This is a genomic window from Paenibacillus sp. sg306046 (genome assembly GCF_059821225.1).
This window is the reverse complement of record NZ_JCAMRT010000012.1, coordinates 1-114,905: the sequence shown is the minus strand read 5'-3', so window position 1 is coordinate 114,905 and position 114,905 is coordinate 1. Positions and strand designations below refer to the sequence as shown.

Annotated in this window: 105 protein-coding genes, 6 pseudogenes and 1 riboswitch (1 of these 112 running past the window's edge); of the genes and pseudogenes, 35 read left to right on the top strand and 76 right to left on the bottom strand. The window is 57.0% G+C overall.

Translation table 11 applies throughout. From position 1 onward, the window contains the following. The 8 genes from AC6ROY_RS14195 to AC6ROY_RS14160 all read right to left on the bottom strand — a co-directional run. Positions 1-364 carry the 5' end (the start) of a metal ABC transporter permease gene (locus tag AC6ROY_RS14195; protein WP_500101194.1) on the bottom strand. The gene continues 521 nt to the left of window position 1, outside the view, so 364 of the gene's 885 nt are visible here — the first part of the coding sequence; its start codon is at positions 362-364; the stop codon falls past the left edge of the window. Further along, entirely contained in the window at positions 361-1,326 is a 966-nt protein-coding gene (locus AC6ROY_RS14190; RefSeq protein WP_500101193.1) for a metal ABC transporter permease, read from the bottom strand. The genes AC6ROY_RS14195 and AC6ROY_RS14190 overlap by 4 nt, the downstream gene beginning before the upstream one ends. Before the next feature lie 5 nt (positions 1,327-1,331). Further along, positions 1,332-2,099 carry a metal ABC transporter ATP-binding protein gene (locus AC6ROY_RS14185; protein ID WP_500101192.1) on the bottom strand — a complete coding sequence of 256 codons (768 nt, stop codon included), beginning with the start codon at positions 2,097-2,099 and terminating at the stop codon, positions 1,332-1,334. Between the two features lie 25 nt (positions 2,100-2,124). Then, the gene (locus AC6ROY_RS14180; RefSeq protein ID WP_500101191.1) at positions 2,125-3,102 is read right to left on the bottom strand and encodes a metal ABC transporter solute-binding protein, Zn/Mn family; all 978 of its coding nucleotides are present in this window, start codon (positions 3,100-3,102) and stop codon (positions 2,125-2,127) included. A 320-nt stretch (positions 3,103-3,422) separates the two neighbouring features. Next, the gene (locus tag AC6ROY_RS14175; protein WP_500101190.1) at positions 3,423-5,516 is read right to left on the bottom strand and encodes a peptidoglycan D,D-transpeptidase FtsI family protein; all 2,094 of its coding nucleotides are present in this window, start codon (positions 5,514-5,516) and stop codon (positions 3,423-3,425) included. Between the two features lie 52 nt (positions 5,517-5,568). Next, complete coding sequence (locus AC6ROY_RS14170; protein ID WP_500101189.1) at positions 5,569-6,276, bottom strand: HAD-IA family hydrolase; 708 nt, start codon at positions 6,274-6,276, stop codon at positions 5,569-5,571. Positions 6,277-6,416: 140 nt separating this feature from the next. Continuing rightward, entirely contained in the window at positions 6,417-7,613 is a 1,197-nt protein-coding gene (locus AC6ROY_RS14165; RefSeq protein WP_500101188.1) for a transglutaminase domain-containing protein, read from the bottom strand. A gap of 56 nt (positions 7,614-7,669) precedes the next feature. Continuing rightward, positions 7,670-8,113 carry a hypothetical protein gene (locus tag AC6ROY_RS14160; protein ID WP_500101187.1) on the bottom strand — a complete coding sequence of 148 codons (444 nt, stop codon included), beginning with the start codon at positions 8,111-8,113 and terminating at the stop codon, positions 7,670-7,672. Positions 8,114-8,381: 268 nt separating this feature from the next. Here AC6ROY_RS14160 and AC6ROY_RS14155 point away from each other — a divergent pair, with 268 nt between their 5' ends. From AC6ROY_RS14155 to AC6ROY_RS14145, 3 genes are all read left to right on the top strand, one after another. Further along, a complete protein-coding gene (locus AC6ROY_RS14155; RefSeq protein WP_500101186.1) occupies positions 8,382-9,557 on the top strand; it encodes an MFS transporter in 1,176 nt (391 codons plus the stop codon). 433 nt (positions 9,558-9,990) lie between these two features. Beyond that, complete coding sequence (locus tag AC6ROY_RS14150) at positions 9,991-11,580, top strand: S-layer homology domain-containing protein (RefSeq protein WP_500101185.1); 1,590 nt, start codon at positions 9,991-9,993, stop codon at positions 11,578-11,580. A gap of 238 nt (positions 11,581-11,818) precedes the next feature. Then, entirely contained in the window at positions 11,819-12,169 is a 351-nt protein-coding gene (locus AC6ROY_RS14145) for a ribonuclease M5 (RefSeq protein ID WP_500101183.1), read from the top strand. 57 nt (positions 12,170-12,226) lie between these two features. On the opposite strand, the gene AC6ROY_RS14140 is transcribed toward AC6ROY_RS14145, so the two are convergent. The 9 genes from AC6ROY_RS14140 to AC6ROY_RS14100 form a co-directional block, all read right to left on the bottom strand. Then, on the bottom strand, positions 12,227-13,150 hold the full coding sequence (locus tag AC6ROY_RS14140; protein WP_500101181.1) for an AEC family transporter: 924 nt from the start codon (positions 13,148-13,150) through the stop codon (positions 12,227-12,229). Positions 13,151-13,207: 57 nt separating this feature from the next. Then, the gene (locus tag AC6ROY_RS14135; RefSeq protein WP_500101180.1) at positions 13,208-13,822 is read right to left on the bottom strand and encodes an SCO family protein; all 615 of its coding nucleotides are present in this window, start codon (positions 13,820-13,822) and stop codon (positions 13,208-13,210) included. A gap of 112 nt (positions 13,823-13,934) precedes the next feature. Then, positions 13,935-14,864: a heme o synthase gene (gene cyoE, locus AC6ROY_RS14130; RefSeq protein ID WP_500101179.1), complete on the bottom strand. Its 930-nt coding sequence runs from the start codon at positions 14,862-14,864 to the stop codon at positions 13,935-13,937. 328 nt (positions 14,865-15,192) lie between these two features. Beyond that, entirely contained in the window at positions 15,193-16,212 is a 1,020-nt protein-coding gene (locus AC6ROY_RS14125; RefSeq protein ID WP_500101178.1) for an urease accessory protein UreD, read from the bottom strand. After that, the gene (gene ureG / locus AC6ROY_RS14120; protein WP_500101177.1) at positions 16,187-16,858 is read right to left on the bottom strand and encodes an urease accessory protein UreG; all 672 of its coding nucleotides are present in this window, start codon (positions 16,856-16,858) and stop codon (positions 16,187-16,189) included. The genes AC6ROY_RS14125 and ureG overlap by 26 nt, the downstream gene beginning before the upstream one ends. A 37-nt stretch (positions 16,859-16,895) precedes the next feature. Next, the gene (locus tag AC6ROY_RS14115; protein WP_500101176.1) at positions 16,896-17,597 is read right to left on the bottom strand and encodes an urease accessory protein UreF; all 702 of its coding nucleotides are present in this window, start codon (positions 17,595-17,597) and stop codon (positions 16,896-16,898) included. 201 nt (positions 17,598-17,798) lie between these two features. Continuing rightward, a complete protein-coding gene (ureC, locus tag AC6ROY_RS14110) occupies positions 17,799-19,538 on the bottom strand; it encodes an urease subunit alpha (RefSeq protein WP_500101174.1) in 1,740 nt (579 codons plus the stop codon). Then, the gene (locus AC6ROY_RS14105) at positions 19,539-19,904 is read right to left on the bottom strand and encodes an urease subunit beta (protein ID WP_500101173.1); all 366 of its coding nucleotides are present in this window, start codon (positions 19,902-19,904) and stop codon (positions 19,539-19,541) included. 92 nt (positions 19,905-19,996) lie between these two features. Beyond that, positions 19,997-20,302, bottom strand: coding sequence for an urease subunit gamma (locus AC6ROY_RS14100; protein ID WP_500101172.1), 306 nt, complete (start codon positions 20,300-20,302; stop codon positions 19,997-19,999). 306 nt (positions 20,303-20,608) lie between these two features. Between AC6ROY_RS14100 and urtA the strand changes: the two genes are divergently transcribed. From urtA to gerQ, 7 genes are all read left to right on the top strand, one after another. Next, entirely contained in the window at positions 20,609-21,874 is a 1,266-nt protein-coding gene (gene urtA / locus AC6ROY_RS14095; RefSeq protein ID WP_500101171.1) for an urea ABC transporter substrate-binding protein, read from the top strand. A 109-nt stretch (positions 21,875-21,983) separates the two neighbouring features. After that, on the top strand, positions 21,984-22,889 hold the full coding sequence (gene urtB, locus AC6ROY_RS14090; RefSeq protein WP_500101170.1) for an urea ABC transporter permease subunit UrtB: 906 nt from the start codon (positions 21,984-21,986) through the stop codon (positions 22,887-22,889). A 30-nt stretch (positions 22,890-22,919) separates the two neighbouring features. After that, entirely contained in the window at positions 22,920-24,080 is a 1,161-nt protein-coding gene (gene urtC / locus AC6ROY_RS14085) for an urea ABC transporter permease subunit UrtC (RefSeq protein WP_500101168.1), read from the top strand. 42 nt (positions 24,081-24,122) lie between these two features. Then, positions 24,123-24,914, top strand: a complete 792-nt coding sequence (urtD, locus tag AC6ROY_RS14080; RefSeq protein ID WP_500101166.1) for an urea ABC transporter ATP-binding protein UrtD — start codon at positions 24,123-24,125, stop codon at positions 24,912-24,914. Then, complete coding sequence (gene urtE / locus AC6ROY_RS14075; protein WP_500101164.1) at positions 24,904-25,626, top strand: urea ABC transporter ATP-binding subunit UrtE; 723 nt, start codon at positions 24,904-24,906, stop codon at positions 25,624-25,626. Before urtD ends, urtE begins: the two co-directional genes overlap by 11 nt. Positions 25,627-25,749: 123 nt before the next feature. Continuing rightward, entirely contained in the window at positions 25,750-26,583 is an 834-nt protein-coding gene (locus tag AC6ROY_RS14070; RefSeq protein ID WP_500101163.1) for an aldo/keto reductase, read from the top strand. Positions 26,584-26,967: 384 nt separating this feature from the next. Continuing rightward, entirely contained in the window at positions 26,968-27,465 is a 498-nt protein-coding gene (gene gerQ, locus AC6ROY_RS14065; RefSeq protein ID WP_500101162.1) for a spore coat protein GerQ, read from the top strand. 165 nt (positions 27,466-27,630) lie between these two features. Here the strand turns inward: gerQ and AC6ROY_RS14060 are convergent, their stop codons facing one another. Further along, positions 27,631-27,951, bottom strand: coding sequence for a hypothetical protein (locus AC6ROY_RS14060; RefSeq protein ID WP_500101161.1), 321 nt, complete (start codon positions 27,949-27,951; stop codon positions 27,631-27,633). 126 nt (positions 27,952-28,077) lie between these two features. Here AC6ROY_RS14060 and AC6ROY_RS14055 point away from each other — a divergent pair, with 126 nt between their 5' ends. Next, on the top strand, positions 28,078-29,061 hold the full coding sequence (locus tag AC6ROY_RS14055) for a metal-dependent hydrolase (protein ID WP_500101160.1): 984 nt from the start codon (positions 28,078-28,080) through the stop codon (positions 29,059-29,061). A 192-nt stretch (positions 29,062-29,253) separates the two neighbouring features. On the opposite strand, the gene AC6ROY_RS14050 is transcribed toward AC6ROY_RS14055, so the two are convergent. Then, positions 29,254-29,481 carry an alpha/beta-type small acid-soluble spore protein gene (locus AC6ROY_RS14050; RefSeq protein ID WP_500101159.1) on the bottom strand — a complete coding sequence of 76 codons (228 nt, stop codon included), beginning with the start codon at positions 29,479-29,481 and terminating at the stop codon, positions 29,254-29,256. A 152-nt stretch (positions 29,482-29,633) separates the two neighbouring features. Between AC6ROY_RS14050 and AC6ROY_RS14045 the strand changes: the two genes are divergently transcribed. After that, entirely contained in the window at positions 29,634-29,834 is a 201-nt protein-coding gene (locus AC6ROY_RS14045) for a DUF5325 family protein (protein WP_500101158.1), read from the top strand. A gap of 124 nt (positions 29,835-29,958) precedes the next feature. On the opposite strand, the gene AC6ROY_RS14040 is transcribed toward AC6ROY_RS14045, so the two are convergent. Then, positions 29,959-30,612: a TetR/AcrR family transcriptional regulator gene (locus tag AC6ROY_RS14040; protein ID WP_500101157.1), complete on the bottom strand. Its 654-nt coding sequence runs from the start codon at positions 30,610-30,612 to the stop codon at positions 29,959-29,961. A gap of 237 nt (positions 30,613-30,849) precedes the next feature. Here AC6ROY_RS14040 and AC6ROY_RS14035 point away from each other — a divergent pair, with 237 nt between their 5' ends. Then, positions 30,850-31,635, top strand: coding sequence for an SDR family NAD(P)-dependent oxidoreductase (locus tag AC6ROY_RS14035; RefSeq protein ID WP_500101155.1), 786 nt, complete (start codon positions 30,850-30,852; stop codon positions 31,633-31,635). 113 nt (positions 31,636-31,748) lie between these two features. Here AC6ROY_RS14035 and trpS read toward each other — a convergent pair whose 3' ends face one another. After that, positions 31,749-32,738, bottom strand: coding sequence for a tryptophan--tRNA ligase (gene trpS, locus AC6ROY_RS14030; RefSeq protein WP_500101154.1), 990 nt, complete (start codon positions 32,736-32,738; stop codon positions 31,749-31,751). A 556-nt stretch (positions 32,739-33,294) separates the two neighbouring features. Between trpS and AC6ROY_RS14025 the strand changes: the two genes are divergently transcribed. After that, positions 33,295-34,440, top strand: a complete 1,146-nt coding sequence (locus AC6ROY_RS14025) for a permease (RefSeq protein WP_500101153.1) — start codon at positions 33,295-33,297, stop codon at positions 34,438-34,440. 11 nt (positions 34,441-34,451) lie between these two features. Then, positions 34,452-35,420, top strand: coding sequence for a TIGR03943 family putative permease subunit (locus AC6ROY_RS14020; RefSeq protein ID WP_500101152.1), 969 nt, complete (start codon positions 34,452-34,454; stop codon positions 35,418-35,420). A gap of 125 nt (positions 35,421-35,545) precedes the next feature. On the opposite strand, the gene AC6ROY_RS14015 is transcribed toward AC6ROY_RS14020, so the two are convergent. Then, on the bottom strand, positions 35,546-36,040 hold the full coding sequence (locus AC6ROY_RS14015) for a hypothetical protein (RefSeq protein ID WP_500101151.1): 495 nt from the start codon (positions 36,038-36,040) through the stop codon (positions 35,546-35,548). Between the two features lie 105 nt (positions 36,041-36,145). Between AC6ROY_RS14015 and AC6ROY_RS14010 the strand changes: the two genes are divergently transcribed. After that, positions 36,146-36,373, top strand: coding sequence for an alpha/beta-type small acid-soluble spore protein (locus AC6ROY_RS14010; protein ID WP_072334850.1), 228 nt, complete (start codon positions 36,146-36,148; stop codon positions 36,371-36,373). 304 nt (positions 36,374-36,677) lie between these two features. Here the strand turns inward: AC6ROY_RS14010 and AC6ROY_RS14005 are convergent, their stop codons facing one another. The 3 genes from AC6ROY_RS14005 to AC6ROY_RS13995 all read right to left on the bottom strand — a co-directional run bounded on the left by AC6ROY_RS14005 (position 36,678) and on the right by AC6ROY_RS13995 (position 40,481). Continuing rightward, complete coding sequence (locus AC6ROY_RS14005) at positions 36,678-39,065, bottom strand: heavy metal translocating P-type ATPase (RefSeq protein WP_500101150.1); 2,388 nt, start codon at positions 39,063-39,065, stop codon at positions 36,678-36,680. Between the two features lie 260 nt (positions 39,066-39,325). Next, positions 39,326-39,889, bottom strand: a complete 564-nt coding sequence (locus AC6ROY_RS14000; RefSeq protein WP_500101148.1) for a hypothetical protein — start codon at positions 39,887-39,889, stop codon at positions 39,326-39,328. A gap of 208 nt (positions 39,890-40,097) precedes the next feature. Beyond that, a complete protein-coding gene (locus tag AC6ROY_RS13995) occupies positions 40,098-40,481 on the bottom strand; it encodes an O-methyltransferase (RefSeq protein WP_500101147.1) in 384 nt (127 codons plus the stop codon). A gap of 243 nt (positions 40,482-40,724) precedes the next feature. On the opposite strand from AC6ROY_RS13995, the gene AC6ROY_RS13990 reads away from it, so the two are divergent. Next, positions 40,725-41,984, top strand: a complete 1,260-nt coding sequence (locus AC6ROY_RS13990; protein ID WP_500101146.1) for a methyl-accepting chemotaxis protein — start codon at positions 40,725-40,727, stop codon at positions 41,982-41,984. A gap of 161 nt (positions 41,985-42,145) precedes the next feature. Here AC6ROY_RS13990 and AC6ROY_RS13985 read toward each other — a convergent pair whose 3' ends face one another. Continuing rightward, entirely contained in the window at positions 42,146-43,933 is a 1,788-nt protein-coding gene (locus AC6ROY_RS13985) for a M3 family oligoendopeptidase (protein WP_500101144.1), read from the bottom strand. A 171-nt stretch (positions 43,934-44,104) separates the two neighbouring features. On the opposite strand from AC6ROY_RS13985, the pseudogene AC6ROY_RS13980 reads away from it, so the two are divergent. Together AC6ROY_RS13980 and AC6ROY_RS13975 are read left to right on the top strand one after the other, a co-directional pair. Further along, positions 44,105-44,254, top strand: a pseudogene (locus AC6ROY_RS13980) (YycC family protein); the annotation flags it as partial. A gap of 125 nt (positions 44,255-44,379) precedes the next feature. Further along, positions 44,380-44,622, top strand: coding sequence for a hypothetical protein (locus AC6ROY_RS13975; RefSeq protein WP_500101143.1), 243 nt, complete (start codon positions 44,380-44,382; stop codon positions 44,620-44,622). Positions 44,623-44,767: 145 nt separating this feature from the next. On the opposite strand, the gene AC6ROY_RS13970 is transcribed toward AC6ROY_RS13975, so the two are convergent. After that, a complete protein-coding gene (locus AC6ROY_RS13970; protein ID WP_500101142.1) occupies positions 44,768-45,466 on the bottom strand; it encodes a DUF2225 domain-containing protein in 699 nt (232 codons plus the stop codon). A gap of 92 nt (positions 45,467-45,558) precedes the next feature. Continuing rightward, positions 45,559-45,948 (bottom strand): globin domain-containing protein, encoded by a 390-nt coding sequence (locus AC6ROY_RS13965; RefSeq protein WP_500101141.1) that lies wholly within the window; start codon positions 45,946-45,948, stop codon positions 45,559-45,561. Between the two features lie 456 nt (positions 45,949-46,404). Here AC6ROY_RS13965 and spoVV point away from each other — a divergent pair, with 456 nt between their 5' ends. From spoVV to AC6ROY_RS13950, 3 genes are all read left to right on the top strand, one after another. Beyond that, entirely contained in the window at positions 46,405-47,631 is a 1,227-nt protein-coding gene (gene spoVV, locus AC6ROY_RS13960) for a dipicolinic acid transporter SpoVV (protein WP_500101255.1), read from the top strand. Between the two features lie 51 nt (positions 47,632-47,682). Then, positions 47,683-50,271 (top strand): alpha-glucan family phosphorylase, encoded by a 2,589-nt coding sequence (gene glgP, locus AC6ROY_RS13955; RefSeq protein ID WP_500101139.1) that lies wholly within the window; start codon positions 47,683-47,685, stop codon positions 50,269-50,271. Positions 50,272-50,524: 253 nt separating this feature from the next. Next, the gene (locus tag AC6ROY_RS13950; RefSeq protein ID WP_500101138.1) at positions 50,525-51,337 is read left to right on the top strand and encodes an NAD kinase; all 813 of its coding nucleotides are present in this window, start codon (positions 50,525-50,527) and stop codon (positions 51,335-51,337) included. Between the two features lie 96 nt (positions 51,338-51,433). On the opposite strand, the gene AC6ROY_RS13945 is transcribed toward AC6ROY_RS13950, so the two are convergent. Both AC6ROY_RS13945 and lipA read right to left on the bottom strand, forming a co-directional pair. Next, positions 51,434-52,330: a YutD family protein gene (locus AC6ROY_RS13945; RefSeq protein ID WP_500101136.1), complete on the bottom strand. Its 897-nt coding sequence runs from the start codon at positions 52,328-52,330 to the stop codon at positions 51,434-51,436. Between the two features lie 18 nt (positions 52,331-52,348). Beyond that, the gene (gene lipA / locus AC6ROY_RS13940; RefSeq protein WP_500101134.1) at positions 52,349-53,224 is read right to left on the bottom strand and encodes a lipoyl synthase; all 876 of its coding nucleotides are present in this window, start codon (positions 53,222-53,224) and stop codon (positions 52,349-52,351) included. Positions 53,225-53,392: 168 nt separating this feature from the next. Between lipA and larB the strand changes: the two genes are divergently transcribed. From larB to AC6ROY_RS13925, 3 genes are read left to right on the top strand one after another with little or no spacing between them, the layout of a single operon-like run. Beyond that, positions 53,393-54,286 carry a nickel pincer cofactor biosynthesis protein LarB gene (gene larB / locus AC6ROY_RS13935; protein ID WP_500101132.1) on the top strand — a complete coding sequence of 298 codons (894 nt, stop codon included), beginning with the start codon at positions 53,393-53,395 and terminating at the stop codon, positions 54,284-54,286. Beyond that, entirely contained in the window at positions 54,283-55,485 is a 1,203-nt protein-coding gene (gene larC / locus AC6ROY_RS13930; protein WP_500101131.1) for a nickel pincer cofactor biosynthesis protein LarC, read from the top strand. Before larB ends, larC begins: the two co-directional genes overlap by 4 nt. Positions 55,486-55,527: 42 nt before the next feature. Beyond that, positions 55,528-55,998 (top strand): nucleoside deaminase, encoded by a 471-nt coding sequence (locus AC6ROY_RS13925; protein ID WP_500101130.1) that lies wholly within the window; start codon positions 55,528-55,530, stop codon positions 55,996-55,998. A gap of 347 nt (positions 55,999-56,345) precedes the next feature. On the opposite strand, the gene larC2 is transcribed toward AC6ROY_RS13925, so the two are convergent. The 3 genes from larC2 to AC6ROY_RS13910 form a co-directional block, all read right to left on the bottom strand. After that, positions 56,346-56,822, bottom strand: coding sequence for a nickel pincer cofactor biosynthesis protein LarC2 (larC2, locus tag AC6ROY_RS13920; RefSeq protein ID WP_500101129.1), 477 nt, complete (start codon positions 56,820-56,822; stop codon positions 56,346-56,348). Positions 56,823-56,933: 111 nt separating this feature from the next. Continuing rightward, entirely contained in the window at positions 56,934-57,410 is a 477-nt protein-coding gene (locus AC6ROY_RS13915; protein ID WP_500101254.1) for an RNA-guided endonuclease TnpB family protein, read from the bottom strand. Further along, positions 57,302-57,703, bottom strand: coding sequence for a helix-turn-helix domain-containing protein (locus AC6ROY_RS13910; RefSeq protein WP_500101128.1), 402 nt, complete (start codon positions 57,701-57,703; stop codon positions 57,302-57,304). Before AC6ROY_RS13910 ends, AC6ROY_RS13915 begins: the two co-directional genes overlap by 109 nt. A 398-nt stretch (positions 57,704-58,101) precedes the next feature. Here AC6ROY_RS13910 and AC6ROY_RS13905 point away from each other — a divergent pair, with 398 nt between their 5' ends. Next, positions 58,102-59,091 (top strand): M23 family metallopeptidase, encoded by a 990-nt coding sequence (locus AC6ROY_RS13905; protein ID WP_500101253.1) that lies wholly within the window; start codon positions 58,102-58,104, stop codon positions 59,089-59,091. A gap of 21 nt (positions 59,092-59,112) precedes the next feature. Here the strand turns inward: AC6ROY_RS13905 and AC6ROY_RS13900 are convergent, their stop codons facing one another. The 28 genes and pseudogenes from AC6ROY_RS13900 to AC6ROY_RS13765 all read right to left on the bottom strand — a co-directional run bounded on the left by AC6ROY_RS13900 (position 59,113) and on the right by AC6ROY_RS13765 (position 91,700). Then, positions 59,113-60,588: a phytoene desaturase family protein gene (locus tag AC6ROY_RS13900; protein WP_500101126.1), complete on the bottom strand. Its 1,476-nt coding sequence runs from the start codon at positions 60,586-60,588 to the stop codon at positions 59,113-59,115. Next, entirely contained in the window at positions 60,585-61,928 is a 1,344-nt protein-coding gene (locus AC6ROY_RS13895; RefSeq protein WP_500101125.1) for a glycosyltransferase family 2 protein, read from the bottom strand. The genes AC6ROY_RS13900 and AC6ROY_RS13895 overlap by 4 nt, the downstream gene beginning before the upstream one ends. Continuing rightward, entirely contained in the window at positions 61,904-62,659 is a 756-nt protein-coding gene (locus AC6ROY_RS13890; protein WP_500101124.1) for a lysophospholipid acyltransferase family protein, read from the bottom strand. Before AC6ROY_RS13890 ends, AC6ROY_RS13895 begins: the two co-directional genes overlap by 25 nt. Beyond that, positions 62,628-63,347: a carotenoid biosynthesis protein gene (locus AC6ROY_RS13885; protein ID WP_500101123.1), complete on the bottom strand. Its 720-nt coding sequence runs from the start codon at positions 63,345-63,347 to the stop codon at positions 62,628-62,630. The genes AC6ROY_RS13890 and AC6ROY_RS13885 overlap by 32 nt, the downstream gene beginning before the upstream one ends. Beyond that, a complete protein-coding gene (locus AC6ROY_RS13880; RefSeq protein ID WP_500101121.1) occupies positions 63,347-64,222 on the bottom strand; it encodes a phytoene/squalene synthase family protein in 876 nt (291 codons plus the stop codon). The genes AC6ROY_RS13885 and AC6ROY_RS13880 overlap by 1 nt, the downstream gene beginning before the upstream one ends. Before the next feature lie 8 nt (positions 64,223-64,230). Beyond that, positions 64,231-65,673 carry a phytoene desaturase family protein gene (locus AC6ROY_RS13875; protein ID WP_500101120.1) on the bottom strand — a complete coding sequence of 481 codons (1,443 nt, stop codon included), beginning with the start codon at positions 65,671-65,673 and terminating at the stop codon, positions 64,231-64,233. Next, positions 65,664-67,214, bottom strand: a complete 1,551-nt coding sequence (locus tag AC6ROY_RS13870; protein WP_500101119.1) for a phytoene desaturase family protein — start codon at positions 67,212-67,214, stop codon at positions 65,664-65,666. Before AC6ROY_RS13870 ends, AC6ROY_RS13875 begins: the two co-directional genes overlap by 10 nt. A gap of 215 nt (positions 67,215-67,429) precedes the next feature. Then, positions 67,430-67,789 (bottom strand): ArsR/SmtB family transcription factor, encoded by a 360-nt coding sequence (locus tag AC6ROY_RS13865; RefSeq protein WP_500101118.1) that lies wholly within the window; start codon positions 67,787-67,789, stop codon positions 67,430-67,432. A gap of 55 nt (positions 67,790-67,844) precedes the next feature. Beyond that, positions 67,845-69,104, bottom strand: coding sequence for a DUF445 domain-containing protein (locus tag AC6ROY_RS13860; protein WP_500101116.1), 1,260 nt, complete (start codon positions 69,102-69,104; stop codon positions 67,845-67,847). A 421-nt stretch (positions 69,105-69,525) separates the two neighbouring features. Further along, positions 69,526-70,326, bottom strand: a complete 801-nt coding sequence (locus AC6ROY_RS13855; RefSeq protein ID WP_500101115.1) for an alpha/beta hydrolase — start codon at positions 70,324-70,326, stop codon at positions 69,526-69,528. A 272-nt stretch (positions 70,327-70,598) separates the two neighbouring features. Further along, on the bottom strand, positions 70,599-72,338 hold the full coding sequence (locus AC6ROY_RS13850; protein ID WP_500101114.1) for a hypothetical protein: 1,740 nt from the start codon (positions 72,336-72,338) through the stop codon (positions 70,599-70,601). An 18-nt stretch (positions 72,339-72,356) separates the two neighbouring features. Beyond that, a complete protein-coding gene (locus AC6ROY_RS13845) occupies positions 72,357-73,652 on the bottom strand; it encodes an efflux RND transporter periplasmic adaptor subunit (protein ID WP_500101113.1) in 1,296 nt (431 codons plus the stop codon). A 56-nt stretch (positions 73,653-73,708) separates the two neighbouring features. Next, positions 73,709-76,822: an efflux RND transporter permease subunit gene (locus AC6ROY_RS13840; RefSeq protein ID WP_500101112.1), complete on the bottom strand. Its 3,114-nt coding sequence runs from the start codon at positions 76,820-76,822 to the stop codon at positions 73,709-73,711. 334 nt (positions 76,823-77,156) lie between these two features. After that, positions 77,157-78,533, bottom strand: a complete 1,377-nt coding sequence (locus tag AC6ROY_RS13835; RefSeq protein WP_500101111.1) for a HAMP domain-containing sensor histidine kinase — start codon at positions 78,531-78,533, stop codon at positions 77,157-77,159. Next, positions 78,530-79,207, bottom strand: coding sequence for a response regulator transcription factor (locus AC6ROY_RS13830; protein WP_500101110.1), 678 nt, complete (start codon positions 79,205-79,207; stop codon positions 78,530-78,532). Before AC6ROY_RS13830 ends, AC6ROY_RS13835 begins: the two co-directional genes overlap by 4 nt. A gap of 174 nt (positions 79,208-79,381) precedes the next feature. Beyond that, entirely contained in the window at positions 79,382-79,921 is a 540-nt protein-coding gene (locus tag AC6ROY_RS13825) for a chromate transporter (protein WP_500101109.1), read from the bottom strand. A gap of 16 nt (positions 79,922-79,937) precedes the next feature. Then, positions 79,938-80,579 (bottom strand): chromate transporter, encoded by a 642-nt coding sequence (locus tag AC6ROY_RS13820; protein WP_500101108.1) that lies wholly within the window; start codon positions 80,577-80,579, stop codon positions 79,938-79,940. A gap of 336 nt (positions 80,580-80,915) precedes the next feature. Continuing rightward, on the bottom strand, positions 80,916-82,091 hold the full coding sequence (locus AC6ROY_RS13815) for an MFS transporter (protein WP_500101107.1): 1,176 nt from the start codon (positions 82,089-82,091) through the stop codon (positions 80,916-80,918). Positions 82,092-82,216: 125 nt separating this feature from the next. Beyond that, positions 82,217-82,726, bottom strand: coding sequence for a signal peptidase II (gene lspA / locus AC6ROY_RS13810; RefSeq protein ID WP_500101106.1), 510 nt, complete (start codon positions 82,724-82,726; stop codon positions 82,217-82,219). Positions 82,727-83,025: 299 nt separating this feature from the next. Continuing rightward, entirely contained in the window at positions 83,026-83,958 is a 933-nt protein-coding gene (locus AC6ROY_RS13805; protein WP_500101105.1) for a manganese-dependent inorganic pyrophosphatase, read from the bottom strand. A 162-nt stretch (positions 83,959-84,120) separates the two neighbouring features. Then, a pseudogene (locus tag AC6ROY_RS13800) lies at positions 84,121-85,071 on the bottom strand (RNA-guided endonuclease InsQ/TnpB family protein). Continuing rightward, positions 85,068-85,169 (bottom strand): annotated as a pseudogene (locus tag AC6ROY_RS13795) (IS607 family transposase); the annotation flags it as partial. The pseudogenes AC6ROY_RS13795 and AC6ROY_RS13800, both read right to left, overlap by 4 nt. Before the next feature lie 177 nt (positions 85,170-85,346). Beyond that, positions 85,347-86,261, bottom strand: coding sequence for a glycoside hydrolase family 43 protein (locus tag AC6ROY_RS13790; RefSeq protein WP_500101252.1), 915 nt, complete (start codon positions 86,259-86,261; stop codon positions 85,347-85,349). A gap of 199 nt (positions 86,262-86,460) precedes the next feature. Continuing rightward, positions 86,461-87,072, bottom strand: a complete 612-nt coding sequence (locus AC6ROY_RS13785) for an ABC transporter ATP-binding protein (protein ID WP_500101104.1) — start codon at positions 87,070-87,072, stop codon at positions 86,461-86,463. Continuing rightward, on the bottom strand, positions 87,062-87,985 hold the full coding sequence (locus AC6ROY_RS13780; RefSeq protein ID WP_500101103.1) for an ABC transporter ATP-binding protein: 924 nt from the start codon (positions 87,983-87,985) through the stop codon (positions 87,062-87,064). Before AC6ROY_RS13780 ends, AC6ROY_RS13785 begins: the two co-directional genes overlap by 11 nt. 147 nt (positions 87,986-88,132) lie before the next feature. After that, on the bottom strand, positions 88,133-89,041 hold the full coding sequence (locus tag AC6ROY_RS13775) for an ABC transporter permease (RefSeq protein WP_500101102.1): 909 nt from the start codon (positions 89,039-89,041) through the stop codon (positions 88,133-88,135). Continuing rightward, positions 89,038-90,096, bottom strand: coding sequence for an ABC transporter permease (locus AC6ROY_RS13770; RefSeq protein ID WP_500101101.1), 1,059 nt, complete (start codon positions 90,094-90,096; stop codon positions 89,038-89,040). Before AC6ROY_RS13770 ends, AC6ROY_RS13775 begins: the two co-directional genes overlap by 4 nt. Next, the gene (locus AC6ROY_RS13765) at positions 90,078-91,700 is read right to left on the bottom strand and encodes an ABC transporter substrate-binding protein (protein ID WP_500101099.1); all 1,623 of its coding nucleotides are present in this window, start codon (positions 91,698-91,700) and stop codon (positions 90,078-90,080) included. Before AC6ROY_RS13765 ends, AC6ROY_RS13770 begins: the two co-directional genes overlap by 19 nt. Positions 91,701-91,799: 99 nt before the next feature. Further along, positions 91,800-91,991: riboswitch (cobalamin riboswitch) on the top strand. Positions 91,992-92,214: 223 nt separating this feature from the next. On the opposite strand from AC6ROY_RS13765, the gene AC6ROY_RS13760 reads away from it, so the two are divergent. The 4 genes and pseudogenes from AC6ROY_RS13760 to AC6ROY_RS13745 all read left to right on the top strand — a co-directional run bounded on the left by AC6ROY_RS13760 (position 92,215) and on the right by AC6ROY_RS13745 (position 94,956). Further along, entirely contained in the window at positions 92,215-92,982 is a 768-nt protein-coding gene (locus AC6ROY_RS13760) for an energy-coupling factor ABC transporter permease (RefSeq protein WP_500101098.1), read from the top strand. Next, positions 92,979-93,257 (top strand): annotated as a pseudogene (locus AC6ROY_RS13755) (energy-coupling factor ABC transporter substrate-binding protein); the annotation flags it as partial. The gene AC6ROY_RS13760 and the pseudogene AC6ROY_RS13755, both read left to right, overlap by 4 nt. 77 nt (positions 93,258-93,334) lie before the next feature. Further along, a complete protein-coding gene (gene cbiQ, locus AC6ROY_RS13750; protein ID WP_500101097.1) occupies positions 93,335-94,093 on the top strand; it encodes a cobalt ECF transporter T component CbiQ in 759 nt (252 codons plus the stop codon). Positions 94,094-94,095: 2 nt separating this feature from the next. Continuing rightward, positions 94,096-94,956, top strand: a complete 861-nt coding sequence (locus AC6ROY_RS13745) for an energy-coupling factor ABC transporter ATP-binding protein (protein ID WP_500101096.1) — start codon at positions 94,096-94,098, stop codon at positions 94,954-94,956. 7 nt (positions 94,957-94,963) lie between these two features. On the opposite strand, the pseudogene AC6ROY_RS13740 reads toward AC6ROY_RS13745, so the two are convergent. The 4 genes and pseudogenes from AC6ROY_RS13740 to AC6ROY_RS13725 form a co-directional block, all read right to left on the bottom strand. After that, positions 94,964-95,077: pseudogene (locus AC6ROY_RS13740) on the bottom strand (transposase); the annotation flags it as partial. A 278-nt stretch (positions 95,078-95,355) separates the two neighbouring features. Then, a complete protein-coding gene (locus AC6ROY_RS13735) occupies positions 95,356-96,765 on the bottom strand; it encodes an MDR family MFS transporter (protein WP_500101094.1) in 1,410 nt (469 codons plus the stop codon). A gap of 95 nt (positions 96,766-96,860) precedes the next feature. Continuing rightward, a complete protein-coding gene (locus AC6ROY_RS13730; RefSeq protein WP_500101251.1) occupies positions 96,861-99,353 on the bottom strand; it encodes an ATP-dependent helicase in 2,493 nt (830 codons plus the stop codon). A 289-nt stretch (positions 99,354-99,642) separates the two neighbouring features. After that, positions 99,643-99,888: an ATP-binding protein gene (locus AC6ROY_RS13725; protein WP_500101250.1), complete on the bottom strand. Its 246-nt coding sequence runs from the start codon at positions 99,886-99,888 to the stop codon at positions 99,643-99,645. 54 nt (positions 99,889-99,942) lie between these two features. On the opposite strand from AC6ROY_RS13725, the pseudogene AC6ROY_RS13720 reads away from it, so the two are divergent. Beyond that, a pseudogene (locus AC6ROY_RS13720) lies at positions 99,943-100,182 on the top strand (winged helix-turn-helix domain-containing protein); the annotation flags it as partial. 54 nt (positions 100,183-100,236) lie between these two features. Here the strand turns inward: AC6ROY_RS13720 and AC6ROY_RS13715 are convergent. Further along, positions 100,237-101,007 carry a polysaccharide deacetylase family protein gene (locus tag AC6ROY_RS13715; protein ID WP_500101092.1) on the bottom strand — a complete coding sequence of 257 codons (771 nt, stop codon included), beginning with the start codon at positions 101,005-101,007 and terminating at the stop codon, positions 100,237-100,239. A gap of 142 nt (positions 101,008-101,149) precedes the next feature. Here AC6ROY_RS13715 and AC6ROY_RS13710 point away from each other — a divergent pair, with 142 nt between their 5' ends. Beyond that, complete coding sequence (locus AC6ROY_RS13710) at positions 101,150-102,367, top strand: hypothetical protein (protein ID WP_500101091.1); 1,218 nt, start codon at positions 101,150-101,152, stop codon at positions 102,365-102,367. Between the two features lie 101 nt (positions 102,368-102,468). Here the strand turns inward: AC6ROY_RS13710 and AC6ROY_RS13705 are convergent, their stop codons facing one another. Beyond that, on the bottom strand, positions 102,469-102,723 hold the full coding sequence (locus AC6ROY_RS13705) for a hypothetical protein (protein ID WP_500101090.1): 255 nt from the start codon (positions 102,721-102,723) through the stop codon (positions 102,469-102,471). A gap of 210 nt (positions 102,724-102,933) precedes the next feature. On the opposite strand from AC6ROY_RS13705, the gene AC6ROY_RS13700 reads away from it, so the two are divergent. Together AC6ROY_RS13700 and AC6ROY_RS13695 are read left to right on the top strand one after the other, a co-directional pair. Further along, positions 102,934-103,404: an Lrp/AsnC family transcriptional regulator gene (locus tag AC6ROY_RS13700; protein ID WP_500101089.1), complete on the top strand. Its 471-nt coding sequence runs from the start codon at positions 102,934-102,936 to the stop codon at positions 103,402-103,404. A gap of 255 nt (positions 103,405-103,659) precedes the next feature. Continuing rightward, positions 103,660-104,520: a VOC family protein gene (locus AC6ROY_RS13695; protein WP_500101088.1), complete on the top strand. Its 861-nt coding sequence runs from the start codon at positions 103,660-103,662 to the stop codon at positions 104,518-104,520. 302 nt (positions 104,521-104,822) lie between these two features. Here AC6ROY_RS13695 and glpK read toward each other — a convergent pair whose 3' ends face one another. The 4 genes from glpK to AC6ROY_RS13675 are packed head-to-tail and all read right to left on the bottom strand — an operon-like array spanning position 104,823 to position 109,614. Then, on the bottom strand, positions 104,823-106,331 hold the full coding sequence (gene glpK / locus AC6ROY_RS13690) for a glycerol kinase GlpK (RefSeq protein WP_500101086.1): 1,509 nt from the start codon (positions 106,329-106,331) through the stop codon (positions 104,823-104,825). Between the two features lie 11 nt (positions 106,332-106,342). Next, on the bottom strand, positions 106,343-107,281 hold the full coding sequence (locus tag AC6ROY_RS13685) for a transketolase family protein (protein ID WP_500101085.1): 939 nt from the start codon (positions 107,279-107,281) through the stop codon (positions 106,343-106,345). Between the two features lie 3 nt (positions 107,282-107,284). Then, positions 107,285-108,133, bottom strand: a complete 849-nt coding sequence (locus tag AC6ROY_RS13680; protein WP_500101084.1) for a transketolase — start codon at positions 108,131-108,133, stop codon at positions 107,285-107,287. 50 nt (positions 108,134-108,183) lie between these two features. Next, complete coding sequence (locus tag AC6ROY_RS13675) at positions 108,184-109,614, bottom strand: L-fucose/L-arabinose isomerase family protein (RefSeq protein WP_500101083.1); 1,431 nt, start codon at positions 109,612-109,614, stop codon at positions 108,184-108,186. Positions 109,615-109,891: 277 nt separating this feature from the next. Here AC6ROY_RS13675 and AC6ROY_RS13670 point away from each other — a divergent pair, with 277 nt between their 5' ends. Beyond that, positions 109,892-110,929 carry a LacI family DNA-binding transcriptional regulator gene (locus AC6ROY_RS13670; protein ID WP_500101082.1) on the top strand — a complete coding sequence of 346 codons (1,038 nt, stop codon included), beginning with the start codon at positions 109,892-109,894 and terminating at the stop codon, positions 110,927-110,929. Between the two features lie 259 nt (positions 110,930-111,188). On the opposite strand, the gene AC6ROY_RS13665 is transcribed toward AC6ROY_RS13670, so the two are convergent. From AC6ROY_RS13665 to AC6ROY_RS13645, 5 genes are all read right to left on the bottom strand, one after another. Beyond that, on the bottom strand, positions 111,189-111,818 hold the full coding sequence (locus AC6ROY_RS13665; protein ID WP_500101081.1) for a flavin reductase family protein: 630 nt from the start codon (positions 111,816-111,818) through the stop codon (positions 111,189-111,191). Then, positions 111,815-112,420 (bottom strand): alpha/beta hydrolase, encoded by a 606-nt coding sequence (locus AC6ROY_RS13660; protein ID WP_500101249.1) that lies wholly within the window; start codon positions 112,418-112,420, stop codon positions 111,815-111,817. The genes AC6ROY_RS13665 and AC6ROY_RS13660 overlap by 4 nt, the downstream gene beginning before the upstream one ends. A gap of 20 nt (positions 112,421-112,440) precedes the next feature. Next, complete coding sequence (locus tag AC6ROY_RS13655) at positions 112,441-113,391, bottom strand: ring-cleaving dioxygenase (RefSeq protein ID WP_500101080.1); 951 nt, start codon at positions 113,389-113,391, stop codon at positions 112,441-112,443. Between the two features lie 77 nt (positions 113,392-113,468). Next, on the bottom strand, positions 113,469-113,867 hold the full coding sequence (locus tag AC6ROY_RS13650) for a DoxX family protein (RefSeq protein WP_500101079.1): 399 nt from the start codon (positions 113,865-113,867) through the stop codon (positions 113,469-113,471). Between the two features lie 203 nt (positions 113,868-114,070). After that, positions 114,071-114,520: a MarR family winged helix-turn-helix transcriptional regulator gene (locus AC6ROY_RS13645; protein WP_500101078.1), complete on the bottom strand. Its 450-nt coding sequence runs from the start codon at positions 114,518-114,520 to the stop codon at positions 114,071-114,073. Positions 114,521-114,905 lie beyond the last annotated feature (385 nt).

The window sequence follows — 114,905 nt, the reverse complement described above, 5'->3', positions numbered from 1 at the left end:
TTTCGCCGTACAACACGCAATCAAGATCAAGATCGACCTGCCGGGTGTACAGGCTGACCAGGACGACGCCCACTGCAAACAAGGCGGTGAATACGACGCCGATCGAAGCATCCGACTGCACGCCGCTCTGGTTGAACCATTGAATGAGAAAAACGGTAATGAGTCCAACGACCGACGCTCCGAGCATCATAAATAACGAATCGCGCGAACCGCTGAGCAGGAAGGCGATGACGATGCCAGGCAGCACGGAATGGCTGATCGCATCGCCGATCATCGCCATTTTACGAAGCACGAGAAAACAGCCGAGCAGCGCGCAGGAGCAGGCTACGAGCGATGCGGTTAATATAATCCAGAAATCATTCATAGCCGCCCCTCCTCTCTGGCTCCTTGCGCCGAATGAACGGCTACGCGCTCCTGGGACAGCTTCAGCTCATCCAGCACCGTCCGTCTGACGGCCAGCCGTTCGAGCAGCCTGGCCGCCAGTCCGCGGCGCGGCGCAAACAGCACGGACAGTACAAACAGCGCAGTTGCGGCCAATACGCTTAACGGCCCGGTCGGCAAATTGCTGCCCATCCCGCTGATCAATGTGCCGACGAAGCCGCTGATCGCCCCGAACACCCCGGACAGCACCACCATCACCCCGAGCTTCTCCGTCCAGTACCGGGCGGAAACGGCCGGTGTAATAAGCAGCGCGGACATCAGCACAACCCCGACCGCTTGAATCCCGACAACAACGGCGACAACGATCAGAAACATCATAAATTGATCAAGCGCAGCCACCGGCAGCCCGATTCCTTTGGCAAAGCCGGGATCAAAGCTGAGCAGCTTGAATTCCTTGAACAGCAGCGCGCAGATAGCCACCAGCACCAGCGCGACAACCGCCATCGTCACGACATCCGTCAGCACCATCGAGGCCGCTTGACCAAACAAAAACTTGTCAAGCCCGCTCTGGTTGCCACTGCCTCCATGTTGAATTTTCGTCAGCAGCACGATGCCGACACCGAAAAATACCGACAGCACAATCCCAAGCGCTGAATCCTGCTTGATACGTGAGTTCCGGGTGACGTACCCGATGCCGAAGGTCGCAATCAGACCAGCCGCCGCCGCCCCGATCAGGAAGAAAAAAATCGACTTGGAGCCGGTCAGCATAAAGGCAATACATACGCCGGGCAGCGCGGCATGCGCCAGCGCATCGCCCATCAGGCTTTGCTTGCGCAAATAGGCGAAGCTGCCGAGCACTCCGCTGCTCAGACCAAGCAGCATACTGCCGAGCAAAATCCATTGGGCGTTCGGATCACCCAGCAATCGAACCAAATAGTCCAGCATCCCGCTCACCTCGAACTGACGATCACGGCGTCATCATCCTGCTGCAGCAAGGTGAGCCGTCCGCCATAGGTTTGTTGCAAATGCTCCCGGGTAAACCACTCCGCCGTAGGTCCGATCCCCATCAGTTCCACATTAAGCAGCATCACCCAGTCAAAGTATTCCTTCACCGTCGCCAGATCGTGGTGAACGACCAGCACGGTCTTGCCTTGCTTCTTCAGCTCATTCAGCAACGTAATAATCGCCTTCTCCGTCGCCGCATCGACGCCGACAAACGGCTCATCCATAAAGTACAGCCGCGCATCCTGCGCCAGCGCGCGCGCCAGAAAAATACGCTGCTGCTGTCCGCCCGACAGCTGGCTGATCTGCCGTCCGGCGAAGTCGGCCATGCCGACCTTCTCCAGACAATCGAGCGCATATTCCCGCTCCCGCGCGCCAGGCCGCTTGAACCAGCCGAGATGGCCGTAGCGTCCCATCATCACGACATCCAGCGCGCTCGTCGGGAAATCCCAATCGACCGATTCGCGCTGCGGCACGTACCCGATCAGCTTGCGCTGCTCCTGATACGGACGCCCGAAAATGTGAACCTGCCCGGTCACCTTGGGGATGAGTCCCAGCGTGGCCTTGATCAGCGTTGATTTACCCGCTCCGTTAGGGCCGATAATCCCGATCAGCTTGCCGTCCGGAATCGTCAGCGAAATATCGCGCAGCACCGGCTTTTTCTGATAGGCAACCGTCAATCCTTCTATACGTAGAGGCGCATGTTGTTTTGCCATCGTGCTTACACCTTGCTTTCCGAATTTATTTAAGTGCCTTGACAATCGTATCTACATTGTGTCGGACCATCCCGATATACGTGCCCTCCGGCGTGCCTGCCTCGCCCATCGCATCGGAAAACAGCTCACCGCCGATTTTCACCTCATGCCCTTGCTTGGCCGCCCCCTGAATGACCGCTTCAATCGACTTCTTCGGCACGCTCGACTCCACGAAGACAGCCTTGATCCGGTTCGTCACCAGATAGTCGCGCAGTGTGCTTACGTCCTTCGAACCGTATTCCGACGCCGTGCTGATGCCTTGCAGCCCCATCACCTTAATGCCATAGGCTTTTCCAAAGTAACCGAAGGCGTCATGCGCCGTCACGAGCACCCGCTGACCTTCCGGAATCGAAGCGATCTGGTTCGCGGCGTATTGGTCCAGCTCCTTCAGCTTGGCAATGTAGGCTTCCGCCTGCTGCTTGTAATCGGCGGCGTGAGCAGCGTCATGCTTCACCAGCTCGGCCAGCACCGTTTCAGTTGCGGTCGTCCACAGCTTGACGTCAAACCAGACGTGCGGATCATGAGTGCCTGAACCGTCATCGACGATCAGCAGCTTCGACTCCGGAATGTCGCGGGTGACGGCAACGGTCGGCTTTTCCTTGCCGATGTTCTCGAAAATTTCCGTCATCTTCCCCTCAAGATGCAAGCCGCCGTAGAAGATCAGCTCGGCGCTCTCCAGCTTGCGGACATCGCCCTGCGACGCTTTGTACAGATGCGGGTCAACGCCCGGCTTCATCAGCGCCGTTACCTGCACATGCTGGCCGCCGACCTGCTCCACGATGTCCGCGATCATCCCGATCGTCGTGGTGATCTTGATCTTGCCGTCTCCGCCCGCGCCAGCCGGCTTCGCTCCGCTGCCGCAGGCAGCCAGCCCGACCGCCAGCGCCAGTACAAACAAAGTCATGACGAAGCGCCTCATCGGAGCCGACAGCTTCCTCCTGCTCTTGCTACTTGCCATTAACATGAAATCCCTCTCCTCTTCTCCCTCAAATCATATGTGCTGGTGATGTATATGGTGCCTAAAAGTTGTCTTAGACCTCATTTGTTGGCCTGAACAACATTTCTTTCCCTAGTGACTATAAGTTTATTATAGACAATAAAGTTTCCTTTGTGCAACATTTATTTTATGCATGACCAAAAAGCGCCTGCAAGCGGATCACTGGATCCGTCACAGACGCTTCTGGTCCAACCTGCCGACATTCCAGCATTTCGACATCTAAAAAGGTAACCGCTCATTTTCGTGCGCACAGACACTCCTGGGCACGTGAGCGCCTCAAGCTGACGTTACGGATTCGCACCGACGGCTGCGCCCGCAGCCTGACCGGCCGCCGCATCCGTCGGCTTCTTCGGCACACCGTCCAGCCCGTAATAGAAATCGTAGGCGTCAAAAATTTTGCGCGCAATCGGCGCGGCGCCGTAAGAGCCATAGCCGCCCTCCGGCACAACAACAGCAACCGCCAGCTTCGGCTTGTCGATTGGGGCAAACGCGATAAATACCGCGTTGTCGATCTCCTTATTGCCCGCGACCCGCTGGGTCGAAGTGCCTGTTTTGCGGGCAACCGGATATTTGAAATCGTCGAAGCCGCTGACTTTTACATCCGCCATGCCCTTGAACACCGCATCCCAGTATTCCTTCGGAAACTCCGTCTTATCCAGCACAACCTTCTGATCGAAGGACTGAATCGGATCTCCGTTATACGACTGGATTTTATCCACAAGCAGCGGCTTCAGCCGCTCGCCTCGCGTTGCCAGCGTCGTCACGTATTGGGCAAGCTGCATCGTCGTATACTTTTCGTTTTGCCCCCAGGAAGCAAACACCATCCGCTGCTGGTGGGACTCCTTCGTATTGGTCAAATATTCGCTGATGCCCGGCGATTCATTGCGCAGACCGGTTTCCGTCAGAATGCCCATGCCGAATTTGGCCATATAGGAATCCCAAATCTCAACGGCCTTCTCTCCCTTGAGCCGGTGCAGCTCATAGCCGATCTTGGCCGACATGAACGTATTGGACGAATACTGAATCGCCTTGGTTGCGTTAATCGGTCCCCATGCCCGGCCGTCGGAATTGGACACCTTGGCGCTGTTGTCCTTGCCGTAGTAAAAAATCCCGCTGTCGTTGTAGGTTGTATTCAAGCCAAACAACCCTTCCTTCAGCCCGATCAGCACGGACAGCGGCTTGATGACGGAACCGACATAAACGATGGATGTCGGATGCTTGTTGCGTTCCTCCGCCGTCGGATAATCCGGGTAAGCAGTCGTGATCGTGCCGTTATTGATAAACGGCTGAATTTGCAAATATTGCGCGTTTGTTTTTATGCCGCCCGCCCATACCTTCGGGTCGTAGTCCGGCATGCTCGCCATTGCGACGACCTTGCCTGTCTCTACCTCCATCGCAACCGCATAACCGGCTACCGCATTCCGGCCACGGCCGATATACGGGTCGTTGCGTACAGCGGGGCTTTTCAAATAAGCCAGATGATCCATAATCGCCTTCTCGGTGATGCTCTGGATATCTTTATTGATCGTCAGGTACAGGTTATTGCCCTTCGTCGGCGGCGTAACCTCCGCTTGCCCGATAATTTTATTAAGCGCGTTAACCGGATAGGTCTTGGTGCCGTTTGTGCCCCGCAGCTCCTTCTGATACATGAACTCGATGCCGTCATATCCGACGTATTCGGTATCCATGTAGCCCTCGGTCGTCGTTTTGTCCTGATAAAAGGACAGCCCGTTTTTCGGCTCTCGCGCTTGCGAATATGGCCGCATGTAGCCGACTAGCTGGACGGCCACCGGCTTCACCGGATCATACGTCCGGATGCTTTCCTCCGTAATCTCGATCCATTTCAGCTCGTCGCGATGCTCCAAAATAAAGGCCATTTCGTTGTTGGACAGATCGGTTTTGATCCGCCGCGGCACGGAATTGTAGCTCGGCCGCTTCTCCGTATCGGCTCCGTTCAGATCATAGCCTACGTCCATCTCTTTGATAATTTCGTCGGCCGTCAGCGGAGCCTCGCCTTCCCGCTGGTTATCCGCGAAAATACCCGCCAGCCGATGGGCCAGCGCGATGACCTCCTCCTTCGGCTGCTGCTGCTCGATGCGGAAGTACAACGACTGCACCGGCACCGTATAAGCGAGCGGAGCGCTTTGCCGGTCGAAAATATTGCCGCGGATCGGCGGAATCGGCGTAGCCGCGTTATTGATTCTCTGCTTCTCTGCCAGCAGCTCCTTCCCCTTGACGAATTGAAGGTTGGCCAACTGGACGATCAGCACCGAAAACAGGAAAAACGTAATAAAGAAAAAAATATTAATCCGGAAGGTGAACGTACGCCGCTTGCCCGCCTCCTGCTTGGAGTGGTCTTCCATGTTGATCGACTTCTTCATTGCCGCGCCATTGTCTCCTTTCAAGTCAGCTCAGGGCGGCTGTCCTTCTCCGCTAGAGCAGCTCTCTGAGCGAATGAATGCCGGCGCCGTCGTGGTAGTCATACCGTTTGATTTTGATTGCGTCAATTCCGGCCTGGGCAGGCGCCCAAATATCATTGCGGTCATGGTCGCCGATGTACAGCACTTCGTCGGCCTGCAGCCCGCTCAGCTCCAGCGCCAGCCGGAAAATGGCCGGGTCCGGCTTCTCCAGCCCGACCTCGGTCGAAACGAGCACGTGCTCGAAAAAGTGCAAAATGCCCTTCTGCTCCAAAATGGACTTCAGCGTCGGCGCAAAATTCGAAATGACGCCCAGACGGTAGCCGCGCCGCTGCAGCTCGGCAAGTGTTTCCTTGACATCCTCGAACAAGGAATAGTTGGCCGGCGCCGTGAACAGGTCGTACAGCTCATGGCAGCAGGCATGAATCTGCTCCTCGGTCCAATTTTCACTCTCCACGCCAAGCTTCCGCAAAATATAATGATAGACCTCTATCCAGAACGTCCGGTCGGACTCTGGCGAGCAGGCCGTAAATTCGCCAAGCTGCTTCCCGTAATACAACAGACGAAATGCCTCGGTAAAAAGTTCACCGACCTGTTCTTCCCCGCGGTGAAGCGATCTCGCCGCCAAATGCTGCTGCATTATAACACGGGCAGCCGGAATCGTCAGCAGCGTATCGCCAACATCGAAATAAATCGCTTTATATGCAGACAGAGCTTTATTCATCGTAAAATTCCTGCCTTTCCACACCGCCCAGCCGCCATCAGGCGCCTGAACGCGTGCTTCTCTGTTTCTCTCCAGTGTACCATAAATCCGCGAACCAGGAAAAAGCCGACATCCGTCAAACGGATCATCGGCGGTCAAGCTCAAGCATCCTTGATATGTGTCTCATGAAAGCCGGGCGGGTTAAACCAGTTGCCTCCGCTGGCCACCCACGTTGAATCCAGCGGCACCCAGATCGACTTGTCGGCCAAGTACACCTCATTCCACGCATGCGGGCCATAGCTGCCCTTGCCGTCATAGCCCAGTCCGGTCACCACCTTGACATTAAGGCCGACCGCGCGGGCCATCACCGCATACAGCCGGGAGAAGTCGATGCAGACGCCCTGCTTGGTGGAAAAGGTATGCTCCGGCGTCTGTTCCTTCCAGATTCGTTTCGTCTCATACTGCTCGACCTTGTCCCAATCATACTGAATACGGGTGCCGACCCAGCGGTAAAGCAGCCGCGCCTTCTCCTCATCCGTCTTTGCCTTGGCCGTGACCTGTTCGGCGGCCCGGGCGATGTCGGGGGGAATTTTGGCGTCCAGCACCTCGTACTTGCGCTGCAGGATGTTGCTGAACTCCTGCTCGACGGCCCGCGTGAACACCGGCAGCTGGCTTTCCAGAAAGCCGCCGGTTACCGGCTGGATCACGCCTTGCGCCCCTGTCCGGTACAACGAGGAAGCCTGAATATAACTCGAAGCGGTCGTCTGCGGAAACAAGGTGGTGAACATAAACAGCAGCGCGATCATGACAAGCCCGCGCCCCAGTCCTGTAACGCCGCCGATCAGCCCGCCCAGCAGGCTGCTGAAAATCGTCGGAGACCTCCGGCCGCCCGCGCCAGCCGCCGCTCCGACCGAGCCCGGTGTTCCGGCGGCAGCCTCCGACCAGCGTCCGAGCCACCGGTCCACAACCGGGTCCAGCAGGCGATAGACGAGCTGCTTGATCACTCCGTAGCCAAGCACAAACAGCACGCTGTAGCGCAGCAGCGAGAAGTCGCGCACTGCCGTCACTCCCGTGTAATAAAACTGCTCCCACGTTCCGAGATCCTCCGATGGAATCCGGAAATCCAGCCCGATCAGCCAAGCCTGCACCCGCGGCGACAGCCAATCCGACAGCTGCCAGGCCAGCAGCAGACTCACGAGGGTAACCGCACCTTCCGTCGCCATAGCGGCCAGATGCTTCGCCGAGGACGATGCCCCGCGCCGCAGCCCTTGTAGGACGGACAAGACAAATGCTCCTGCAATGACAATCGTAACGACATTCCAAGCTCCTGCCTGATTCCAGATGCTTTCCACGCTCATGCGCACTCCCCCTTTGCCCACTGCCGGCAGCCGTCCTGGTCCGTTGACGCCGCCGGCTATTGAATACGTGCGTTTTGCTTGGCCTGCTCGACCAGCGCTTTGATCACATCATCCATATTGACCGTAAAGCTGCTGTTCATAAACGTCACCTTCACCTGGCTGTCTCCCGGCTTGCCGTCAAGGCGCACGCTTTTGGTCATCACGGTAAACGAACCATCGTCGTTTTGCTTGTAGGTCGCTTCCTTGACCTCGTCGCCGAGCGCCTTCACGACCTGGGCCTTCACTTCCGCGGCAGCCTGCGAGCCTACGGCAGACCCGAGCTCCAGCAGCTGGTCCTTGTAGCTCGCCCCGTAGTAATACAAGCCGGCCAGCACCGCAAGGATCAGCAGCCATTTCACAACCGTCTTGACCAGCTTGACCACGATAAACAAAACAATCAGCGCCCCCGCGATCACGTACCAGCGGTCCTGTATAAAATCCATTAAAAAATCCACGTCCATCCTCCTTAACAGCACTTGGCTCCGGCGTCAGCCGCCGCCTCGTTCATCATACAACACGCAGCGGAGTTGTTCATCTATTTTTTGTCCCGCCCGGCGCAGCTGTATGGTTGTACGTCCGAACCGCGACCGGGTTGCGTCTGCGGAAGCCGCACATGCCGATTTACCGCACCGTGCAGCAAGTTGGTACTAACTTGGACAGCTCGCACGTAACGTATAAGGAACGACTGTGCGGACAACCGCCCGCATAACGACAAACGGGGTGATTGAGATGAAAACGGCTGTCTGGCTGTATTTGTTTATGTTTGTAGCGATCTTCGATCTGCATGCGCAATATCCGATCCTGACGCCGTTCGCCGTCTCGCTGGGCGCGGCTCCCTCCTTTATCGGCCTCATTCTCGGGGTATATTCGATTACCCATCTGCCGGGTAATCTGATTGCCGGTTACGGAGTGGACCGATATGGCAGCAAACAGTTTATCGTCTTCAGCCTGATCGTAGCGGGGGCGCTGCTGCTGCTGCAATCCCGCGTCACCGATCCGTGGCAGCTGCTGTTTATCCGTTCGCTCAGCGGATTCGTGCTGGCCTTTCTTTCGCCTGCATGCTTGTCGATGCTCGCCAAAATCGCCCGGGACCGCGTGCAGCAGGGCAAGCTGATGTCCGGCAACGGCATGGTGCACACGCTGGCATCGGTGCTCAGCCCGGCGGCAGGCGCCTACCTGGTCGCCAAGCTCGGGTTTGCCCAATCCTTTATTTACCTCGGCTTTGGCCTGATCGTTACCGGCTTGCTCGCCTGGGCGTTCGTGAAGGAGCGCCGCCTCCAGACGGAGCCGTCTCAGGCGCACGACCAGCCTGCGGTCGGGCGAACCGTCCCGCTGACGGAGCCGGACAGTGCCGATGACGAAGCCGGCGGTTCGATTCCCTGGCTGTTTTTCGCTGTGCCGCTGGCCTTATCCTGCTCCCAGGGGATTTTGTTTTTTGAGCTGCCTCTGCTGAAGGAAACGCACAGCTCGATTATGACGTCCGGCATCTTTTTCTCGCTGGTCAGCCTTGGCTCGCTGGTTACACTGAGCATGCTGTTCCTGAACCGGCTGTCGCCTACATGGCGGGTCATGCTGGGCAGTCTGGCGCTCGCGCTGATTTTTTTCGGGCTGTCCGTAAGCTGGGCGCTGCCGATGTACGCCACCCTGTTTATGATCGGCATGACCAAAGGTGTGATTTTCCCGGCCATTGCCTCCTATCTCGCGGTCAATACCCGCTCCAACCGGTATGGGCGCACCTTCTCGATCTTGTCGATCGCGTATTCGATCGGCGCCTTCATCGGACCGATCGTCGCCGGACATGTGCGGGATCAAATGTCGCCTTACTTCATCGCCTTCCTGTTTCTGATGACGGCGCTTGCCCTGCTGCCGTTCCGTTCCGTCCTGACTCCGGCGCGTACCGCCTGAGCCAGCGACAACTGGCAGAGCGTGTCGTAAATTCACTTGTTTGAAACCTAGCCTTAGATAGGTCATTATACATGTCAGACCCCTGCATCCGAACTTTTGAAACGATCGACTAGTCGTCCGGTCACAGCAGCCACCCGATACGGGTGGCTGTTTGCGTTCGACACGTCACGGCTTGCCGGACAGGAGTCTCAATTTCATGGGACTATCGATTAAATCGGACGATTTGGGGCAACCCTCGGCGCGCGCCTCTCGTTTAGGGAGACAAGTCGCCATGTTTCGGCATGGATACGGCTGGGTAATTTGACAACAGACTGCCGCTCGTCCGGCAGCCTGATCGTGAGTCAGGGAGGAGGTGAAGGCGCGACCTGCTGAGGCGGCTTGCCGATCAGGCAGCAAGCAAGTATTGCATATGTAGATAAGGAGTGAACCGCAGATGAAGTTTTCTGTGCTGCACAAGACGGCGCAAACAACCGTAATCATGATGATGCTGTCGATCCTCATGCCGGTTCTGGCCTTGGCTGCAAACGGCTTTACTCAAGTAACCTTCAAGAACGGCACGGTTACCGGCAGTGTGTATTCGGATGTGTACCAGGAAGGCGTAACGCCTTCGGTCTATGCCTATGATGCGAACGGCAACAAGGTTGGCGTGACGGCCGCCACGTACAGCGTCTACGCAGACGGCGTGTATAAGTACGATTTCACCGTTACCGGACTGGGCGTCTATGATAAGCTCCGTCTGCACGGCCCGTTCGGCTCCGGCTTCAATGTCAATGATGCCGTCTATCAGACCGTCTATCAAACCGTTGATCCGAGTCCGCCAAGCAGCGGCGGTGGCGGCGGATGGAGCGGCGGCGGCTCCTCCAGCGGGCTGGAAACGATTACCGTCAGCACGGGCGGCACCGTTAGCGCCTCCCAGCTCGACAGCTCCTTCGACCAGTATGACACCGTCATCCTGAAGCTCAGCGGCGATGATGTCACGCTAGAAGCAAAGGGACTGAAGGATCACCTGTCCAGCAGCAGCAAGGTGCTGAAAGTGACCAATGACAACGGAAACTATGTGCTGCCGTTGAATGTGCTGCGGCTGAGCGAGCTGGCCTCCAAGCTTTCGACAACGGTCGAAGAGTTGAAGCTGAAGATCGCCATTGCCGCTGCCGACGAAGCAACAGCCAGCGAGGTCAGCGCAGCGGCCCAGTCGCTCGGCGGCTCGCTGCTGGCCCAGCCTGTCGATTTCTCCGTAATCGGCCTTGGCAAGGACAATGCAGCTGCCACGCATGACTTCGGCGGCCATTATGTGAGCCGTATGCTTCCGCTGGCGGAGGAAGCGCAAAGCTTCAGCTCCAGCGGCGTGCTGTATGACCCGGCAACGAAAAAGCTGAGCTTTGTGCCGACGCTGTTCTCCGGCAAGGAGGCGGTATTGAAGCGCAACGGCAACAGCTGGTACGCCGTCGTAACGATGGACAAGTCATTTGCCGACATCAGCGGCCACTGGGCGCAGCCGAACATCGAGCTGCTGGCAAACAAGCTGGTCATTGACGGCGTGACCGACACGACCTTCCAGCCGGAACGCAGCATTACCCGCGCCGAATTCGCCGCGCTGGTCGTTCGCGCGCTCGGGCTGACGCCAGCGGGCAGCGGCTCGTTCAGCGATGTGGCTGCAGGCGAATGGTACGCCGGCGTCGTTGGCGCCGCTGCAGCAGCGAAGCTGATTGAAGGTTACGAGGACGGCACGTTCCGTCCGAACGCGACGATCAATCGCGAGGAGCTGGCGGCTATGGTCGTCCGCGCGCTCGACTACGCCAAAGCGAAGCCAGCCGTTGACGCCAGCCGTCAGTTGGAGCTGCTGTCGAAGTTCAAGGATTCCAGCGCGATCGGCTGGGCGCAGCAGGAGCTGGCGATTGCCATCGAAGCCGGCATTGTCGACGGCATAACCGATGACACGCTCGGCGCACGTCACGATGCGACCCGCGCACAGTCGGCCACGATGTTGAAGCGGCTGCTGCAAAGAGCCAACTTCATCAATTAACCGACATCTAACCGACATCAGGAGCCAGCATCTGCAAGTACTGCCGGTTAAGCTGCGGTGAAACAGCGGCATCCCGCTCTTCAATTTTTGAAGGGCGGGATATTTGCGTTCATTTGCCGCAAGGACGACCGACAATTTCCTGGGAAATCAAGGCCGGAACGATTGGTTTAGACAGCAAAAGGGGTTATACTACAGCTACAGACAGGCAAAAATCGGTTATGTGCGAGGTGAAGCAGCAATGGGGATTGCCATCATTGTCGAAGGAAAAAATGATAAAAGCCGGCTAAAGCGGCTGCTGACAGATGACGTACTGCTTGTATGCACGTACGGGTCGCTAAACACCGACCGGCTGGAAGCGTTGAAAAAAGCGGTCGGGGACCGGGACATTTACCTGTTCACCGACAATGACGCCTCCGGCAAAAAAATACGCGGCATTTTGCGCGACAGCTTTCCGGATGCGGAGCAAATTTATACGCGGCGCGGCTACGCGGGTGTCGAAGGCACCCCCGACGAATATTTGCTGCAGCAATTGGAGAAGGCCGGGCTGGAGAACTATGTCGTCTATCCTCCTGCACTCCCGACCCTTTAAGAGGTTGTTCAAAAGTCACCTATTCATCACGAAGCAAGCCAAGAAGCGTTCTCGCTTCTATGGAATAAACTGAATTAAATAAATGACAAGCGTCACCGTGAAAATGCTGAAAATGGTGGATGAAAATACGACCTGCGACGAAAACTCCGGTTCATTGTCGTATTCCACCGCCAGCAGCACGCTGCTGAGCGATGTCGGTACCGCACACGACAGCACAAGCGCCTGCGCCATAATGCCGTCAATGCCCAGCAGCAGCACAACGGCGAACCCGATCGCCGGGCCGACGCACAGCCGCAGCACATTCGACAGCAGAACATCGGAAAACATCAGCCGCCACTTCATGCTGCCGAGCTGGACGCCAAGCGTCAGCAGTGCGGTTGCAATAAACGCGTTGGAGATGTAGTTGATCGGCGTATAAATCGGCCCTGGAATCGGCACCTCCAGCCCGCGCATCAAAAAGGCAATCGGAATGACATAAATGACCGGCATCGAAAAAATCGTGCGCAGCGTCTTCCGCAGCTCGCCCTTCGACGCATTCACCGAGTAAATGCCATACGTATTCGGCAGCAAGCTTTGCATCATCATAATGATGATCTGAATCGACATGGTGAAAGCGTCCCCGACAAATACAAGCTGATTCAGTGGAATCGCATAATTGGCGCTGTTGTAGAACAACACGCTGTTGCGCACAGCCGGCACCATGCCGCCTTTATATCCCCGCACCCGGATCACAATCTCCATCAGTACATACATGGCGCCGAAGAAAATGACGAAAAAAAGCAGCGTCTGCCCCATTACCGACAAAGATAACGTGGACTCGTACAGCATTTTAAATACAACGGCCGGTGAAAACAAATAAAAATTGAGCTTCGACAGAGTGCGGATATCCAGCTTAAACGCCCGGTATAAAACGACGCCCAGCGCGATCATCACGGTTAGCGGGATTACGTTGTTCAGCAAAATATGCGAAAACACGCTCATGACGGGTTAAGCCTCCGTCTTCTACACACGGCGCCCAAAGGTTCGCCGATTTGTTAGTTATTTTTCCTTGCTGACCTTGATGACATCTGCGGCAACCTTTTCGACATCCAGGTTTTCGTCATGCGCGCTGTAGTACGTACGCAGATTGCCCTTGCCGTCTACGAGAAGGAACAGGTTGCTATGCGTCCACGAGTCATTTTTGACATCCTTTTCGACAAGCACCCCGAACTCGCGAGCCAGGTCAACCGTCGCCTGTTCCTCGCCGCGCAAGAAATACCAGCCTTTGTAATCCGGGTTATACCGGCTTGAAAATTCCTTCAAACGCTCGGTCGTATCCTTGGTCGGATCAAAGGAAATGGACATCAGCACGGCGTCTTTGCCAAACGCGCCTTTTTTGATCAGCTCATTCTGAATTTTCGACAGCGTGAAGGTCGAAGGCGGACAAACGTCCGGGCACGTGGAGAAGAAGAAATACACAAGCTTCGCCTTGCCCGCCGTATCGGCCAGCGATACTTCCTTGCCGTCCACATTTTGCAGCTTGAAATCCGGCGCTTTCTTCAATACGCCAATCTTTTCCCCCTGGGTCTGTCCTTGCCACAGCATGAAGCCAAACACGCCGATTAACCCGACAAGCAGTCCCATAACGACAAACTTAAACGCTCGATTTGGCACGTCGATTTCCTCCCCTGTTTCTATCCAAAAATAAATCCCGGGGCGCCGGAGCGCACCGCGGGATTATCCTTGTCGCCTTGCTTTAAACGGCGGCTGCCTGAGCTTCGACCTGCTACGTCGTGCTGATCATCATAATGATGAACAGCAGCATCAGGTAATTCACCGAAATCATAAACATACGCTTTGCCCATTTCACCTCGTCCTCGGCCTTGAAGCCCTTGAGGCTGACGAACGCCCAGTACAGTCCCATGATGATGGCTGCGAAGAAGTAAAGCTCGCCTACATAATCATAAATGTACAGCAGCAGCGAGATTGGCACGAGCAATACAATGTAGCGGATCATCGCCATCTTCGTTACATAAGTGCCGCGCACAACCGGCAGCAGCGGGAAGCCCGCAGCCCGGTATTCCTCCATCCGGCGAATGCCCAGCGCCCAGAAGTGAGGCGGCTGCCACAGGAACAGAATCAGGAACAACACAACAGCCCCCATGTCGAACTGCTGTGTGACCGCGCAGTAGCCGATTACCGGAGGAGTCGCGCCGGAAAAGCTGCCGACGAAGGTGCTCCATACCGAGGTACGCTTGAACCAGGCGGTATAAATCCAGACATAAGCAAACAGACCGATCAGACCAAGCAACGTAGCGAGCGGACTTTGCACCAGAAACCACAGCACAGCAAGTCCTGCGACGCCCAAAGCGATCCCGTACCCAAGCACCGTCTGAGGCGAAATAATGCCGGTGACCAGCGCCCGCTTCAGCGTCCGCTCCATCTTGGCGTCCATTTCGCGGTCCAAGTAATTATTCAACACCGTACCCGAAGCCATCACGAGTGCAGTACCCAATAATGTAAAAATAAGCGTCAGCCAGTTGATGTTCCATCCGGATGCCACCCAGAAGCCCCCCAGAGCTGTCAGGGAGTTCGAAAAAATAAGGCCCGGCTTCGTTAACTGGATGAAGTCCTTAACACTTGCCGTCGAGCTTACCGTTGTTTCCGCCGCAGCGGCCGTCTCGGCGTGCAGCTCCAGGCTAGCCTGTTCCTTCAACTCAAGAACCTCCTTGTGTGAAAATCATCCGGCTCCAATCGAGCTTATTGTGATGTTCTTCACTTGCATTTTATGCTTCTTTATCATAACAACCCTTAGGTCGTTTGACAACAAACGAACGGCATCGTTCAAAATATTGTCGAAACCCCCGGACCTTCCTGGGCGGAAGAGCCGGGGGTTGAATAGGGCGGGAAAAATGAGCGGGAAAGGAACACAGCAGCAGAGCAAATCAAGCAGATGCCGCGAGGCGGTTCAATCGAGGCGACCGGCATGCAAGCCGTTTGCCTTGCCCCGCCCGGACAGCGGCCGGAAAGCGCGCGGCCGAGGGTTACTTGGGCGGCTGCCATCGGGGCAAGCCGAACAGCCGCTCGCGGATGAAGCCCCATGCCAGCTGCAGCAGGCGCTGGAGGTCAAGCAGCCCGCGGCCGAGCGCACATAACGCCAGGCCGTGGCGCGCGGTCAAGCTGACGCCGAAGGAGCACTCGCCGCGCGCGGCAAACGTCAGCTGCAGCTCCTCGCGCAGCGCTTCGACCGCCGCCGCATTCACCTGTTCGGCAAACAGCAGCAGCGTGCCGCTGTGGGTAAAGCCGCCCCAGCGGCCAAGCAGCTGCGGAGCCCCCTGCTGCGGCTCCAGCCGCTGCCTGGACGCATAGATCAGCTCGCCGTCTTCATAGACGGACAGCTTGCTCCGGTACGTCCGGAACTGAAACAGCTCGCCCCGGTGCGTGCGCCCCGGACAAACAAGGTCGGCGCATACGAAGGCCGCGCCCCGTTCCAGACGCACCTCGGTCTCGCTGAGCAGTCCGGCATCGCGGTACAGCATCAGCGGCTCCGGCATATATTCGACATAAGCGCCAGCCGCGAGCGTAAATAACTGGCGCTGCCGGCTTACAGCAGGATCCGCTCCTCCATTCGGCGGCTGGCTGGCCGGCGGCGAATGAACCTTTGTATACGCTTGGTTCGTTACGTACACACAGGCGCCCGGACCGAAGCGCCAGTCCAGCTCGTACCGGTCGCCCGCCATCATGCCGGGGGACGCATCCATCACATACACGCCCAGCTGATCGTGCGGGAAGCGGAACGTTTTGGCGATTTTTAACGGATACGTATGATAATGGCCCAGTAGCCGCGTCAGCCCGCCGACAACGCAGAAGGCTGCGTTAACCGTCCCGACAGTACCCGCCGAGCTGCTTGCGCTCCCTGCGTTCGCCACTCCGACTGATGCGTCGTTTCCCGCTACACCGACCGCTCCGTCGTTTCCCGCTGCTCCAACTGCGCCGCCGCTCTCCGTTGCACCGACTGTTTCCCGAGCACTGGCCGCGTCAGCCACGGCCGTATTCGCGCTCAATCCATTCCACGAGCGGGGCCACGCCTTCTCCGCTGAACAGGTTAGAGAAAATAAACGGCTTGTCGCCGCGCATCCGAATCGTATCCTCCTCCATCACCTGCAGCGAAGCGCCGACGTAAGGAGCGAGGTCAATTTTATTAATGACCAGCATATCCGACCGCCTGATGCCGGGACCGCCCTTGCGGGGAATTTTCTCCCCCTGCGCTACGTCAATAATATAGATGAAGCGATCCACCAGCTCGGGGCTGAACGCCGCCGCCAGATTATCGCCGCCGCTTTCAATAAAAATAAAATCCAGCTGCTCAAATCGCTGCTCCAGCTCCTCAATCGCTTCAAAATTCATGGAAGCATCCTCGCGAATTGCGGTATGCGGACAGCCGCCGGTTTCGACCCCGATAATACGCTCGGCAGGCAGCGCCTCGGAATGGGTCAAAATGGCCGCATCCTCCTTCGTATAAATATCATTCGTAATAACCGCGATGCTATAAGCCGGATGAAGCAACCGGGCCAGCCGCTCGACCAGCGCTGTTTTGCCGGAGCCTACCGGCCCCCCGATCCCGAACCGCATCGGGCGCTGCAGCTTTTCCTTGACCGGCGTTGCCGGCGTTTCCCACTGATGATGGTGATGCGCGCTTCCTTGGCACATATCCATAACCTCCTTCAAGGTAAACAGCCTTTATCCTTCAGGACATAAACAAACGCGAATACAACGTTTCATGACCCATCATAGCGAGGTCGGCCTGGGGCGTACCTGACGCCCCATCCTCCAGCGGATCAAGCGCCGCGGCTTGCGCCCATGCCTCCCGGATATCCGGAAGCAGCGCCGCGATGAGCCGCTGGCCTTCGGTTTGACCGAGCGACATCAGCCGCAGCCCGCTGTTGACGCCCGTTAGCACGCACTGGTACAAGTAGCCCTCGGCGGCCGCAGTCATAGGAACGCCCAGCTGCCAGGCGACCCAGCCGTGCAGCAGCGGGTGCGTCCCGATGCAGCGTCGCTCCCGCATCGCGCTCGACAGCGGCTCCCAGTCGAGCTGCGGATAAATCGAGCAGGCCAGCTTGTGCAGCCTGCGCCCCATTTTGGCCGCGCCCTCCCGCGCCTCGGACGCTGTCCGCTGCACATGCTGCAGCCGGTCGACCTGCCACAGCAGTTCCCATTCGCCGACCGGCGCATACAGGTACACCGCTTTGACGGCAAGCGCATCCAGCGTCGACCAGTTGAAGCGCAGCATCGTCTGCAAATAAGCTTGAAGCTGCGCCGACGTTTCGAGCTGTCCGCTCTGGACCAGCGTCTCCAGCCCGAAGGAATGGGAAAAGCCGCCGATCGGCAGCGCCGAATCAAGAAACTGCGTATAAGCAAGCCAGGCCTGGTGAAATTCGGAGCTCAACCGTCCATTCCTCCTCTTGGGCGTGTCTTAAAACTCGCTCAAGGGCATCTTTCACCGCCTTTTCGCCCCCTGCTGCGTTACTTTTCCTTGATTTACCCCCGGTAAGCCTGCGAAAAAGCGCCTTGCATGGAACGAAAATTCAGCAACATCTGCTCCCTGCGGAGTTTTAAGACACACCCTACCCGCAGCAGCCGACAGCCTCTAGAACAAAAAATACCGCTGGGCCATCGGCAGCTCCCGGGCCGGCTCGCACGCAGCCGCTACTCCGTCTACCTTTACCTCATACGTATCGGGGTTCACTTCAATCCGCGGCATTTCGGCGTTATGAACCATGTCCTTCTTGGTCACGCCCCGGCAATTGCGCACCGATTCCACCCGCTTGCGCAGCCCAAGCTTCCGATGCACGCCCGCCTCATACGCGCTTTGCGACAAAAAGGTGATGCAATGCCGCAGCGCGAGGCCATAGGCCCCAAACATCGGCCGTCCCATCATCGGCTGCGGGGTGGGAATCGAAGCATTCGGATCGCCCATCTGTGCGAAGGCGATGATCCCTCCCTTGAGCACCATGTCTGGCTTGACGCCAAAAAAGGCCGGGGTCCAGACGACGAGATCGGCCAGCTTGCCCGTTTCAACCGAGCCGACGAGATGGCTGATACCGTGAGTAATCGCAGGATTAATCGTATATTTGGCAATATAACGTTTGATGCGGTAGTTATCGTCGCCAGGCTCCACCCCCGGCTGATGAGCAGCTTCCTGCGGCGCTGCGAGCCGCCCGCGCTGCTTTTTCATTTTATCCGCCGTCTGCCAGGTGCGAAGGATGACCTCGCCGACGCGGCCCATCGCCTGCGAATCCGAGCTGATCATGCTGAACACCCCCAGATCGTGCAGCACATCCTCAGCGGCGATCGTTTCGGGACGAATACGCGAATCGGCGAAGGCTACATCCTCCGGAATGCGGCTGTCCAGATGATGACATACCATCAGCATGTCAAGATGCTCCTCCACCGTGTTCACGGTATAGGGCCTGGTCGGGTTCGTCGAGGAAGGCAGCACATTCAGCTCCGCCGCGATGCGGATAATATCCGGGGCATGTCCCCCTCCGGCTCCTTCCGTATGATACGTATGGATCGTCCGCCCGCCGATCGCACGGATCGTATCCTCGACAAAGCCCGTTTCATTTAACGTATCCGTATGAATCGCCACCTGAATGTCCAACTGATCGGCGACCGTGAGGCAGGTGTCGATAGCAGCCGGCGTCGTGCCCCAATCCTCATGCAGCTTGAGCCCGATCGCACCGGCTTCGACCTGCTCGATCAGCGGCTCGGGAAAGGACGCATTCCCCTTGCCGGTAAAGCCAAGATTCATCGGAAACGCCTCAGCCGCCTCCAGCATCCGGTGAATATGCCAGGCGCCAGGCGTGCAGGTCGTGGCATTGGTCCCGGCCGCCGGGCCCGTTCCTCCGCCGATCATCGTTGTCACGCCGGAAGCAAGCGCCGTTTCAATTTGCTGCGGACATATATAATGAATATGCGTGTCGATGCCGCCCGCCGTCACTAGCTTGCCTTCCCCGGCGATCACCTCCGTCGAAGCCCCGACGATCATTCCCGGCGTCACGCCATCCATAATATCCGGATTCCCCGCCTTACCGATGCCGCTGATCATTCCGTCCCGAATACCGATATCCGCCTTGTAAATACCGGTCGCGTCGATGACGACAGCGTTCGTAATGACGGTATCCAGTACGCCCTGATCCCGCGTATGCCGGGACGATTGGCCCATGCCGTCGCGGATCGTTTTCCCGCCGCCGAACTTGCATTCGTCTCCATAGCTCGTGTAATCCCGTTCAATCTCGGCCCACAGCCCGGTATCGGCGAGCCGAACCGCATCCCCGGTCGTCGGGCCAAACATCAACGCATAAGAGCTTCGGTCGATCTCGGCCATCTAGCCGCCCTCCTCCCACGCCGTCAGCCGGTCGCGCACCGGCTCAGGCAGCGTTCCGCTTATCGCCTCGCCGCCGCTCAGCCCGTTTAACCCGTAGGCCAGCCGGTCGCCGCCCAGCTCGACCAGCCTGACTTCCTTCTCCTCGCCCGGCTCGAAACGGACAGCCGTCCCCGCCGGAATATCAAGCCGCATGCCGTAAGCCTCAGCCCGCTCGAAGCGAAGCGCACGATTCACCTCGAAAAAATGCACATGCGAGCCAACCTGAATCGGACGGTCTCCGATATTCACAATCAGGAGCAGCCGTGTCGCCCTTCCGGCATTGAGCCGGATTTGCCCTGCCCGGATGCGGTATTCGCCTGGTATCATCCCAGCATTCCTCCTGCCCGTAACGACTCAAAAACGCGTGAGTACACCGCTTGCCCACATGCTCAGCGCCAGAACCTTGGCCGATTGCCGCTTCAATAGCGGATCGGCTGATGTACCGTGACCAGCTTCGTGCCATCCGGAAACGTGGCCTCAACCTGTACCTCATGAATCAGCTCGGCCACGCCGTCCATCACCTGCTCCATTTTCAGGACAGCCGCTCCGGCTTCCATCAGCTCCGCTACCGTTTGTCCATCCCGCGCGCCCTCCATAAGCTCAGACGTAATGAGCGCCACGCACTCCGGATAGTTCAGCTTCACCCCACGCTGTAGCCTGCGGCGCGCCAGATCGGCGGCGACGGTAATCAGCAGCTTTTCCTTCTCCCTTTCCGTCAAATACACGTTCATCACCTCCGGTAAAACCGAATGATAGCGTTCAGTTACGTTCATCATATTCGGATTTTACGCGTTTGTAAACTAAAATATGTCATATTTAATGACATTAATATTCCCTTCAACATCCTTAAAACCCTGTATTTTACTTAATACAGCTTGTATTTAGCAACATTCATGTAATATATGCGTTATATAAATGAGAAAATTGGTCAATATAGCCCATTTTAAGTTAGATATATTGACATTAATTAGGGATCACGCCTATGATAAACCATGCAAGCCATCCGATTGAACCGAAAAGGGAGTGGTCACATGGCAAACCTCCGGTATTATCGCCCCAAAGCAATGACAGCTTTACTGACGCTTGCCGTCGCCTTAACGGGTTGCGCCACCGCACCCGCCGTTTCCGACCCGGCTCCAGGCAACGCTCCCCAGACAGAGACCGGGGCAGCCGCAGCCGACACGATCCCCGTAGGAGTGCTCCATTCCCTCACCGGCACCATGTCGATCAGCGAGGTTTCCGTGAAGGATGCCACCCTGATGGCCATTGAGGAAATCAACCAGGCAGGCGGCGTACTCGGCAAGCAGCTCAAGCCGATCATCGAAGACGGCGCTTCGGACTGGCCGACCTTCGCGGAGAAGACGAAAAAGCTGCTGCAGAAAGATAAGGCGGCCGTCATCTTCGGCGGCTGGACATCCGCCAGCCGCAAAGCGGTGCTGCCTGTCGTCGAGCAAAACAAAGGCTTGTTTTTTTATCCCGTCCAATACGAAGGACTTGAGGCTTCCCCCAACATTTTCTACACCGGCGCCACCACGAATCAGCAAATCGTCCCTGCCGTCTCCTGGCTGCTGCAAAACAAAGGCAAAACCTTTTTTCTCCTCGGCTCCGACTACGTATTCCCACGCACAGCCAACAAAATTATCAAGGAGCAGCTGAAGGCCGAAGGCGGCACGTTGATCGCCGAGGAATATACCCCGCTAGGACATACCGACTACAACACGATCATCAGCAAAATCAAAAAAGAAAAGCCCGCGGTCGTGTTCAACACCTTAAACGGCGACAGCAACGTAGCCTTCTTCAAGCAGCTTCAGGACGCAGGCATCAGCGCCGCCGATCTGACGACCTTATCCGTCAGCGTCGCCGAGGAAGAAATCCGCGGCATCGGCGCGTCCGTGCTGACCGGCCACTACGCAGCGTGGAACTACTTCCAGACGACAGAAACACCGGAAAACAGCAAGTTTGTGGCCGCCTACAAGGCGAAATACGGCAAGGACCGCGTAACCGACGATCCGATTGAAGCCGGCTACTTTGGCGTTTACTTATGGGCCGAGGCGGTAAAGAAGGCAGGCTCTGTCGAGGTGGAAAAGGTGAAGGCCGCAGCCAAAGGGCTGGAATTCAACGCGCCCGGCGGCAAGCTGACCATCGACGGCGACAATCAGCACGTGTACAAAACGGTACGGATCGGCCAGGTGCAGGCCGACGGCCAGTTCAAGGAGGTATGGAATTCCGGGAAGCCGGTCAAGCCTGATCCGTTCCTGACAACCTACCCGTGGGGAGCGGAGGTTACGAAGAAGTAGCCGCTAACGTCATGCGGGGCAGCCGGGCGGGGCGAGCCTGATCAGACGTTTCCTTCGGCTGCCGCATCGCGCAAGCTTTACGATCCTGCTGTTCAGGAGGCGACATGCGTTGAGCATCTTGTTGCTGCAAGTATTTAACGGGCTTTCTCTCAGCTCGGTGCTGCTGCTGATCGCGCTCGGGCTGGCGATTACGTTCGGACTGATGAACGTCATCAATATGGCGCACGGCGAATTTATTATGATCGGCGCCTACACCACCTATATGATTCAACGGGCGTTCCAGATGTATTTGCCGGAGCCCTCGTTCGGCTATTACTTCGCCGCCTCCCTGCTGCTGGCATTTGTGCTGGCGGGCGCGGTTGGCTGGCTGCTGGAGCATGTGCTGATCCGGTTTCTATACGGCCGGCCGCTCGACAGCCTGCTGGCTACCTGGGGCGTCAGCCTCGTGCTGCAGCAGCTGGCGCGCACGATTTTTGGCGCACCGAACGTCGCCGTGAAAGCTCCGCCTTGGCTGGAAGGCGGGCTGGCGCTGACGCCGGAGCTGGTGCTGCCTTACAAACGGCTGTTTATGATCGGGCTGGCTATCGTCTGCATCGTTGCCGTGTTTTTGTTTATTTACCGCACCCGCAGCGGGAGGACGATGCAAGCTGTGATGCAAAATCGGCAGATGGCCGCCTGCCTCGGCATTTCGACCAGCCGCGTGGACACGTTGGCGTTTGCGCTTGGCTCCGGGCTGGCCGGGGTCGCAGGCTGCGCGCTGACGCTGATCGGTCCGATCGGGCCCTCCATCGGCACCTATTACATCGTGGACGCGTTTATGGTTGTCGTGCTTGGCGGCATCGGTAAGCTGGCCGGCACGGTGTTCGGCGCGCTCGGCATCGGTGCCGCCGGCACGCTGATTGAGGTCGGCACGAGCGCCACCATCGGAAAGGTGATCGTATTTTCACTCATCATCGCTTTTCTGCAATGGAGACCAGCAGGGCTTGTGACGACCAAGTCGCGGGCGCTCGACTAAAACGGGCGGATAAGAAGGAGTGCTGCACTTATGTTAAGCCTGCGAATATTCGGCGGCGGCAAGCTCAAGCTTGCCCTCACCGCCGTCCTGCTGATTGTCTTGCTTGCGGCTCCGCTGCTGCTGTCGGAATTCCGGCTCGGCTTGCTCGGCAAATTTTTGGCATTCGCCATTTTGGCGATCGGCATCGACCTGATCTGGGGATATACGGGTATTCTGAGTCTCGGTCACGGCGTGTTTTTCGGCCTGGGGGCGTATGCGATGGCGATGCATCTGAAGCTCGTCGCCTCGGGCGGCAGCTTGCCCGACTTTATGTCCTGGAGCGGCGTCGAACGGCTGCCCTGGTTTTGGGTACCGTTTCATTCGGCAGGACTTGCGATGCTGCTGGCCGTCGGCATCCCTGTACTGACAGCTTTGTTTATCGGCTATTTCACGTTCCGCAACCGGATTCGCGGCTCCTTCTTCTCGATTCTGACCCAAGCGACCGTCATGATTGCCGTTACTTTGTTCGTCGGACAGCAGGGCTATACCGGCGGCACCAACGGGCTGACCAGCTTTACGACGTTCCTCGGATTATCGCTGCACGACCCGTCGGTCAAACGCATGCTGTACATGGTCACCGTGCTGCTGCTCGGGCTGGTGCTGCTGCTTGCGCTGAGGCTGGCTTCCGGCAAGCTTGGCCATATTTTGATCGCCATGCGCGACGCTGAAAACCGCGTCCGGTTCCTCGGCTACAACCCGCTTGTCTACAAGCTGTTTATTTATGGGCTGTCCGCAGCGCTGGCCGGTTTGGCCGGTATGCTGTTTGTACTGCAGGAAGGCATTATTTCACCTGCTCAGATGGGAATTGTGCCGTCGATCGAAATGGTGCTTTGGGTAGCCGTCGGCGGCCGCGGCACGCTGTTCGGCGCCGTCATCGGCACTGTGCTGACCAACACGGCCAAAACGGTGCTGAGCGAGGCTTACCCGGAATGGTGGCCGATTGTGATCGGCGCCCTGTTTATTAGTGTAACGATGCTGCTGCCGCAGGGGCTGGCAGGTGCGGTCGTCCAGGGCGTGGCACGACTGCGCGCGCGGCAGGGCGGCCGGCCGGCAGCCGGAGCAGCTGGCGAATCAGCCGGGTCAGCAGCCGGACCAGCCGCTCACCGACTGGCCGCAGCGGCACGCGCCGAGCCGAAGGCCGAGCAGTCCTGAACAACATTTACAAGCCTACTCTATTGACGGGAGGAATGACTGATGCACCCATCCAAGGCCATACAGCAAGAAGCCGCCGGCCCCCTCATTCGCGTAGAGCAGCTGGAGGTTCGCTTCGGCGACTTCCGGGCGATCCGCGGCTTAAACTTTTCGCTGTCATCCGGCGAGCTGCGCTTTCTGATCGGCCCGAACGGCGCCGGAAAAACAACGCTGCTTGACGTGCTGTGCGGCAAAACAAAACCGACGGCAGGCATCGTCCGCTTCAAGGATACATGGGATCTCGGCAGCTACCAGGAGCATCAGATCGCCCAATTCGGCATCGGACGCAAATTTCAATCGCCCTCCATCTTCGCTACATTGTCGGTGCTGGACAATATGCTGCTGTCGCTTAAGCAGCAGCGCGGTCTGCTGCGCGCACTGCTTGCCTCCAAAGCGGCCGGCCAACGCGAACGAGCTATGCGGCATCTGGAAACGGTCGGTCTCGCTCATAAAGCCGGGCTGCAGGCAGGCTCGCTCTCCCACGGCGAGAAGCAATGGCTTGAAATCGGCATGCTGCTCAGCCAGGAGCCTGAGCTGCTGCTTCTTGATGAACCGGCCGCAGGCATGACGGACAGCGAAACGGAAAAAACCGGCGAGCTGCTTGTCGAGATCAGCCGCGCACAGACGGTCATCGTCGTCGAGCATGACATGGAATTTGTGAAACGATTTGCCGGAACCGTCACCGTCATGCATGAAGGGACCGTACTGCGGGAAGGCACGATGGCCGACATTCAGGCGGATGATCAGGTGGCGCACGTTTATTTGGGAAGGAGGACCGAACGGCATGACGATTGAGGCAGAGCAAGGACTTGTACTTGAAGGGCTGACATCAGGCTACGGAGAAAGCCTGATCGTCCGGAATGCCTCGCTGCAGGTGCGGCCGGGGCAGGTCGTCTGCCTGATGGGCCGCAACGGCGTGGGCAAGACGACGCTGCTGCGCACCGTCATGGGGCTGATCAAGCCCCGCTCGGGGCAAATCCGGTACAACGGGCGCGCGCTCACCCGAATGTCTCCCGCCCTGCGGGCCAAGGCTGGCATTGGCTATGTGCCGCAGGGCCGTGACATTTTCCCGCAGCTTACGGTGGAAGCCAATCTGCTGCTTGGGCTGGAGGCCGCTTCGCCGGAGCGGCGGCGCGCCGGCCTTCCTCCGGCGATTTTCGCCCAGTTCCCGGTGCTGAGCGAGATGCTGCACCGCAAGGGCGGCGAGCTGAGCGGCGGGCAGCAGCAGCAGCTCGCCATCGCGCGGGCGCTGGCCGCACGTCCCCGGCTGCTCGTACTTGACGAGCCGATGGAGGGCATCCAGCCATCCATCGTGCAGGACATCGAGCGGGTCATTGAAGCGGTCAAAGCGGAGCGCGCCACCTCGGTGCTGCTCGTCGAGCAAAGCCTTGATTTTGCCGCCCGGATCGCCGATTACGTCTATGTGCTGGATAAAGGGACTGTCGTCGCTCAAGGAGATGCGCGCGCTCTGAACGCGGACATGATGCGTCGGCATTTGGCGGTGTAAACGCCCCGCTTGTATCCGCTGTCTTTTGCTTTGTCTCTCCCGCTCCGAATGTGCTATCATGGATAGGAACGTCCTGGGCGCCAGGAATTATCTATTCGGATTCAGAGAAGGGAGCAACGATCCATGACCTCCATCACGCACATTCAGGATACCGTAACGCTTCACAATGGCGTCAGCATGCCATGGCTCGGACTCGGTGTATGGAAAACTCCGGACGGAGACGAAGTCGTCCGCGCTGTCACCGACGCGCTGCAGGCCGGCTACCGCTCCATCGACACCGCGGCCATTTACGGCAATGAAGCCGGCGTAGGCCAAGCGATTCAGGCAAGCGGCATTCCCCGCGACGAGCTGTTTATTACAACCAAAGTATGGAACGGCGACCAAGGCTTCGATTCGACGCTGCGCGCCTTCGAGGAAAGCCGCAAGAAGCTGCTCGTGGAGACGGTTGATTTGTATTTGATCCACTGGCCCGTGAAGGAAAAATACAAGGAAACGTGGAAGGCACTCATCAAGCTTTATAATGAAGGGCTTGTCCGCGCCATCGGCGTGAGCAACTTCCATGCCCATCATCTCCGCGATATTATCGAAGACAGCGGCGTTGTGCCGACTGTCAATCAGGTAGAGCTCCATCCGCTGCTGCAGCAGCGCGAGCTGCGTGAGTATTGCCGCGCCCATCGCATCCAGATGGAGGCGTGGAGCCCGCTGATGCAGGGCAATCTCGATCTTCCTCTGCTGACGGAGCTGGCAGCCAAATATGGCAAGTCTCCGGCACAGATCGTGCTCCGTTGGGATTTGCAGCAGGATGTCATCGTCATTCCGAAGTCCGTGAAGGCGGCTCGCATTCAGGAAAATGCCGATATTTTCAACTTTACGCTGTCCGACGAGGACCTGGCCCGCCTGGATCAGCTTGACACCGGCAAACGGTTCGGCTCCAACCCGGATACGTTTAACTTCTAGGTTTTAACTATCCGGAAGCTGTTAACTTCCGGCTTCTTTTCTCCGAACCGCAAGCTCAGGCTTGCGGTTTTTACTTGTCCAATGCCCCGCAGCTTGCCGCTTCCACCAAAAAATACAATCCCCGACTGGTCAATAATTCCAAATTGCCATCATATAATAAGAAAAGCTACAGATCGAAGCATTTTCGATGACGCTGCATTCGTGTTCTAGCGGTTGCTTTTCTTGCGATAATAGAATCGTTCAGCTTCGCTGTACAATCAGTCAAACACCGGCCGTTACAAGCCGCACCGCTTCTTGTCGCCTACCAATGAAAACTGCCCGCAAGTATACGGCGCCTTTTAGCCGGATGCTGCAGGCTGTTATAAAAAGGAGGTTTTAACCGACATGTACAACCAGCCCTTCAAGCCAAACGCCGCCCCTTACGGATACCCGGCCTTCCCGCAAGCTCCCGGGGGGATGAATCCGGCAGGCATGGGTCAGACCGGCGTCAGCCCTGCCGCGGCAGCTCCGCCTCAAGTGCCGAACGGAGCGCCGATTACGCCGTACGGCACCATCGGCAACATGATCGCTCCCCAGCCCGTGCCGGGAGCACCGGGCGCGCCGGGCATGCTGCCCATTGAGCAATCATTCATTGAAAACATCCTCCGTCTGAACCTGGGCAAAATGGCCACGCTGTACATGACGTACGAAAACAACTCGCAATGGAATGCGAAAATTTTCAAAGGCCGGATCGAAGCTGCCGGAAGAGATCACATCATCATCAGCGATCCGAAAACCGGCATGCGTTATTTGCTGCTGATGGTCAATCTCGATTACATCACCTTCGATGAGGAACTGCAGTACACCTATCCATACGGCGCTCCGTCCCAGGGCGGCCGGTAACATCCGCACATACCGCCTGACTGCCGGCGTCTTCCCGCCGGCGGCCCTGCGAAGAAAGGCAGACCGGGTTTCAAGGTCTGCCTTTCTTTTTTCGCGCTGCTTGCGGGAAGCAGTGATGCAAGCCAGCGGTTATTTTTCGGCGACAGCAGCTGAAAGGTTCGGCTTCTACGCGCCCTCCGGCGAGTCGATCGGCCGAAATTGCCACATATGGATTTTTGCGCGCCCTCCGGGCACCCACAGCTCCAGCGCTGTCCAGCGGCGTGCCGCTTCCCCCGCTTCGACCGGGGCGTCGCCCAGACGGGCCGCCTTCATAGCTGCATAAGCTTCATCGCTCAGTCCGCTCCAAAGCTCTACAAATAAATTCGGCTGCTCTGTGCCTTCATAAATGACCAAATTCGGCTGCTCCTGTTTCAAAACAGCGGCCCATGTCAAATAATCCGTACGATAAGCCGGCTCAATCCGGTATTCCACAAAAATAATCGGCAACGTTTTCACTCCCTTGACTTTTTTTGTAGCGGTTGAAGCTTTATTTTGCTCAAGAAAATGATACACTACAAGAAGTAGACTGCAAATGGCAGTTGGCAGAATTATGCTTCACCAGGAGGTTCGTCCATGGATACCGGTACCCATCTCGTCATCGGGCTGGGCCTGGCAGGACTCGCTTATGTCGATCCTGTCGTCGCCGCAGACCCTGTCGTCGCTACGGCGGTCCTGATCGGAACCGTCATCGGCTCGCAGGCCCCCGATGCAGATACGCTGCTTCGTCTGAAAAATAATGCGGTCTACATCAAAAACCATCGCGGCAAATCACATTCCTTGCCCGCACTGCTTATCTGGACCGCGCTCATTTCCGGCATGCTCTGGCTTCTGTTCGACGGCTTGCCGATGCTGCACGTCGCTCTGTGGGTATTTATCGCTGTAGCCTTTCATGTATTCACTGACCTGTTTAATACGTATGGCACGCAGGCGCTTCGTCCGTTTTCGGAACGATGGGTGTCCTGGAACATTATCCACATTTTCGATCCGTTTATTTTTTTGTCCCATGTACTCGCCGTGTTCTTGTGGGCGGTCCACGCGCTGCCGCCACAGACGATTTTCCCGGTGCTGTACAGTCTGATTGCCGTTTATTATGTATGGCGTTCCTGGGACCACTATCGGCTCGAATCCGGGCTGCATGTGCTGGATCGCGAATATGCGGCGGGTGAGCGCTACACGCTGATCCCTACCGTGCATCTGTACAACTGGCAGGTGGTGAAACGCCGAGCGGACGGCTCCTACCGGCTCGGCGAATTCAAAAGCGGCCAATTGACGTGGGTCGATCATGTACGCTGCGATGCTCATCCTGCCGTGGATGCGTCCAAAAGCCATCCGAACGTCGCTTCCTTTCTGTACTTTACCTCATTTGCCTGCGCGGAGATGAAGGAGCATGCGTGGGGGTATGAGGTGCGCTGGGCTGATGTGCGGTACCGTCACCGCAAGCAATATCCGTTTGTAGCGGTGCTGAGGATGGACAAATCATTCGAAACGCTGGATTCCTACGTCGGCTGGATGAATGATTCCAAGCTGGAGAAGAAGCTTCGCGTAGACTTGAGCTGACCCCGAGCCAGGCAAGACAGACAGGCATGACCGATGACAGGCGGAGCCGGCGCGAGACGATCGCAGCCAGCGATTCCGCCTCTTGTCGTGCTTGCGCCACTCTCGCGCGGCCGCATGCATGCGAAAAAGCTCAGGGAGCATGCTCCCTGAGCGTGTAGCGATCTTGCCTTGCTTGTGCGTCACCGATTGCAATTAGCGGGCTTGTTGTCCGGCAATTGCCTGCTCGGCGATTTGCACGAGGCGGCGGGTAATATGACCACCGATTGCTCCCGTGTCACGGGAAGCCATGTAGCCATAGTAACCGTCTTGAGGAATTTGAATGCCCAGCTCCTGAGCTACCTCATACTTCAATTGATCCAATGCCTGAGAAGCTTGTGGTACGACCAGAGCGTTGCTGCTGCGGGATTGACCTGCACCCATGTTCAGCACTCCTTTCGATTGGATATGATGTTTAATGGATTTGCAAGCTTGCGAGCTTAGTATGTGTCGGTTGTGGGAAACTATACACGCATTTTATGAAATAACGTCCGCTTGTTCAAAATTTGCTAAAGATAAGGGGTAACTCCACTGCTATGAACAAACCACTTGCCTTGTTGTATGCCATGCTGGGTACGGCGCTGCTCGCTGCGATCAGCTTCTTCATGGCCGCCGGCCGTCCCTGGATGGCCGTGCTGGCCGCGATTGTTTCACTCTTTTTTATCGGCTCCGGGTTTATCGTCAAAGCCCGCCAGCGGAGAAAACGGGAGCAGTCAGCCAAACCCGGCGATCAGTAAACGGCAGCCTGCCTCAAGCCTCGTCATCCGCGCGCAGAAAAAGCTCAACCCGGCCGTTTTCGCCGTCGTTGAGCTTTTTTGTCCACAATGTAGAACCTTGCATACTTGCATAGATGTTACTTGATTAACGATCGTCCCTATAAAACGTGTTGACTAAATTCAACATGGATCTGTCGTACAGCATCTTTGCTGTTGCTTCGTTTTGAATATGTCCCCCTGAATACAGGTGAATAACACCATGCAGCGATGCCCAAACAAGATTAACAACAAGTAAGGGGTCCTTCTCGGAAATAAACCCCTGCTCAATGGCTTTTGTAATAATGTTGGTTATTTGTTGTAATGCGGTTACCATAGCCTGTAAACTTTCCTCTTCCGGTTTGAATTCGCTAAAGGCCCCGCCAAACATTACCATATAATAACTTGTATAATCCTTCGAAAAATTCCAGTAGGCTTGCCCCAGGTCAAGAAGATATTGTTTGAGATCTGCTTGCATGGGAACGGCCTGAAACGCATCAGCTAACAAGTTGCAGCCTTCCATAAAAAGTTCTTTTGCAAGACCTTCCTTACTTCCGAACAATTTATAAATTATTTTTGTGGGACATTCCATTTTTTCAGCCACTCTGCGAATGGTTACAGCTTCGGGACCGGATTCCTGCATAATCCATGCAGCGGCTTCAATAATGTTGCGCCTCAATAGTTCATTATGCTGAAGTTTGACTTTTGGGTAGGTTGTAACTTGATGATTGTCTGCGGAAGGGATATCGGATGAATTTTGCATGTAATTTCACACCCTTAGAACTTTAGTTTTCTCGATTTATCTATTTTTCTAGAGCTTATTTTACTGTTTCGGAGGGTAAAATGCCAATTTATCCATAGATTTTTCATGTATCTATTTAAACAAGTCAGTTGTCCAAAATTATTAGCCGCTCTATTTGACAACGTAATTTCACTTAGATACAATGTTTTATATTGAAACACTGTTTCTATTAGCGGATTAAAAAGGAGAAGTGATCGAATGCTAGCAATAAAAAACAAATGGACGCTGATCACAGGCGCTTCTTCGGGTATAGGTGAAGCATTTGCGCATGAGTTTGCAGCAAGAGGGAGCCACTTGATTTTAGTTGCCCGCTCGAAAGCTAAGCTGATTGCTTTAGCGGAGAAACTACATAAAAAACACGGTATTCAGGCGCAGGTAATTGTTTCTGACTTATCTCAAAGTGGTTCTGCGGCGGAAATCTATCAACAATGTGTTCAACATGGTCTGCATGTTGATTGTCTAATTAATAATGCGGGTTTCGCTACCCATGGACTTTTTGAACAACTGTCAGGACCAAGGCAGCATGATGAAGTGATGCTGAATGTAGCGGCGGTTGTCAATCTTACTCATTTATTTTTACCGGATATGTTGAAAAAGAAAAGCGGAGTGGTTATTAACGTGGCATCAACTGCAGCATTTCAGCCTACTCCTAATATGGCGGTATACGGGGCTACAAAAGCATTCGTGTTATCATTTACAGAGGCGCTATGGGAGGAAAATCGAAAACGCGGCGTACAATTTCTTGCGTTATGTCCCGGGTCTACGGAAACAGAGTTTTTTAACGTTGTAGGGGCAGATGAAGCCTCTGTCGGAAAGCGGGATACTCCAGGAAATGTGGTTCAGGTTGCACTTCGCGCGCTTCAAGCTAAAAAGGTATATGCGATCCCAGGGCTAAAAAACTTTATTTCTGCTCAAATGTCTCGCTTCTTCACAAGAAAACAAATGCTTTTTGTGGTCGGGAGAATGCTCCAGGCACGTCATTAAACCACTTATCGCGATGAGCACCCCGGCCATGAGGAGTGCTGTGTGTCACTAAAAAGATAAAAAAAGTAGAGTGACATGTTCTTGACATGTTCACTCTACTTTCTGACTCTAAATTAGAGAACCGTAAATCCCATCTTCCGCTTCACTTCATTTAAAGTCTTGTTCGCTTGCTCGCTCGCGCGCTCCCTGCCATCGCGCAGGATACGGTGCAGCTCCCCCGATTCGCGAATATCCCGATACATTTGCTGCAGCGGCTCCAGCAGCTCAACAACCGCTTCCGCGAGCCCTTTCTTAAACGGTCCGTAGCCTTGCCCGTCATACATCGCTTCGATCTCGGCAATCGGCTTGTCCGTCACCGCCGAGTAGATGCTCAGCAGGTTGCTGACCTCCGGCTTGTTCGCCGGGTCATATTTGACTTCACGCCCGGAGTCCGTGACCGCGCGGCTGATTTTTTTACGGATCACATCCGGCGTATCCAGCATCGCAATATAGCTGCCCGGCGTCGGGCTGCTTTTGCTCATTTTTTTGGACGCGTCGTCCAAGGACATAATGCGGGCGCCAACCTCCGGAATATAGCCTTGCGGAATTTTAAACGTGTCGCCATACTTGCCGTTAAAGCGATGCGCCAAATCACGCGTCAGCTCCAGGTGCTGCTTCTGGTCGTCGCCGACCGGTACCTGATCCGCCTGGTACAGCAAAATATCGCCCGCCATCAGCGACGGATACGTGAACAGACCTGCGCCGACCGACTCCTTGCCGGCCGACTTGTCCTTGAACTGGGTCATGCGCTCCAGCTCGCCCATATACGTCATTGTCGTCAGCAGCCAGCCCAGCTCCGCATGCGCGCTTACGCTGGATTGCAAAAAGACGGTGGCCAGCTTCGGATCAAGCCCGGCTGCCAAATACAGGGCGGCTACCGCCTCGGTCTGATCCTTCAGCGCGGCCGGCTCCTGCGGAACGGTGACCGCATGCAGGTCCACCACCATGAAGTAGCAATCGTGGGTATGCTGCAGCTTCACATAATTTCGCAATGCGCCAATATAGTTGCCCAGCGTCAGTTGACCGCTCGGCTGCATGCCGGATAATACGCGCGGCTTTGTCATGGTTCAATCCCTCCGAATTTGTAGCGTTTGAATGATTGGTCTGCGCAAACACAAAAAGGCCTCTCCCCGCAAGGGACGAGAGACCGTGGTACCACCCTAATTCGCCTGCAGCAGCTGCCATCGTCGATCTGATGGATCGCGACGCCCAAAACGGCACGGTGCGAAACAGGCTGCAAGCCTTCATACTCCTATAACGGGGAGCAGACGGATAAGCATACTGACACGCACATTCAACGGACTACCTGACGGTGCATCCGTGCCGGGCCCGGCTTGCGCGAGCGTTCCTCCTTCAGCTCGGGGACCCATTCGGCTGGCGCTGTCTGCCGGTTCACACCATCCACCGGCTCTCTGAGAGAGACATGCTGCCGCCTACTTATTCCCGTCATCGCTTGTTAGAAGCATTGTATCGAACGCTCCGAAACATGTCAACCTGTTGTTCCCCAAACATTTCCGCCCCCTTCCCCGGCATTCGCCCAAAAACTTGTCCTGTTTCTAAACACGCGCGCATACGTTATACTAATAATAATTATTACGTTTGGTAAGGAGGCATAGCCTTGTGCCCTTGATTGTCCAACACTGGCTCACAAATGTATTAGCCGTTTTATGCCTGCTGATGCTGATTTTGATTTTTACGCAAAAGCAGGTCCCGGACTTGTCCTGGCTCAGCTCGGATGCGATGCAAAATTTTAAAACCATTTTTATCAGTATCGTTTTGGAGGCTTTGCCCTTCGTCCTGCTTGGCGTGCTTGTTTCCGCGCTGCTGCAAATGTTTGTATCCGAGCAGACCATCCGCCGCTGGGTGCCCAAAAACCCGGTGCTTGGCGTGCTGTTCGCCTGCGTGCTGGGCATTATTTTCCCGCTGTGTGAATGCGGCATGATTCCCGTCATCCGGCGGCTCATCCTCAAAGGAATGCCCGTATACGTCGCCGTCGTGTTTATTTTGGCCGGGCCGATCATTAATCCGGTTGTGTATGCTTCGACGTTCATGGCCTTCCGCACCCGGCCGGAAATCGCCTATTCCCGCATGGGGCTTGCCCTGATTGTCGCCGCGACCGTAGGCTTGCTTGTGTATCGGCTCGTCCGGTCGAACCCGCTGCGCCTTCAGAAGGGCGACCCGTACGAGCATGCACATGCACATGCTCACGAACATGATCACGGACGACATCATAGACATGAGCACAGGCCCGACCACTCGCACGCGGCTGGGCACAGCCACTCCCACAGTCACAGTCACGATCATAGTCACAGAGGCAGCCACAACCATCATCACGCTAATCCAGCGCAAGGCTTACGGGGGCGAGTGTTCGGAGTGCTCGGTCATGCGTCCGATGAATTTTTCGATATGGGCAAATATTTGATTTTCGGGGCGATGCTGACTGCTATAATCCAAACCTTTATGTCCCGCGATCATCTGGTGTCCATCGGCGAAGGAACGGTCAGCTCGCATCTGTTTATGATGGGCTTCGCGTATGTGCTGTCGCTCTGCTCCACCTCGGACGCCTTCGTCGCCTCCTCGTTCGCCACGACCTTTTCAGCAGGCTCCCTGTTGACTTTTCTCGTATTCGGGCCGATGCTGGATATGAAAAGCACACTGATGCTGCTCTCGGCATTCCGCGTTAAATTTGTTCTGCTCTTGACCGCGCTTGTCATCCTTGTGACCTTGCTTAGCTCCTTATTGTTCGAACGTATCTTTTTCCTATGAGGTGACTGGAAATGAGTCCACGACTGCTTAGCTTGCATCATGCGATCAAAGCGCTTATTTTATTTGGTTTTGCCGGATATATCGCGTATTTGGTCCAATCTGAACGCATTTTGCTGTACATTGCTCCCCGGATGACGGACTATGTCAAATGGTCGGCGCTTGGCCTTTACGCAGTAGCCGCTTATCAGGCTTATCAGGCCGTGAGGACGCTGCGCACCCGGCCTGAGCCTGCTTGCGATTGTGGGCACAACCATACGCCATCCAAATCGGTGCTGAAACATACCGTTGTCTACGGGCTGTTTATTTTGCCGCTGCTGCTCGGCTTCGCCTTGCCCGATTCCACACTCGGCAGCAGCCTCGCCGCCAAAAAAGGCATGAACCTGAGCAGCGCCAGCTCGGTGAAAAAGGAAAGCACGCTGTCGGCCGATAGCGCAAGCTCTAATTCGCCGGATGCGACCCCGCCGACTTCTGAAGCTGCAAGCGGCCTTTCCGGCACAGCCGCGACCGGAGAAAACACAGGAAGTACAGCCTCGCTGGATGAGCTGTTCCCTTCCGACAAGTTCACCAAGCAATATGCAGATTACGCGAAAAAGCTGTACACCCGGGATACGATTCCGGTATCCGAGGAATTTTTCATGGAGACACTAACTTCAGTGGACCTTTATCTCGACCGCTTTGTCGGAAAAAAGCTGGAGCTGACCGGCTTCGTCTACCGGCAGGAGGACATGAACGAGCGGCAATTCGTGATCGGACGCTTCTCGATCCAGTGCTGCTCGGCGGATGCGGCCCCGTTCGGCGTGCTGGCGGAGTATGACCGGGCCAATACGCTCGCTGAGGACAGCTGGGTGACCGTCACAGGTAAAATCGAAAAAACGAAGTTTAACGAGGCGGAAATTATGGTGCTGAAGGTGGAGAAGGTCGTCCGGGCCGAGCCTGCCAAAACGCCTTATGTATACCCGAATATGAATTTCGGGCTATAGCGTACGCTGCATGCATGCCGTGCCCATATTTACGCCAAGCCAAGGCTTGGCCAGAAAAAAAACCGTACGACGTCCCATTCAGGGCCGTGTACGGTTTTTTAGGCGTTGACGGCGCGGCTCGTCAGCTACGGCTGAACAGGCAGCTTGTCCAGCAGCTTGCCCACCGTAGCCACCGTGTCCTTGTACAGCGGCTGGTAGTCAAGCGGCTCGACGAAAGCAAGGAACGTTTCGCCGATCTTCCGAACCTGACGCACATAATCGTCCCGATTTACCCGGTATTCGGCCAGTAGACGCGGCTCCCCGTGCTCGCGCTCCTCAACTTCCTCCAGCTCCAACACCGGCTCATTGGGAAGATGACGAACGGTAAAGGAAAACCCCCGGCACTCCGGGTCTCCGCACCCGCAAATAAAAAACGGCACCTTCTCCCAAGCGTCGATCCCTCCCCAACGGTCAGGCGATACATCCTGCATGGCGCTGAGCAGCAGCGCAGGGAGCCCGACATCAATACAAAGCGGCTCCTCGATGACGATCTCGCCGTCAATGTCCAGCAGCACATCCGCATGCACAATCTGCAGGTCGGTATCCCAGGACCAGTTGCGATAACTTAACGTAAATGCCATGCGTTTCATTCCTCTCCCGGCTAAGATGGGCATAATTACCAATTGACAAATCGAGTAGTTCTTCCCTGGCAGAACATACTACGTATCAGAATGGAGGTGAACTCAATGGGTGCAGGACAATCCCGCAGCAGTAACGCTTTAGTCGTTCCTCAAGCTTCCCAGGCTCTCGACCAGCTCAAATATGAGGTTGCTCAAGAACTGGGTATTCAGATCCCGCAAGACGGCTACTATGGCTTCATGGCTACCCGCGACACGGGTGCGATTGGCGGTCATATTACACGTCGTCTCGTACAAATCGCCGAGCAGCAGCTTGCCGGCAAGTTTTCCCGATAAGGCAATACCTCGAATACTTAGGGCGGCTCCTTCCGGAGCCGCTTTGCTCGCGGACAAGTTGCACAGGTATCGCCTTATTATAAACGATCCTGTCGCCAATTACCTCCCCTTCCTCGTTATATTCCGGATTATCCAGAGAGACAGAAAAGCCCGCGCTTTTAATCCGGATTGACCGGTTTTCACACAATTCCGCTTCGAGCCAAAAAACCTGCCGCTTACTCGACAGGTTTAGTGACATCTCTTCTGTTTCTTTCCTCGGTTGCAGCTCTGTAATCATTTGCCTTCACCGCTGTCCGGTTTTCTCTTAATGTTCTGCGTTCACCCGCAGCACCCGCATGGCGTTCAATACAGCAAGCAGCGTCACGCCAACATCTGAAAATACAGCCCCCCACATCGTCGCAATTCCGAATGCGCCCAATATCAGAAACAGCGCCTTGACTCCAAGCGCAAAACCGATATTTTGCCAGACGATCCGGCGCGTCTGCCGGGCCATATAAATCGCGGTCGGAATTTTGGACGGTTCGTCCGTCATGATGACGATATCCGCCGCTTCGATCGCCGCATCAGAGCCAAGCCCGCCCATCGCCATCCCGATGTCGGCACGCGCCAAAACCGGCGTATCGTTGATCCCGTCTCCGACAAAAATGATTTTCGCCTTCGCGGACTTCTGCCGCTCCAGCCGTTCAAATTGCTCCACCTTGTGCTGCGGCAGCAGCTCCGCGTGCACCTCATCCACTCCCAGCTGTCGGCCGACTGAATCAGCCACAGCTTTCGCATCGCCGGTCAGCATGACCGTCTGCCGAACGCCCAGCTGCTTCAAGCGGCGAATCGCTTCGGCAGCGTCCTCCTTGATCACATCAGCAATCAGCAAATATCCGGCATAAATGCCGGCAATGGCTACGTGAATGACCGTTCCCGCTTGCTCAACCGGCTCCACGGCAATGTTTGCCTGCCGCATCAGCCTGGCGTTGCCCGCCTGCACCAGTTGTCCGTGAAGCCGAGCCTGCACGCCATGACCGGCAATTTCCACATAATCCGCCAGCTCTGCCTCATTCAATGGCTTGCCGTAAGCCGCGCGGATTGATTCGGCCAGCGGATGGCTGGCATGCAGCTCCGCATGCGCAGCGTAATACAGCAATTCCTCTGCCGACCGCTGGCCCGCCGGTTGAATATCCGTGACGGCAAAAGTCCCCTTTGTCAGCGTCCCCGTTTTATCAAATACGACCGTTTCCACATCGTTTAACGCTTCCAGATAATTACTGCCTTTAACCAAAATCCCGGCCCGCGACGCAGCTCCAATCCCGCCGAAAAAGCCAAGCGGAATCGAAATCACGAGTGCACAAGGGCAAGAAATAACGAGAAACACCAGCGCTCTGTATACCCACTCCGCAAACGTTTGACCGCTCATCACAAGCGGAGGCACTACGGCCAGCAGCAGCGCCACGATGACGACAGCAGGCGTATAATAACGGGCAAACTTGGTGACGAACTTTTCAGTCGGCGCTTTTTTGCTGCTCGCATGCTCAACCAGCTCCATAATTTTGGAAACGGTCGATTCACCGAATTCCTTGGTAACCTCGACAGTCAGCACGCCGTTGTTGTTCATAAATCCGCTGAGCACGCTGCTGCCCGGCTCTACCTCACGCGGCAGCGACTCTCCCGTTAGCGCCGACGTGTCGACCATGGAGCGACCTGTGACTACGCGACCGTCCAACGGCACCTTTTCCCCGGGCTTGATGACGATCAAATCCCCGACAGCCACGTCCTCAGGCGCGACGCGCTGCAGCCCGTTCGCTGTTTGCAGATGGGCGTAATCAGGCCGGATATTCATTAATGCGCTGATCGAACGCCGGGAACGGTTGACGGCCATGCTCTGGAACAGCTCTCCGACCTGGTAAAAAAACATCACGGCCACGCCCTCCGGGTACTCCTGAATAACGAATGCCCCGACGGTCGCTACAGACATCAGAAAATATTCATCGAACACCTGACCCCGGCCGATATTGCGAAGCGCCTGCCAAACGACATCGCCACCGATCGTCAGATAGGCGGCCAAAAACAGCGCCAGCTCGGCCCACCCTGGCAAGGCGAAACCCCAGGCCAGCCCGCTGAAAAGTGCGCCAAGCGCCAGCCGCCACACAAGCGGACCAAGTCGTCCATGCCCGCCTGCATGGGAATGACCGGCGTGATCGTCATCGACATGCGTATGGTCGTCCAACGGCTCGTGACCGCCGCTTCCTGTCGTATATTCAGGTCCGTGTTCATGGCCGTCTCCGTGTCCATGACCTTTATGATGGCCAGCATTGCTAACGGTATGTCCTGGTCCATGATCATGGGCGCCACAGCAGCTTCCGTCAGCAGCATGCTCTTCGCCATGTGCAGCAGCTGACGACGCAGGCTGTGGAGCACGGCGCACCTTAGCCCCGGTGGAGCCGGCTGCCGGCCGGTGTCCTTTCGTTCTGATCCGGATATGTGGCTCAAGCCGAACAACCGCTTTCCGGACTTCGTCAACGACAGCTTCTTCTCGCTCACGATCCGTTCGCAAGGTCAAGGTTTGTGTCGCAAAGTTTACCGAGCATGCTGCAATGCCGTCGATTTTGCTTACACCCTTTTCGATTTTCGCCGCACAATTGGCGCAATCCAAACCGTCCAGCAGCAGCTCCCGCTGCACGGTCTCCTTGGCTGGTTCCATAAACGCTTACCTCCATTTATCAATATATGAATATACGTTCATATGTTGGTTTTTATTATATGCCTGGCTGGTTGTTTCCGTCAAGCTTGATTGCGCCCGTTTTTCTGCACACCGTCGGGCAACGCAAAAAGGCCCCGCATGGGAGCCTTTCCAGATCAGCCAATCACTAAGAAAACCTCGATCGAAGCCTTTCAAGGTTGAGCGACCGCAATTGCAGCGGTAGGTTTGCTATCGCCACCGGGAACGACGGCATCCACCGCCTACCGGCTTTTCAATCGTTCCACATCGCTTTTGACCCGTAACAAATCATTATTAATCACCTTAAATTGATGCTCGTACGTGATCAGTTCATTATTGACGACGGCCTTGTAGTCGAGCAGTGTTCTGACAATAAAGTCATCGGATTTGATATTCTCCGCATGTGCGGTATCCACCGCTGTGTTTAATTGCTTGATATCCGTCTGCATCACTGAAATGTCCGTCTTCATCGAAGACATCTCGGTTTGCATGGAAGACATCTCGGTTTGCATGGAAGACATCTCGGTTTGCATGGAAGACATTTCAGCCTGCATGGAAGACATTTGAGCTTTCATTACAGTCATTTCGACCTTCAGCTCTGCAACATCGACCTTCAGCTCTGCAACATCGACCTTCAGCTCTGCAACATCAGCCTTTAGGACAGCTACATCCTCTTTCACCGCAGACATTTCGACCTTCAACTCGGCCACGTCCGTCTTCAACTCTGCTACGTCGGCCTTTAAGACAGCCAGGTCACGGCTGTTCTTCTGAACTTCCTGCAAAATTTGCCTTAACAGATCCTCCAAATGAAATCACCTCGCCGAACAACAGGGTACGTTCAGTATACCATAACAGACCTCATACCTTCGAGCAGGAAAAGACCGGCACGAAACCAGCAAGCGCCAGCCTTTTCCCGCAGGGATCTAAATAATAGCGCTTTCAAAAAATAAAAGAAACAGTTGCTGCCTTAACCTTGCATCTTGAACTTTATAATAGCTAAGGGCTATTGCCTACCTACGATTCCTGATTTTTCGAGCGGGATGAGCCGAGCAAATTCGCCATGTTGTAATTCGATTCGAACGTTACGGAGGTGCACAACAAGTTTTGCCGCATTGCAAATTCAAACTGGATTTCTCCGTGCGACCATTTTTTCAGCTTCAGCGACTCCAAGGCTGTTTGCCGGAACGATAATTGATGGCTTTCCGACAAGCCACGGTCCGCTTTTTTCACTTCGGTTCCTTTACTTTCCAGAGGGAAAGCACGAATTCCGAATTTACCCACCATATTGTTGCGAATTTGAACAAACACAGTTCCCGATGTGAGCGTCGTTAATTCCTCCCTCAATTCCCGGAATACGAGATCCAATTGTCTGGCCAACGGAAGCTGCTCCAGAATCATAGACTAGCCCCTTTCATTTTATTATTTGGAATATATTGTATAACAGGCCTGTAGCGCCATTATAAGACAGAGTCGAAAAATGTTCAACAATGATTTACTTTATTCGCCAAAAAATTTAACATTTGGTCCTGAATCTTCCGACCTATTTCCCGTAGACCATTTGTTCCAGGTGATGATATAATTACCACAGGAAAAAACCATGCTAGTGAGTCATTAATCCTAGATTTTGAAGGGGCGTTGGCTATGAACTTATTTTCCTCCTTTTCGTTCAGATCAAAGCTTTACATGGGCTGCTATGCCATTGTAGGGCTGTTCTCCGTAGCGATGTTGTTTTTCATGCTGCGGGCGGACTCCGGGATCGTCTTGGGATTACTCGTCCTGGCGGCATTGATCGGCCTGACTGTTCCTTTTGTCAGATTTCTTGAGAGAGCGCTTACAGAACCGATTAGCGATATTTCCAGAGCAGCGCTCAATATTGCCAAAGGTGATTTTACGGCGAAAATCTCGCTCCGCTCCGATGATGCTTTGGGCGAACTCGCCGATTCCTTTAACAAGATGACCGAGAAGATGCGGGACATTTTAACCGACACGGGAAAAGCTTCGCGCGAGGTGTCGGACTCCAGCCGGGATATTTACCAACGCAACGAACGGATGAAAAAGGTGCTGGAAGAGGCTGCAACAGCCGCTAATGAACTCGCTGCCGGGGCCAGTCAAATTTCAGAGGAAATCGGCAGCGCCTCCGCCGCGACGAAGGACATTGAGCTGAAGGTAGCAACCTTTACCGGCTCGACGAGGGAAATGAATGCCCGCTCGGGCCATACGCTTGCGTTAGTTCAGAAAGGGCTGCAGTCGGTGGAAACCCAAAGTGAAGGCGTACGCAAAAACGTCGAAGCGACGGCTCTCGTTTCCCAGGCGATCCACTCCCTGGCCGAGTTAGCCAATGGCATTTCGACCATGACCCGATCTATTTCCGACATCGCCGAGCAAACGAATCTGTTATCGTTAAACGCTTCGATTGAGGCGGCCCGCGCAGGCGAGCATGGCAAAGGGTTTGCCGTTGTCGCTCAGGAGGTGCGCAAGCTGGCCGAGGAATCGACCACCTCAACCAAGGAAGTATTTGGTCTCGTGCGCAGTATTGAACAAAGCATTTCACAAGCGCTTTCATCAATGAAAGAAAACGAGCAAGTCGTGGAAGAGCAAACGAGGCTTATTGTCGAAACGGAATCCGTGTTTGCTGAAATCGTAAGCAGCGTTTCCTTTATCTCGGAGCATATTTCCGCGTTCGCCGGGGAAAGCGAGCAGATGCTGGCCAGCGCCCAGCAAATTTCTGCGACGATGGAAAATATCTCGGCCATTACCGAGCAATCCGCCGCCGGCACAGAGGAAGTGTCCGCTTCGATGAGCGATCAGATCGCCGCTGTGCAAGCCATCGTTACGCAGTCCGAGCAAATGACCCGGCTTGTTACCCGGCTGCAGCAGACGATGAGCATTTTCAAGCTGTAGCGGCCAAGGCAGGCCAGACCCGGCAAAAGCAACAGCAAACAGCAGCCAGGCAAGCTTTAGTCCGCTCACCTGGCTGCTTGTTAAAGCTTCGGATCGAAGCACGTTCGACGAGGCTGCATTTGTGGTTCCGAGGTAGCTTTTCGTTCGATACGGTCTGTAAATCAGGTCAGACGCAAAAACTCTTCCACATCCGCAACGGACAAGTCCAGCGCCCGCTGCCAGAAATCCGGCTTGCGCAAATCAATGCCGAGATGCTTCATCGCCAGATCTTCTACTGTCAAGCGTCCTGTATCGCGGAGCAGCGCGATATATTGCTCTTCAAACGCATCGCCCCGCTGCAGCGCCTCCGCATACAAGCCGGTGCTGAACATATAACCGAACGTGTACGGGAAGTTGTAGAACGGCACCTCGGTAATGTAAAAATGCAGCTTGGACGCCCAAAAATGCGGATGGTAGTCCTCCAGCGCATCGCGGAACGCCCGCTTCTGCGCACTCTCCATCAGCTCATTCAGCCGTTCGACGCTAACGAGTCCTTGACGGCGCTCCTCATAAAATTCCGTTTCAAATAAAAAGCGGGCATGAATATTCATATAAAAAGCGACAGACCGTTGAATTTTGTCCTCCAGCAAGGTCAGCCGTTCCGCTTCCGTTGCGGCCGCCTTCACTGCGGCATCCGCCACCACCATCTCGGCAAAGGTTGATGCCGTTTCCGCTACATTCATCGCATATTCCTGCGCAAGCGCCGGCAGGTCATTCATCACATGCTGATGATACCCGTGACCAAGCTCATGCGCCAAGGTAGCGACATTGGACGCCGTTCCGGCATACGTCATGAAAATCCGGGTTTCCTCCGAAACAGGAAACGACGTGCAAAAACCTCCAGGGCGCTTGCCATCGCGATCTTCCGCTTCAATCCACCGGTTTTCGAACGCTTTGACCGTAAACTCCGCCAGCTTCGGGCTAAATCGTTGAAATTGCTCGACGATCAACTGCGCGCCTTCATCATAAGTGAACGTTTGACTCCCTTCGCCGACTGGAGCCTCCACATCGTACCAGCTCAGCTTAGGCACGCCGAGCAGCTGCGCCTTGCGCTCCAGATAACGGACAAACCAATGCTTGCCGCCTTCGATCACATTCCACATCGCATCCAGCGTTTCCTTCGACATCCGGTTAATGTCCAGCGGTTCCTTATGAATGTCCGCCCAGCCCCGGCGCTCGTACAGCTTCAGTCGAAACCCGCCGAGATGATTCAGCGCATCTGCGCAATAATCCGCATGCTCCCCCCAAGCCGTTTCCCATTGACGAAACAGCCTCTGACGTACGTCCCGGTCTGCGCTATGCATCCGGTTGGCTGCCTGACCTGCGGATAATTCGGTAACCTTACCGTTTTCCTCGAATGGAAGCCTGAATTTGCTGACGGTCGTATTGTACAGCTCGCCCCAGCCGTGGTAGCCGTCAACCGCCAGATCGTTAATGAGCGCTTCCTGCTCCGGTGGAAGCTTGTCAGCCGCCAGCGCTCTGCGCTCCTGCAGCGGGTACACGATTTCCGCAACCTGCGGCTGCGCCAGCAGCGCGGTCCAAGCCTCTTCGCCGATTCGCGTCAGCAAATCATCGAACAGCGTTGACGCCGTCGCATAATCGGCTTCAAGGGTCTTGACTTTGCCCGCCAGCATCACTGCCCCCTTGTCATGCTGATTTTCGGCAGTGAGGCAGCCCGTGAAGGACCCGGCTTCGCGAAGCGACAGCAGCACAGCCTGCAGCCATTCGATGATCGGCAGCACATGCGCCGTTTCAGCGGCCGTCTGCGGAGCCTCAAGCTCGTTCAACCAACCCCGCAGCTCCGCCAGCTCGTGCTCCAGCTTATTCAGAAATGCCTGAAAATCAGCCGACTGGCTTCCTCCCGTAAAAAAACGGTTAAGGTCCCACGTTTGCGATAACGGATTTTGCATAACAATCACCGCACCTTTCAGCTCCAAATTTTTCTATTCGCTTCTATTTAACCACAATCTTGTCCGGAAGCCTATCCAGGCATCCAGGTTTCACCAAATTGCGGTTGAAAAGCATAGGCCGAGTATGCTTAAATGAAAGCGAACCTTGAACGGACGGGAGCGAACGAAGTGATGAGACCTTTGCAAATTTCCCCAGACACTGCACAAAAGCTTGCCAAGCAGCTAAAGGTGCCGCTGGAGCATCTCATGCATATGCCACAGCATATTTTGCTGCAAAAGCTGGCCGAGCTGGCTAACGCCAAGCCGGACGATGGCGCTGCCGCATCTGATGCCCCGGCCGACGCCGTCAAACAGGAGACGGATGGACAAGACACAGCAGACCGTTCCGGCGCAGCGAACGCTGACGCGGGCCGGGCAGCTGGCAAGCCGACCGCCGAGTAACGCTGATGATTCCCTTTGAGCGAACCTGGCCGTATGACCGCGTCGGAAAGGACTTGTTTATTCCAAGCTGCCCTTTCTGCGACAAGACGCATATTTTACTGCCGCTCGGGCTTCGTGAGCTGGACGAGCTGAAGGAAGGCATCAAAAAGCTGCTCGTCCTGCCATGCTGCCGCAGCAGGCTGACGCTTGTAGAAGCAGACGGCGATTACTTGCTTGCCAACCGGGCGTTGTCCCGCAAGGACAACTAGCCGGTCTGCCCGTGCAGCGAGCCGAAGGCGACCTCATCACGCGGATGATCGTTTTGGGGGCGGAAAGCCAGCGCCGTCTAGAGCGCCACGACAAAAAGCTTAAAGTACGCCTGCCGCCTCCGGCCGGAATGCTTTAAGCTTTTTTTCAGGCTTCCTGAATGTCCTCGCTCAGCTGCAGCTTGCGCTCCTCCATCTCTTCACGAACAGCCTGCCACTGCTCGCGGCACGCGCGAATCATCCCCGCGTCCATAATACGCTTGTCATTGACCACGCGGGAAAACCAGCGGACAGCTTCGTTGAACTCATCCAGCCGCCGATGCAGCTCGCCGATCAGATACATCAGCCGGGCATTGTTCATCTCGCCCGCTTCCGTCTCGAATGCCCGGATATATTCAGCCAGCGCATACCGAAGAAATCGCTTCTCCTGCTCGGCGTCGCCCTTGCTGCGATACAGCCACGCAATTTGATGCAGCAGGCTGGCTGTCAGCCTGGCCTGTTCATTGACTGCCTGCGAGCAGATCAGCGCGAGCTTGTAAGCATCCAGCGCATCCTCCCAGCGGCGCTCTCCGCTGAAATCCCGGTAGGTCCACTGCGAGCCGATCTTTTCCTGAAACAGCTTGCGCTGGAAGGGCGTCAGCATCGTCTTCGAATTTTCCGTCCCGGCAAAGCCGCATGACGGGCATACGCGCACGACGTAATGGTCGGGATTCACATCCTTATAGTGCAGACAAAAATCGGTGTCCGTTTTCACCGAACGCTTGAAGCTGGGACGGACCCGCGAGGACTTGAACTCAGTCTCGCATTGAGGACACTGCACATTGGCTTGAAATAACGGTTCTACCACAGCTTACCTTCCTTCTCCTCCGTAATCCGGTTGTTTTCTCATCTGATCTCTGTCTCAGGCTGAACAAAATGCTTCTCGCCTTCAGGCTCTGTCTAGCTGTTCACAAAATGATACGCCGGCCCCTTGAGCCGTTCCAGCACTGCCAGCTGCAGCTGCCGCTCCACCCCTGCTTCTGTCAAAGCCTGCTCCATGCAGCCCAGCCATGCATCGGCCCGCTCCTCCGTGACCGGAAACGGCAAATGACGAGCCCGCATCATCGGATGCCCATACTGATCTGAATACAAAGCCGGTCCGCCGAAAAATTGGGTCAAAAACAAAATCTGCTTCTCCTGGACAGGTAAAATATTTGCCGGAAACAACGTGCCGAGCAGCGGATGCTGCTGCACCTTGGGATAAAAGCAGCTCACAATCCCGCGAATGCCCTCGGCTCCGCCAAGCGCTTCATAAATGGTTAGCTGTCCGCCTCTTGTCTGTTCAGACATCTTTCCCCAACTCCTTCCACACCAAGCATTCGTCCGGGCAATCGCCCTTCGGACAGAACGTAAAAAGATGCTAACGCATACGCCCTAGCATCGTAAAAGGTAACAAAAAGCTCTTATCGCATGTAACGGTGCAGCGCGCCAGTTAATTATAGTCTTCTTCACCTGAGGTCATCAAGGTTTCCCTTATGACATAGACGAATGCACATACGAGAACTCCAGCAATAACACCCATCATAAGGATCACTCCCATTCTCATAGTAGTGCCATTGTACCATAAAACCGCTCAACATTCAGCACTTTTGTAAGCCTTCTCAATAATTTTGGCATTGCATGCGCCGCTCCGTACAAGCATGTCTTCGGTTCACCCGACATATACAAGAAAGACAGGCTTTTTCACGGAGAGGAAGTGATTGTTGCGTGCGCATCGCGAATCCCGCCTTGCTGCTTGTCGCAGGAATGGCTGTCCTGCTTGCCTGCCTGATACTCGCCTATCCGGAACCTTCCCTGCAAGCGTCCCTGAGAGGCATCTCGATCTGGTGGGATGTTTTATTTCCGGCGCTGTTCCCCTTCTTCGTCATCTCAGAGCTGATGCTGGGCATCGGGATTGTCCATTTTTTCGGCATGCTGCTTGATCCGCTGATGCGCCCTCTGTTTCGAATTCCCGGCATAGGCGGCTTTGTGATGGCGCTTGGCTTTGCCTCAGGTTACCCGGTCGGGGCCAAATTAACGGCCCAGCTTTACGAGCAGCGGCTGGTCAATCGGGACGAAGGCGAGCGGCTCGTTGCGTTCACGACTTCCTCCGATCCGATCTTTCTGATCGGCGCCGTCTCCGTCGGCTTCTTCCACAATGCCGCGCTCGCCAGCATGCTGGCGGCGGCTCACTACGGCGCGGCGCTGCTCGTTGGCCTGCTGATGCGGTTTCACGGAAGGCGGGCAGCGGGTAATGACGGGCTGCAGCTTCAAGAGGGCGGCGGCCAGCCGCCGCGGCGAAACGCCGGGCTGACGAAGCAGGCCTTTGAAGCGATGCACCGGGCACGGCTGCAGGACGGACGGCCGCTGGGCGTGATGGTGACGCAATCGCTTTCGTCAGGGCTGCAGATGTCGTTTGTGATCGGCGGGCTCGTCGTATTTTTTTCCGTTGTGATGGAGGTGATGGCCTCGGCGGGCGTGATGGCTTACATTTATGCCGGTGTCGATGCGCTGCTCCACAGCTTCGGACTTCCAGCCGCCTTATCCCAAGCGGTGGTCAACGGCTTCTTCGAGGTTACGCTTGGCGCCAAGGCGGCGGGCAGCGCGGCGGGCGTGCCGCTGATGTACCAGACGGCGATTGCCGCCTGGGTGCTGTCTTGGGGCGGCTTATCCGTGCATGCGCAAATTATCAGCGTGCTGCACCGGACGCCGTTCCGGTATACCCCGTTTGCGCTCGCGCGCTGCGTGCATGGATTGCTGGCCGCTATGCTGGTCATGCTGTTATGGAAGCCGTTTAGCCCCCTGCTTCTCCCGGTCAGCGCGGCCCCTTCAGCCATTGACATGACACGGCCGGTGACAGTCTGGGTTCATCACACGCTGCCGCACGCATTAGGGCTGCTGCTCGGCATGTTGGCTGCCCTGCTGCTGTTGTCGGTCTGCTGGCGCCTGCTTCAGCTGTGCATGAACCGGATTCGAACTTCGAATACTAGGTAGATCAGTCGGAAACCTGCGCGTCAACTATTATTTTGAATATGAGGTGACCCCATGCCCACGATGTATTCGATCCGCTCCACCCCTCTGCCCGCCGCAATCACGCGATTGTCCGAGCTCGCTTTGAACCTTTGGTTCAGCTGGAATGACAGCGCCCTGGCGTTATTCGAAAGTATGGACGGCGAGCTGTGGCGGCGGTCCCATCACAATCCCGTGCAGCTATTGGCGGAGTTGCCGGACGAAACGCTTGACCGGCTAGCCTCCGACACCTCATTTCTCAAGTCCTATGCAACGGTGCTGCAGCAGTTCGACGCCTACATGAACGCGGAGACGCGGTTCGGCCAGCAGCACCCGCAGTTGGCCCGCCAGGCGATCGCTTATTTCTCCGCTGAATTCGGCTTTCATGAATCGCTGCCTATTTATTCGGGAGGGCTTGGCATTCTCGCCGGAGATCATTGCAAATCCGCCAGCGACCTCGGCGTGCCTCTGATCGGTGTCGGGCTGTTGTACCGCAGAGGTTATTTCCAGCAGAAGCTGGACGCCAAAGGCTCACAGCTGGCGGAGAGCCTCCATTACGACTTTAGCCGGCTGCCGATTCGGCCTGTGCGGACCGCCGTTCCGTCAAGCGCTGACGAAGCGGCAAATGCCGACGCGAATGTCGCGCAGCCGGACAACCGGGAGCTGGTCGTAGCTGTAGAAATCGCCGACCGGATTGTCCAGGTCAAGGTGTGGCAAGCCTTGGTCGGACGCATCCGCGTGCTGCTGCTGGATACCGATGTAGAGAGCAACAGCCCGTGGGACCGGGAGCTGACCGCCCAGCTGTATGGCGGGGGGCAGGATGTACGGATTGCACAAGAAATCGTGCTGGGCATAGGCGGCGTTCGGGCGCTGCGGGCGATGGATATCCCGACCGGGGCGTTCCATATTAACGAAGGCCATGCGGCGTTCCTGTCCTTCGAACGGCTGAGGGAGCAGCTTGACCGGGGATTGCCGTTTCATGTCGCGCTGGAGGTTGTCCGTGCCAGCACGGTATTTACCACCCATACCCCGGTACCGGCCGGGCATGATGCGTTCCCGCTCGCTATGTTTGACTTCTATTTCTCCCGACTGCTCGCCGGTAAGCCGTCCTTGCGTCATGATCTGACCAATCTCGGATTCGACGGACAGCGGGGAACGTTTAATATGACCTATCTGGCACTGCATACATCAGCGCTGCGCAACGGAGTCAGCAAGCTGCATGGTCATGTGTCCCGCGAAATGTTTCGTTCCTTCCACGGTCTTATGGACGTACAGGAGGTACCGATTGCCCATATTACCAACGGCGTTCATCTCGACACATGGCTGGCGCCGGAGCTGAAGACGCTATTTAACCGGTTCCTGCCGGGCAATTGGTCGTTGAACCAGACAAACCGCGATGTATGGCGCGCCATCGACCTGATTCCGAATGAAGCGTTGTGGAACGTGCATGAGGAGTTGAAGGAACAGCTGATCCGGCTCGCACGCGCCAATTTGCTGGAGCAGCGACGCCGCAGCGGCATGAGCGAAAGCGAAGCCCAGGAAGCGCGCGGCTGGCTGTCCAAGCATACGCTGACGATCGGCTTTGCCCGCAGGTTCGCAACCTACAAGCGCGCCCAGCTGATATTCAGCGATTTGCCCCGGCTTGACCGGCTGGTCAACGATGCTCGCCGCCCCGTGCAATTCATTTTTGCAGGCAAAGCGCACCCGGCCGACCGTCCCGGCCAGGATATGATCCGGGAAATTCACCGAGTATCCCAGCTGGAGCGGTTCAAGGGCAAAATTGTGCTGCTGGAAAACTATGATATTTATGTCGCGCGCGCGCTTGTGCAGGGCGTCGATGTGTGGCTGAACAACCCGCGGCGGCCATACGAGGCGAGCGGTACAAGCGGACAAAAGGCGGCGCTGAACGGCGTCATCAATTTCAGCGTGCTCGATGGCTGGTGGGAGGAAGGATACGACGGCAGCAATGGCTGGAGTATTGACTCGGATATTCATGCCGATTCGGAAACGCAGGAACGCCAAAATATTCAGTCGATCTATCAGGTGCTGGAAGCCGAAATTGTGCCCTTATATTACAATCAAGGCGCGCTGCCGGCGCAGTGGGTCGGGCGGATGAAACGTTCGATCCGGACGCTTGCCCCCGTTTATAATACGGACCGGATGGTTACCGATTATACAACCGGGGCCTACGTGCCGACGCTGCTGCGAACCCAGCGGTTTTTAGCCAATGCGTATGAAGAAGCACGCAAGGTCGCCGACTTCAAAAAATTTATGCTGGACAACTGGCATCACGTCCGCGTTATTGAGGTTAACGACGCGTTGTCCGGCAGCAAGCAGCTGACAGCCGGCACGGCCATGAAGGATGCAGCGGCAACGATTCAGTTCGGGCCGATCTGGCATCAGGATACAGCCGTTGAGCTGATTTATTACGAAGACACGCCTGGCGGCTGGCAGCAGGTCATTACGCCTATGGAGCTTTCCCGCCAGTTGAGCGAAGGCGTATGTGTATACGTGGCCCGCATTCCGGCGCATCTCCGGCACGGCGCTCACTTCAGCATCCGGGTATATCCTGTCAGCGCCAGCTTCGCCAGCCCGTTCGAGCTGCCGCTGGTGAAGTCGTATTAGGCTGCGCTGGCCTCTGGCAGACAGCAGCAGCCGCTCCGCGATCCCGCGAGGCGGCTGTTTGCTGCTCGCACAGCCAGTACAGTCGCCCGACGGCATGTGACGCGCACATTGTGTTCTCCGGCCAGATTGTTTATGATGGATGGGGACTGGCTTTTGATAAAAGCCTGGAGCTTATAGAAGCAGCTTTCTGCTGAAAGCTGGGGCGCTCCCTTACGGAATAGCTTTCTGACAAAGCTTGGAGGAGGACAACCGGTTGAAGTACAACGTCGTTCACCGTGGTGACGAAACATCCTTTCAATTGATGAATACGTTCCATCAGCTGATTCAGCAGCGGGGACTGACACATGAGGAGGACAATCCGGATATTGTGCTGTCGATCGGCGGGGACGGCACGCTGCTGCATGCGTTTCACCGGTATAAAGACCAGCTCGACCATATCGCATTTGTCGGTATTCATACCGGCCGGCTTGGTTTTTTCGCTGACTGGAAGCCGGATGAAGTCGAGCTGCTGGCTCAGCTGATGGGCGAAAGCGCACAGCAAAACGACCTGCGCGTCGTGAAATACCCGCTTGTGGAAATTCAGATTACAACCGCAAACGGCATTGAAACAGAGCTGGCGCTAAACGAATTTACCATTAAAGGCGTCGATGCGACCTTGGTCGCCGAGCTGCATATTAACGACGAGCTGCTGGAGACGTTCCGGGGAGACGGCATCTGTATATCGACCCCTTCAGGCAGCACCGCGTACAATAAAAGCCTTGGGGGTGCCATCGTTCATCCGTCGCTTGACACCATTCAAATCGCCGAAATCGCTTCGATTAACAATCGCGTGTTCCGGACGCTCGGTTCGCCGATTTTGCTGCCCAAGCATCATCATTGCGATATGTATCCGCGAGCGAATCAAACAATTATTTTATCGCTGGACCATGTGTATATGCAGCGCAACGATATTTTGTCGATTCGCAGTATGGTCGCCGCCGGTAAAAAGGTAAAGTTCGCCCGTTTCCGCCCGTTTCCGTTCTGGAGTCGGGTACGCGAAGCGTTCATCGGTTACGATATGATGTAACGTGACCTGCGGCATCAGGCTGTACATAGGTTTAAACCGAAACAAGCCCCTGACGCTTCGCCAAGGCGAAGCGTCGAGGGCTTGTTTCGGTTTACCTCACACGCGAGACGATTCCGTTTTCGGTTTGGGGCCGGTATTCGGGTTCGTATGCGAGTTAGCCTTCGGTTGAGGCTTGTTTGCACGCGAATTCGGATGGCCGCCGGAGCGCCCTCCCGTATGCGGCCGCTCCGCGCGGTCCGGACGATCGCCACGCTCTGGACGATCACCGCGCTCAGGGCGATCTCCACGGTCTGGACGATCACCACGGTCCTGACGATCGCCACGCTCTGGGCGCTCTCCGCGATCCGGACGATCGCCGCGCTCATGACGGTGCGTCCCTTGCTGCCCCTGTCCCAGGCGCTGGGGTCCGCCGCCGGACTTGCCGTCCTTCTGGCGGAAGCCGCCCGACTTGTAGCCGCCGTTTGGCTTGCCGGACGATTGATCTTGCTGATGCTTATCGTGCTGCCCGCGCCCGCCCTGCTGGCTCCGATTGTGCCGCGGGCCTGGACGCTCGTGCGGCTTCGCGTTTTCGCCGGTTGCCGCCGACGTCTGGACGGTGGCGACCTGACGGGCCGCGATCTGCTCCTTGCGCTCCTGCGCCCGGTGCTGACGCGCCCCTTGCGCCTGCTCGTATTCTTCCTCGGCTAGCACCGGCTCTCCCTCGGAAGGAGCAAGCTCGCGGGTTGCAACCTTCTCCAGAATAAAGTAGGCGCAGCCGAAGTTGCAGTATTCATTCAAATAGTCGTGGATGGTTGAAATAATCGTATCCTTCGTTCCCTTGGGATGCGTATCCTTGAAAAATCCTCTAAGCCTCAGCTGACTGTAGCCCCAATCTCCGACGACATAATCGTAGCGATCCAGCACCTCGCTGTAGCGGTCGCGAAATGCATCAAGGCGCCAGCCGTTCTTGTGATCGACAAGAACCTCATATGTTTTGTTCGCAATATGGATCACGATTTATGCCTCCCCTGGTTACGACTGCTGAGCGGATTTCACCTGATCATGGGCATGGTAGGAGCTGCGGACCAGCGGACCGGACTCGACATGCTTGAACCCGCGTTTCATGCCTTCCTCTTTTAATTCGGCGAATTGTTCCGGCGTATAATACATGCTGACCGGCAAATGCTGCAAGCTCGGCTGCATATACTGTCCGATGGTGAAAATATTGCAGTCTATCGCGCGAAGGTCGTCCATCGTCTGCAAAATCTCATCCCATGTCTCGCCGACGCCGAGCATAATACTGGACTTGGTCGGGATCGAGGGCGCAATCCGCTTGGAGCGCTCCAGCAGTTCTAGCGACCGGCGGTATTTAGCTCGGGCTCTGACCCGATCTGACATCCGTTCCACCGTCTCCACGTTATGATTCAAAATATGCGGCTTCGCTTCCAGCACGGTGCGCAGTGCCGCCTCATCTCCCTGAAAGTCCGGAATCAGTACCTCGACGCCGGACAACGGCAGACGGGCGCGGATCGCACGAATCGTCGCTGCAAAAATCGAAGCGCCGCCATCCTGCAAATCGTCGCGCGCCACCGAGGTAACGACGACGTGACGCAGCCCCATTTTCTCCGACGTTTCGGCGACACGCTCCGGCTCCTGCAAGTCAAGCTCCGTCGGCAGCCCTGTTTTCACCGCGCAAAACCGGCAAGCCCGGGTACAAATATCGCCAAGAATCATAAACGTCGCCGTCCGATTGGCCCAGCATTCGTGAATGTTCGGACACTTCGCTTCCTCACATACCGTATGAAGCGTTTTATCGCGCATCATGTTTTTGATTTCTTTATAAGACTCACCGTTAGCGAGCTTGGTTTTTAGCCAGGCCGGCTTGCGTTCCACTGATGATGTAGCCATAGTTTCCCTGCTTTCCTGCTAAAATGCGGAGCTCTGCATGTTGTTTGTTACCCATTATTATAACATGAAACGACGAACAATCTATACCCTGTGAATTTCACTCGGTTTGGAAATATGCTACACTAACGAGGAAGTGTACCATGTTTCACTTAGGAGGACCTGCTTTCAATGATGAATGTGGACCATATACTTAAGCTTGTGCAATCCGGAGATCTCGATGTCGCCGAAGCAAAACGGCTGCTGGAGGAAGCGCTGGCTGCGTCTGCGGCGTCCGGGCCCGCAGCCGTCGTCAGCGTGGACGGGCAGCCGCAGCGGCGTGACGAAGCGGTTGCGCCAGCGGCGGAGGCGGAGCTCGCCTTTGCCGGAGGCTCTGCAATCGACGATTCGCTAAGCTACGCCCAGCTTGATGTGCGCCGCGCCGAGCGGACCGGCTTCCCGGAGGTCGTCTATGGCGAAGGCAAATCCGTCGAGCAAATTGCTGCCATCATGGAACGGCTGGGCAGCCACAACGGCCGCGCACTGGCTACGCGGGTGAATGCGGACAAGGCTGCCCATCTGCTGGAGCGGCTTCCAGGAGCGGTTTACCATGCCGAGGCCCGCGCGATGATCTGGCAGCCGGATGCGGCAGCCAGACCGGTGGACAGCGGCGGCCTGATCGCGGTCGTTTGCGCCGGAACGTCCGATGTTCCGGTCGCAGAGGAGGCGGCCGTGACCGCCGAATATCTCGGCTGTCGTGTTGAACGAATTTATGATGTCGGCGTCGCTGGCATTCACCGGCTGTTCCGCCGCCTGCCGCAAATCCGCCAGGCTGACGCGATTGTCGGCGTCGCTGGCATGGAGGGCGCGCTGGTCAGCGTACTAGGCGGGCTTGTGTCCGTGCCGATTATCGCCGTTCCGACAAGTATTGGCTATGGAGCCAGCTTTCAGGGCGTAGCCGCCCTGCTTACGATGTTAAACGCCTGTGCGCCGGGCATTTCCGTCGTAAACATCGACAATGGCTTTGGCGCAGGATACAACGCAGCCTTGATCGTCAAGAATCGGACAAAGAGGGATGAGCGATGAAAATTTTATACCTGGACTGCTTTTCCGGCATCAGCGGCGACATGACGCTGGCTGCTCTTGTAGATGCAGGCGCAGATCGTGCTTATATTGAAGAAGAGCTGAATAAAATTAAGGTCGAGCCTTTCCGTATCGAATGGAAACGGGTCAATAAAAAAGGCATTTCTTCATTGAAAGCGGATGTGCTGCTTGACCCGTCCCACCCGCCGCAGCATCATCGCCACTACTCGGAAATCGTCCGGATGATCGAGGGCGCAGGCTTTAATGAGCGAGTCGTCAAGCTGAGCTTGAGTATTTTCGAAAAAATTGCGATCGCCGAAGCAAAAATCCACGATATCCCGGTTGAACGCGTCCACTTTCACGAGGTCGGCGCGATTGATTCGATTGCCGATGTCATCGGCGTCGCTCTGGCGCTGGATTCATTGGACATTGATAAGGTACTGTCGTCGGCCGTTCCGCTCGGATCAGGTACGGTTCAGTGCGATCATGGCATTTATCCGGTTCCCGCCCCCGCTACGCTGGAAATGATGCGCGGCTTGCCGATCGCCACGACCGGCTACTCGCTCGAAATGACTACCCCGACAGGAGCCGGCATTATCGCCGGTCTGGTCGATGAATTTGCCAAAGGGCTGCCGCCCATGATCGTCGAATCCATCGGTTATGGGGCCGGCACACGCGATTTGCCGAATCAGCCGAACGTACTGCGGGTCGTCATCGGGAAGGCGGACCCCTACCTGAACAAATGGCATGTGCATCATGATGATCTGCGCCACGAGCACAGCCATACGCACCATCATGAGGAGCACCATCATCATCATGGACACGGTCATTCGCATGACCACCATCACGGCGGGCATGGGCATGACCACTCTCATGACCACCATCACGGCGGGCATGGGCATGACCACTCTCATGATCACCATCACGGCGGGCATGGGCACGACCACTCTCATGATCACCATCACGGCGGGCATGGTCATGACCACTCTCATGATCACCATCACGGCGGGCATGGTCATGATCACACTCATGACCATCACCACGGCGGGCATGGGCACGACCACTCGCATGACCATCATCACGAGGAGCAGGAGGAGCAGGAAGAAAATGGGCAGCTTCATGCCAATGCTCCAACACTCAAGCTGAACCATGGACATGGTCTTCACCACCATCACGACGAGGAACGTCACGAAAAGCACTAATTCCATGTAAGGGATCGACACGATTGCAAAGGAGAGGTGCAGATGAATCACGAGCATTTTATGCAGATGGCTATTCAACTCGCTTACGACAACGTTGCTTCGGGTCATGGAGGTCCTTTCGGCGCCATCGTCGTCAAAGACGGCCAAATCATCGGCAGGGGACGTAATGAGGTAACCTCCTCTTGCGACCCGACCGCACATGCGGAGGTTCAGGCCATTCGCGAGGCATGCCGGCAGCTTGGCAGCTTCCAGTTGGACGGCTGCACCATTTATACAAGCTGCGAGCCGTGTCCGATGTGCATCGGAGCCATTTACTGGGCGCGGCCGGATGCCGTATTTTTCGCTGGCACGCAGCGGGATGCGGCCGAAATCGGCTTCGACGATCATTTTATTTATGAGCAAATCGCCTTGCCGCTGGAGCAGCGCTCACTGCCGATGCAGAAGCTCTCCTCCCCGGAAAGCCTCAAGCCGTTTCAGGCATGGCGCAGCTCGGTTCAAAAGGTTGATTATTAAGGGGAATAACCTTACGACAGCTTAACAGCTGCAAGCTATGAACAGCACTAAAAACACGTCAGCCGATCTGACGTGTTTTTGCTGTTGGGCATGAATGATCCGCCTGCTTAACCGTACAGCCGGTTAAACATTCGGCAGCTTCATCGTTCACCCCGTTGAATACGTAGGTGGTTAAACACGTAACCATGCTGACACATCCGACTCCCCTGTTTCCCACTCCGGCCTGCCGCGGGACCGTTTGCTTGCCAGCGTGGTACGTTGGACGGCTCGGAGCGCTGGCTGTTCGCTAGTCGGGACCGCTGGTTGTTCGCCATTTCGGAGTTGGGAAGGCTGATGTTGGCTACTGGCTATTCGCTATGCTGCTCCAGAAACTGCCGCCGCACCTCATCATAAACCTGCTTCAGCGGCACCTGATGCGCCCGGGCGACCCCTTCGCATTCTTTGAATTCCGGAGCAAACTGCACCAGCTTCCCCTGATGAAAGGCCGCCTTGACGTGCAGCGGTCCCCATGCCGTTTCTACGGCAATAAATTGCCGCCCAAGCCGGTGGCACTCGGCCCGCAGGTAGCGCAAGCCAATCGTCGTCGTTTCCGCAAATACAATCGCTTCCAGCTCGCCCGCCTTATGCTCATCGGTTAATACGTTCAGCATGACGCCGGGACGCCCTTTTTTCATAATGATCGGGACCCAATACACGTCATTGGCTCCGGCCTCCAGCAGACGATCTGTAATATAAGAAGTAAACTCCGGGTTCATGTCATCCAGATTGGCCTGAATAAGCAGCATTCCGGGGTCCACGTGCTCTTCACGATGGTTAAATAGCATCCGTATTTCCCTCCTCCTCAACATCTTATCAAACCTGGCACAGGTTGAACACTCCTCCGCTTAGCTAGCGCTTGAAGCAGAAAATTCTTGCAAACAGAAGCCTTCGGCTTCTTATGAGCAAGCAACCCCTACGGTTCCCGCAGTTTCACACGATATTGCCATAGCGACAATATTACGTGCGGCATTGACATCTAGATCATGGTGAATTCCGCACTTTTTGCAGACCCACTTGCGTACGGACAAGTCTTTGACTTCAGAATGGAGATGACCGCAATCATGACATTGTTGACTTGTCGGTGCATAGGAAGGAGCTTCTTTAATTGTTCGCCCATACCATATCGCCTTGTCATGGAGCTGCCTGCTCAGTTCGCCCCAAGCGGCATCTGCAATCCATTTTGTTAACTTATGATTCTTTAACATGCCCGCAATGTCCAACGTTTCCAGGCAGATCACTTGGCTCTCGCGAATCCACCTTGTCGTTAGCTTGTGCAGATGATCACGACGGCTATTGCATATCTTTTCATGGTAGCGAGCAACCTTCTGTTTGGCCTTGCGCCAATTGGAGCCGCCTGGCGTGCGCCGCGACAGTCTTGATTTTGCTTTTTGAAAAAGCGATCAAAGCTGTCTGCGACATGGCGAACCGCGGATTGCATTGCGATGCTATCGACTTCGCTAAGCCAAAGCAATTTACGTTTCAGGGCAGGAAGCTGTGCTGCGCAAGCTGCATACGACAACCCTTTTCCCATTTTGGCAAACGTATCGTTCCACAGAGACAGGAAGTGATTGAATACAAATCGCGCGGATCCAATCGTCTTGCGGAACAGCATTACTTGTTCCGGCGTTGGATACAAACGAAACTTGAAAGCCTTGTGATGAAGCATTGCACACAGCCTCCTTCCACATGCAGATTTTCATAGCCAATCATAGCACGTACGTTCGTATAAAGCCACCTCACGATTTGTTTCCTACCTGAAGAGTCTGAGTTTTCTCGCTAAATCTGATAAAAAGCCAGCAGTGCGCGCAAGCTAACGTTATCTACTATATTCGATGCGCGAGCATGCGCAACCCAAGCAGCGGGAGGAGAGCAATTCTCATGACAAGTTCCTTGACAAAAGTTTCCTCGATCTGGCTGTGCAGTACGCTGCTAGCCGCCTTAATCAACGGCGAATCGCCGGTGTATGCGCACCAGACAGCTGTTCACGGCGTTTCAGTGAAAGGATCGCTGACCATCGCGGCGGTCCAGCCAGAGACAGGTCACAGAGCGGCCACAGGCGTCGCTATGCCGAAAAAAATGTTGGCCGCAAAGCTGGCTTCGATCGGAGCGCCTGCCTCCCCCAAGGACAAGCCGTCGGTTCCGATGAAGGTCGCCTTTGCGGAGCGCAAGGCTTTGTTTGACCAAGTGAGTGCGCTGACCGGTATTCCCTGGCATACGCTGGCGGCGATTGATCAGTATGAACGGACGTTGAATTTGGCTAAAAAAAATGCTGTTCCCGACGGCTTAATCGCGGTAACGTTCACTGACCTGCAGTGGGGCGGCATTCTGAATCCGGATCACGAGGACCAAAACAAAGCAAGCATCGCTTACTTTGGCGGTCTTGGGCAGGACGGCTCCGGCGATGGACTGGCGGACCGGACGAACGAGCTGGACAGGCTGTACACGATGGCAAGCGTGCTGCTGCGGCAAGGAAGCTCGCATGAGGACATCCGGATCGCCCTTTGGAACCATTACCATAACGCGCGCGGCGTGCAGCGGATCGAGCAGTTTTCGGCGATTTATGCCGCCTATGGCACATTAGATTTGCATGAGCACTGCTTTGTGCTGCCCTTGAGCGCCGATTATTCCTACCGCAGCACCTGGGGAGCAAGCCGAGGCTGGGGCGGCTACCGGATTCATGAAGGAACCGACCTGTTCGCCGGACATGGCGTCCCGGTTCGCAGCGCCACGTACGGCATCGTCGAGGTGATGGGCTGGAATCCGTACGGAGGCTGGCGGATCGGCATTCGCGATTTAAACAATGTGTACCATTATTACGCTCACCTGTCCGGCTTCAATAAAAAAGAAGTCACGCTCGGGACCATCGTCAAGCCTGGGCAAGTTGTCGGTTGGGTCGGCAGCTCCGGCTACGGAAAGCCGGGCACAAGCGGCAAATTTCCGCCTCATCTGCACTATGGGCTGTATCGGGACAACGGACTGACCGACTGGTCGTTCGACCCTTACCCGCATCTGCGCAAATGGGAACGCGAAGAAGGCATGCGCCGGCGCAAATAGCCCGGTCATGCCTGTTCTTCATCATCTCTGCTGCATAACCGCTTCCGCCACCAGCTGCCCGGACAACGTGACAAGCGGCGTGCCTCCGCCAGGGTGGGTCGTGCCGCCGACGAACCAGAGACCGTCCAGACTGCCGCGATTGGACGGCCGGGCAAACGTTTGCCTCGCCGAATTGGAGGAAATGCCGTAGATTGCCCCGCGATACGCCGATGTATCCAGACGCAGCTGCTCCGGCGTGTAGCTCACCAGCACGTCGGCCTGCCCGTCCGCCAGTCCGGCAATGCCATACTCGGCCAGCTTGGCCAACAGCCGCGCCTGGTAGCGTTCCGCCTCGCCTTCCCAGCTCCATTGCTCCGACGTGTATGGCGCATTCGCCAAAATAAACAGGTTGCTGCCCCCGTCCGGGGCCATTCCTTGCTCCGAGCAGCCGGAGTGGCAAATATAAATTGCCGGATCAGACGCCGCCTGCCGACGAGTGAAAATATCCGTGAACTCACTTCCGTATTGCTTCGGGAAAAACACCGTATGATGCAGCAGCTCATCATACGTCCGCCTGACGCCGGCCAGTGTCACAAAGCCGGACAACGAAGGCTCGTAAGCCGCGATCCGGCGGTTTTGCATAAGCGGCCGCTCGCTCTCCGGCAGCAGGTCGCGGTTGATCGACAGCACATCGCCGTTGGCAATCACAAGGTCGGCGGCATAGTCGCCGTGATCCGTCTCCACACCGGTAACGCGCCCGCCGCGGGAACAGATCCGGTTCACACGCACCGAAGTACGGACGACCGCGCCCAGCTCCTCTGCCAGCCGCCGGAATGCGGCCGCCAGCTCATACGTGCCCCCGCGAATCCCGTAGACGCCAAGCGTCGCCTCCAGATGAGGCAGCATCGCGAAGATCGCAGGCGCCTGCATCGGCGCGGAGCCGACGTACGTCGCATAGCGTCCGAACAAGGCCAGCGTATACGGATGACGGAAATAACGGCGCAGCAGCTGGTCCAACGTTTGCAGCGGCCGAATACGCAGCAAGGCGGCGAGCAGCCGCCAGTCCGCCTTGTCCCGCCATGACACGAGCAGACGGTTCATAAACCAGCGGTCAGCCAAGCCGTACAGACGGGCCGATTCCTTCATAAACGCGCCGTATTGCCGGGCGTCCTCCGGACTATATGCCGCAATTTGCTGCTCCATGCAGGTCGCATCGGCACATAAATCGACGATTGTTCCGTTGGCAAACCGATTGCGCGTACCCGGCTCCAGCCGGTACAACGACACATAATCGTCCATTCGGCGGCCCACGCGCGTAAATACATCGGCAAACACCTGCGGCATCGTAATCGTGCTCGGGCCGCGGTCAAACCGGTAGCCGCCCAGCTCGATACGCTGGAGCTTGCCGCCGGGAGCGGCCTGCTGCTCCAGCACCGTGACGTCATACCCTGCATGAGCGAGCCGGATCGCCGCCGACAAACCGCCCAGTCCCGCACCGATGATAACGACCCGCTTCATGAATAACGCCTCCCCTTCCATTCGTAGCCGCCCCCGCCGGCCGCCGCCCGCCAGGAAGCAAGCGCAATCGCCGCTAGCAGCCCAATGCTGACCGGCAGGCACAAGGACAACCAGCCAGGCTGCCCGCCATGCCGGTCGATGACCAGCTTGATCAACAAGCCGAGCAGCCAGCCGAGCAAGCCGGGCAGGAGTATCGCACGCCAACCGGCTCCATGATCGGCCATATGTCCCGGCGGCCAGCCGAATAGGAGCTCGGTCACGACCGCCAGCCAACCGGCCTCGAAACCGGCATGGCCAGCCAGCCAGCCGGCTGCCGCCAGCAGCAGCGCCGCAGGCGGCAGCATGTACAGCAGCGCATAAACGGTCAGCATCAGCGCCAGCAGCGGAACGCTGCGCCCGATGCCTGCGTACACATTTTTTTTGTAGCCGTTCCATACGCCGGCCGCATTCTGATACATCCGCATATGCACATGAGCGCGCACATCGGCCAAAGTCACCGGCAGCCCGGCCCGTTTGACGGCGCGGGCCAGCTGCATATCATCGACCAGATGCGCCTTGAAGGCCGCATGGCCGCCAATCGCCCGGTAGCTGTCCGCCGCGATCAGCAGAAACGCCCCATGCGCCGCGACAAATCGCTCGTCGCCCGACCCGCGCACCAGCGCAATCGGCAGGTGGCAGGCGATCGAGAACCCCATCATCGGCACAATCAGCCGCTCCAGCCACGTTCCGGTTTCCTGCTGCGGGAACCCGGTTATAAGACCGCTGCCCTGCGCCAGCGCCGTATCCAGCGCAGCGGCCAGCGCTCCCGGCTGCAGCCGGGCATCCGCATCCAGAAACAGCCACCACTCGCCCTGCGCCGCCTGCGCCAGCTGGTGGCAGGCATGCGATTTGCCGAGCCAGCCCGCAGGCAGCGGCGCGCCGTCCAGCACATGCAGCCGGCTATCCCCCGCCGCAGCTAACCGGGCAGCATCGCCCGTACCATCGGCGGAGCGATCGTCCAGCACCAGCACCTCCACCGAAGGCGAACGCTCGGCCAGTACCGAGCGCACGCAATCACCGATGCGGCCCGCCTCATCACGCGCCGGAATAAGCACAGACAGCCGCGGCCGCACCCTGCACGGCTCCACAGCATCGGCAGCCGCTCGATCTTCGGCAGTCTGCATGGCCCGGGCAGCCTTGGCGGCTTCTGTAATTCGCAAAGCCGTCCCGGCTTCCGCGCCGTCCAGCCATAACCGCCCCCGGCCCGAGCCGCCCAGTGCAGGCAGCTGCGACAAGTTCCACAGCACAAACAACAGCTGCAGCGCAAGTGCCGCAGCTATCGCCCAAAGAAAGATGTCCATCGGTCCACCGTCCTCTTCCATGCGTCAAATGCCTCATCCGTCGCCATGCCCGCCTGCAGCAGCGGCTCGAAGCCGGGCAGCCGTCCGCGCAGCCCGGCAATCGCCAGGCGACGATGCTCATCAAGCTGCTGCTCCAGCCCGCTGCGCAGCAGCTCGACAATCGCATCGCGCTCCAGCCGCTCCCAAGGGGCAGCGAGCGGATCTCCGCACCATAAGCTGACCTCCGCCTTCTGATGCAGCCCCAGCCCGTAATAAGCGGTCACCGGCTGCAGCACCGTCTCCGGCACGCGGCGGAGCAAGTAAGCAAGCCCGGACTGAAACCGCAGCGGACGCTCCTCCAGGTGATGGATGTCGCCTTGGGGAAACAGCCATAGTCCATGCCCTGCCCTGAGCAGCCCTTCCGCATAGCGGAGGGAAGCGAGCAAACCGCGCGAGGACGTTTTATCTACCGAAAACGCGCCGATTTTGCGAAAAAAGCGGTATTTGCGCAGCTGCCGCTCATCCATCATCATGTAATGCTCCCGCGCCGATGTGCGCTGTGTCGCATGGTAGACGACCATGCCGTCCCACCACGAGCTATGGTTCATCATGTACAGCACCGGACGTCCCGGCGGCGCAGGGTCCAGCTTCCCTTTTAACCGAAGGGCGTGAAAATGTCGCTTGAGCAAATAATGCTCGTTATAGCGCCTGAATATAGCATTAAACCACCTGCTTTTGTCGGAAGCGATCAAGCCTCAGTCCTCCCTCCGCAGCGAGCGTCCCCAGCACCGCAATGAGCAGCGGTATCGTCAGCCCCTCCTTCAGGCCGAGCAAGCCAAACATCAGCAGCATCAGCTGCATCAGGCGGATCGCTTCACGACGAACGGGCGGCGGCGTCTCCTTCAGCGGAAACAGCAGCGACACCACCGCCGAGATGATAAACCAGCTGATAAAATTGGTAGCCGGCACCCCATAGAAGCCGCCCTGCTCCGGCCAAATCCAAAACTGCCGGGCGAGCGCAACCGGATCAAGCACCAGATCGAGCAGCACGGTCCACAGACCTGTTTGCAGCGCGCGCAGCCAGCGGGAGCCGGCCGTCGAAGCAAGCACCGCACTTACGATGACGCCAACCCATGCAAAAGCAATCGTCAGCGGCACTCCGCCCAAGGCAAAGCCGAGCAGCGGGGTATACTGGTAGACGCCAAACGGCCAGCCGGTGGCGACGCCGATCCATTCCACAGCAAATGTCGCGCCGCCGACCAGGGCAATTCGCGGCCAGCGCGTCACCGGCGGCTCGCCGAGCTTGCTCTCAATCGTCAACGCATACAGCGCGAAAAAAACAAGAAAAAGGCCATTGGAAAACGAGAGCCAGGAAGGCACGCCAATCGTCAGCATCAGCAGCAGGCCAACCGCGTACCAGAAGAGAAACAGCGGGCGCATCAGACCGATACGGCGCTGGGCGCAATCGTTGCCGGGGCAGACGCATATTTTTTGGCGAGCGCCGTCATGATTTTCAGCTTGGCGAAGGAGCCGACGTACGCCCGCCGAGTAAAGACGAGGTAACCGCCCGTCTTGACTTCATCCAGAATCGCCGCATAAAAGCGGGCCGCCAGCTCGATGCAAAAGGCGCTGGTCGCCGGGTACGTCTCCAGCCGGGCCAGCCCGCGCTCGAACCAGCTTTGCGACAGCGCATCCAGCTCCCCGATCAGCGCCCGAAACCGTTCATCGACTACCCCTTCGCGGAAATGCCGCTCCGTATAGCCGTGACGCTGCAGCAGCTCCATGGGCAAATACCGCCGTCCGCGCGCGCGGTCCTCGCCCACATCGCGTACGATGTTGACGATTTGCATCGCCTTGCCAAGCCAAATGCCCGCCTCCACGACATCCGCATCCGGCGCGTCATGCAGCACAGGCAGCAGCATCTCGCCCACGGTTCCGGCGACCAGATAACAATAGTCCTCCAGCTGCTCCATCGTCTCATAACGCGTCAGCTCCAGGTCGCGCCGCTGGCCTTCCATCTGGCGCAGGAACGGGGCTTGCGTGACCGGAAAGGAGGCAAACAGCCAGCGCAGCGACGGCCAAATAAAATGGCCCTCCGCCTGGTCCAGCCGTCCAAACAGCGTCTGTAGTTCGTCAATCGTATAATGGGAGCGTTCAGGCTCATCGACCGCATCATCAATCATCCGGCAAAACGCATAGATGACATAAACCGCCTCCCGCCTCGGGCTTGGCAAGTAGCCGAAAGCTTTGTGAAACGTCGACGAGCCCTCGCGAATCATCGCTTCGCATTGCTCCAGGCAAACTGTAAGTTCCATCGGATGAGTCACTCCTTTAGCAGATGATGGGCCAGCATTTTGGCGCCTTGCATCACAATCGGGATACCCCCGCCCGGATGAACGGACGCGCCGACCGCATACAAGCCTTTGATCGGGTAAGGTGCCATTTGGGGACGGAAGACGGCAGACTGGCCAAGCGTCGGCGCAATGCCGAAGCTGCCTCCCTGGTACAAGCCGTCCGCCTGCGCCTCGCGCGGCGTCCGCACCTCCATCCAGCGAATCGCTTCGCGCAGCCCCGGAAATCCGCGCCGCTCCGCCTCGTCCAGCACCCGCTCGACCAGAGCGGGCGTCTCCCGCTCCCAGTCGACCGCATCATGCGGCGGAGCGGGAATCAGCACATACATCACGCTTTCGCCGGGAGGGGCGGCTTCCGAATCAACGGCTGTCGGGTAAAAGGTGTAAAAGGACGGATCAGCTGGCAGCTCCCCTTGCCGGAACATTCGGTTCAAGCTGGCCGCAAATTGCTCTGGTAAAAAAAATTGATGCGCCGTCGCTTCCGGCCATTGCCGGTTCAAGCCCAAATAAATAAGCACGCAGCCGGATGAAGGCTTGAAAGTCTTAGGCGGAGCCACCCCTTTCGGCAGCAGCCCGGCCAACCCCGGAAACTCTCCGTTATACACGACCGTATCATAACGCCGCTCTGTGCCGCCGGTTTCCTGCAAGCCATAGCAGCGCTTCCCGTCCAGCAGCACCCGCTCGACCGGCGTCCGCTTGCGGATGACGACGCCTCTTGCGGTCAGCTCGTCTTCCAGCACACGAACCAGCCCCGCATAGCCGCCCTTCAAATACCAGACGCCAAACGCATGCTCCGCATAAGGCAGCAGCGTGTACAGCCCTGGCGTCTGGAAGGGCGAGCCGCCGATATACAGCGTCTGCAAGGAGAATGCGTCGATCAGCTTCTCATGACGGAAGTAAGTGCCTGTGAAGTCGCGTACGCTCTGGTAAGCCTTCAGCTTCGTCAACAGCGCCGCATTTCTTACCGTGAAAAACTCCCGCTTGCGCAGAAACGGCCGATCAAGGAACGCTTCCTTCGCTTTCACAAAGGACCGCTCCATATCGCGCATATAGGCCTGAAAACCGTCCGCTTCGCCAGGAAACAACCGGTCCAGCTCGGCGAGCTGCCGCTCCCGGTCACGCCATTTATGAAACACCGTCCCGTCGGCATAATGAATCCGGTACAGCGGGTCGCATTCGATCAGCGGCAGCCGCGCGCGTTCAATGCCTGCTTCCTCCAAAATACCAAGCAGCGTTTCCGGCAGCAGCACAAGGGTCGGCCCCTGATCAATCCGGTAGCCCGAGCCTTCCTGGTAAGCGAGACGTCCTCCAAGCCGGTCCGACCGCTCATAGACGGTTACCTGCTTGCCCTGACGGCTTAGCAGCAAGGCCGCAGTCAAGCTGCCAATTCCTCCGCCAATAAACGCTATTTCCATGAGGAGGCCTCCTTGCCCGACCGCACGGTCGCGGTCCTGCTGACCGCGCGACGCCGCTCGGCCAAGTCCTGCTCCATCAGCAGGCCCGTGCTGATCCGCGCCGATTCGAAGATCGTCGGCAAGCCGCTGCCCGGGTGCGTGCCGCCCCCGACAAGCCAGCAGTTGCCCAGCTCCTCGAACCGGTTATGCGGGCGCAGCATCATCATTTGATCCAGCGTGTGCGCCAGATTAAAGGTCGCCCCCCGGTATACCCCGTGCGCGTCACGCCAGCCGAGCGGCGTAATAGACGCTTCCTGCTCGATCAGAGACGAGATGCCTCGCAGCTCCGGCTCCTGCTCCATCCGCCGCAGCATCGCATCGCGAAGCGGACCGTCCTGAGCCTCCCAGTCGATGTCTCCGGTCAGATTAGGCACCGGCATCAGCGCGTACAGCGCCGTTTTGCCTGGCGGAGCCAGCGTCGGATCAATGAAGCCCGGATTATGAATATAAATGGACGCATCCTGCGACAGCACCTTGTCGGACATCATTTCCCGCACATTGCGCCGATAGTCGGCAGAAAATAAAATCGTATGATGCGGCATCGTTATTTTTTTAGTGACGCCCAGATACAGCATGTAGGTCGAGCATGAATATTTTTTGCGCGCCAGACGCTCCGGGCTGTACTTCTTCAGCTCGCCCGGCGCAAACAAACTGTTCATCGCGGCTGCGAAATCGGCGTTAATGATCACATGATCCGCCTCCAGCTTGTCGCCGCTGTCCAGCTCAATGCCGACCGCCTGCCCGTTGCGGCTGAGCACCCGGCGCACTCCGCAAGACGTATGGATCAGACCCCCATACTCCTCGATCACCTCGGCCATCGCCGCGCAAATCCGGTTGACGCCGCCGACGGGATGAAATAATCCGTATTTATGCTCCAGGTACGACAAGATCGTGAACGTCCCCGGACATTCCCAGGGCGACATGCCCAAATATTTCGCTTGAAACGTAAAGGCAAACTTCAACCGCTCGTCGGTAAAATAACGCGACAGCCGCCCGTATACCGTATCCAGCGCGTTCAGCTTCGGCAGCGCCGCCGCCACATCGCGAGCGATATAATCGGTCAGCCGGCTGAACGGCCGCTGCAGCAAAGGCGACACCCGGCGAAACTTCTCGCCTTCCTCCTTCATAAACCGCAGGTATCCCTGGCCGTTGCCCGGAAATAAAGCTTCGATCCGCTCCACCATCTCCTCCGTCCGGCGCGTGGGGGAGAAGTGAACATCGCCGAACTGCAGCCGGTACAGCGGGTCCAGCTCGATCAGCTCCACATAATCGCTCAAGCGCCGGTCCACAGAGGCAAACAGCTCCTCCAGCACATACGGCATCATGTAAAAGGTCGGGCCGCGATCGAACGCATAGTCGCCGAGCTGCACACGCGAGGTGCGGCCGCCGACATATGCCTGTTTCTCATAAACGGATACCCGGTAGCCTTGGCCCGCTAGCAGCATAGCGGCCGCCAGCCCGCCCGGACCCGCTCCAATGACAGCAATATTGCCCTTGCCCATGTCGCTTCTCCTCGCTTCTTCATTGTATAACCCCAATAATATACCGAAGGGTTAATTATTGCAATAATTATCTGACCGTTCGGTTAATTATTGCTGCGGCTGCCCTTTGAAAGGAGCTATTGGACAAAAAGCAGAGCCCCGTCGTTCAAGCACAAGATGTGCTTACCCACAAAAAGCCCGCCTGAATCAGCCAGGCGGGCAATTTTTGCAATCCATTACGCGTGCTTCATATGCTGAAGCATCTGGACAAATATTTGTTCGATATGCTCATCGTCGAGCGAATAATAAACAGTCTTGCCGACCTTCCGCCGCTTGACAATCCGCAAATTCCGCAAATAACGCAGCTGATGCGATACCGCCGATTGGCCCATATCGAGCACCTGCGTCAAATCATGCACACATAGCTCCTGCTGCAGCAGCGTATGAATGATTTTCACCCGTGTCGGGTCGCCGAGCGCCTTGAAGATGTCCGCCAGCCCCGCTGCCGTCGATTCGTTGATCAGATTTTCCTTCAGCTCAGACAGCTGAATCGTGCCTTCACAGGCCTCGCATTGATCCTCCAGCACATTGCTCACGCAACCACCGCCCCTTCCCGCTTCTGCACTTAGTATACCAGAAACTTCTGCGCGCTTATACGAGCGCCCGGATTCCGAACAGCACCAGTCCGATCAGGAAGCCGCAAATGGCGCCATTCACCCGAATCCACTGCAAATCCTGACCAATCTTATCCTCCATCAGCGCGATGAGGGTGGCGTTGTCGAACTTGTCTACATTTTCATGAATCAGCTTGCCGATCAGATGGTGGTTGCCCCCGATCCACTGCGTCAGCCCGGAGCGGATCACCGTTTCCAGCTGCCGCATCATAGCCGCATCCGCCCGCAGCTTCTGCAGCGCGTTCGTCAGAAACGGCGCCAGGTATTCATCGGCAAACCGCTCCTCACGGACAAACGAAGCAAGGCGGGTCCGAATATCCTCCAGCACCTGAGCCGCTTTGGCTGTCAGATCCAGCCCGTCCAGCATATCATGCTTCCACTTCTCCAGCCCTTCGCGCTGCTCCTCCGTCTGACCGAGCGCCCAGATCGCCTTCCGCAGCTCACTGATCACCCAGCGGCGGTTGCCGTCCTGATCGCTTTTCAGCCTGACGATTTCCCGCAGCAGCTGCTCCTGAATGATGCCGCCCAGCTTCTCTTCATTCACAAACCCGGCGAACGCATTCATCGCAAACGACATAAATCCGCCCGTATTCATCTGCGATACGGCATTGACGGCCATCGTACCCAGCCGGTTGCGCGTATCGGTGCGGCTGACAAGGTCGTAGGTCAGATCGAGCAGCCCGTTCAGCGCCTTCTCATCATAGCCATGCTCAATCACATGACTGACCCCGGCTTGCAGCAGCCGCGATACGTCCAGTTCTCCGGCATGCTTGCGAATTTCGCGGTCGGCCAGCTTGGCCGCTTCCTCCCACGGCACCTGCTCCAGCACCGTTTCGATCAGCCGGATCAGCGCTTCCCGCGCCTGCGGCGTGCCGATTTGACGCTCCAGCAGCTGCAGCAGCGGCTCGGCGATTTGCAGCGTTTCCAGCTTGGCCGTCAAGCTTTCCTTGCTCAGCAGCTCATTTTGTACGGTCGATACTAACGCGCTTGTGACACGCTGCCGGTTTTTCGGCAGCAGCGCAGTATGCGGAATCGGAATGCCCAGCGGATGCCGGAATAAAGCCGTCACGGCAAACCAGTCCGCCAGCCCGCCGACGAGTCCGGCCTCGAACCCGCTTTGCAGAAACCGGACCCATGGAACGGTAGCCGCCCATGGAATGGTCGCGATAAATCCGGCCAACATCAATATTAAGGAAATCACCGCAGTATTTCCCGCTTTTCCTTTCTTGCTACTCATGCCTGTCCCTCCCGCTTGCTGCGCTCTGTTGTCTGAGGTTGCTCCTATTGGTAGGATACCACGTTTTCATGTCTCACAGCCAGCCGCTCACGCCCGGTCAAGACTGAGCCGGTGCGTCTATCCTGACGCTGGCTCTGCCCCGGTGCGGACGTTGCGTTTCTCCGGCCACGGCTCCGTCCTGGTATAGATGTTGTAACCTTCTGCCGCTGCCCTCCCGGGTACAGACATTGCGTCTCTCCTACCGGTACAGACGCGGCAAAGGCGGCTGAGCCTGAGCCCGCCGCCTTCGCCTTTTGTCCGCGCTTCACCTGCGCTTGTGACCGATGTGTCTTACCTGCGCTGCCGCCGCCCCGATCGGACCAAAGGCCGCCCGAATACGCCGGAGTGTTGCGCCCCGGAAGCCGGAGCCTCCGGCTTGTCCCTAGAAGCCGCGGTTGCGCAGCCACCGCTCGCACGCGGCAGCCCAAGGCTCCGCGTACGGATGCTCAGGAGCCATGCCAAGTCCATGGTGGCCGCTTTCATAGCTGTGCAGCTCAAACGGCACGCCGTTGCGGCGCAGCGCGGCTGCGTACAACAGCGCATTTTCCACCGGCACCGAAGCGTCATCCGACGTATGCCAGATGAACGCAGGCGAGGTGTCCGGCTTGACCTGCAGCTCCAGACTAAGCGCCTGCACCAGTTCCGGCGAAGCATCGTCGCCGACCAGATTTTGCTTGGAGCCCTGGTGGCCGAACTCGGGCAGCAGGCTGATCACCGGGTAGCATAAAATCGCGAGGTCAGGACGGGAGGATTGACTTGCATACGGGTCGGCGCTCTCCGCGTCGCCCGGCTCAAACAATACGCTGGCCGATGCCGCAAGATGGCCGCCCGCCGAAAAGCCAAGGATGCCGATCCGGCCAGGGTCGATCCCCCATGCCTCGGCGTTGGCCCGCACAATCCGGATCGCCTGCCGGGCATCGGACAGCGGCGCAGGATGCTTGGACGGCGCAACCCGGTAGTCCAGCACAAAAGCCGAAACGCCGATCCCGTTCAGCCATTCCGCAACAGGACCGCCCTCATGCGCCGCACGACGCACATACCCGCCTCCCGGACAAACGATGACCGCGGGATGACGCTGCCCCTGCTCCGCAGGCAGCAGGTAAGGGGTAAGCGTCGGCTGCTCCTCCTGCACATCAGCTTGCCGGTGCGGCAGCTCGCCCGGCCATACATGCATGACAGACATTGACCATTTCTCCTCTCGAAATAAACCGCAGGTATAAAGAATAGCGGAATACGCGGATACGCAAGCTCGCGGCTCCGCCCACACATTTGTCCATTATACCACACCGATTTCGGCATAGCGCATGATTTGCAGCCAGCGAGAAAACGCGCCGCGCCGCGTCTCCCGCTCAGTCAAGCCAACAATGCGTCCAAGCCCCCTGTTGCATGGAGCCTGGACGCATTCTCTTGCCGCTGCCGGATGCCGAGCTGCAGACTGGCCGCCGGATGTTTGTCCTATTTCAGCGTTTTGATCAAACGCTTGGAGGTGCCTCCAGGCAAATCCACGGCTTCATATACCCGAATCGTCACATTGGAATCAAGCTGCTCGCTTTTGATATTGCTGAAGGTAAGCGACTGCCGGCCGCTGATCAGCTTGTTCGTTCCGGCAAACGGCGCCTCCAGCGAATCCAGCACGCGTCCCATGCTGTCCACCGCCTCGAAGCGCAGCCTGGACGAGCTGTCATCCACGACGACATCATCCGCTTGGGTGATCGTCAGATCGAGCATAATTTTATACGTATACGTAAACGTCTGGCCGATAAACATCGACGAGATCGAATAGTCGTTAAATCCGACCTCGAACGGATAAATCAGCAGCTGCTTCGCCTGCTCCGGGCTGTCCACGGCCTGATCAACCGGCATCCGCAACGCTGCTGCAACGCTCGTATAAGGCGCGGTGGACTTGCTGTCCAGCAGCTTCAAGGTGAACGCCTCCGCCTGCTCGGATTTGGGCACCTGGAAGGAATAGTTCACGATATAACTCAGGCCCGGGTTCAGCTGAGCCGCAACTTTAGCTTGCCGGGTGCCCGCATAAGCCGCTCCGCCGGTCCCTACCAGCTCCGCCCCGAAGGACGGCAGCGCAACAGGCGCGGCGCCGGTATTCGTCAGCTTGAACTTGCCGACCGCCGTCTGATAGCCGAGATCAGGGTTTTCATTCACATGAAGCTCCATCAGCGACACAGAGGTTTGACCGTCCACCAGCTTCGATACCGGATCAAATGTAATTCGGCTGCCTGGCGTATACGCGACAGGCAGCGGCTCGCCTTGACCGTCCGCCGGCAACGACAGCGTCAGCTTGCCCGTATCAATACGCACAGCGTCTCCGCCTCCCTTGGGCGCAAACAAATCGGTCGTAACCGCCGTCAGCTGAGTCAGCACAGCGCCCGTCTCCAGCGGAATGACATAGTGCAGGTAAGCCTGCTCGCCCGCTTCAAGCACAACCGGCGTCTGCTCTGCGGCCGATCCTTTGTAAGTCTTGTGCGCGTCCGCTCCGTCCAGCCGGAAAACCGGCGCCGTTTCTCTGCCTGAGCCGGGATTGTCCGCCAGTAAGGTCACAAGCGCTGCCTGCCCTTGCTCCGTATGCTGAATGGAAAATTGGGTCGGCGTATAACGCAGCCCCGAATTTACGCCCGGCAGCGTAAACGGCTCGCCCCATAGCTGCACCGGCAGCGGGGAAACCGCCGCCTGCGCCGCAGCCGATCCGTACCAGACCGGTCCCGCAGGCATTTCCAGTAACAGCGTCTCCTGCTTCGGATACACATACTCATTGACCTTTATCCATGACAGATGATCCGCACGAAACACGTCCTTGCTGTCCACGGTTGCCACATAGACCAGCTCGGCGATTTCCTTCGGCTGCAGCGCCGTCTTGTTGGACGCGCTCGGCTGCAGCACGTAAGCTATCCCGTCTGTGCCGTACAAACGAAGCTCATGCTCCGGCACACGCGTTTGCACCGCGCCTCCATTATAGAGACGGACTGTCGCGGCCAGCCGAAGACCTTGCGCCGTCGGCTCGATGGCAACGCTTTTCACGGCCGCGCGCACGTCGGCGGTCAAGCCGTAGTTAACCGGCGCGGCCGCGGCAGCCGCAGTTGGGACAGGCTGGAGGTCAGCCGCCAGAGCGGCTGCGCCGCCCTGAATGACCAGCGCTCCGACGACAAGGGCAGTGACGCCCGTTTTCCAAGATTGGTTCATGAAGATACGCTCCTCGCTTTATTTGGAGTTAGATGCTGCTGCCTGTGCAGGCGCTGTCTGCGACTCGCCAACCTTCTGCCCGTCCTTCAACGTATGCTGGCCGGTGACGACCAGCGGCTCGCCTTCCTTCAGGCCATCCAGCACCTCCTGGTAAGCCCCGTTGATTCTGCCCAGCTTGACCGCCCGCTTCACATACTGCTCGCCCTGCTGCACGAACAGAAACGTCCCCGCTTCCTCGCGGATCAGGCTCAACGTCGGCACCGCCACAACCTGCTGCTCGTCCTCGGAGGTCAGCTCAACCGTGACCCGCTGCCCCGGCTGCAGCTCGCCTGCCGTATTCGCGACCTCCAGCTCCAGCGTATACGTCTTGCTGGTGCTGCTCATGACCGGAGCCAAATATACAACGGCCGCCTTTCTCTTCTGCTCCGGCGCTTCCGGCGCGAAGTAGACCAGCTCCTGCTTGTTTTTCACCAGCAAGTAGTTCGCCTCGGACAGCTCCGCCTTGATCCGGATCGGGTCGATCTGCTGCAGCTGGCCCAGTCTGGCTCCAGCTGACACGCTTTGCCCGGCGATTACATTAAAATCGGTCAGCACGCCGCTGATCGGAGCCGTCAGCGTGTAATGCTCCATCGAGCGGGCGGCATCCTCAAGAGCCAGCTTCGCAGTCTCCGCCTGCGTTTCGAAGGAAGCAATCGAATTGGAATTGTCATTCGCCGCCAGCTTGCTGCGCGCCGCATCCAGATTCATCTGCGCGCTGTCAACCTGCTGCTCGCTCTGCTGCACCTGCCGGTCGGTCGCCTTGCCCGCGTCAAAATCATTCCGCTGCTTCGCCAGCTCCTCCTGCGCGTTGCGCAGCGCCGTTTCGGAGCGAGTCACAGCATCCGCGAGGTCTTGCCGGCCGTTGACTTTGTCATCCTTTGCCTTCTGCAGCGACTCGCGCGCGCTTTGCAGCGACAGCTCGCTTCTGCGCAGAGCCGACTGGGCATCCCGATTGTCGATCCGTAAAATCGCCTCTCCCTTCTCGACATACTGTCCGCGCTGCTTGAGCACCTCGGTCACTTCGCCGCTTGCCTTCGGCGCGACATCAATCGTATGCTGCGACGCAACCTCCGCCACCTGTCCCACCGGCTGGCCGATGCTCCGCTTGACGACAGGCTCCGTATTTACAGCCCGCACTTGCAGCTGGGCTTCAGCCGCCCCTTGGCCGCCCCCGACCGAGCAGCCCGCCGCGACAACCGATAACACCGTTGCCGTCAGCATGATTCCCAGCAACCGGCTCTTTGTCCGCTTGGTTTCCGTACTCATCCTCTTCATCCCATTGGCCTCCTCTGAAAAGCTTCTCTATCTAAGCGCCCCTGTCGCAATTCCCATTAAGCTTCGACCGGCTTCGGCAGCTGCCCGGATGGTGTCGAACGACGTCCGAACCGGCGGGCAATGCGGGCTTTCATCCCTTCGATCAGCTCATACACAACCGGTACGACTACCAGCGTCAGCACCGTGGACGTCGCGAGCCCTCCGATGACGACGACGCCAAGCCCTTTACCAATCAAGCCGCCCTCCCCGGACAAGCCAAGCGCAAGCGGCACAAGCGCCATAATCGTAGCGCCAGCGGTCATAATGATCGGACGCAGGCGGACAAGCCCCGCTTCGATCAGCGCCTGCCGAACGGTGTAGCCTTCCTCGCGCAGCTGCTGCGCCCGGTCGATCAGCACGATCGCATTCGTCACAACGATACCGATCAGCATCATAAACCCGATCATCGACGTAATGTTCAGCGCCTCGCCGGATATGACCAGACCAAGCAAACCGCCGATCGCCGCAAGCGGCAGCGAAAACAAAATGGCAAACGGAGCGCTCGCATTGCCGAAGGCCAGTACCATAACCAAATAAACGACTAACACCGCAACCCCCATCGCCAGAAACAGCTGCGAGAAGCTTTCATTGATATCCGCCGACACGCCCTTCACCTCGCGGGAAACGCCGTCCGGCAGCTGCACCTGCGCAAGCGCTGCTGTCACTTTCGCGCTGACGCCGCTTTTGTTCTCGGCGTTGATTTTCGCTGTGACACTGACCAGCTGCTGCTGGGCCTCACGGGACAGCGCAGCCGCCGATTGCTTTTCATGCACCGTGGCGATGTCCCGCAAATAAACAGTAGCCCCGCTCGCGCTGGTCAGCGGAATTTGCCCCAGCTTCTCCAGCGTGTCCTTATCCGACTTGTCCAGCGATACGGTTGTTGTATAGGTGACGTTGTCCAGCTTGAGATCCCCGAGGCTCTGCTTCTGAATCCAGACGCGGGCCGTATCGCGTACGGCAGCGGCATTTAAGCCGTAGCTGCGGGCTTTCCGCGGATCAACCGCAATTTCCACCTCGGTCTTGGCGTCGCTCAAATTATCCTCAATTTCGGAAAGCTCGGGGAAGCTTTGCAGCTGCTGCTTGATCATCGCGGCTGCCTGCTCCAGCAATTGCTGATCCTCCCCCTTGAGCGAATACGAGAAATCGGTCGAGGAGACGCCGAGATCGCCGCCGATCGCGTGGTCCGTCACCTCGGAGCCTTGCGGCAGCTCTGCGATCAGAAATGCTTTAATTTTCTCCTTCGTCTGCGCAACGTCCACCTGCTCATTCAGCTCGACATAAATTTGCGACGCATACGGCGTACGCTCATCATCATTGCCGCTGTAGCCGACCAGGCCCTCCACAAACGTAAACAGCGCCTGTCCCTTGCTGTCCTTCGCTTCCATCAGCAGCTGCTCCAGCTCCTTCGTTTTCTCATCCGTCGCTTCGAAGGACGTTTCGTAAGGCAGCTTCAAACCGAAATACATCGTTCGCGATGCGTCCCCGCTAGGCAGAAACGACACATTTAACGCCGGAATCGTTACGCCCAGAGTCAAGACAAACAGCAGCCCGGAAATAAGCAAGGTTTTGATCCGGTTGGCCAGCGACCATTGGAGCACTGTGCCATAAAATCGGCCCATCCATCCATGATTGGCTTCATCGTGGGCAGGAGACGGCTTGACGTTACGAAGCACCATCAGCTTTGCCAGCATCGGAATGACCGTCAGCGCCACGACCAGCGAAGCGAGCAAGGCGCAGGCTAGCGTGAGCGCAAATGGGCGGAAGAAGCCGCCGACGATCCCGCTAACCATACCCAGCGGCGCAAATACGCCAACTGTAGCAAGTGTCGACGAGGTGATCGCCATCGCCACCTGCTTCGTTGCCAGCAAAATGACCGATTCGTTTCGCTTCTGCGCTTTCTCAAGCGACGCATAAATGTTCTCGATAACGACGATAGAATCGTCAACAACCCGGCCGACCGCGATAAACATCCCGCCGAGCGTCATCGTGTTGAGGGTAAGATCCAGCTGCCACATCAGCAGCAAGGTGATCAAGATCGACAACGGAATCGACACAAGCACAATCAGCGTCATCCGGATATTGCGGAGGAAGATCAAAATCATCAGCGACGCCAGCAGCGCCCCGACAACCCCTTCCTTCAGCAAGCCGTTGATCGACTCCTTGATCTGATCGGCGCTGTCAAAGGTGCTTTTAAATTTCACATTGGGCAGCGTCTTATGCCAGCCCTCCACCTTCGCTTCCAGCTCGGCGGAAAATTCAACCGCATTGGCGCTGTCCGCCTTGTACAAAATAAGCGCAATGGCCGGCTTGCCATCCAGCCGCCCGACAAAGTCAGATTCCGTGATCGCATTAACGCGAGCCAGCTGGGACAGCCTGACGATATCCCCCTTGGGTGTCGTCAGCTCCAATTGCTCCAGCTCATACAGGCTGGTGATGTCGCCGGTCACGCGCGCCATCTTGTCGTTGCCGCTCAGCGTAACGCTGCCGATCGGACTTTTCGTGACAGCCGAGCTGATCGCATTGCTGACCTGCGACGGCGAAAGCCCGAACGAAGCAAGCGCTCCGGCATCCAGCTCGATGTCCAGACTCGTATCGCGGGCGCCGACGACATCCATATGGTCGATTCCCTTCAAGCCTGCAAGCCCCGGCTCAATCGTATCCTTGAAGGCTTTGTCCAGCTCCGTCTGGCTCATCCCGTTTTCCGCATAGGCGACCAGATAGTTCGAGGCTACCGAAGCCATACCGAAGGTGGACGCTTTCGGCGTCCCCGCCGAAGCAGGCAGGCTGACCTCGGTAAGCAGGCTTTCGACATCCTGCTTTTTCTTGTCGGTATCCACGCCTTGCTTGAACATGATAATGACTGTTGAATTGTTGTCGCTGGAGGTCGAGGTCATCGAGTCGATATCCTCCATATTGGCCAGCTTTTCTTCAATCGGCGCCGTAATTTCATCCATGACGTCCTTCGGCGACGCCGCATATTGCGTCATGACAACGACAACCGGGAACGATACGTCCGGCATATTTTCCACCTTCAGCCGGTTGGCCGCATAAATGCCGCTCCCGAATAAAAGCAGCATAATGATGAATAATGCCGATACATTTTTCATGGAAAACTGGGTCATTCGGTTCATTCGCGCACTCCCCTCGTCCGATAAGTAAATCTTTGTTCTCTGCGGTCTCCAGCACACTATACATGGGGAATATGAACTACATATGAACAAATCAAAACAACATCAGAAAAGCTTCCGGTCGAAGCACCTTCGATGATGCTACATTCGTGGTTTAGCGGCTACTTTTCTTGCGTTTATAGAATCGTTCAGCTCCGCTGAAGACGAATATTCTATAATCCAAAAAAAAGCAGCCTTCCCAAGGAAAGGCTGCTGCATGACGGCTTGCGCCGGGTCGTATTGTCTATGAATGGTTGAAGCAGCGGTCGCCCACAGCTCGGACGGCGGTCACCAGCATTCAGTGCCTGGTGGGAATCGCCAAGGCGCTGGGCAGCGTGACGATCATCGTCGTTCCTTGACCGGGCGCGCTTTCCGCCACAACGGTCCCGTGATGCAGATCGACAATTTTGCGGACGATGGCCAGGCCCAGTCCGTTGCCTCCCTTTAGGCGCTCGCGGGATTTGTCGGCTTTGTAAAACCTTTCGAAAATATGCTCCAGCTCTTCAGGCGTCATGCCGATGCCCGTATCCCGGATAATCACCTGCACCCGATCCGTCAGCGCCTCCAGCCGCAGCTCGATAGAGCCGCCCTCCGGCGTAAACTTCACCGCATTCGCGAATAAATTAATCCACACCTGATTCAACTGATCCTCGTCGCCGATCAGCATCACGCGCGGCAGGTGCAATTCAAGCTCAAGCGACTTCGCTGACCAAAGAGGCTCCAAGCCGACCACGACGCGGCGCAGCTGCTCGTCCAGCTTAACCGGAGCCGGATGAAAGGGATGATGCTCACTGTCCAGCGAAGCTAGCTTGAGCAGGTTTTCGCTCAATCGGGACAGCCGCTCCGCTTCCGTCTCGATAATGGACAAGTATTGATTCCGTTCCTCAACAGACATATTCGGGTTGCGCACAAGCTTCGAAAAGCCGGAAATTGACGTCAGCGGCGATTGAATTTCATGGGACACATTCGACATGAAATCCTGCCTCATCTGCTCCAGCTGCTGCAGCTCCGCGGCCATGTGATCGAAGCTGCGCGCCAGCTCGCCCAGCTCGTCCTTGCGCTTGCGCAAGCTGAGCTGGATATTGAAATCTCCCCTAGCGATGCGGCGGGTCGCCAGGGTCATCCGCTTGAGCGGCTGCACCAGATAGCGGGCGGCGATTACGATGCACAGGCTGCCCGAAGCAAGCGCAATCAGCAGCGTGGTGAGCAAAATTTTGCGCAAGCCCGACGGCTCATTCTGCTGCGAGCTTTGAATAAACAGTCCGTACGTTCCTTGCTCCGTATAAACAGGCGTTCCATAAACCCGATCTGGCGGCTGAATGGCCCCGTTATAATAGGTCAACCCACGGCTGACCTGATCCATCGCCTCGCGGGAGATAAGCAGCGGATTATTCCGTTCGGCGCCGTAATGCTGCAGCGTCCCGGAAGGCTCTACAATCGTGAGCTTCAAGTTCGAAACCGTATGCAGCTCCTGCAAAAACGGCCCCCACTTGTCGGGACGCACCTGCCGCAGCGCGGTGGACAGATCGGAAGCCGCATCATTGAACTGCTTGCGGATAAACAAGTCGAAGCCTTCGCCATACTGCGCAAGGATCGTGAAGAACGCCGTTGCGAGCCCCAGGATGACCGACAGCAAAAACGTCAGCACAATCCGCAAATAAAGCGACCGGATCATGGCGCAGCCTCCAGCTTATACCCCAAGCCGCGAATGGTGCGGATCAGAAAGCCTGCGCCGTGCTCGGGGAGGCGGTCGCGCAAGCGCTTGACATGGACGTCTACCGTACGCTCGTCCCCGTCGTAGTCCATGCCCCAGATTTGCTCGATCAGCTGGTTGCGGGTAAAGATCTGATTCGGATAGGAAGCCAGCTTAAACAGCAGCTCAAATTCCTTGAGCGGCAGCTCCAGACGGATGCCGCAGCATACCGCCTCATACTGGCTCCGGTTCATCTCCAGCTCGCCGAGCCGGACCGTCTGCGACGCGCTGATCCGGTAACGCTTGAGCAGCGCCCTGACCCGCATCACCAGCTCCATCGGATCAAACGGCTTGACCATATAATCATCCGTCCCGAGCTTGAACCCGTGGACCTTGTCAGCCGACTCGGCCCGGGCCGTAACCATCAGCAGCGGCAGATCGGCGTCATAGCGGCGAATTTCCTGGCAGAGCTGCCATCCGTCCATATGCGGCATCATAATATCCATCACAACGAGATCAATCGCGACATTTTCGAGCAATTGCAGCGCTTCCTGCCCATGCCGGGCTTCCGTTACCGCGAAGCCTTCGCCCGTCAAGGCAGCCTTGACCAATTGGCGAATAAACGGATCGTCGTCAACAACGAGAATGTGGCTCATGTGGGTGAAATCTCCTCTACATCAATCAGGGTACCGGCTTGAAATGCCGGTACCCTGATCATAATGGAGCGACGGATGATTATGCAAACAGCCTAGCAGCTAACGCGCCCTATTTAGTTTCAAGCAGCGGATTATCTGTAGACGCGGCTTGCCCATACACGCCTCAGACAGCATTTAGCTGAAAAAAGCAATGCCTAGCAATCCCGACACAACCAGCACAGCAGCCGGGTGCATCTTGTACCGCAGCATGCCGAGCACGCCCACGACCGTAATCACCACGCCGCCGAGCACTGGCCAGCTCCACAGCCCGCTTTCTCCCGAGGAGTCGACGCCATACCGCAGCGCCGCATAAGCGATTAGACCGGTTACGACCGGCCGGAGGCCGTAAAAGGCCGCCTTGACCCGTTCATGCTGGTGAAATTTCAGAAAAAACGTAGCGATCAGCACCACGATCAGCAAGGAAGGAAGCACCATTCCGATGGTGGCCGCGAACGCGCCGGACGCCCCAGCCGTTTTGTACCCGATCAAGGTAGCGCTGTTCGTAGCGATCGGTCCGGGAGCCATGCCGGCCAACGCGACCGCTTCCGTAAACGCCTTGTCGCTCAGCCAGCCGTGTTGGTTCACTTCATGCTGAATCACGGGCAGCATTGCGTAACCGCCGCCGAATGACATCAGGCCAATTTTAAAAAAAGTAAAAAATAAGCTCCACAGCATCTGCCATCCCCCCGCTCTAGATGCCGTCTGCAATAAAATAGTCGGCGTATTTGTGCTGCAGCTTCGTCTCCTTCGGCTTGGCGCTCTGGAACTGAACGACAAGACCGAGCTTTTGCTTGATCAGGATGGCGATAATGCCCAGCCACAGACCGGCGGCGATCACAAACAGCGGATGAACCGACGTGCTCAGCAGCAGCACAAGCGTGCATACCGCCGAAGCAAAGGTCGTTTTGTCAAATACCGCCTGCCTGCCCATCCGATAAGCCGCCACAATAATCAGAGCGAAAATCGCCGCGTGAATGCCCTGCAGCGCAGCTACGACTTTAGGCAAATGACCGATCTGCGCATACAGCAGGCTGATCGCCACCGCCAGCACAAACGTTGGCAGTGTAATGCCAAGCACTGCGGCGGATGCCCCCGGAATACCTGCCAGTCTATGACCAACAAAGGCCGCCGCATTCACCCCGATTCCCCCCGGTGCAGAGCCTGCGACAGAAAGCACGTCCGACATCTCATCCTCGCCGATCCAGCGCCGTTTGTGCACAACCTCGGCCTCGATGACGGGAATCATCGCATAACCGCCGCCAAATGTAACGGGGCCGACTTTTAGAAACGTAACGAACAGTTGACCGAGCAGCCGCCAGGTTTTCGTTTTCATCATGATGCCCCCTATATAGAATAAAAGGTTGGCCGGATCAACCAGTTTATGGCCTTCAATTTGTTCCTTTACCCATAGTATACTCTACTTTATTCTTTTTTGGAATAAACTATAGCTGATTTCATCATTAAATTTCTTTCAGCAGGCCTAATACCTCGTAAATGAAGAATAAATCGGCCTGTTCATCGCATCTTTTCCGATAGGACTTGTAGTATTACATCCAAAAAGAAATAAAGATTGGCAACACGCAGCAAAAAACCTTCCCGCCAACCATCAGCAGGAAGGTAGACCTGTTGCGGACGCCGATCCGCCTTTCTGTCAATTTTACAACGGAAGTCAAGCTTCCGATTTTCGCCGCACCATCCCTGATGACAGGCAGGCATAATAAACCGCGATCCCGCCCAGCAGCGCGGCGCTGCCCAGCACCGTCATACGCGCATGATAATGGTCGGCGAGCCAGCCGCCCAGCACGGGGCCGATGATCACTCCCAAGCCCTCCACACTGGAAAAAAGCCCCCAGCCCATGCCCTTCTGCTCGGCTGGCACGTATTCGGCCAACACCGCATTCCACGACGGCAGCACCGCCGCATACGATAGCCCAAGCACGCCGGCGATCAGAACCGCCGGGATCAAGCCTGCCACCTGCGTCAACGCAAACAGGGAAACAGCAAAGGAGGCAAAGCCGCCAATCACAAACCAGCGGCGCTCATAGCGGTCGGATAACCGCCCGAATGGAATCAGTCCGGCGACAGTCAGTCCGCCTGCGGCGACCAGCACCAGTGAATATTGACTGTACGCCAGACCAAGCGTTGACTGGGCAAAGGAAGGCAGCACCGGCACGAGCATCCCGGCAGCGGTTGTCTGCAAAATCATCGCAGGCAGCAGCACGCGCATCGCCCGCAGCCGCTCCCAGAGCAGCGTGACCTGCTGCCTGAGAGGAACGACGGCCTGCACAGGAGCCTCGCCTCCGCCGTGAATAAACAGAGACAACACCAGCCCGGCTCCCCATAAACCGACCATCAGCCAATATGAAGCAAAATAACTGCGATCCAGCAGCAAATTAAGCACAACCGGCCCGGCCCCAAGACCGGCCAGCCAGCTTGCATACACAACCCCCATCTGCGAAGCCCGCCGCTTTGCATCGGCCCGGCTCAGTCCGCCAAGCCAAACAGGCGACATCCCGACCCCGAACAGCGCGGAAGCCGCGACAAGCAGCGCCAACGACTGCGCCAGCTGCACGAGCAGCAGCCCGGCAAGCGACAGCGACAGCCCGACCGGCGCCACCAGCCGCAGCGGGAAGCGGTCCAGCAAATAGCCGACCGCGCACTTGACCAGCGTGTCGGTCATGTAATGAAGGGAGACAGCAAGGCCTACTCCGGCCGCTGCCAGCCCGAGATGCTGCACCCCGTAAGCAGGCAAAAATGAAACAAGAAACGCGCCCCGGACAAACTCCAGCGTAAACAGAAGCATCGCGTAGACGAACATGGAACCCGCAGCAGGTTGTCCGGCCAACTGCGCTGCCGCAACCTGTCCTTTCCTGTTTTCCCTTAGCGTCCCCCGCTCCGCCGGCTTTATCCGCCGGCTTGATCGGCAGCCGCAGCCTGACATGCTCCGCTTCGCCCATGACACAGCTTGCGTTAAGGCGCCGCTTCCGCCTGTGCGGATCGGCTGCCGTCCGTTTCCTTGCTCCGCTCAACGTCCTTGTCTTTGCGTGTCTCCAAATAAGCATAAAGGGCGCTGCCAATCATCAGCAGCACGCCGAGATGAATCGCATGATCGGCTACATTCAGAATGCCGTCCCCGTAATCAATAAAATCAGTGACCCAGCCAAACCAGGCACGATCTATCGCATTGCCGATCGCTCCGCCGACCAGCAGGCTGGAGCCAAGCTCCGAGGGAATGTCGCGCAGCTCTCCTTTGCTCCGGGCATACAGAATATATCCGACAAACACAATTGCAGGCAAAATAAAAAAACGGCCATAGCCTTGAAAGGTGCTGCCCGCCGCCCCGCTGTTGCGGTAATACGTAAACTGCAGCAGCTCATAAAAAACAGGAAATGATTCGCCCAGCTCCATATTCCCGCGTACCCATAGCTTGGACAGCTGATCGAAAACAATGACAACGATAGAAATGACTGTAAACCGCATGGACAGCCCCCTTTGCCTTGGGCGTGTCTCAAAACTCGCTGAAGTGCATCCTTTACCGCCTTTTCGCCCCCTGCCGCGTCACCTTCCCTTGACGTGCCCCGGCACGCCTGCGGAAAACTTCCTCGCTTGGAACGAAAATTCGGCAAAATCTGCTGCCTTCAGGGGTTTCAGACACGCCCTGGTAACCTACTTTCGTATAGTAGCATACTTTTCTGGCAGAGGCATAACCGGGACCGTTTAACCACAGCAAACAGCCGATCGACTCAGAAAGTCAACCGGCTGTTATTGTATTTTTGGGTCTACAGCTTGTTAAAAGCGTCCGTCAGTACAGGCACGATCTGCGACTTGCGGGACACGACGCCCTTCAGGACCGCTTTATTGCTGTCCAGCGTCACGTTGTACGCTTGCTCAACAGCTGCGGCTTGACGGCCGAGCGCCAAACCGATGGAGTCATTGTTCAAAATATCGGTGATCACAAACAGGAACAAGTCCAGGTTTTTGTCAGCGATGACTTGATTCAAGGCAGCTTCGACTTCTGCCTGGCGAGACAAAACATCTTGAGGATCGACAGCGTTCACTTGTGCGATTTCCACTTTGTAAGCGCCCATTTGGAATTCCTTCGCATCCAGCGTAATGAGCTGGGCGATCGTCTTGTCGCTCAGGTCCGCGCCCGCCTTCAGCATGTCCAGCCCGTAGCTGTCCGCGTCCACGCCTGCAATAGCAGCAAGCTCGCGCGCAGCCGCAACGTCCTGCTCCGTGCAGGTCGGCGATTTGAACAGCAGCGAGTCGGAAATAATCGCCGACAGCATCAGACCGGCAATCGCTGGGCTGATTTCGACGCCATTTTCCTTGTACAGCTTGTTGAGAATCGTTGCCGTGCAGCCAACCGGCTCAGCGCGATAGTACAGCGGACCGCTTGTTTCAAAGTTCGCAATCCGGTGATGGTCGATCACCTCAATGACCCGCACTTGATCAATATCGGAGACGCTTTGCTGGCGCTCATTGTGATCGACCAGAATAACGTCCTTCACTTCATTAGCAACCGTCTCCACCAGACGGGGCGCCTCCACCTTGAAGGTATCGAGGGCAAATTGCGTTTCGCCGCTGACACTGCCAAGACGGACGGCTTCCACCTCTTGTCCCAGCTTCGTCTTCAGATCCGCATAGGCGATCGCGGAACAAATCGTATCCGTGTCCGGATTTTTATGACCGAAAATAAGTGCTTTAGCCATGATCAAGCTGCTACTTAAAATATGGACAACAATATCCATATCAAGAATATTCCTTCTTCAATGTGCCTGTTCTCGACAAATAACGGTCTACTAACATTTGATGTAGCACTCCAAAGGCTTAAATTCCCGACTAGCCATCGGTACATGTGTACATGCGCTTGCTTATGCGACTTTATACACGGTAGCATGTTTTAAATTAACAGCAGCGTTCAAATCTCGATCCATGACAAGACCACATTCATGACAGACATAGATTCGATCCGACAGTTTCAAATCAACTTTTTTGTGTCCGCAACATGAACATAATTTACTCGATGGATAGAAACGATCAACCCTTCTTAATTCAATGCCATGACCAACACATTTTGCTGTTAGTTTTGTTTCGAATTGATGGAAGGATTGCCCCGCAATCGCTTTTGCTACATGCCATTTTTCATCATTCCTCATAACATTCAAGTCCTCAATCGTTATAAAACTTGGTTTTTGCTTTATAACCTGATTAACCACTTGGTTAATGCGGTTTTCTCGAATATTAGAAATTCGTTGATGAAGTCTCTGTACCTTCAGGACTTGTTTTTGGATATTTTGTCTAGTAGCAGATTCCCTCCCTTTGTTTTTGAATTTTTTATTCGTATTTTCTCGAAAGTTTTCGTTGCTGACGCTTTAATGACTTTTCCAGCTTCTTCACTTTAGATGTTTTGTTTATATTCTGTACGGGTTGATCTTGATTAGACAGGATTGCAAAATCTTTAACTCCTACATCAATCCCAATACCCTCACTGTACGTAACGTCTGGCTTTTCCATTTGTTCATCTACTAAAATAGAGACATAGTATCTGCCTGCTCTTTGTGAAACGGTTCCACTTTTAATGATTGATTTTGTGGCGTTCAAATGTTGGAATCATCATTTTTGCATCATTCTTTACAAAATACATCGTTACGTCTTGATTTTCGGGAATGAATGCATTGTTTAACCACTTAGAAAAATCCATTCCTGACATGAATTTATCGAGCAAGAAAGAAATTATAAACAAATCTACATACGCCAATTGTTTTGTTGAAAGTTTGAACTTGTTTCGAGTTTAATTGAACTTCAGTTTTATACGATCTCATTTAAACTCATCCCTTATGTCTTTTTTGTATTTTTTCAAACCGTATATTCTACAAGAAAAAACATGGATGATTGAGATCAAATCTTGAACCATTTCTTCTATTGTCCATACATACAAGATGATATTTTCACACACATTTGTAAATGTTATTGTTTGCTGTTGATCACCTCCCTTGCACAAGAATTTGGTGCATAGCGCCGCAACAAACAACTCATGTTCGATTATAGCGTGAAATCCGGCATACTCCAATTCATTTCCTGCGAATTTATCAAAATTTTAATTCCCGTCACGATTGGGCAGACCCGATTTGTCCAGCCACGATGTGGCAGACGCGAGCCGCAGCCCGCCATCGCTGTCGGACAGCTCCAGCAGCACCGGCCGCTCCTGCGGGTTCCGGTTTGGCGTATGAATCGTCAGCAGCAGCCGTCCGGCGAAATCCCGGAACAGCATGCCATGCCCGCCGTCCTCCCGGTAAAACGGCTCGGCATCATGCGTCCACGGCCCGGTCACCAGACCGCTGAGCGAGCGGGCGATGCCCATCGCGTACCCGCGGCTGCCGTGACTGGACCAGAGCATCACAAGCTCGCCGTTCGCCAGCCGGTGCAGAAACGGCCCGTCCGTCACATATTGGCCTTCCCGGCCCGGCAGCGACCACCCGGATTCCGAGGCGCGGAACAGCAGCACCGGATCAGCCGCTGTGCCGTCCAGCTCCGGCGTCAGCTCGACCGCATACATTTCACCGTCCGTAACCTGCAGCCATTCCCGGCAAAATACCATCCACGGCTTGCCCGCTTCATCGACATACAGCGTGCCGTCCAGACATTCCCAATCGACCGGTGTAACCGGTTTCTCTCCATGCAGCGTAAAAGGCCCCTCCGGCCGGTCCGCCACCAAAATTTGCGTAGCCCGTCTGCGTTCCTCCGACTTAAAGGAAGCGAACATATAATAGCGGCCGTTGTAGAAATGCACCTCCGGCGCCCAGTAATGATGATCGGCCCAGAAGCCCTCCGGCGCTCTGAACGCAGGCAGCGGTCCTTCCCACTGCTCCAGATCACGGCTGCGGTAGCAGTCAAAGCCGGACGGCTTGCCCGACCAGACGACCGCCCCGTCCGAGCCGTATAACACATACACTCCCTGCTCCGGTACAGGCAAAATAAACGGATCGCGGAAATTGATGTCCGCTAATCGCACCTGATTCAAGCACAAGTCCCCCTTTGCCGCTGTTCAGCTAACCGCCGGTATTCCCGGCGCTCCGAATCAGCCCGGCATTCAATCGGCGGCTGGCCCAGCGTTCCTGCACGCGCAGCCTCCTGCGCGCTGCGTAGGAGCGCGTCGCAATTAAGCCGCACGACCGCCCTGCCATCAGACTACGACGAAGAGCGGCGCACCGTCAAGCCCGTGCGCCGCCAAGCTCGATGACCCGGCTGCACAGCCGCTCGACCAGCCGATGCTCATGGCTGATGACCACGACGCCCATCCGCTGCTGCGCGGCCCGTTCCAGCACCGCATGCCAAATTTGCGCCTGGGTTAGGGCGTCCAGCATCGTCGTCATCTCGTCGGCGATCAGCACCCGCGTCTCCTTGCGGAGCGCCCGCGCGACGCAAAACCGCTGCAGCTCGCCGCCCGACAGCTCGTTCGGCCACCGGCTGAGCCAAGAGGACTCAATGCCCAATGCATCCAGCAGCCCAGGCTCAGGCTCGCCTCCCTCAGCCAGGATGCGCTTCATCCGCCAGCGCGGATTCACCGCCTTCTCCGGGTGCTGGAATACGAGCTGAACCGGGCGGTAGCCGGTTGTCGGCAACGGCTGTCCGCCCAGCGTCACCCGTCCTTCCGGCGGACGCTCATAGCCGGCCAGCAGCCGGGCCAGCGTCGATTTGCCGCAGCCGCTCGGACCGACCAGGCCAACAACCTCGCCAGGCTCAACGTGCAGGCTGACCTCGCGCAGCAGCCAAGGATGACGCTCCCCGTAGCGGTATCCGATCTGTCTCGCTTCAAGTCGCATGGAAGCAGCTCACCGTCCCTTCTCGCAGCTCGCGTACTGCGGGCCGCTCGGCCGTACAAGCTGCGTCGGCCCGTTCGCAGCGCGGAGCGAAGGCGCAGCCGGGAGGCAGCGCGTCAGCCGGAGGCTGAGAGCCGCGGATCGGGACGAAGCCGTGTTGCGGTAGCGCCCGCCACAGCGCCTGCGTATACGGGTGGCGCAGCCGCTCGCCGGACCCGGTAAAATCAGCGACCGGGGCGACCTCCACCACCGAGCCGGCATACAGCACCGCTACCCGGTCGGCGACGGTCAGCGCCGATTCAAGGTCATGCGAGATCAGCATGACGCCACAGCCCTCGTCGGCCAGCTCGCGGAAGCGGCCCAGCGCTTCGCTGACGACGGCCGGGTCCAGGCCCGGCGTCGGCTCGTCGGCAACGACGAGCCGCGCGCCGCTGACCGTCGCCGTCGAAACCAGCACGCGGCGGGCCATGCCGCCCGACAGCTGGAACGGAAACAGCCGCGCTGCGGCCGCCTTCAGCCGGTAGCGCTCAAAGATGCTGCGCTGCGCTGCGGCCGGATCGCCGGTCCGCACCGCATCCCGCACCTGACGGCCGACCCGCATCAGCGGATCGAGGTACTGCACCGATTGCGGGACAAGCGCGATGTCCCGCCCTCGCAGCGCCTGCTGCCGGGCTGCCGTCAGCTCCTCGCCCTGAAAGCGGAGACGGCCCGAAACGCGGGCATTGGCTGGCAAAATGCCCAATATCGCATGGGCCAGCAAGCTTTTGCCGGAGCCGCTGGAGCCTGCAACCGCGACAATTTCACCGGCCCCGATCGACAGGCTCAAGCTGCGCAGCGCCTGAACCTGCCGCTGGCGGAAGCCGCGCGTATATTGGATAAAGGCTACGGACAAGCCTTCGACTTCAAGTAAAGACAAGCAAATCCCCTCCTTTCGGGACGCTGTGTGGATGCTGCTGCGACGCTCCTTTTGCTCCTACAGCAACGCTCCTTTCGCATCTGCTGCGCCCCGCTACGCCCCGGCCTGCAGCCGTAGACGGCCGCCGCCGCTTCGAGCCGGGCCGGTTCATTCATGCGCCCGCTTCGGGTCAACGAGCAGGCGCAGGTTATCGCCGAGACGATCGAAGCAGCGGACAACAAGCAGCAGACATAAGCCGGGAAATAAAGCCAGCCACCACAAGCCTGTAGACAAGTACCTCATCGACTCCGACAAAATAATGCCGATCGCCGGTTCATGCGGAGATAAGCCCATCCCGACAAAGGTGACGGCCGCCTCATGCAAAATCGCATGCGGAATGATCAGCACAAGTCCGACCAGCAGCTGCGGCACCAGATGGGGAAATATATGGCGGGTCGCGATCCAGACCCGCGACCGCCCGAGCTGCCGCGAAATTTGCACATATTCCGCAGAGCGCAGCTGCAGCACCTCCGTCCGGATCAGGCGCGACAGGCTCGGCCAGTGCGTGAGCGCTACGCCGATGATGACCCCTTTGGCGCCGCCGCTCAGCACAAAGGCAATCAAAATCAGCGTCACCAGATGCGGCACGCTGAGAAACAGGTCGATCAGCCAGCTGACGACACGGTCCGCCGCCCGTCCGAGCGTCGCCGCCGCCAGTCCAAGCAGCGCGGCAATCAGTACGCTGACGACGCCTGCCGTCAAGCCGACCTTGATGCTGAGCGCCAGCCCCTTGAGCGTTCGTGTCAGCATGTCCCGCCCCAGCCAGTCGGTGCCAAACGGATGACTCCAGGACGGCGCAAGATTGCGCAGCTCCAGCTGCGACACCAGCTGTCCGCTGTCCAGCAGCTGTGCGCCAAGGGCAACCAGCAGCAGCAAGCCTCCGGCCGCTATCGCCGAGCTTAGCGCCCGTTGACGGCCATACAGCCGGCCGGGCGCGAACCCGGCGGACGATAGCGGCTCCAGCGCAGCGCGTGCGCCCTGCGGAAGCTCTGTTGTCTGCTTCTGCTTCTGCTTCATAGCCGGGCCTCCTCCCGAATTCGCGGATCAATGAGCCGGTATGCCAGATCAGCGAGCAGATTGCCGATAAATACAAACGTAGCGCTGAACAGCACGATGCCGAGCAGCAGCGGCACATCGCCCCGCAGCCCGGCCTCAACGGTCGCTTGGCCCAAACCCGGATAAGCAAATACTTGCTCCGCCAGCACTGCCCCGCCGAACAGCTCGGAAAAAGACGTAAACTGCAGCGTCACCGCAGGCAGCGCCACATTGCGCAGCCCATGACGCCAGAACAGCGTGAATCCCCGCTCCCCGCGCGCTCTCGCAAATAAGACGTAGTCGCTGTCCATCACCTGAATCAGCTTTTGCCTCGTATGCAGCGCGATGCTGGATATGCCGACCACGCTCAGCGTCAGCGCAGGCAGCAGCATATGCCGGATGCGGTCGGACAACGTAACCTGCTCCGCCAGCACCCCCGCAGGAACACCGAGGCCGACAGGAAACCAGCCGAGCCAGACGGCGAACACCAACAGCAGCAGCAGTCCGAGCCAAAACGTCGGCGTAGAGGACAACGTATAGCAGTACCAGCGAATCAGCCGGTCCAGCCACGTATCCTTCCGCATCGCCGCCAGCGCGCCAGCGGCGAACCCGACCAGCCCCGACAGCGTCCAGGCCGCCAGCATCAGGGCGCTGGAGCTGAGAAAACGCTCGCCGATGACCTCCAGCACCGGCTTGCGGTACATCATGGACTCGCCGAAATCTCCCTGCAGCAGCGCCGCCACCCAGTTCAGGTAACGCTCCAGCGGCGGACGATCCAGGCCCCAATAAACAGCAATCGCCTCGCGCTGCTCCGGCCCGACCTTGAGCAGGTCCGCGCCCACATAGGCCTGGATCGGATCAATCGGCGAATATTCGACCAGCATAAACGAAATCGCGCTGACCGCCGCCAGCAGCAGCGCCAGCCGACAGCCTTTGCGCCCTATGTACGCAAGCAGACGGGCAGTCGCTCCATGGCGACCGCCCGACTGTCCGCGCTCTGGCTTGTCCGCCGGGCGGGTTATTTCGTCCATCGCCATTGCTCGATGTTATCCGTAACCGGCCAGCCGTGACCATGCGGATGAATCGGCTGCTTGCCGATATCCAGACCGTTTTTCACCAGATACAGATGGTCGATGTTAACGAGCCATGCCCATGGCGCGTCACCCTTGGCGCTCAGTCCGGTTTTGCCGTCCCATTGCGCCTTCTTCCAATAGTCCATCGCATCCTTCTCCGTCGTAGCCCGCAGCGCCTGCGTCATATAAGCCTCAACCGTGTCATTGCTGTAATACCCCGGATTAAAATATTCAACCCCTTTATATTTCGCGCTGTAGACATGATACATTTCGAGCGGATCATGGCTGCCCCAGCCAAACATGACCGGATTGGCATGCATCTGCTTTTCAATTTCATCCCAGCTTTTACCCTCGGCTTTCACCTGAATGCCGATCGGCTTCAGCATATCGGCCGCCGCAATCGCCAGCGATTGGCGTGTGACATCGCTCGCCGGGTAAATCAGACTGAATTGCGCCTTCAGCGCGCCCTTCTCACGAACGCCGTCGCCGTCCGCATCTTTCCAGCCGTCCGCCTCCAGCAGCTTTTTCGCTCCTTCAGGATCGGCGTCCGGAATAACCGCCTCCGGGTTAAACCACGGCAGCCCGTCGTTGACCGTATAAGCCGGCGTCCCGTGACCTTCCAATACGCCCTGCACAATCGCCTTGCGGTCCAGCGCCCGGTTGATCGCCTGACGGATCGACAGCTCGGCAGTCACGTCGTTGCCGATCGGATAGCCCTCCTTCGTTTTGCCGCCGGATTTCACATAAGGGAGCATAATGCCCCGGTTATCCACGGAATGCGCCGCTACCATCTGCATCCCGCTGACCGACTGTTTGCTGAAGGCCGCAGGGATATACGCGATATCCACCTTGCCCGCCTTCGCCGCCGCATAGGAAGCATCCTCGTTCAGAAACAAAAACGTCAGCTTCTTAAAATACGGCTTCGCGCCGTAATAGTCAGGGTTTGCCTCGACGATCACCTGCTGCCCTTTGTCCCACTGGACAAGCTTGTACGGGCCGGACCCGATCGGCTTGGACGCATAGTCCTTGCCATGGGCGTGCTTCGGCACGATGCCCGTGGCGACAAGCATTTGCGCAAAGGTTGATTGCGACTCCTTGAGCTTGAATTGAATCGTATAGTCATCCGGCGTTTCCATCGACCCAAGGTTCGTGAGGTCAATCGCCGAACCGCTTTTACCGGCGGCTTCGAACGTATATTTCACATCGGCAGAGGTTACAGGTTTCCCATCGGAAAACTTGGCATCCTTGCGCAGCTGTACCGTCCAAACAAGACCATCCGCACTCAGCTCATAGCCGGTTGCCAGATCATACCCGATTTTCATCTCATGGTCGCGCTTTAACAAGGTGCTCTGGAAAAGCGGCGAGCCATACCGGCCCCAGCCTGTCGTCGGATCAAAGCCTGTCTCCGGTTCTCCCCCTACAGCGAGCATCAATTGCTCCTGCTGCGCGGCCGAGCTGCTCTCCGTCGCTTGCCCCGGCGCCTGCGGCGTCGGCTTGGCCGTACATCCGGCTAACCCGATTGCACAAATCAAGCCGGCCAACCCTAATGAACGAAAACGAAACCTCACGACCGTACCACTCCCTTTTTCTATACAAGTAACATGAAATATAAAAATAGTAACACACTCGATAGACAAAGTCACTAGATTGTGATATGTTTCAAGTAAATTTGCTTTACAGAGCCAGGTGCCTTTGCCAGCAGCAAAGGGTAACAGGGAATCGGGTGCAACTCCCGAGCGGTCCCGCCACTGTAACCGGAAAGCGTTCTCTCTGCATGCCACTCGGATATGTGATCCGGGGAAGGCGAGAGGCCGCGTTGATCCGGGAGCCAGGAGACCTACCTAGCTTCTGCACACCCGTTACCCTTCGCGGAAAGGAGAGGTGTACGAGCCACACAGCAGCGGTCGCATGCCAGTGATCGTTATTTGTGACGTTATCGTACCGGCAGCCAACTCCGAGATGGATTGGCTTATTTGTGTTTTGTATGGGTAATTTGTTTGGCATGGGCGATTTATGTAAGTTAAAGGTCGATGTTTAGCAGTTCCTGTTTATGAGGTTCCTTAACGAAACGGAGGATGTACAATGAAACGGAAGAAGCTGGCCGGTACGCTGCTTCTCATTACAGGCTTTACGCTGTATTTGCTGCTCAATGAGCCGCAAACCGCCAGCGCCATGCATATTATGGAAGGCTTTCTGCCTCTGGGCTGGGCGATTTTCTGGTGGGCGATTTTTATTCCCTTCTTTATACTCGGCCTGCGCGCCTTGGTCCGCATTACACGGGAAACTCCGGAGCTGAAGCTGATGCTCGGCTTGGCCGGAGCGTTTACGTTCGTGCTTTCGGCGCTGAAAATTCCGTCCGTCACCGGCAGCAGCTCGCACCCGACAGGCACAGGGCTTGGCTCGGTCATGTTTGGTCCGCTGCCGATGAGCGTGCTTGGCTCGATTGTGCTGATGTTCCAGGCGGTGCTGCTCGCCCATGGCGGCGTGACGACGCTGGGCGCCAACGCCTTCTCGATGGCCGTAGCCGGTCCATTCGTCGGCTATGCGGCCTACCGCTGGCTGATGGCGGCGACAGGCAAGCAAAAGCTGGCCATTTTCACCGCAGCCGCGCTGGCTGATCTGAGCACCTATGTCGTCACATCCCTGCAGCTGGCGCTTGCTTTTCCGGCGGAAAGCGGAGGCATGCTTGCTTCCTTCGCCAAATTTGGCGGCATCTTCGCCATCACGCAAGTTCCGCTGGCGATCAGCGAAGGGCTGCTGACCGTGCTGATCTGGAACTGGCTGCAGGCGCACAGCACCGAGGAGCTGTCGCTGCTGCAGCGGGCGATGAAAGGAGGACGCTCCCAATGAAAAGAAGCACCCAAAACTGGCTCATTTTGATTGCCGTTGTGTTGCTGGCCGTGCTGCCGCTGCTCTTTGTCCAGGGCGAATTCGGCGGCGCCGATGGCGCAGCCGAGGAAATGATCGGCACACTGGCTCCGTCGTATGAGCCGTGGTTCTCCTCCTGGTTCGAGCCGCCGGCCGAAACCGAAAGCATGCTGTTTGCGCTGCAGGCCGCGATCGGCGCGGGCTTGATCGGCTACGTCATCGGCTTGCTGCGCGGCAAGTCGCTGCAGCATGGCAAAACCAACGACTCCACCACCGGCTCCAACTCTACCGCCAGCGGCAGCAAGAACCGCAAGCGCCCCGACTCCGCCCATTTATGATTCGCCGGATCGACGCGTATGCGTATTCGAACAGACTGCGCTCCGTCTCCCCCTTGGGGAAGGCCGGCTTCGCAGCCGTTCTTTTTTTAGTGTCCTACACCGCCCACCCAGTCGTGCAAGCGGCCGTGTTCGTCTGGATGGGGTTCGGCATTGTCGGCCACGCCCGCATTCCGCTGCGATTTTACGCCGCCCTGGTCGGTGTCTCCCTGCTGTTTTATGCGGCCAGCCTGCCTGCGCTCGTGCTGGAGCTGGATCTGGCCGCCGGTCAGCTGTATGTATCCGGCAGCGGACTTGCGCGTGCGGCAGGCTTGCTGTGCCGGACAGCGGCCTGCTTTTCGGTGCTGGCCTTCCTCATTTTGACGACGCCGGCTTCCAGCCTGTTTCAGGTGATGGACAAGCTGCGGGCCCCCCGGCTGGTGACCGAGCTGATGCTGGTCACGTACCGGTTTATCTTTTTATTCGCCGATACCGCGCAGGAGCTGTACGAGGCGCAGCAAGCGCGCGGCGGTCAAACGGGCTTCCGCGGACGCATCCGCGATACTGCGGTGCTGGTCGGCCGTCTGTTTGCGAAAACGATACAGCGCTACCGGGGCTTGTCGCACGGGCTGGCTGCCCGCGGCTTTACCGGGGACATCCGGCTGTCCCCGCTCGGCGGCGGCCGTCCGGTCCCCCGTCGGCTCTTGGGGGAAGCGGCGCTTGGACTGGCCGCGCTGCTGGCGCTGCAGGGCTGGCTGATCTGGAAGGGGCTTTTCTGAAGATGACGTATATTTTGGAAACGAGACAGCTCGTGCATCAATACCCCGGCGCGGCACTGCCTGCGCTGGACGGGCTGGAGCTGCTGCTGCCAGCCGGAAAAAAAATCGCCATCTGCGGGCATAACGGCTCCGGCAAATCGACTTTTTTTCTCCACGCGATCGGCCTGCTCCGTCCCGGCTCCGGCGAGGTTCGCTGGCACGGACAGCCGCTGTCCTACCGCGCGGCCGAGCTGAAGCGGCTCCGGCAGCAAATCGGGCTCGTATTTCAAGACCCGGAGCAGCAGCTTATTTTGCATACGCCGTATGAGGACATCGGCTATGGGCTGCGTAATGCGGGCATGTCCGAGCCGGACATCCGGGAGCGGACCGTCCGCACCCTCGCGTCGCTTGGCCTGGAGGAGCTGGCCGACCGGCCGGTTCATCAGCTCAGCCTGGGGCAAAAGAAACGCGTCTCCCTCGCCGGCGTGCTGGCGCTGGAGCCGGAGCTGCTGCTGCTGGACGAGCCGACCGCTTACCTGGACCGGCTGTCCGAGCGCCAGCTGCTCGCCGAGTTGGAGCGCGTCCATGCCAGCGGCGTCACCGTAGCGATGGCGACGCATGATATGAATCTCGCCTACACGTGGGCGGACTGGGTCGTCGTGCTGGACCGGGGCCGCTGTCTGCTGGCCGGTACGCCGGACGATGTGTTTGTCCGGCGGGAAGCGCTGCTGGCGCTCGGACTTGAACCGCCGCTGCTGCTTGAGCTGTGGCAGGCGTTGCCGGCGGCGCTGCGCGGTGATGCGCCGCCGCCCCGCAGCGCGGAGCAGCTCAAGCGGCTGCTCGCGAAGGCGGACCAAGCGACGGGCGCTGACACGCCGAGGTGACCCGCGGCGAAATGAGCGCAGGTGAAACTTCAATCCCGTACAGTCCCTGCAAATGATCCTGAATGTCCCGCGTGCTTCCACCTTTGGCGTACATCGCCGTGATTTGATCCTCAACGCCCGTACTGTCTAACCAGAAACGCAAATAGACCGCCCTGGTCAAGGTAGCGATCTATGTGCGCCGTAGAACCTATTGAAGCCTACCGCCCTTTAAAAGCGGCTATTGCTGGGAGAGTCGTGTTAGTAGCACGGCTCTCTTTGCATTGTACGCTGTCTCTGGCTATATTATAACACGTAGCCTATGAACACGTCACATAATATGTATCAGGATGTTGAGATAAATATGCAACATCCTGATATTTTTCCTTTAAAGTGTAAAATATTACAAGCGTCAAAGCCCCCCTACTGAACCTCCCTCATCTTGCTGGCCGACGGCAGAAACAGCACAGCCGCCACGTTCAGCAAAGCGATGACGAAAAAGCCGACAAATACGGCCTGGATGCCGCTGACCAGCTCCGCATCCGTGTTTGCGATCAGCTGGCTGTTAAACAGCACCCCGAAAACCGCCACGCCCACGGTCTGCCCAAGCGATCGCATCAGCGAGCTGGTCGCGGTCGCTACACCGCGCTGCTCCCAGCCGACGGCGGACTGGATCAGTACCGTTTGCGGCGTCGCCATACAGCCCATGCCGAAGCCAATGATCACCAAAATAGCTGTCATCCACCAGAACGGGGACGTAATTTGCAGCGCCATCAGCCAGACGCCGCCGAGCAGCACCAGCAGCGACCCAAGCACGATAAACGGCTTGGCGCCCAGCCGGAACATCAGCTTGCCTGCCGCCATCGCGGCAACCGTCCACGCCAGCGACATCGGCATAACCATCAGTCCGGAGCTGGTGGCGCTGTAGCCAAGCAGCGTTTGAATCCACATCGGCGCATAAATCGTCGTGCCCGTCGAAATGGCAAAGGCAAGAAACCCGCTCAAATTCGACACGTTCATCACGCTATTGCGGAATAACCCGAGCGGAATCATCGGCTCCTGCGCCCGGCCTTCGATGCGAATAAACAGCAGCAGAGCGGCAGTTGCAACAGCAAACAGCACAACGATCAGCGGCGAGCTCCACGGCAAGCTTTCGCCCCCGCTGAGCAGCGCAAGCAGCAGCGCGGAGATGCCGAGCGTAAACGCCGCTGCGCCCGCATAATCAATCCGCCGTTCCTGCCGCTCGAAGCGCTCGTGCAGGAAGCCCAGCACCAGCACAAACGACAGAATGCCCACCGGAACATTCATTAGAAAAATCCAGCGCCACGATAAGTAATCGACGAAATAACCGCCGACCAGCGGGCCAAGCAGCCCGGCCACCGACCATACGGAGGAGACCAGTCCTTGCATTTTGCCCCGCTGCTCGCCAGGATACAAATCGCCTATAATCGTAAATGTAACCGGGGCCAGCGCTCCCGCTCCAATTCCTTTTAAAGCGCGAAACCAGACAAGACTGGTCATCGACTCCGCCAGCCCGCACAGCACCGATGCGAGCACAAACAGGATCAGCCCGGTCAAGAACACGGATTTCCGGCCGTACAGGTCGGCCAGCTTCCCGAAAATCGGCGTAGCTACACAGGTGGTCAGCGTATAAATCGAAAATACCCACGTCACCATGCTTAGCCCGCTCAGATCGTCAACAATATGCGGCGTGGCCGTGCTGACAACCGTTACATCGAGCGCCCCGATAAAAATAGCGGCCATCAAGCCGAGTGTCACCAGCTTGCGGTTCGTCAGCTTCCCGGTCGGAAGCTTGGCGGTATGACTTGGCATAAACGTTCTCCGTCCCTTTTCCATAACATAGCTATGTCAGGTTTCTATGAATGATAGTCATCCTAGCAAACCTGTATCGGCTTGTCAATTGAAAGTTACTCCCGCTCCAGCAGCCCCGTTTCCAGACAGGTAACCACCGACAAGGCCTTCTCTCCGGCTGCAAACTGCACGTGAACCCGTTCGCCGCTTAGCCTTATAACGTCGCCGACGCCAAATGTACGATGGCGCACCCGCTTGCCCGGCTGCAATTCGCTGCTGTCCCGGATCGCATTTGGCCCAGGCTTTGCCAACTGAGCTGCTGCTGTCCGCACCTGGACTTGCGCGGAGCGCCCGGCGGAGCCGCTTCCATTCGCCATATCGAAGCCAGAGCGCTGCCCCTGTGCCTGCTGACCAGCCCCCGTGCTGACGCCCATTCTGGTCCCAGTCCTGGCTCCTTTGCTGGTCCGCAGCCGGCCCGCCTGTTCCCCAGCCTCGGCTCCCTTGCTCGCCCGTTGCCCGCCAGCCGACTGCCCCTCGCGCCTGTGCGCTGCCGCCGCATCCGGATCAACAATGTTCCGCACATCCGTGACAAATGGCGATTCCAGCACCTTGTCGCCATCCCGCTCCCGGTATGTAATCAGCTCCAGATCATGCTGCGCGCGTGTCATGCCGACATAAAAAAGCCGCACCGCCTCCTCCATTAACGAGCTTTCTCCATCGACCGGCCGCTCGCGGTCCTCGGCGGACGGGATGATGCCGTCGATGAGGTCAATCATGTAGACCTGTTTGAACTCAAGCCCTTTGGCGCTGTGGAAGGTTGAGCAGGTTACCGCGTTATGGCTTTTGCGGGCGCGCGATTGCTTGAGCACCTGCTCCAGATGCTTGAGCTGCCGCGCGAATTGCTCCAGCGTTTGGAACGGCTCGGCGATTTCCTCCAATGTATGCAGGATGCCAAGCAAATACGCCTTGCGAAACCCAAGCCGCTCGCACATCCGGTCGATCGCTTTATCGTAGCCCAGCTTGTCGCGGATCAGGCGAATCGCCTCGCGGGGCGGCATGTGCCGCATGTCCCGAAACGCCTCCTTGGCCTCCAGCAGCAGCTTGGGCTGGTAGTCCCGCAGCTCCACCTGCTCAACCAGCTGGTCAAACACCGAGCCTCCGCTTGCGATGCTCTTCAGCTCGGCGATCTGCCGCTTCGTGATGTACCCGATCAGCTTCATATGAATTTTCTCCAGCAGCTCGGGCCGCTTGTCGGTATACGACATCCGCATAAAGTTCAGTACATCCTCAACAACCCAATGCGAAAAAAAGCGCAAATCCGCATCCTTCATATAAAAAGGAATGCCCGCTTGATCAAACGCATGCATCAGACCGATCGCCGATGCGTTATTCCGGTACAAAATGGCGATTTCGCGCAAGTTTTCGCAGCCTGTTATCGCCCGAACGAGATACCCGGCCTGAAACGCATAGCTGCTCAGGCTGCGGACGACAATCGGCTTGCCATCCGGATTTTGCGTAAACATCCGCTTGTCGTATCGCCGTTTGTTCCGCTTGATAAACTGATCCGCTGTCCGCACGATCTGGCCGGTGGAGCGATAATTTTGTCCCATAACCAAGGTCAGCGCATTCGGGTACACGCTGCGGAATTGCAGCAAATATGACGGCTCAGCCCCGCGCCAGCTGTAGATCGACTGGTCGTCATCGGCTACCACGCACAAATTTTTGTGGCGACGCACCAGCTTCTCCACAATCGCATGCTGGACGGCCGATGTATCCTGGCTTTCATCCGTCAGCACATAATCGTAGCTGCGCTGGTATTTGGCCAGCAGCTGCGCATCCTGCTCCAGCGCCTGATTAGCCAGCGTCAGCATATCATCGAAATCAAGGAGCCGCTCCTCCCCCCGGCGCTTAAAAGCTTCATATGCATGTAAAATAGAGTCGGCCTGCCGCACCTCGCAAGGCACAGATGCCCACTCCTCCGGGCGAAGCATTTTGTTTTTGACCAAGCTGATGTAAGTCGTCAGGTCCTCCATCTGATCATCCGTGATCACCCCGCCGACAATATCGGTGAACAGCTGCCGCAAAATAAGCTTTTTGTGCAGCGGAAGCTCGCGGCGGCCATTGCTGTCAAGCAGCCATGGCTGATGCTGTCTTTGCTGCACCTGCTGTCCTTGTTGCACCTGCTGCTCCTCCAGCCGCCCCTCCAAAAGCTCCTCTTCCTGCTGCTCCGCACGCAGCTCGCCTTCAATAATCCGGTACGCCGTCCCCGTGCGTCGCATTGACTCTCGCACCACCCCGAAGGCGAAGCTGTGAATCGTGGAAAATGGAACCGGCGGCAGCGCCGGAAAAAATCGCGCAAACCGCTCCTTCATATCAGCCGCTGAAGCGCGGCTAAACGTTACCGCTTTGATCCGCGAAGGATGTACCCCTTTTTCCTCCAGCAAATAGCCGATTCGCATAATTAGCGTCGTCGTTTTCCCTGAGCCCGGCGAAGCAAGCAGCAGCAGCGGCCCTTCCGTTTGGACGACGGCCTGCTGCTGCACCTGATTAAGCTTGACGCCGATTTCAGTGAATTTACGTTGGAAAAACCGCTCCTCCGCTTGCGTCACAGGCTTCTCCTTGCCGGTTAGCCGCTCCAGCTTTTCATGTGGCTTTTCATGTAGCTTTTCAATTGGACTCACATCTGACTTCTCCTGCCGCTTGAATCCATTCAACTGCCCTGTTCCATTCTGTCGATCCATTGCTCCGCTTGCCCCTTTGCCTGCCGCTTCCGTTCTCCGAGCGTTCTGTGTTCCCCAGTATAACACATCCCGTCGGGGGCAGCAGCGTACAAGCCTTCATTCCGAATTCACAGTCATGGCAAGGGAACAACAGGTGCTTTTTTGGGAAGCCCGTTACTCAAAAACGTACAGCGGAAGCATGAAATAGAAGGTCCTGCCCACTCCCGCTCTCCACATGGATGCTCCCCTCATGATATTGGACGATTTCTTTGGCGATCGCAAGGCCAATGCCGCTCCCCTGAACCGCCTGCCGATCATACTTATCTCGGAAGAAGCGGTCGAATACAATATGGAAGCGACTCCTCCTGAATGCCTGCTCCGTTATCCTGAACGCGTATGGTGAGCTGGCCGGCAAGATCGTCATCGCCATTCCATTCCTCCAGCGCACAATGTATGCAAATTTTGCCCCCTGCCCCAGGCCAAGGAATTCAAGCTGCTGTTCCATCTCGCTAAAAATCCAAACCGGGTATACAAAAACGAGCAGCTGTTTTCGCTGCTCTGGGATGACGTCCATATGGGTGATACGCATACGGTCATGGTACATATTTATAATTTGCGAAAAAAACTGGAGAAGAATCCGGCAAAGCCTCATTATATCCGCACCATTCGCGGCGTTGGCTATAAATTTAATGATAAGTCTGCCGAATTCATAGAATAACCCGCTTAGCGCTAGAGACTTAGTTGATAAAACTCATCAAGCTGATAATCTCCTTCACTTTTCTACCGTCGTTGACTTGCGGTAGCTTAACAGCTCCGTAACCGTGACAAACTTGTAACCCCGGGCCTGCAGCTCAGGCAAAATTTGCTTCAGCGCCTCCACCGTCTGCGTCCGGCCCTCGACGTGATCATGAAACAGCACAATATCGCCATTGCGCGCATGGTCAAGCACCTTGCGGACAATCCGCTGCACACCCGGCGTATTCCAATCCTCGGTATCCTGATGCCAGGACCACATTACGACGAGGTAGCCGGCTTTTTTCGCCGTACGCACAACATGCTCGCTGTAATAGCCGCCCGGCGGACGAAACAGCTTTGTCGTTTTGCCCGTCACTTCCGCAATCACCCGCTCCGCTTTGACGAGCTGCTCCTCGATTTTCCGGTCCGGTATATTCTTTTTGAAATACATATGGCTGTACGTATGATTGGCAATCTCATGACCTTCGTCCACTTCGCGTTTGACCAGCTCCGGCAGCAGCTCGACCCGCTTTCCGACGACGAAAAAGGTCGCCTTGGCTCCATATTGCTTGAGCAGGTCCAAAATTGCCGGCGTATCCGTCTCGTCCGGTCCGTCATCAAAGGTGAGCGCGATCACCTTTTCCTCGCTGGGCACCTCCCAGACGACCTCGCCACGGTTTTCATAATAAAGACGGCCGTTCGATTGCTTGCGCGGCGCAGCCTCCAGCTGAGGTACGCACAGTAAAGTCATCAGCAGCAACGTGATCAGTATACTTGTGAATAGGCGCATGAATAAACGCAGGCGCATGTCGTATCCCTCCTTGAACAAGCTCACTTAGGATGAGCCTAGACGGGATAAACTATGTTCCCTTTAAGTTCCTGCATGAGTTCACCGAATCCGGCAAACGCTGTAGCTCATAACCATCCTTATGTTGTGGAGGAGCATTGGAATGATTCGCAAAACCTGCCGATTCGGGCTTGCTCTGGCTCTGACGGTCTGCCTGATTGCACGCACATTTACTTGCGCCGTTTATGCCGCCGACAAAGACAATTCTGCTGCGGTACTGATTGTGAAATCTTCCACACAGGCTGCCCTGGCGTCGGAGCTTCCATTAGATGCCGCACGTCTGAGCCGTGCGCTGACGGCGGCGACTGAGACTGAGGAGCATTCAGCCCTTGAGCCGACCGAGCTGCCCATCTCGGATGTACAATTAAAGCTGCAGCGGAACGGTCAGCTCGCCCAGTATTGGATTGGCGGGCAAGGCGAGCTGTACGAAGCGACGTCGAGCCGAGCGCTGTGGCCGGACAGCGCGACACGCGCTTATTTGAAGGAACAGTCCCGTCAGCTCAGGACGGCGCATTACGGCAAGCGGCTGCCCTGGGAGGAGGTCAGCCGGATCATGCCCAAGCTTTCGACCTTCGCCTTGACCGATGTCGAGACTGGGCTGACCTTTCAGGTGCAGCGCCGCGCCGGACAGCACCACGCCGATGTGCAGCCGCTGACCAAAGCAGACAGCGCCGTGATGAAGCATATTTATAACGGAGTGTGGAGCTGGAAGCGCCGGGCTGTGCTGGTCCAAACCGCCGACGGCCAGCGGCTGGCCGCCTCCATGGCCGGAATGCCGCATGGAGGCGACGGCATTCCGGATAACGAGTTTAACGGACATTTCTGCCTGCATTTTCTGGGCAGCACAACCCATGGCTCCGGTCAGGTGGATCTGGAGCATCAGCTTATGGTGTACAAGGCCAGCGGCACATTGAACGACTATATGCGGCAGGCCGAAGCGGAGCAGGTGGCTGATCTGTATATAGCCGCGCTGCATCTTGGCGATCCGGCGCTGCTTGCCGCCAGCCTGGGCAGCCTGAACCATCCTCAGCTAAGCCCGATGCGCCAGTGGATGGACGGAATTACGGCAATCCGGCGATCCTCCCCTCCTGCTCCGGCCGGGCGGCTTCGAGCATTTCCCGGAACGGGACAGCTTGCTGTGGACTTGCCCATGCAGGTTGAGCTGGCCCGCAAGGATGCGAAACCCGAGCGGCTGACCCTGCTGCTGCGTATGCGCAGACCGACCGTGCTCGATAGCTGGCATATCGAATCCATCGCGATGCAAACCGGCGGTGTCGGCTTGTCGCCTGGCAAGGGCGGGCAGCGTACAAAGCGGAAGTAAGCTTGTCACTGTCGCTTGAAGCTGACTTCAGATAGCCAACAAGCTACAAGCTAACCGCGCTGAGCGAAGGAAGCGGCATAAAGCTGGAACAACCTGGAAGCTCAGCTGCCTGCCGAAGATGCAAAAACCTGACGGCAGCCCTTCACCGTCAGGTTTTGTTGAATAGGACGCAGGCCTGCTATCCACAAGCTGAACGCCGCTGTCAAACGATTTTTCTTTCCGCTCCGGTCATCATCATGCCGCCGGCTATTGCCGCAATCAACCATCTGGTCCGCTTCATCGCTCCACCCCTCCCTGTTTACCCTGCAATTAACCGCATAATACCAAATTGAAACGAAAATCAGTTCTTCCTTCACGTTATATTAACTAACATAATATCCGAATCATAAAATTTCATATATTTTCCTGAAAGGCTGTTTAGATTAGCGGAATCATGGATGAAATTTAGGATGCCGCATTGAAAACGTTGGATTTACGCGATATATTTAGGGTATACGGGAAATGAATGAAGCCGTTCTCTTTCATTCGGCAAGAAAAAGGTAAATTGTGGAATGGGGCTGACTGCCATGCAACATAACCCATCTAGGGTAGATATTGATGATATCGACAGAAAAATCATAAATGAACTAACTAATAACGGAAGAATATCTTACACAGAATTAGGGAAAGAAATTGGGTTATCCCGCGTCGCTGTCCAGGCCCGCATTCATACGCTAGTGGATAGCGGTGTAATTGAACAATTTACAGCCGTTCTGAACCCGGCCAAAATCGGCATTGCCGTAACCGCCATTTTCCATATTGATCTGGAGCCGCAGCACATGCAGGAGGTCGCAGAGAAGCTGTCCGCCGAGCCGGTCGTCACCAACCTGTACCATACAACCGGGCCAAGCAAGCTTTACATGCATGGATTATTCGCGACCAATCAGGAGATGGAAACGTTTCTGCGAGAAAAGCTGTATTCGCTGCCCGGCATTACAAGCGTCGATTGCCAGGTGCTGATCACACGTTACAAAAGCCGCATAGGCTTACCTTTATAAGCTCATTATTCTTTATTTCAGCGCGCTAAAAAGGACCTTCCCCATTGAACTGCTCCCCTTTAAGTAGACAGGTTTAATGAATAAACCTCTACTTGACGGGGTGCAGTCAATGGAATCGGTCCTTTTGGCGTCGAGTCGTACATGCCATGCTTTAAAAGCGGCTCACGGATCGAGCCGTCCGAGGCCAGAGTTTGACAGCCACAAATCACTATAATATATTTAATTACAAATAGTAATTAAAAGGAGCAAACTGCCATGTCCCATCCTCTTCCAGATGATCTGAAATTAGGACCGGTTAAGCTCAAGGTGTCCGATTTGTCGCGTTCTTTAACCTTTTACCGCGAGGTCGTAGGCCTCGGACTGCTCTGGGCCAATCCCGGCGAGGTGGGCTTGACAGCTGACGGCCGCAGTCCGCTCGTTATTTTGGAGGAAGACCCTTCGGCCAAAGTAACGCCCCGCCGCTCGGCTGCCGGGTTGTACCATTTCGCGCTGCTGCTGCCGACCCGTCGCGATCTCGGCGCGTCTCTGCATAATTTGATTCGTTCAGACCTTCATATCGGCCAAGCCGACCATCTGGTTAGCGAAGCGTTATATATTACCGACCCTGATCAGCACGGCATCGAAATTTATTGCGACCGCCCGCGCGACACCTGGCAGCGGGACGCCAACGGCCAAACCATCATGGCAACCGACCCGATTGACTGGGACGGCTTGCTGGCGCTGGCGGCCGATGTGGAGTGGGACGGTCTGCCGCAAGGCACCGTGATGGGCCACGTCCATCTGCATGTCAGCCAGCTGCAGGCTGCCAGGCATTTCTACTGCGAGGTGCTCGGCTTTGACGTTACGGCCGATGCCAGCTCCCATGGCGCTCTGTTCGTATCAGCCGGCGGCTACCACCACCATCTCGGGCTGAACATCTGGGCCGGGGAGCATATCGCGCCGCGCGCCGAAGACGCAACCGGGCTGATCTTCTACACGCTTGTATTCCCGGAAGCCGCTGACCTGCAGCATACGCTGGATCGGGTGCGCGGGCAGGATATCGCCGTGACCGAGCAGGAGGACGGCTGGTACGTCACCGATCCGTCGGGAATCACCGTCCGGCTGACCACAGCCTGATCGTTAGCCTATGTAAGAAAACCTCTACCGAGGCCATTCAAGGATGAGCGACTCTTAAGAAAAGCTTCTATATCGAAGCCGTTTCGGTAAAGCTGCATTTGCGTTTTAAAAGTCCGAAGTCACAAACGAGTCCCCCTGCTCTGGACACTTAGAAAAAGTGTTTAACGCAGGGGGACCCGTTAAAGTGTCCGGACTCTTCCGTATTATCAGGTTATCCAGTGTTTACTGGGTAGCCTTTTTCTTTGCTGCCCATAGCGACGCTTGTCCGGCAGGCGCAACTGCGCAGAGCCAGCCAGGCAGCGTCAGGCTTGCGCCCGCTGAGCCAGCACACCCGCCACGGCGCGTTTCCAGCCTGCCTGCGCCCGCTCCCGTTTCGCCGATTCCATCGCCGGCTCATAATGACGGTAAGACCGCGGCAGCAACGCAAGCTCGTCGGTGGATGCCCACCAGCCGATACCGATGCCGCCCAAATAAACGGACCCCATCGCCGACAGCTCGGCGACGTCAGAGCAAATCACCGTCCGGCCGAGCATATCGGCCTGAAACTGCATCAGGACGGCGTTAGCGGTCGCGCCGCCGTCTGCGCGCAGCTCCTGCAGCGTCGCGCCGGACTCCGCCTGCATCCATTCCACCGCATCGCTGACCTGGTAAGCGATGCTTTCCAGCGCCGCCCGAACCAGATGCGCCCGCCCGGTCCCCCGGTGCATGCCCATAAAGGCGGCCCGCGCATAAGGGTCCCAGTGCGGCGCGCCCAGCCCGACGAAGGCCGGCACCAGATAAACGCCGTCGTTGTCCGGCGCCTCCTGCAGCAGCCCGTCCAGCTCCTCGAAGCTGCCAAACAGGTTCAGCTCATCCCGCACCCACTTGACGCTGTCGCCCGAGCTGCGAATGACTACCTCCAGCGCATACGTCACCTTGCCGCGCGTGCCCCAGGCAATCGCCGTGACCAGCCCGCTGCGGGCAGGCGGCGGCTGCTCGCCCACGTTCATCAGCACCGAGGTGCCGGTGCCGTAGGTCGCCTTGGCCATGCCCGGCTCGATGCACAGCTGTCCGTACAGCGCTGCCTGCGAATCGCCGATGACACCCGTAATCGGGACGGATTCGGCAAACAGCTCCGGATCAGCCGTATGTCCATACACCGCATCCGAATCAAGCACCTGCGGCAGCAAACCGGCCGGCACGCCGAACAGCCCGCACAGCTCCTCGTCCCACTGCAGCGTGTAAATGTTAAACAACGACGTCCGACTTGCATTGGTATAGTCCGTCGCATGGACCTGTCCGCCGGTCAGCTTCCAGATCAGCCAGCTGTCGATCGTGCCTGCGAGCAGCCTGCCTGCGGCCAGCAGCTCACCGACGCCATCCACCCGCTCCAGCATCCAGCCCCATTTGGCCGCCGAGAAATACGGGTCCAGCAGCAGGCCGGTTTTGGCCTGCACCGTCGCCTCATGTCCGTCCGCCTTGTAGGCGGCGCACTGGTCTGCGGTACGCTGGCATTGCCAGACGATCGCATGATGCACCGGCTTGCCGGTCGTTCGGTCCCACAGGACGGCTGTTTCCCGCTGGTTGGTGATCGTGAGCGCGGCAAGCTGACCGGGCGTAATCCCGGCCGCCTGCACCGCCTCGCGGATCGTACGCTTCACCTGCTCGTAAATTTCCAGCGGATCATGCTCCACCCAGCCCGCCTGCGGGTAATATTGCTTATGATCAGCCGCCCGCTTGGCCACAATTGCGCCTTCGCGGTTTACGACCAGCGCCTTCGTCCCCGAGGTGCTCTGATCCACCACGACCAAATAATCCGTTGTCTTCGTCATGCCTAGACCTCCTACTTGCCAAGCAAATCCAGCGCCATACGTTTCAACTGCTCCGCCTGGATGCCGTAATGGGCGAACACCTCCGCCGTTTTGCCTGCAATAGCCGGCTCATCCGGAATTCCGACAATGCGCATCGGAACCGGCTTGTGCTGCACGACGACTTCGGCGACGGCAGCACCCAAACCGCCATGAATGCTGTGCTCCTCGACGGTAATAATCCCGCCGGTTTCGCTGGCAGCGCGCAGCACAGCCTCCTGATCAAGCGGCTTGATCGTATGCATATTCAGCACGCGGCACGCTACGCCGGCTTCTTCCAGCGCGGCGGCGGCATCAAGCGCCACGCGGACCGTTTCGCCAGCAGCGATGAAGGTAAGCGCCTGGCCCTCGCGCAGCGTAACTGCCTTGCCCAGCACAAATTCGTAGTCGTCCGATTCGTACACGTCCTCGACCGCATTGCGGCCGATGCGCATGTACACGCCGCCTTGATGATCGACGAGCGCTTCCGTCATCTTTTTCGTCTCATGACGGTCAGCGGGCAACACAACCGTCAGTCCGGGAATGGCTCGCATGACCGCCAAATCCTGCACGGAATGATGCGACATGCCGAGCGCCCCGTAGCTGACGCCTCCGCTGATGCCGACCAGCTTGACATTTGTATTGGAATAAGCGACATCCACTTTAATCTGCTCGATGCTGCGCATGCTCAGGAAGCAAGCCGGGGAGGTCACAAACGGCTTCTTTCCGGAATGGGCCAGCCCCGCCGAGATGCCGACAATGTTTTGCTCGGCGATGCCAACCTCGACAAATTGATTCGGATACGCCTTGGCAAACGGAGCCATCGCCGCCGAGCCGCGCGAGTCGCTCGCCAGCACCATGATATCTGAATCGCGCTCGCTCAGCTCCAGCAAAGTCTCACAGATAACCTGACGGTTAGGTATCGTATTTTTCATCGGCTACAGCACCTGCCCTTCCTGCTTGATCTGCTCCAGCGCGGCTGACAGCTCGGCAAGCGCCTGCTCCAGCTCCGCATCATTCGGCACGTGATGATGCCAGTGCGGCACATTTTCTGCGAAGGAGACGCCCTTGCCCTTCACCGTATTCGCCATGATAAGCGTCGGCTTGCCGGTACGAGCCGGGGCCGCTTCCAGCGCCTCGACCAGCTCCGCCATATTGTTGCCGTCCAGGCTGACGACATGCCAGCCGAACGCCGACCACTTGTCCTCCAGCGGCTCCAGCCCCATCACGTCCTCCGTCGAGCCGCTGATCTGCAGCCGGTTGCGGTCGACGATTCCGACGAGATTGTCCAGCTTGTAGTGAGCGCCGGCCATCGCCGCCTCCCATACGGACCCTTCCGCCTGCTCGCCGTCGCCCATCAGGCAAAACGCCCGGTAGCTTTTACCGTCCCGCTTCGCCGCCAGCGCCATCCCGATCGCAACGGCCAGGCCGTGGCCGAGCGCGCCGGTATTCATTTCGATGCCCGCAACCTTGTTATTGGGGTGTCCAATGAGCCGGGTGCCGAATTGGCTGAACGTCTCCAGCTCTTCGCTCGGGAAAAATCCGCGATCGGCCAGCACGCACCACAAGGATTCGACCGAATGCCCCTTACTTAATACAAAGCGGTCCCTCTCGTCCCACTTGGGCCGCTGCGGATCATTTTTCATCACCCGGTAGTACAGCGCCGTAACAATGTCGGTATTGCTGAGCGAGCCGCCGGTATGCCCGGTTTTCGCTCTGTGAATCATCGTCAGCAGGCTCATGCGAATCTGAATCGCTTTGGCTTCCAGCTCCTTGATTTGCATCATGTTGTGCTCCTCCTTGGCTTTTTCCTTGGACTTTCCCTTCGTCTCTCTGATCAGCCCTGGCCTCTGAGCCATGCCTGGATTTGGCTTTCCGTCGGATCGACAGGGTCAGCGGTCAGGCCGGGGATGTATTGACAGGCTTCATAGAGAGCCGGAATAACATTAGCGTGAATACCGACCGCATGATGCACATAAGGGCCTTTGACCAGCTTCTCCTCCCACATCGGCCAGTCATTCACTTCCACCCAAACGTAGGAGCCGCGTGTGTACGGGCCTTCGATCCCTCTCGCTTTGCCAAGAAACATCTGGTATTCCCCGTGATCGCCGTCGAAGCGGGCCAGTGTCATGCCGCCGCCGCGAATTTCCCCCTCATGCGTGCCCGGCGAATGATCGTCGAACAGGAAGTGCTTGCGCAGCTTGGGTCTGTTTTCCACCGACAGCGACACCGGGAAGTTGCCGCAATGGAACAGCAGCTCGCCGTTGGCGTTTTCCGGATGACGAACCGTCAGATCGGCGAAAAACGTCGGCGCTTCATTCATCGTCGCGGCCTGTACCATCACGGATGTAATCGCGCCGTGAATATCCGTCTCACAGGTCACGGGAATTTGCTCATCCGTCAGGATGGCATTGGCCAGACAGGGCATAATCCCCATCGCTGTCTGGAGCGAAGCCCAGCACTGGATGGCAATCGCCGTGCTGCCGGTTTGCTCGGCATATTGCTTCATCGCCACTTTAAGCGACGCAATCCGTTTTACATCATCCTCGGTCACCTCGGACCAGTCGAGCTTTTCCTTGATATAATCGACCGCAGCCTTCAGCTCCGGGCTGTTGCCCTTCTCGATGCGGCTGGAGGCGCGCTGAATATCAATCAGTGTAATCGGATGCAGCTCGATACCGAACCGCTCCAGCAGCTCGCCTTCGTTACACATCATCGTCCAGAACGAGGACGGGCGCGGCCCGATTTGCAAAATTCGCAGGCTGCGGAACTGCTTGACAACATTAGCTGCGCTGACGAAGTTGCTGAAGCCGCGCTCAAACACAGGATCATTCAACCGGCTGTTCGTCACATACGAAAATGGAACGTTAAACCGGCGCAGCACCTTGCCTGTCGCAAACAAGCCGCACTGCGTATCGCGCAAACGCATCCCATCCTCCAGCGGAGCCTCGTCTCGCGGACCCCACAGCAGCACCGGCTTGCCGAGCGCCTTGCCGACCCGGGCGACCGTATCCTCCGTACCGAAATTACAGTGAGGAAAAAAGACCGCATCGACATTTTCCCGTTTCAGATGGCTTGCGATCTGCTCCGCATTGATGTGATCGTCGTAGAGCAGCCCTTCCGAGTTCAGTCCCTCCAGATCCACGATGTCAATCGGCAGTCCAAAGCTTTCGATTTTCTCCCGGATCATCACCTTGTACTTGAATGCATCCTCAGCGCTAAACACAAACCGTCTTGTCGGAGCATAACCGAGCTTCAATCTTTTCATTGTCCAAACCCCTCCATAATCAACTAAATTTCACTTCAGAACAACTAAACTAAACGTCGGTTCATTTCTTAAACTAAACTAAAATTAATTTTGATTTTTAGAAGTAAATACATCGTATCATGCTGTTTTTTAAGCGTCAATCCCTAATTTAGTTCGTAATAACGCTGCCAAAACTAAACTTTTTAGTAAATATCACAACCTATTGCACGAACCCTTATTAAATAGTAGACTAAATTCACTAAACACTTTTCGATTTCCGGATTGGAGCGCGTGCAACGTGAAAATGGAAGACATCGCTAAACTGGCCGGCGTATCAAAATCCGCCGTCTCGCTCGCCCTGAGCGGAAAGACAGGAATCGGCCCTGAAACCAGAGAACGGATTTTACAGGTGGCCAAGGACCACGGCTATACGCCGAAAGCAAGAGCGTCCTCCGCCGATTTGTCCGTGAAGTCGTTGACCTTTCTTGTGTTTTCAAATTCAGGCATCGTGCTTGAGCAATATTACCAGCAGCCCTTCTTCCGAGAGCTGATTCATTTTATCGAGGACCGGTGCCGGTCCAAAGGGTATTCACTGCGTTTTGCGACCATTCATCCGGAGCATATGGAGCGGGATATTCGCGCACTGGCTGAGGAAAAGCAAAGCGACGGGGTTATTTTGCTGGGGACAAATCTCAGTGTGGAAGCCATTCGCGACTTATCGGACGAGCTCGGTCCGCATTTCGTCGTCCTGGATAATTGCTTTGAGACGCTGCCGGTTCATTTCGTCGGGATCAATAATTTTATGGGGGCGTACCAGGCCGGCACTCATCTGGCCGACATCGGTCATCGCAGCATCGGATATATCGCGTCGCATGACCGCATTCATAATTTCGAGGAGCGCAAAAACGGCTTTCTCGCCGCCTTGCGGGAACGGGAGCTTGCTGTTGCGCCGGAGCACTACTTTTCGGTTGCGCCGACAATGCTCTCATCGCAGGAGGAGCTGAAGCAGCAATTGCTGCCTTTCCTGCATGCAGCCCGGCCGCTGCCGACCGCGCTGTTTTGCGAATGCGACTACATTGCGATCAGCGCGATGAAAACGTTGACCGAGCTTGGTCTCCGGGTTCCGGAGGACATCTCGGTAGTCGGCTTCGACAATATTTCCGAGGCGCTGATCGTCTCCCCGGAGCTGACGACGGTCCATGTGGAGAAAAAACGGATGGCCCAGCTCGCCGTTGATCTGGTGGTGGAATCCATCGAGCAAGGCCAGGATGTGCAGGCCAAGGTGCGGGTCGATACTCGGTTTGTCGAGCGGCTTTCTTCGAAGGCGCCGAGTTGAACGACCACGTTGGCGAAAAAAAACGACCTGCTCCTTTTGAAGGAGACGCAGGTCGTTTTTTATGCTTGCTAAAGGTCCGCCTTTAACGCAACCACCTCGGACTCGAACAAACCCCTTGCTTAGGCGATAACGGTATATCATGCCGGAGCTGGGATTTACAGACTTGCAAGCGCGGTCATTCAAGCCCGATTCGAGCGAAATCATCATCTCTACACGTCCAACGGCCGCGCCGCTTAACTTCAGGCCAAGCCCTCCGTACTTACGGCTGCGGCCGGTCAACCGCAAACAGCTCGCCCAGCTTCGCATAATAGCTGCCAGCCAGACGGCTGACCGGGCGCAGCTGGTCCGACCGAATATAGCCGTGCTCGGCGTCGTAGATGTCCTCGCTGAGATGGAATCGCACGATCCGGCCGATCAGCAGATCGCAAGCAGGCTGGCCATCTGGACGGTCGGTACCGCCCAGTTCCAGACTATGCTCCAGCACACATTCCATGCGTACCTTCGCCTCCCGCAGCCCGGGCACCGAGATGCTGTCACTGGCGACAGTTGTGAATCCGGCCCGCTCCAGCTCGCTTTCGTGGGGCGGCAAGTTAGCGGCCGTTTCATTCATCGGCAGCACGATGGATTCGTCGGGGATATGAACGACAAAAGCTCCAGTATGCTTCGCATTGCGTGCCGTATCCTTCATCTCGCCCTGCTTGCGGCCTACAGAAATCGAAATAAGCGGCGGATGGCTCGATACAATCGAGAAATAGCTGAACGGCGCGGCGTTCACGACGCCTTCGCTGGATAAAGTTGTCACAAGCGCAATCGGCCGGGGAATGATGCAGCCGGTCAGCAGCTTATAGACGTCCCGCTCGCTTCGGGTAACCGGATCAATCGCGATCATAGGCGGTCACCCAGCCAGGCTGCGGCTGCTTCAACCTCCGACGACGTCAACTGGTGACCGTAACGCTCCCAGTGAACGGCAACATCGGCTCCTGCGTTAACAAGCAGCTGCTGCAGCTCCTCCGTTTCAGCAGGGGAGCAGATCGGATCATTGGTTCCGGCCCCGATGAACACAGGCGTACCCGTCAGATCCGGGAGTGCAATACCGCGCCGCGGCACCATCGGGTGATGGAGAATGGCCCCTTTTACCACATCGGGGTAATGGAACAGCAGGCTGCCGATCAAATTCGCTCCGTTTGAGTAGCCGACTGCAATCACTTTATGGCGGTCGAAGCCGTAGTAGGATGCAGCTTCATTCAGAAACTCCGCCGTTTCCTTCGTCCGGAAGACGAGATCGGCTTCGTCAAATACGCCCTCGGCCAGCCGTCGGAAAAACCGCGGCATCCCGTTCTCCAGCACATTGCCCCGTAAGCTCAGCACCGATGAACCCGGCGACAGCCGGGCGGCAAGCGGGAGTAAATCCCGCTCCGTACCGCCTGTTCCATGCAGCAGCACCAGCGTCGGAGCGCCGGGATCGGCGCCCTGTACAAACAGATGCTTCATCGTAAATTCCTTGGACATGGTCATTGCAGCTTCCCCTCCACAATCCGGACTTCAATCGGGTGCAAATTCGCTTCAATTTGTGCGCGATGCGGCTCATACCACGCAGGCAGCATCAATTTTTCGCCCATCGTTTCCGCAGATTCATCATGGGCAAAGCCTGGAGGATCGGTGGCGATTTCAAACAGCAGCCCGCCGCCCTCGCGGAAATAAATCGCGTTGAAATATTGCCGGTCAATGATTTGGGTCGGGCGGTAGCCGTGCTCCGCAGCAAGCTGCTGCCATTCGGCATGCTCCGTGAAGTCTTTGGCCCGCCAGGCAATATGATGGACCGTACCGGCGCCGCCGTGGCCCCAAGCCATCGCCTCCAGCGGCACATCAATGATGTTGCCGAGCTCGCCGACAGCCCGGAAGCGGGCATAGCCGCTGTCCTCGCCGACTTTTTCAAGCCCAAGGGTCCGCTGCAGCGCATCTGCCGTTTTTGCCGGATTTACGCTGAACAACACCGCTCCGCCAAAGCCTTTGATCGCATGCTCAGCCGTAATGCCGTCGAACGTCCACAAATTCGGCTGGCCCTCGGCGCGCTCCACAAGCTCCAGCCGCAAGCCCTCGTTGTCGGACAGCTGCAAATACGTCTCGCCGAACCGGGTCACTTTCTCTACAGGAATGCCGAACCGCTCCAGCCGGCTCTCCCAGAAGCCCATCGCTCCGACCGGTATTACATACGTCGTAATGCCGACCTGTCCGCCGCCGATTTGTCCTTTCGATGAACCTGGCGCAGGGAAAAAGGTGATGATCGTCCCCGGGCTGCCGTTTTGATCGCCAAAGTACAGATGGTAAACCTCCGGCGCATCAAAATTAATCGTTCTTTTCACAAGCCGCAAGCCGAGTACACCGGCGTAAAAATCAACGTTTCCCTGTGGATCGCGAGCGAATGCCGTAATATGGTGAATGCCTGCTGTTTGCTGTGTCATGATAAATTCCTCCCTGGAATGAGTATTAGAGTTCCGCTTGTTGTTCGAAGCTATGAGCTATTGCAGCTTAATTCTGATCATTTCAGCAACGCGTCCAGCGACAGCGTTCCGGCTCCGGTTAACGCAAGGCCAATGACGACCGCAATCAGCACCAGCGGATATTCATAGCCGCCTGCTGTTGCCCAGACTCCGTTTTTCCCGTGTACCTTAACAATCGCACCCAGCATCGCAAGTGTCAATAACAGAGCTGCTATTGGCATACCCAGCCCCGCCGCAAACAAAACGCCGCCGACCAGCTCCATCAAGCCTGCCAGCACCGCCATGAGTACCCCTGGCCTGATGCCGACTGACTCCATCCAGCCGCCCGTGCCTTTCGGACCGTAACCGCCGAACCACCCGAACAGCTTTTGCGCGCCATGCCCGACAAACAACAACCCGACAACTAATCTGATCACAAGTAATCCCAATCCCATCATAACTTAACAGCCTCCTATTGTTTTGATTTAATAATCTTTAATTTAAGATATATGACAGAGAAAGCTGTCTCATGACACCTTCTCGCGTTTGTGCGCTTCAACCTTTTGGCAGCTTGTTAGCCTCTCTTTCTTGCAGACCGCTGCAAGCGCGCTTCCTTGAAGCTTTCATGAGGACATCGCCTCACCGTAAGAGGCCGTCCCTGCTAGCTATCTTCGATGCTTTTACCCCATTTTTTTAACAAACGGATCGCTTCCTGCTTCTCTTCATGATCCAATGCCTGGGTCCAGCCATGAATAGCCGCCGCGTGCTCGGGAAAAATACGGTCGAACAGCTCGCTGCCTGCAGACGTAATCTCGGCGTAAATGACCCGCCGGTCCTCCTGGCAAGGCACACGCTTCAACAGCCCTTTTTTCTCCAGCTTGTCAATATTATACGTGATGCTGCCGCTCGTAATCAGCACCTTATCGCCGATCTGCTGCAACGGAATTTTACCCTTCGTGTACAGCACCTCGATAATCATAAATTCCGAGGGAGACAAGCCGTATTTCTTCATATCTTTGACCGCTTTGTCCATGATCGTTTTGTAGGCTTTGGACAGAACCACAAATGCTTTCAACGAAGCTGCTTGCTCGTCATTCAGCCGCTGTGTCACCGTGCTCACCTCCCTGTATTTCTTTGATTTAATTATCTTAAATTAAAGATAAACGATTTGCTGCGGAATGTCAATACCCTTTTAACGAAACCTATCCGCTTATCTGCGAGCCTGTCTACTTATTGTTCATTAGAGAAAAAGCCGCCCCAGCCGGGCGGCTCTTCGCGTGTAAGCAATCGTACGAAACCTAATAGGAATCAAATGATAGCAGCTTGCTCAATCAAAGTAGCTCTGTCGGCGCTCTGGATGACACTCGCCCGAAAGTACGCTCTACTACTGTTTTACGCTCTACTGTTTTACGCTCTACTGTTGTACGCTCTACTGTTTATACGTCGTCAGCAACCGTTTCGCAACGCCCGCAGGCGTGGCAAAGCTTTCGTAAATC

What these genes read in the sequence shown, in the direction of transcription:
- AC6ROY_RS14190 (WP_500101193.1), bottom strand. Translation starts at nt 1,326, where the DNA reads ATGCTGGACTATTTGGTTCGATTGCTGGGTGATCCGAACGCCCAATGG.
- AC6ROY_RS14185 (WP_500101192.1), bottom strand. Translation starts at nt 2,099, where the DNA reads ATGGCAAAACAACATGCGCCTCTACGTATAGAAGGATTGACGGTTGCC.
- AC6ROY_RS14180 (WP_500101191.1), bottom strand. Translation starts at nt 3,102, where the DNA reads ATGTTAATGGCAAGTAGCAAGAGCAGGAGGAAGCTGTCGGCTCCGATG.
- AC6ROY_RS14175 (WP_500101190.1), bottom strand. Translation starts at nt 5,516, where the DNA reads ATGAAGAAGTCGATCAACATGGAAGACCACTCCAAGCAGGAGGCGGGC.
- AC6ROY_RS14170 (WP_500101189.1), bottom strand. Translation starts at nt 6,276, where the DNA reads ATGAATAAAGCTCTGTCTGCATATAAAGCGATTTATTTCGATGTTGGC.
- AC6ROY_RS14165 (WP_500101188.1), bottom strand. Translation starts at nt 7,613, where the DNA reads ATGAGCGTGGAAAGCATCTGGAATCAGGCAGGAGCTTGGAATGTCGTT.
- AC6ROY_RS14160 (WP_500101187.1), bottom strand. Translation starts at nt 8,113, where the DNA reads ATGGACGTGGATTTTTTAATGGATTTTATACAGGACCGCTGGTACGTG.
- AC6ROY_RS14155 (WP_500101186.1), top strand. Translation starts at nt 8,382, where the DNA reads ATGAAAACGGCTGTCTGGCTGTATTTGTTTATGTTTGTAGCGATCTTC.
- AC6ROY_RS14150 (WP_500101185.1), top strand. Translation starts at nt 9,991, where the DNA reads ATGAAGTTTTCTGTGCTGCACAAGACGGCGCAAACAACCGTAATCATG.
- AC6ROY_RS14145 (WP_500101183.1), top strand. Translation starts at nt 11,819, where the DNA reads ATGGGGATTGCCATCATTGTCGAAGGAAAAAATGATAAAAGCCGGCTA.
- AC6ROY_RS14140 (WP_500101181.1), bottom strand. Translation starts at nt 13,150, where the DNA reads ATGAGCGTGTTTTCGCATATTTTGCTGAACAACGTAATCCCGCTAACC.
- ureG (WP_500101177.1), bottom strand. Translation starts at nt 16,858, where the DNA reads ATGTGCCAAGGAAGCGCGCATCACCATCATCAGTGGGAAACGCCGGCA.
- ureC (WP_500101174.1), bottom strand. Translation starts at nt 19,538, where the DNA reads ATGGCCGAGATCGACCGAAGCTCTTATGCGTTGATGTTTGGCCCGACG.
- AC6ROY_RS14105 (WP_500101173.1), bottom strand. Translation starts at nt 19,904, where the DNA reads ATGATACCAGGCGAATACCGCATCCGGGCAGGGCAAATCCGGCTCAAT.
- urtA (WP_500101171.1), top strand. Translation starts at nt 20,609, where the DNA reads ATGGCAAACCTCCGGTATTATCGCCCCAAAGCAATGACAGCTTTACTG.
- urtC (WP_500101168.1), top strand. Translation starts at nt 22,920, where the DNA reads ATGTTAAGCCTGCGAATATTCGGCGGCGGCAAGCTCAAGCTTGCCCTC.
- urtD (WP_500101166.1), top strand. Translation starts at nt 24,123, where the DNA reads ATGCACCCATCCAAGGCCATACAGCAAGAAGCCGCCGGCCCCCTCATT.
- urtE (WP_500101164.1), top strand. Translation starts at nt 24,904, where the DNA reads ATGACGATTGAGGCAGAGCAAGGACTTGTACTTGAAGGGCTGACATCA.
- AC6ROY_RS14070 (WP_500101163.1), top strand. Translation starts at nt 25,750, where the DNA reads ATGACCTCCATCACGCACATTCAGGATACCGTAACGCTTCACAATGGC.
- gerQ (WP_500101162.1), top strand. Translation starts at nt 26,968, where the DNA reads ATGTACAACCAGCCCTTCAAGCCAAACGCCGCCCCTTACGGATACCCG.
- AC6ROY_RS14055 (WP_500101160.1), top strand. Translation starts at nt 28,078, where the DNA reads ATGGATACCGGTACCCATCTCGTCATCGGGCTGGGCCTGGCAGGACTC.
- AC6ROY_RS14050 (WP_500101159.1), bottom strand. Translation starts at nt 29,481, where the DNA reads ATGGGTGCAGGTCAATCCCGCAGCAGCAACGCTCTGGTCGTACCACAA.
- AC6ROY_RS14045 (WP_500101158.1), top strand. Translation starts at nt 29,634, where the DNA reads ATGAACAAACCACTTGCCTTGTTGTATGCCATGCTGGGTACGGCGCTG.
- AC6ROY_RS14040 (WP_500101157.1), bottom strand. Translation starts at nt 30,612, where the DNA reads ATGCAAAATTCATCCGATATCCCTTCCGCAGACAATCATCAAGTTACA.
- AC6ROY_RS14035 (WP_500101155.1), top strand. Translation starts at nt 30,850, where the DNA reads ATGCTAGCAATAAAAAACAAATGGACGCTGATCACAGGCGCTTCTTCG.
- trpS (WP_500101154.1), bottom strand. Translation starts at nt 32,738, where the DNA reads ATGACAAAGCCGCGCGTATTATCCGGCATGCAGCCGAGCGGTCAACTG.
- AC6ROY_RS14020 (WP_500101152.1), top strand. Translation starts at nt 34,452, where the DNA reads ATGAGTCCACGACTGCTTAGCTTGCATCATGCGATCAAAGCGCTTATT.
- AC6ROY_RS14015 (WP_500101151.1), bottom strand. Translation starts at nt 36,040, where the DNA reads ATGGCATTTACGTTAAGTTATCGCAACTGGTCCTGGGATACCGACCTG.
- AC6ROY_RS14010 (WP_072334850.1), top strand. Translation starts at nt 36,146, where the DNA reads ATGGGTGCAGGACAATCCCGCAGCAGTAACGCTTTAGTCGTTCCTCAA.
- AC6ROY_RS14005 (WP_500101150.1), bottom strand. Translation starts at nt 39,065, where the DNA reads ATGGAACCAGCCAAGGAGACCGTGCAGCGGGAGCTGCTGCTGGACGGT.
- AC6ROY_RS13995 (WP_500101147.1), bottom strand. Translation starts at nt 40,481, where the DNA reads ATGATTCTGGAGCAGCTTCCGTTGGCCAGACAATTGGATCTCGTATTC.
- AC6ROY_RS13990 (WP_500101146.1), top strand. Translation starts at nt 40,725, where the DNA reads ATGAACTTATTTTCCTCCTTTTCGTTCAGATCAAAGCTTTACATGGGC.
- AC6ROY_RS13985 (WP_500101144.1), bottom strand. Translation starts at nt 43,933, where the DNA reads ATGCAAAATCCGTTATCGCAAACGTGGGACCTTAACCGTTTTTTTACG.
- AC6ROY_RS13975 (WP_500101143.1), top strand. Translation starts at nt 44,380, where the DNA reads ATGATTCCCTTTGAGCGAACCTGGCCGTATGACCGCGTCGGAAAGGAC.
- AC6ROY_RS13965 (WP_500101141.1), bottom strand. Translation starts at nt 45,948, where the DNA reads ATGTCTGAACAGACAAGAGGCGGACAGCTAACCATTTATGAAGCGCTT.
- spoVV (WP_500101255.1), top strand. Translation starts at nt 46,405, where the DNA reads ATGGCTGTCCTGCTTGCCTGCCTGATACTCGCCTATCCGGAACCTTCC.
- glgP (WP_500101139.1), top strand. Translation starts at nt 47,683, where the DNA reads ATGCCCACGATGTATTCGATCCGCTCCACCCCTCTGCCCGCCGCAATC.
- lipA (WP_500101134.1), bottom strand. Translation starts at nt 53,224, where the DNA reads ATGGCTACATCATCAGTGGAACGCAAGCCGGCCTGGCTAAAAACCAAG.
- larB (WP_500101132.1), top strand. Translation starts at nt 53,393, where the DNA reads ATGATGAATGTGGACCATATACTTAAGCTTGTGCAATCCGGAGATCTC.
- larC (WP_500101131.1), top strand. Translation starts at nt 54,283, where the DNA reads ATGAAAATTTTATACCTGGACTGCTTTTCCGGCATCAGCGGCGACATG.
- AC6ROY_RS13925 (WP_500101130.1), top strand. Translation starts at nt 55,528, where the DNA reads ATGAATCACGAGCATTTTATGCAGATGGCTATTCAACTCGCTTACGAC.
- larC2 (WP_500101129.1), bottom strand. Translation starts at nt 56,822, where the DNA reads ATGCTATTTAACCATCGTGAAGAGCACGTGGACCCCGGAATGCTGCTT.
- AC6ROY_RS13910 (WP_500101128.1), bottom strand. Translation starts at nt 57,703, where the DNA reads ATGCTTCATCACAAGGCTTTCAAGTTTCGTTTGTATCCAACGCCGGAA.
- AC6ROY_RS13905 (WP_500101253.1), top strand. Translation starts at nt 58,102, where the DNA reads ATGCCGAAAAAAATGTTGGCCGCAAAGCTGGCTTCGATCGGAGCGCCT.
- AC6ROY_RS13900 (WP_500101126.1), bottom strand. Translation starts at nt 60,588, where the DNA reads ATGAAGCGGGTCGTTATCATCGGTGCGGGACTGGGCGGTTTGTCGGCG.
- AC6ROY_RS13895 (WP_500101125.1), bottom strand. Translation starts at nt 61,928, where the DNA reads ATGGACATCTTTCTTTGGGCGATAGCTGCGGCACTTGCGCTGCAGCTG.
- AC6ROY_RS13885 (WP_500101123.1), bottom strand. Translation starts at nt 63,347, where the DNA reads ATGCGCCCGCTGTTTCTCTTCTGGTACGCGGTTGGCCTGCTGCTGATG.
- AC6ROY_RS13880 (WP_500101121.1), bottom strand. Translation starts at nt 64,222, where the DNA reads ATGGAACTTACAGTTTGCCTGGAGCAATGCGAAGCGATGATTCGCGAG.
- AC6ROY_RS13875 (WP_500101120.1), bottom strand. Translation starts at nt 65,673, where the DNA reads ATGGAAATAGCGTTTATTGGCGGAGGAATTGGCAGCTTGACTGCGGCC.
- AC6ROY_RS13870 (WP_500101119.1), bottom strand. Translation starts at nt 67,214, where the DNA reads ATGGGCAAGGGCAATATTGCTGTCATTGGAGCGGGTCCGGGCGGGCTG.
- AC6ROY_RS13860 (WP_500101116.1), bottom strand. Translation starts at nt 69,104, where the DNA reads ATGAGTAGCAAGAAAGGAAAAGCGGGAAATACTGCGGTGATTTCCTTA.
- AC6ROY_RS13855 (WP_500101115.1), bottom strand. Translation starts at nt 70,326, where the DNA reads ATGTCTGTCATGCATGTATGGCCGGGCGAGCTGCCGCACCGGCAAGCT.
- AC6ROY_RS13850 (WP_500101114.1), bottom strand. Translation starts at nt 72,338, where the DNA reads ATGAACCAATCTTGGAAAACGGGCGTCACTGCCCTTGTCGTCGGAGCG.
- AC6ROY_RS13845 (WP_500101113.1), bottom strand. Translation starts at nt 73,652, where the DNA reads ATGAAGAGGATGAGTACGGAAACCAAGCGGACAAAGAGCCGGTTGCTG.
- AC6ROY_RS13840 (WP_500101112.1), bottom strand. Translation starts at nt 76,822, where the DNA reads ATGAACCGAATGACCCAGTTTTCCATGAAAAATGTATCGGCATTATTC.
- AC6ROY_RS13835 (WP_500101111.1), bottom strand. Translation starts at nt 78,533, where the DNA reads ATGATCCGGTCGCTTTATTTGCGGATTGTGCTGACGTTTTTGCTGTCG.
- AC6ROY_RS13830 (WP_500101110.1), bottom strand. Translation starts at nt 79,207, where the DNA reads ATGAGCCACATTCTCGTTGTTGACGACGATCCGTTTATTCGCCAATTG.
- AC6ROY_RS13825 (WP_500101109.1), bottom strand. Translation starts at nt 79,921, where the DNA reads ATGCTGTGGAGCTTATTTTTTACTTTTTTTAAAATTGGCCTGATGTCA.
- AC6ROY_RS13820 (WP_500101108.1), bottom strand. Translation starts at nt 80,579, where the DNA reads ATGAAAACGAAAACCTGGCGGCTGCTCGGTCAACTGTTCGTTACGTTT.
- lspA (WP_500101106.1), bottom strand. Translation starts at nt 82,726, where the DNA reads ATGCGGTTTACAGTCATTTCTATCGTTGTCATTGTTTTCGATCAGCTG.
- AC6ROY_RS13805 (WP_500101105.1), bottom strand. Translation starts at nt 83,958, where the DNA reads ATGGCTAAAGCACTTATTTTCGGTCATAAAAATCCGGACACGGATACG.
- AC6ROY_RS13785 (WP_500101104.1), bottom strand. Translation starts at nt 87,072, where the DNA reads ATGCGACTTGAAGCGAGACAGATCGGATACCGCTACGGGGAGCGTCAT.
- AC6ROY_RS13775 (WP_500101102.1), bottom strand. Translation starts at nt 89,041, where the DNA reads ATGAAGCAGAAGCAGAAGCAGACAACAGAGCTTCCGCAGGGCGCACGC.
- AC6ROY_RS13770 (WP_500101101.1), bottom strand. Translation starts at nt 90,096, where the DNA reads ATGGCGATGGACGAAATAACCCGCCCGGCGGACAAGCCAGAGCGCGGA.
- AC6ROY_RS13760 (WP_500101098.1), top strand. Translation starts at nt 92,215, where the DNA reads ATGAAACGGAAGAAGCTGGCCGGTACGCTGCTTCTCATTACAGGCTTT.
- cbiQ (WP_500101097.1), top strand. Translation starts at nt 93,335, where the DNA reads ATGATTCGCCGGATCGACGCGTATGCGTATTCGAACAGACTGCGCTCC.
- AC6ROY_RS13745 (WP_500101096.1), top strand. Translation starts at nt 94,096, where the DNA reads ATGACGTATATTTTGGAAACGAGACAGCTCGTGCATCAATACCCCGGC.
- AC6ROY_RS13735 (WP_500101094.1), bottom strand. Translation starts at nt 96,765, where the DNA reads ATGCCAAGTCATACCGCCAAGCTTCCGACCGGGAAGCTGACGAACCGC.
- AC6ROY_RS13725 (WP_500101250.1), bottom strand. Translation starts at nt 99,888, where the DNA reads ATGACGATCTTGCCGGCCAGCTCACCATACGCGTTCAGGATAACGGAG.
- AC6ROY_RS13715 (WP_500101092.1), bottom strand. Translation starts at nt 101,007, where the DNA reads ATGCGCCTGCGTTTATTCATGCGCCTATTCACAAGTATACTGATCACG.
- AC6ROY_RS13710 (WP_500101091.1), top strand. Translation starts at nt 101,150, where the DNA reads ATGATTCGCAAAACCTGCCGATTCGGGCTTGCTCTGGCTCTGACGGTC.
- AC6ROY_RS13700 (WP_500101089.1), top strand. Translation starts at nt 102,934, where the DNA reads ATGCAACATAACCCATCTAGGGTAGATATTGATGATATCGACAGAAAA.
- AC6ROY_RS13695 (WP_500101088.1), top strand. Translation starts at nt 103,660, where the DNA reads ATGTCCCATCCTCTTCCAGATGATCTGAAATTAGGACCGGTTAAGCTC.
- glpK (WP_500101086.1), bottom strand. Translation starts at nt 106,331, where the DNA reads ATGACGAAGACAACGGATTATTTGGTCGTGGTGGATCAGAGCACCTCG.
- AC6ROY_RS13685 (WP_500101085.1), bottom strand. Translation starts at nt 107,281, where the DNA reads ATGAAAAATACGATACCTAACCGTCAGGTTATCTGTGAGACTTTGCTG.
- AC6ROY_RS13680 (WP_500101084.1), bottom strand. Translation starts at nt 108,133, where the DNA reads ATGATGCAAATCAAGGAGCTGGAAGCCAAAGCGATTCAGATTCGCATG.
- AC6ROY_RS13675 (WP_500101083.1), bottom strand. Translation starts at nt 109,614, where the DNA reads ATGAAAAGATTGAAGCTCGGTTATGCTCCGACAAGACGGTTTGTGTTT.
- AC6ROY_RS13665 (WP_500101081.1), bottom strand. Translation starts at nt 111,818, where the DNA reads ATGATCGCGATTGATCCGGTTACCCGAAGCGAGCGGGACGTCTATAAG.
- AC6ROY_RS13660 (WP_500101249.1), bottom strand. Translation starts at nt 112,420, where the DNA reads ATGAAGCATCTGTTTGTACAGGGCGCCGATCCCGGCGCTCCGACGCTG.
- AC6ROY_RS13655 (WP_500101080.1), bottom strand. Translation starts at nt 113,391, where the DNA reads ATGACACAGCAAACAGCAGGCATTCACCATATTACGGCATTCGCTCGC.
- AC6ROY_RS13650 (WP_500101079.1), bottom strand. Translation starts at nt 113,867, where the DNA reads ATGATGGGATTGGGATTACTTGTGATCAGATTAGTTGTCGGGTTGTTG.